General features: G+C 72.3%; 100 protein-coding genes, 1 tRNA gene, 3 pseudogenes and 1 riboswitch (1 of these 105 running past the window's edge). Of the genes and pseudogenes, 42 read left to right on the top strand and 62 right to left on the bottom strand.

What is annotated here, in order from left to right:
• The 5 genes and pseudogenes from LIU39_RS06160 to pgfA form a co-directional block, all read right to left on the bottom strand.
• A pseudogene (locus LIU39_RS06160) lies at positions 1 to 570 on the bottom strand (condensation protein); the annotation flags it as partial.
• Positions 563 to 5,116, bottom strand: a complete 4,554-nt coding sequence (locus tag LIU39_RS06165; RefSeq protein ID WP_227045481.1) for an alpha-(1->3)-arabinofuranosyltransferase domain-containing protein — start codon at positions 5,114 to 5,116, stop codon at positions 563 to 565. The pseudogene LIU39_RS06160 and the gene LIU39_RS06165, both read right to left, overlap by 8 nt.
• The gene (locus LIU39_RS06170; RefSeq protein WP_227045483.1) at positions 5,113 to 5,838 is read right to left on the bottom strand and encodes a class I SAM-dependent methyltransferase; all 726 of its coding nucleotides are present in this window, start codon (positions 5,836 to 5,838) and stop codon (positions 5,113 to 5,115) included. Before LIU39_RS06170 ends, LIU39_RS06165 begins: the two co-directional genes overlap by 4 nt.
• Positions 5,839 to 5,844: 6 nt before the next feature.
• Positions 5,845 to 7,026: a glycosyltransferase family 4 protein gene (locus tag LIU39_RS06175; RefSeq protein WP_227045485.1), complete on the bottom strand. Its 1,182-nt coding sequence runs from the start codon at positions 7,024 to 7,026 to the stop codon at positions 5,845 to 5,847.
• A gap of 363 nt (positions 7,027 to 7,389) precedes the next feature.
• Positions 7,390 to 8,349 carry a cell envelope lipid trafficking protein PgfA gene (gene pgfA, locus LIU39_RS06180; RefSeq protein ID WP_227045487.1) on the bottom strand — a complete coding sequence of 320 codons (960 nt, stop codon included), beginning with the start codon at positions 8,347 to 8,349 and terminating at the stop codon, positions 7,390 to 7,392.
• 244 nt (positions 8,350 to 8,593) lie between these two features.
• Between pgfA and LIU39_RS06185 the strand changes: the two genes are divergently transcribed.
• Together LIU39_RS06185 and LIU39_RS06190 are read left to right on the top strand one after the other, a co-directional pair.
• Positions 8,594 to 8,740 carry a DUF2613 family protein gene (locus LIU39_RS06185; RefSeq protein ID WP_227045489.1) on the top strand — a complete coding sequence of 49 codons (147 nt, stop codon included), beginning with the start codon at positions 8,594 to 8,596 and terminating at the stop codon, positions 8,738 to 8,740.
• A 10-nt stretch (positions 8,741 to 8,750) separates the two neighbouring features.
• Complete coding sequence (locus LIU39_RS06190; RefSeq protein ID WP_227045491.1) at positions 8,751 to 10,016, top strand: PucR family transcriptional regulator; 1,266 nt, start codon at positions 8,751 to 8,753, stop codon at positions 10,014 to 10,016.
• Positions 10,017 to 10,079: 63 nt separating this feature from the next.
• Here LIU39_RS06190 and LIU39_RS06195 read toward each other — a convergent pair whose 3' ends face one another.
• Both LIU39_RS06195 and LIU39_RS06200 read right to left on the bottom strand, forming a co-directional pair.
• On the bottom strand, positions 10,080 to 10,736 hold the full coding sequence (locus LIU39_RS06195) for a mycothiol-dependent nitroreductase Rv2466c family protein (RefSeq protein ID WP_227045493.1): 657 nt from the start codon (positions 10,734 to 10,736) through the stop codon (positions 10,080 to 10,082).
• 114 nt (positions 10,737 to 10,850) lie between these two features.
• On the bottom strand, positions 10,851 to 11,282 hold the full coding sequence (locus LIU39_RS06200) for a MarR family winged helix-turn-helix transcriptional regulator (RefSeq protein ID WP_227045496.1): 432 nt from the start codon (positions 11,280 to 11,282) through the stop codon (positions 10,851 to 10,853).
• An 85-nt stretch (positions 11,283 to 11,367) separates the two neighbouring features.
• On the opposite strand from LIU39_RS06200, the gene LIU39_RS06205 reads away from it, so the two are divergent.
• The 6 genes and pseudogenes from LIU39_RS06205 to LIU39_RS06230 all read left to right on the top strand — a co-directional run bounded on the left by LIU39_RS06205 (position 11,368) and on the right by LIU39_RS06230 (position 18,962).
• The gene (locus tag LIU39_RS06205; RefSeq protein WP_227045498.1) at positions 11,368 to 12,387 is read left to right on the top strand and encodes an NADP-dependent oxidoreductase; all 1,020 of its coding nucleotides are present in this window, start codon (positions 11,368 to 11,370) and stop codon (positions 12,385 to 12,387) included.
• A gap of 83 nt (positions 12,388 to 12,470) precedes the next feature.
• Positions 12,471 to 12,899, top strand: a complete 429-nt coding sequence (locus LIU39_RS06210; protein ID WP_227045500.1) for an organic hydroperoxide resistance protein — start codon at positions 12,471 to 12,473, stop codon at positions 12,897 to 12,899.
• 328 nt (positions 12,900 to 13,227) lie between these two features.
• Positions 13,228 to 14,229: a LacI family DNA-binding transcriptional regulator gene (locus LIU39_RS06215; protein ID WP_227045502.1), complete on the top strand. Its 1,002-nt coding sequence runs from the start codon at positions 13,228 to 13,230 to the stop codon at positions 14,227 to 14,229.
• 145 nt (positions 14,230 to 14,374) lie between these two features.
• Positions 14,375 to 16,063, top strand: coding sequence for a sugar ABC transporter ATP-binding protein (locus LIU39_RS06220; RefSeq protein ID WP_227045503.1), 1,689 nt, complete (start codon positions 14,375 to 14,377; stop codon positions 16,061 to 16,063).
• A pseudogene (locus LIU39_RS06225) lies at positions 16,056 to 17,977 on the top strand (ABC transporter permease/substrate-binding protein). The gene LIU39_RS06220 and the pseudogene LIU39_RS06225 overlap by 8 nt, the downstream one beginning before the upstream one ends.
• Positions 17,978 to 18,053: 76 nt before the next feature.
• Complete coding sequence (locus LIU39_RS06230) at positions 18,054 to 18,962, top strand: ribokinase (RefSeq protein ID WP_227045504.1); 909 nt, start codon at positions 18,054 to 18,056, stop codon at positions 18,960 to 18,962.
• Between the two features lie 118 nt (positions 18,963 to 19,080).
• On the opposite strand, the gene LIU39_RS06235 is transcribed toward LIU39_RS06230, so the two are convergent.
• From LIU39_RS06235 to LIU39_RS06250, 4 genes are all read right to left on the bottom strand, one after another.
• On the bottom strand, positions 19,081 to 19,323 hold the full coding sequence (locus LIU39_RS06235) for a hypothetical protein (RefSeq protein ID WP_372463819.1): 243 nt from the start codon (positions 19,321 to 19,323) through the stop codon (positions 19,081 to 19,083).
• 198 nt (positions 19,324 to 19,521) lie between these two features.
• Positions 19,522 to 20,922 (bottom strand): nitrilase-related carbon-nitrogen hydrolase, encoded by a 1,401-nt coding sequence (locus tag LIU39_RS06240; protein ID WP_227045509.1) that lies wholly within the window; start codon positions 20,920 to 20,922, stop codon positions 19,522 to 19,524.
• Between the two features lie 129 nt (positions 20,923 to 21,051).
• Complete coding sequence (locus LIU39_RS06245) at positions 21,052 to 22,356, bottom strand: PA0049 family protein (RefSeq protein WP_227045511.1); 1,305 nt, start codon at positions 22,354 to 22,356, stop codon at positions 21,052 to 21,054.
• A gap of 60 nt (positions 22,357 to 22,416) precedes the next feature.
• Positions 22,417 to 23,070, bottom strand: a complete 654-nt coding sequence (locus LIU39_RS06250) for a TetR family transcriptional regulator (protein ID WP_264482463.1) — start codon at positions 23,068 to 23,070, stop codon at positions 22,417 to 22,419.
• 170 nt (positions 23,071 to 23,240) lie between these two features.
• Here LIU39_RS06250 and LIU39_RS06255 point away from each other — a divergent pair, with 170 nt between their 5' ends.
• Positions 23,241 to 25,769 carry a beta-glucosidase family protein gene (locus LIU39_RS06255; protein WP_227045513.1) on the top strand — a complete coding sequence of 843 codons (2,529 nt, stop codon included), beginning with the start codon at positions 23,241 to 23,243 and terminating at the stop codon, positions 25,767 to 25,769.
• 58 nt (positions 25,770 to 25,827) lie between these two features.
• On the opposite strand, the gene LIU39_RS06260 is transcribed toward LIU39_RS06255, so the two are convergent.
• Together LIU39_RS06260 and LIU39_RS06265 are read right to left on the bottom strand one after the other, a co-directional pair.
• On the bottom strand, positions 25,828 to 26,532 hold the full coding sequence (locus LIU39_RS06260; RefSeq protein ID WP_227045515.1) for a DUF4097 family beta strand repeat-containing protein: 705 nt from the start codon (positions 26,530 to 26,532) through the stop codon (positions 25,828 to 25,830).
• Positions 26,533 to 26,670: 138 nt separating this feature from the next.
• Positions 26,671 to 27,594, bottom strand: coding sequence for an SGNH/GDSL hydrolase family protein (locus LIU39_RS06265; RefSeq protein ID WP_227045517.1), 924 nt, complete (start codon positions 27,592 to 27,594; stop codon positions 26,671 to 26,673).
• 325 nt (positions 27,595 to 27,919) lie between these two features.
• On the opposite strand from LIU39_RS06265, the gene LIU39_RS06270 reads away from it, so the two are divergent.
• Together LIU39_RS06270 and LIU39_RS06275 are read left to right on the top strand one after the other, a co-directional pair.
• Positions 27,920 to 28,414: a DUF3145 domain-containing protein gene (locus LIU39_RS06270; protein WP_227045519.1), complete on the top strand. Its 495-nt coding sequence runs from the start codon at positions 27,920 to 27,922 to the stop codon at positions 28,412 to 28,414.
• Between the two features lie 58 nt (positions 28,415 to 28,472).
• Positions 28,473 to 29,348, top strand: coding sequence for an NAD(P)-dependent oxidoreductase (locus tag LIU39_RS06275; protein ID WP_227045521.1), 876 nt, complete (start codon positions 28,473 to 28,475; stop codon positions 29,346 to 29,348).
• Positions 29,349 to 29,426: 78 nt separating this feature from the next.
• Here the strand turns inward: LIU39_RS06275 and LIU39_RS06280 are convergent, their stop codons facing one another.
• The 5 genes from LIU39_RS06280 to LIU39_RS06300 all read right to left on the bottom strand — a co-directional run bounded on the left by LIU39_RS06280 (position 29,427) and on the right by LIU39_RS06300 (position 34,407).
• Positions 29,427 to 30,692 (bottom strand): beta-ketoacyl-[acyl-carrier-protein] synthase family protein, encoded by a 1,266-nt coding sequence (locus LIU39_RS06280; RefSeq protein WP_227045523.1) that lies wholly within the window; start codon positions 30,690 to 30,692, stop codon positions 29,427 to 29,429.
• A 75-nt stretch (positions 30,693 to 30,767) separates the two neighbouring features.
• The gene (locus tag LIU39_RS06285; protein WP_227045525.1) at positions 30,768 to 31,016 is read right to left on the bottom strand and encodes an acyl carrier protein; all 249 of its coding nucleotides are present in this window, start codon (positions 31,014 to 31,016) and stop codon (positions 30,768 to 30,770) included.
• A gap of 102 nt (positions 31,017 to 31,118) precedes the next feature.
• Positions 31,119 to 32,165, bottom strand: a complete 1,047-nt coding sequence (locus tag LIU39_RS06290; protein WP_227045527.1) for a ketoacyl-ACP synthase III — start codon at positions 32,163 to 32,165, stop codon at positions 31,119 to 31,121.
• A 14-nt stretch (positions 32,166 to 32,179) separates the two neighbouring features.
• Positions 32,180 to 33,133 (bottom strand): ACP S-malonyltransferase, encoded by a 954-nt coding sequence (locus LIU39_RS06295; protein ID WP_227045529.1) that lies wholly within the window; start codon positions 33,131 to 33,133, stop codon positions 32,180 to 32,182.
• Positions 33,134 to 33,222: 89 nt separating this feature from the next.
• Positions 33,223 to 34,407 carry a PucR family transcriptional regulator gene (locus LIU39_RS06300; protein WP_227045531.1) on the bottom strand — a complete coding sequence of 395 codons (1,185 nt, stop codon included), beginning with the start codon at positions 34,405 to 34,407 and terminating at the stop codon, positions 33,223 to 33,225.
• 57 nt (positions 34,408 to 34,464) lie between these two features.
• On the opposite strand from LIU39_RS06300, the gene LIU39_RS06305 reads away from it, so the two are divergent.
• Positions 34,465 to 35,136, top strand: coding sequence for a pirin family protein (locus LIU39_RS06305; RefSeq protein WP_227045533.1), 672 nt, complete (start codon positions 34,465 to 34,467; stop codon positions 35,134 to 35,136).
• Positions 35,137 to 35,190: 54 nt separating this feature from the next.
• Here the strand turns inward: LIU39_RS06305 and LIU39_RS06310 are convergent, their stop codons facing one another.
• The gene (locus LIU39_RS06310; RefSeq protein ID WP_227045535.1) at positions 35,191 to 36,021 is read right to left on the bottom strand and encodes a serine hydrolase domain-containing protein; all 831 of its coding nucleotides are present in this window, start codon (positions 36,019 to 36,021) and stop codon (positions 35,191 to 35,193) included.
• Between the two features lie 173 nt (positions 36,022 to 36,194).
• Here LIU39_RS06310 and LIU39_RS06315 point away from each other — a divergent pair, with 173 nt between their 5' ends.
• Together LIU39_RS06315 and LIU39_RS06320 are read left to right on the top strand one after the other, a co-directional pair.
• Positions 36,195 to 36,683: a MerR family transcriptional regulator gene (locus LIU39_RS06315; RefSeq protein ID WP_227045538.1), complete on the top strand. Its 489-nt coding sequence runs from the start codon at positions 36,195 to 36,197 to the stop codon at positions 36,681 to 36,683.
• 5 nt (positions 36,684 to 36,688) lie between these two features.
• Entirely contained in the window at positions 36,689 to 37,708 is a 1,020-nt protein-coding gene (locus LIU39_RS06320; RefSeq protein WP_227045540.1) for an aldo/keto reductase, read from the top strand.
• A 67-nt stretch (positions 37,709 to 37,775) separates the two neighbouring features.
• Here the strand turns inward: LIU39_RS06320 and LIU39_RS06325 are convergent, their stop codons facing one another.
• The 7 genes from LIU39_RS06325 to LIU39_RS06355 form a co-directional block, all read right to left on the bottom strand.
• The gene (locus tag LIU39_RS06325; RefSeq protein ID WP_227045541.1) at positions 37,776 to 39,002 is read right to left on the bottom strand and encodes an acyltransferase family protein; all 1,227 of its coding nucleotides are present in this window, start codon (positions 39,000 to 39,002) and stop codon (positions 37,776 to 37,778) included.
• Positions 39,003 to 39,061: 59 nt separating this feature from the next.
• Positions 39,062 to 40,225 carry an alpha/beta hydrolase gene (locus tag LIU39_RS06330; RefSeq protein WP_227045543.1) on the bottom strand — a complete coding sequence of 388 codons (1,164 nt, stop codon included), beginning with the start codon at positions 40,223 to 40,225 and terminating at the stop codon, positions 39,062 to 39,064.
• 160 nt (positions 40,226 to 40,385) lie between these two features.
• Positions 40,386 to 41,066, bottom strand: coding sequence for a response regulator (locus tag LIU39_RS06335; protein WP_227045545.1), 681 nt, complete (start codon positions 41,064 to 41,066; stop codon positions 40,386 to 40,388).
• Complete coding sequence (locus tag LIU39_RS06340) at positions 41,063 to 42,433, bottom strand: sensor histidine kinase (protein ID WP_227045547.1); 1,371 nt, start codon at positions 42,431 to 42,433, stop codon at positions 41,063 to 41,065. The genes LIU39_RS06335 and LIU39_RS06340 overlap by 4 nt, the downstream gene beginning before the upstream one ends.
• A 113-nt stretch (positions 42,434 to 42,546) precedes the next feature.
• Positions 42,547 to 43,425 carry a DUF4429 domain-containing protein gene (locus LIU39_RS06345; protein ID WP_227045548.1) on the bottom strand — a complete coding sequence of 293 codons (879 nt, stop codon included), beginning with the start codon at positions 43,423 to 43,425 and terminating at the stop codon, positions 42,547 to 42,549.
• 147 nt (positions 43,426 to 43,572) lie between these two features.
• Positions 43,573 to 44,790, bottom strand: coding sequence for an alpha/beta hydrolase (locus LIU39_RS06350; RefSeq protein WP_227045550.1), 1,218 nt, complete (start codon positions 44,788 to 44,790; stop codon positions 43,573 to 43,575).
• A gap of 302 nt (positions 44,791 to 45,092) precedes the next feature.
• Positions 45,093 to 45,752: a TetR family transcriptional regulator gene (locus tag LIU39_RS06355; protein ID WP_227045552.1), complete on the bottom strand. Its 660-nt coding sequence runs from the start codon at positions 45,750 to 45,752 to the stop codon at positions 45,093 to 45,095.
• A gap of 114 nt (positions 45,753 to 45,866) precedes the next feature.
• On the opposite strand from LIU39_RS06355, the gene LIU39_RS06360 reads away from it, so the two are divergent.
• Both LIU39_RS06360 and LIU39_RS06365 read left to right on the top strand, forming a co-directional pair.
• Entirely contained in the window at positions 45,867 to 47,468 is a 1,602-nt protein-coding gene (locus tag LIU39_RS06360) for an MFS transporter (RefSeq protein WP_227045554.1), read from the top strand.
• Positions 47,469 to 48,028: 560 nt separating this feature from the next.
• A complete protein-coding gene (locus LIU39_RS06365; protein WP_227045555.1) occupies positions 48,029 to 48,436 on the top strand; it encodes a peptidase inhibitor family I36 protein in 408 nt (135 codons plus the stop codon).
• A gap of 101 nt (positions 48,437 to 48,537) precedes the next feature.
• Here the strand turns inward: LIU39_RS06365 and aceE are convergent, their stop codons facing one another.
• Positions 48,538 to 51,270 (bottom strand): pyruvate dehydrogenase (acetyl-transferring), homodimeric type, encoded by a 2,733-nt coding sequence (gene aceE, locus LIU39_RS06370; RefSeq protein ID WP_227045557.1) that lies wholly within the window; start codon positions 51,268 to 51,270, stop codon positions 48,538 to 48,540.
• A 530-nt stretch (positions 51,271 to 51,800) separates the two neighbouring features.
• Between aceE and LIU39_RS06375 the strand changes: the two genes are divergently transcribed.
• The 6 genes from LIU39_RS06375 to LIU39_RS06400 all read left to right on the top strand — a co-directional run bounded on the left by LIU39_RS06375 (position 51,801) and on the right by LIU39_RS06400 (position 56,347).
• Positions 51,801 to 52,241 (top strand): DUF3052 domain-containing protein, encoded by a 441-nt coding sequence (locus tag LIU39_RS06375; RefSeq protein ID WP_227045559.1) that lies wholly within the window; start codon positions 51,801 to 51,803, stop codon positions 52,239 to 52,241.
• A 149-nt stretch (positions 52,242 to 52,390) separates the two neighbouring features.
• The gene (locus tag LIU39_RS06380; RefSeq protein WP_227045560.1) at positions 52,391 to 52,849 is read left to right on the top strand and encodes a peroxiredoxin; all 459 of its coding nucleotides are present in this window, start codon (positions 52,391 to 52,393) and stop codon (positions 52,847 to 52,849) included.
• 167 nt (positions 52,850 to 53,016) lie between these two features.
• Entirely contained in the window at positions 53,017 to 53,592 is a 576-nt protein-coding gene (locus LIU39_RS06385; protein WP_227045562.1) for a TerD family protein, read from the top strand.
• Positions 53,593 to 53,750: 158 nt separating this feature from the next.
• Positions 53,751 to 54,326, top strand: a complete 576-nt coding sequence (locus tag LIU39_RS06390; protein WP_227045564.1) for a TerD family protein — start codon at positions 53,751 to 53,753, stop codon at positions 54,324 to 54,326.
• A gap of 53 nt (positions 54,327 to 54,379) precedes the next feature.
• Positions 54,380 to 55,510, top strand: a complete 1,131-nt coding sequence (locus LIU39_RS06395) for a DUF475 domain-containing protein (RefSeq protein WP_227045566.1) — start codon at positions 54,380 to 54,382, stop codon at positions 55,508 to 55,510.
• A gap of 72 nt (positions 55,511 to 55,582) precedes the next feature.
• Positions 55,583 to 56,347 (top strand): TerD family protein, encoded by a 765-nt coding sequence (locus tag LIU39_RS06400; RefSeq protein ID WP_227045569.1) that lies wholly within the window; start codon positions 55,583 to 55,585, stop codon positions 56,345 to 56,347.
• A 34-nt stretch (positions 56,348 to 56,381) separates the two neighbouring features.
• Here LIU39_RS06400 and LIU39_RS06405 read toward each other — a convergent pair whose 3' ends face one another.
• Positions 56,382 to 57,518 carry a TerD family protein gene (locus tag LIU39_RS06405; RefSeq protein ID WP_227045571.1) on the bottom strand — a complete coding sequence of 379 codons (1,137 nt, stop codon included), beginning with the start codon at positions 57,516 to 57,518 and terminating at the stop codon, positions 56,382 to 56,384.
• 218 nt (positions 57,519 to 57,736) lie between these two features.
• On the opposite strand from LIU39_RS06405, the gene LIU39_RS06410 reads away from it, so the two are divergent.
• The 4 genes from LIU39_RS06410 (at position 57,737) to LIU39_RS06425 (ending at position 63,204) form a co-directional block, all read left to right on the top strand.
• The gene (locus tag LIU39_RS06410; RefSeq protein ID WP_227045572.1) at positions 57,737 to 58,909 is read left to right on the top strand and encodes an HpcH/HpaI aldolase/citrate lyase family protein; all 1,173 of its coding nucleotides are present in this window, start codon (positions 57,737 to 57,739) and stop codon (positions 58,907 to 58,909) included.
• A 105-nt stretch (positions 58,910 to 59,014) separates the two neighbouring features.
• The gene (locus LIU39_RS06415; RefSeq protein WP_227045574.1) at positions 59,015 to 61,597 is read left to right on the top strand and encodes a phosphoribosyltransferase; all 2,583 of its coding nucleotides are present in this window, start codon (positions 59,015 to 59,017) and stop codon (positions 61,595 to 61,597) included.
• Positions 61,597 to 62,412, top strand: coding sequence for an HAD family hydrolase (locus LIU39_RS06420; RefSeq protein WP_227045576.1), 816 nt, complete (start codon positions 61,597 to 61,599; stop codon positions 62,410 to 62,412). Before LIU39_RS06415 ends, LIU39_RS06420 begins: the two co-directional genes overlap by 1 nt.
• A 132-nt stretch (positions 62,413 to 62,544) precedes the next feature.
• On the top strand, positions 62,545 to 63,204 hold the full coding sequence (locus tag LIU39_RS06425; protein ID WP_227045579.1) for an O-methyltransferase: 660 nt from the start codon (positions 62,545 to 62,547) through the stop codon (positions 63,202 to 63,204).
• A 313-nt stretch (positions 63,205 to 63,517) separates the two neighbouring features.
• On the opposite strand, the gene LIU39_RS06430 is transcribed toward LIU39_RS06425, so the two are convergent.
• From LIU39_RS06430 to LIU39_RS06460, 7 genes are all read right to left on the bottom strand, one after another.
• On the bottom strand, positions 63,518 to 63,727 hold the full coding sequence (locus LIU39_RS06430; RefSeq protein ID WP_227045581.1) for an FmdB family zinc ribbon protein: 210 nt from the start codon (positions 63,725 to 63,727) through the stop codon (positions 63,518 to 63,520).
• A gap of 23 nt (positions 63,728 to 63,750) precedes the next feature.
• Positions 63,751 to 64,734 carry a sugar kinase gene (locus tag LIU39_RS06435; protein WP_227045583.1) on the bottom strand — a complete coding sequence of 328 codons (984 nt, stop codon included), beginning with the start codon at positions 64,732 to 64,734 and terminating at the stop codon, positions 63,751 to 63,753.
• Positions 64,731 to 65,351: a bifunctional 4-hydroxy-2-oxoglutarate aldolase/2-dehydro-3-deoxy-phosphogluconate aldolase gene (locus tag LIU39_RS06440; RefSeq protein WP_227045584.1), complete on the bottom strand. Its 621-nt coding sequence runs from the start codon at positions 65,349 to 65,351 to the stop codon at positions 64,731 to 64,733. Before LIU39_RS06440 ends, LIU39_RS06435 begins: the two co-directional genes overlap by 4 nt.
• A gap of 118 nt (positions 65,352 to 65,469) precedes the next feature.
• Positions 65,470 to 66,615 carry a galactonate dehydratase gene (gene dgoD, locus LIU39_RS06445; RefSeq protein WP_227045585.1) on the bottom strand — a complete coding sequence of 382 codons (1,146 nt, stop codon included), beginning with the start codon at positions 66,613 to 66,615 and terminating at the stop codon, positions 65,470 to 65,472.
• Between the two features lie 122 nt (positions 66,616 to 66,737).
• Positions 66,738 to 67,436 (bottom strand): FadR/GntR family transcriptional regulator, encoded by a 699-nt coding sequence (locus tag LIU39_RS06450; RefSeq protein WP_227045586.1) that lies wholly within the window; start codon positions 67,434 to 67,436, stop codon positions 66,738 to 66,740.
• Between the two features lie 249 nt (positions 67,437 to 67,685).
• Positions 67,686 to 68,426, bottom strand: a complete 741-nt coding sequence (locus LIU39_RS06455; protein WP_227045587.1) for a DUF4383 domain-containing protein — start codon at positions 68,424 to 68,426, stop codon at positions 67,686 to 67,688.
• A 124-nt stretch (positions 68,427 to 68,550) separates the two neighbouring features.
• A complete protein-coding gene (locus tag LIU39_RS06460) occupies positions 68,551 to 69,930 on the bottom strand; it encodes a coiled-coil domain-containing protein (RefSeq protein WP_227045588.1) in 1,380 nt (459 codons plus the stop codon).
• A 142-nt stretch (positions 69,931 to 70,072) separates the two neighbouring features.
• Between LIU39_RS06460 and LIU39_RS06465 the strand changes: the two genes are divergently transcribed.
• The 6 genes from LIU39_RS06465 to LIU39_RS06490 all read left to right on the top strand — a co-directional run bounded on the left by LIU39_RS06465 (position 70,073) and on the right by LIU39_RS06490 (position 74,236).
• Positions 70,073 to 70,144 (top strand) — tRNA-Val (locus LIU39_RS06465).
• A 305-nt stretch (positions 70,145 to 70,449) separates the two neighbouring features.
• Positions 70,450 to 70,803: a WXG100 family type VII secretion target gene (locus LIU39_RS06470; RefSeq protein ID WP_227045589.1), complete on the top strand. Its 354-nt coding sequence runs from the start codon at positions 70,450 to 70,452 to the stop codon at positions 70,801 to 70,803.
• A gap of 298 nt (positions 70,804 to 71,101) precedes the next feature.
• Complete coding sequence (locus LIU39_RS06475) at positions 71,102 to 72,151, top strand: NlpC/P60 family protein (RefSeq protein WP_227045590.1); 1,050 nt, start codon at positions 71,102 to 71,104, stop codon at positions 72,149 to 72,151.
• 145 nt (positions 72,152 to 72,296) lie between these two features.
• Positions 72,297 to 72,911, top strand: a complete 615-nt coding sequence (locus tag LIU39_RS06480; protein WP_227045591.1) for a hypothetical protein — start codon at positions 72,297 to 72,299, stop codon at positions 72,909 to 72,911.
• A gap of 208 nt (positions 72,912 to 73,119) precedes the next feature.
• Positions 73,120 to 73,671 carry a DoxX family protein gene (locus LIU39_RS06485; RefSeq protein ID WP_227045592.1) on the top strand — a complete coding sequence of 184 codons (552 nt, stop codon included), beginning with the start codon at positions 73,120 to 73,122 and terminating at the stop codon, positions 73,669 to 73,671.
• Positions 73,672 to 73,735: 64 nt separating this feature from the next.
• Entirely contained in the window at positions 73,736 to 74,236 is a 501-nt protein-coding gene (locus tag LIU39_RS06490) for a VOC family protein (protein WP_227045593.1), read from the top strand.
• A gap of 97 nt (positions 74,237 to 74,333) precedes the next feature.
• Here the strand turns inward: LIU39_RS06490 and nicT are convergent, their stop codons facing one another.
• The 4 genes from nicT to LIU39_RS06510 form a co-directional block, all read right to left on the bottom strand.
• The gene (nicT, locus tag LIU39_RS06495) at positions 74,334 to 75,479 is read right to left on the bottom strand and encodes a Nickel transporter NicT (RefSeq protein WP_372463816.1); all 1,146 of its coding nucleotides are present in this window, start codon (positions 75,477 to 75,479) and stop codon (positions 74,334 to 74,336) included.
• Positions 75,478 to 75,695, bottom strand: a riboswitch (cobalamin riboswitch). Its footprint overlaps the gene before it by 2 nt.
• A gap of 94 nt (positions 75,696 to 75,789) precedes the next feature.
• Positions 75,790 to 76,638 carry an alpha/beta fold hydrolase gene (locus tag LIU39_RS06500; protein ID WP_227045594.1) on the bottom strand — a complete coding sequence of 283 codons (849 nt, stop codon included), beginning with the start codon at positions 76,636 to 76,638 and terminating at the stop codon, positions 75,790 to 75,792.
• A 269-nt stretch (positions 76,639 to 76,907) separates the two neighbouring features.
• Positions 76,908 to 77,570 carry a nucleoside/nucleotide kinase family protein gene (locus LIU39_RS06505; RefSeq protein WP_227045595.1) on the bottom strand — a complete coding sequence of 221 codons (663 nt, stop codon included), beginning with the start codon at positions 77,568 to 77,570 and terminating at the stop codon, positions 76,908 to 76,910.
• 55 nt (positions 77,571 to 77,625) lie between these two features.
• Positions 77,626 to 78,807 (bottom strand): methyltransferase, encoded by a 1,182-nt coding sequence (locus LIU39_RS06510; RefSeq protein ID WP_227045596.1) that lies wholly within the window; start codon positions 78,805 to 78,807, stop codon positions 77,626 to 77,628.
• A 392-nt stretch (positions 78,808 to 79,199) separates the two neighbouring features.
• Here LIU39_RS06510 and LIU39_RS06515 point away from each other — a divergent pair, with 392 nt between their 5' ends.
• The gene (locus LIU39_RS06515) at positions 79,200 to 80,135 is read left to right on the top strand and encodes a universal stress protein (RefSeq protein ID WP_227045597.1); all 936 of its coding nucleotides are present in this window, start codon (positions 79,200 to 79,202) and stop codon (positions 80,133 to 80,135) included.
• A 60-nt stretch (positions 80,136 to 80,195) separates the two neighbouring features.
• On the opposite strand, the gene LIU39_RS06520 is transcribed toward LIU39_RS06515, so the two are convergent.
• The 3 genes from LIU39_RS06520 to LIU39_RS06530 all read right to left on the bottom strand — a co-directional run bounded on the left by LIU39_RS06520 (position 80,196) and on the right by LIU39_RS06530 (position 82,658).
• Positions 80,196 to 80,843 (bottom strand): DedA family protein, encoded by a 648-nt coding sequence (locus tag LIU39_RS06520; RefSeq protein ID WP_227045598.1) that lies wholly within the window; start codon positions 80,841 to 80,843, stop codon positions 80,196 to 80,198.
• 333 nt (positions 80,844 to 81,176) lie between these two features.
• The gene (locus LIU39_RS06525) at positions 81,177 to 81,683 is read right to left on the bottom strand and encodes a DoxX family protein (RefSeq protein ID WP_227045599.1); all 507 of its coding nucleotides are present in this window, start codon (positions 81,681 to 81,683) and stop codon (positions 81,177 to 81,179) included.
• A gap of 330 nt (positions 81,684 to 82,013) precedes the next feature.
• Complete coding sequence (locus LIU39_RS06530; protein WP_227045600.1) at positions 82,014 to 82,658, bottom strand: HNH endonuclease family protein; 645 nt, start codon at positions 82,656 to 82,658, stop codon at positions 82,014 to 82,016.
• A gap of 196 nt (positions 82,659 to 82,854) precedes the next feature.
• On the opposite strand from LIU39_RS06530, the gene LIU39_RS06535 reads away from it, so the two are divergent.
• Both LIU39_RS06535 and LIU39_RS06540 read left to right on the top strand, forming a co-directional pair.
• Positions 82,855 to 83,613 carry an ABC transporter permease gene (locus tag LIU39_RS06535; protein ID WP_227045601.1) on the top strand — a complete coding sequence of 253 codons (759 nt, stop codon included), beginning with the start codon at positions 82,855 to 82,857 and terminating at the stop codon, positions 83,611 to 83,613.
• Between the two features lie 188 nt (positions 83,614 to 83,801).
• The gene (locus LIU39_RS06540) at positions 83,802 to 84,383 is read left to right on the top strand and encodes a TMEM165/GDT1 family protein (RefSeq protein WP_227045602.1); all 582 of its coding nucleotides are present in this window, start codon (positions 83,802 to 83,804) and stop codon (positions 84,381 to 84,383) included.
• Positions 84,384 to 84,455: 72 nt separating this feature from the next.
• Here LIU39_RS06540 and LIU39_RS06545 read toward each other — a convergent pair whose 3' ends face one another.
• Entirely contained in the window at positions 84,456 to 85,118 is a 663-nt protein-coding gene (locus LIU39_RS06545; protein WP_227045603.1) for an HAD-IA family hydrolase, read from the bottom strand.
• Between the two features lie 567 nt (positions 85,119 to 85,685).
• The gene (locus LIU39_RS06550) at positions 85,686 to 86,708 is read right to left on the bottom strand and encodes a peptidoglycan-binding domain-containing protein (RefSeq protein WP_227045604.1); all 1,023 of its coding nucleotides are present in this window, start codon (positions 86,706 to 86,708) and stop codon (positions 85,686 to 85,688) included.
• A 357-nt stretch (positions 86,709 to 87,065) separates the two neighbouring features.
• Between LIU39_RS06550 and LIU39_RS06555 the strand changes: the two genes are divergently transcribed.
• Positions 87,066 to 89,132 carry an MDR family MFS transporter gene (locus tag LIU39_RS06555; RefSeq protein WP_227045605.1) on the top strand — a complete coding sequence of 689 codons (2,067 nt, stop codon included), beginning with the start codon at positions 87,066 to 87,068 and terminating at the stop codon, positions 89,130 to 89,132.
• On the opposite strand, the gene LIU39_RS06560 is transcribed toward LIU39_RS06555, so the two are convergent.
• From LIU39_RS06560 to LIU39_RS06570, 3 genes are all read right to left on the bottom strand, one after another.
• On the bottom strand, positions 89,133 to 89,663 hold the full coding sequence (locus tag LIU39_RS06560; protein WP_227045606.1) for a GNAT family N-acetyltransferase: 531 nt from the start codon (positions 89,661 to 89,663) through the stop codon (positions 89,133 to 89,135). It lies immediately after the preceding gene.
• Positions 89,664 to 89,895: 232 nt separating this feature from the next.
• Positions 89,896 to 90,114, bottom strand: coding sequence for a DUF397 domain-containing protein (locus LIU39_RS06565; protein WP_227045607.1), 219 nt, complete (start codon positions 90,112 to 90,114; stop codon positions 89,896 to 89,898).
• Positions 90,111 to 90,950, bottom strand: coding sequence for a helix-turn-helix domain-containing protein (locus tag LIU39_RS06570; RefSeq protein ID WP_227045608.1), 840 nt, complete (start codon positions 90,948 to 90,950; stop codon positions 90,111 to 90,113). Before LIU39_RS06570 ends, LIU39_RS06565 begins: the two co-directional genes overlap by 4 nt.
• Positions 90,951 to 91,398: 448 nt before the next feature.
• Here LIU39_RS06570 and LIU39_RS06575 point away from each other — a divergent pair, with 448 nt between their 5' ends.
• Together LIU39_RS06575 and LIU39_RS06580 are read left to right on the top strand one after the other, a co-directional pair.
• Entirely contained in the window at positions 91,399 to 91,575 is a 177-nt protein-coding gene (locus tag LIU39_RS06575; protein ID WP_227045609.1) for a hypothetical protein, read from the top strand.
• Positions 91,565 to 91,996 (top strand): hypothetical protein, encoded by a 432-nt coding sequence (locus tag LIU39_RS06580; RefSeq protein WP_227045610.1) that lies wholly within the window; start codon positions 91,565 to 91,567, stop codon positions 91,994 to 91,996. The genes LIU39_RS06575 and LIU39_RS06580 overlap by 11 nt, the downstream gene beginning before the upstream one ends.
• 30 nt (positions 91,997 to 92,026) lie before the next feature.
• Here LIU39_RS06580 and LIU39_RS06585 read toward each other — a convergent pair whose 3' ends face one another.
• The 3 genes from LIU39_RS06585 to proP form a co-directional block, all read right to left on the bottom strand.
• Positions 92,027 to 92,353, bottom strand: a complete 327-nt coding sequence (locus tag LIU39_RS06585; protein ID WP_227045611.1) for an antibiotic biosynthesis monooxygenase family protein — start codon at positions 92,351 to 92,353, stop codon at positions 92,027 to 92,029.
• 400 nt (positions 92,354 to 92,753) lie between these two features.
• A complete protein-coding gene (locus tag LIU39_RS06590) occupies positions 92,754 to 93,185 on the bottom strand; it encodes a hypothetical protein (RefSeq protein WP_227045612.1) in 432 nt (143 codons plus the stop codon).
• Positions 93,186 to 93,545: 360 nt separating this feature from the next.
• Entirely contained in the window at positions 93,546 to 95,051 is a 1,506-nt protein-coding gene (proP, locus tag LIU39_RS06595; RefSeq protein ID WP_227045613.1) for a glycine betaine/L-proline transporter ProP, read from the bottom strand.
• Positions 95,052 to 95,585: 534 nt separating this feature from the next.
• On the opposite strand from proP, the gene LIU39_RS06600 reads away from it, so the two are divergent.
• Entirely contained in the window at positions 95,586 to 96,584 is a 999-nt protein-coding gene (locus LIU39_RS06600) for an aldo/keto reductase (RefSeq protein WP_227045614.1), read from the top strand.
• Between the two features lie 29 nt (positions 96,585 to 96,613).
• On the opposite strand, the gene LIU39_RS06605 is transcribed toward LIU39_RS06600, so the two are convergent.
• Both LIU39_RS06605 and LIU39_RS06610 read right to left on the bottom strand, forming a co-directional pair.
• Entirely contained in the window at positions 96,614 to 97,630 is a 1,017-nt protein-coding gene (locus LIU39_RS06605; RefSeq protein ID WP_227045615.1) for a CU044_5270 family protein, read from the bottom strand.
• Positions 97,623 to 98,162, bottom strand: a complete 540-nt coding sequence (locus tag LIU39_RS06610; protein ID WP_227045616.1) for an RNA polymerase sigma factor — start codon at positions 98,160 to 98,162, stop codon at positions 97,623 to 97,625. Before LIU39_RS06610 ends, LIU39_RS06605 begins: the two co-directional genes overlap by 8 nt.
• Before the next feature lie 116 nt (positions 98,163 to 98,278).
• Between LIU39_RS06610 and ctaD the strand changes: the two genes are divergently transcribed.
• Complete coding sequence (gene ctaD / locus LIU39_RS06615) at positions 98,279 to 99,934, top strand: aa3-type cytochrome oxidase subunit I (RefSeq protein WP_308409349.1); 1,656 nt, start codon at positions 98,279 to 98,281, stop codon at positions 99,932 to 99,934.
• Positions 99,931 to 100,329 carry a hypothetical protein gene (locus tag LIU39_RS06620; RefSeq protein ID WP_308409350.1) on the top strand — a complete coding sequence of 133 codons (399 nt, stop codon included), beginning with the start codon at positions 99,931 to 99,933 and terminating at the stop codon, positions 100,327 to 100,329. The genes ctaD and LIU39_RS06620 overlap by 4 nt, the downstream gene beginning before the upstream one ends.
• Positions 100,330 to 100,347: 18 nt before the next feature.
• On the opposite strand, the gene LIU39_RS06625 is transcribed toward LIU39_RS06620, so the two are convergent.
• From LIU39_RS06625 to LIU39_RS06640, 4 genes are all read right to left on the bottom strand, one after another.
• The gene (locus tag LIU39_RS06625) at positions 100,348 to 101,052 is read right to left on the bottom strand and encodes a hypothetical protein (RefSeq protein WP_227045617.1); all 705 of its coding nucleotides are present in this window, start codon (positions 101,050 to 101,052) and stop codon (positions 100,348 to 100,350) included.
• Positions 101,053 to 101,190: 138 nt separating this feature from the next.
• Entirely contained in the window at positions 101,191 to 101,625 is a 435-nt protein-coding gene (locus LIU39_RS06630; RefSeq protein WP_372463817.1) for a DUF6114 domain-containing protein, read from the bottom strand.
• A 1-nt stretch (position 101,626) separates the two neighbouring features.
• Positions 101,627 to 102,247, bottom strand: coding sequence for a DUF6230 family protein (locus LIU39_RS06635; protein ID WP_227045618.1), 621 nt, complete (start codon positions 102,245 to 102,247; stop codon positions 101,627 to 101,629).
• A gap of 449 nt (positions 102,248 to 102,696) precedes the next feature.
• Positions 102,697 to 103,929 (bottom strand): cytochrome P450, encoded by a 1,233-nt coding sequence (locus tag LIU39_RS06640; protein WP_227045619.1) that lies wholly within the window; start codon positions 103,927 to 103,929, stop codon positions 102,697 to 102,699.
• A gap of 349 nt (positions 103,930 to 104,278) precedes the next feature.
• Here LIU39_RS06640 and LIU39_RS06645 point away from each other — a divergent pair, with 349 nt between their 5' ends.
• Positions 104,279 to 105,448, top strand: a complete 1,170-nt coding sequence (locus LIU39_RS06645) for a steroid 3-ketoacyl-CoA thiolase (RefSeq protein WP_227045620.1) — start codon at positions 104,279 to 104,281, stop codon at positions 105,446 to 105,448.
• A gap of 36 nt (positions 105,449 to 105,484) precedes the next feature.
• On the opposite strand, the gene LIU39_RS06650 is transcribed toward LIU39_RS06645, so the two are convergent.
• The 6 genes and pseudogenes from LIU39_RS06650 to LIU39_RS06675 all read right to left on the bottom strand — a co-directional run.
• The gene (locus LIU39_RS06650) at positions 105,485 to 106,378 is read right to left on the bottom strand and encodes an ECF transporter S component (protein WP_227045621.1); all 894 of its coding nucleotides are present in this window, start codon (positions 106,376 to 106,378) and stop codon (positions 105,485 to 105,487) included.
• Positions 106,375 to 108,067: pseudogene (locus LIU39_RS06655) on the bottom strand (ABC transporter ATP-binding protein). The gene LIU39_RS06650 and the pseudogene LIU39_RS06655 overlap by 4 nt, the downstream one beginning before the upstream one ends.
• Positions 108,064 to 109,233, bottom strand: a complete 1,170-nt coding sequence (locus tag LIU39_RS06660) for a CbiQ family ECF transporter T component (protein ID WP_227045622.1) — start codon at positions 109,231 to 109,233, stop codon at positions 108,064 to 108,066. Before LIU39_RS06660 ends, LIU39_RS06655 begins: the two are co-directional and overlap by 4 nt.
• Positions 109,230 to 109,892 (bottom strand): SCO2322 family protein, encoded by a 663-nt coding sequence (locus tag LIU39_RS06665; RefSeq protein WP_227045623.1) that lies wholly within the window; start codon positions 109,890 to 109,892, stop codon positions 109,230 to 109,232. The genes LIU39_RS06660 and LIU39_RS06665 overlap by 4 nt, the downstream gene beginning before the upstream one ends.
• Complete coding sequence (locus tag LIU39_RS06670; protein ID WP_227045624.1) at positions 109,892 to 111,190, bottom strand: SCO2321 family membrane protein; 1,299 nt, start codon at positions 111,188 to 111,190, stop codon at positions 109,892 to 109,894. Before LIU39_RS06670 ends, LIU39_RS06665 begins: the two co-directional genes overlap by 1 nt.
• A gap of 405 nt (positions 111,191 to 111,595) precedes the next feature.
• Positions 111,596 to 112,478: the 3' portion of a Strvi_7410 family MBL fold metallo-hydrolase gene (locus tag LIU39_RS06675; protein WP_227045625.1), read on the bottom strand. Its footprint extends 212 nt past the window's final position; 883 of the gene's 1,095 nt are visible here — the last part of the coding sequence; its start codon lies off the right edge, out of view — the gene reads right to left on this strand; it ends in the stop codon at positions 111,596 to 111,598.

The raw sequence follows: 112,478 nt of genomic DNA on the forward strand, positions 1-112,478 counted from the left end.
GGCGGAGGTTCGTACGGGGGGCGGGGTGGGGGAGTTGTCCGCGCCGTCGTACAGCTCGGCGGTCGTCGCCAGGATGCGGAGACCGGCCGGGCCGTCCAGGGCCGTGTGGTTGAGGGTGGCCAGCAGGACGGTGCCGCCCGCCGGGTCCGGGGATTCGATCACCTCCAGGCGCACGGGTGGGGAGGTGTCCAGGGGCGGGCAGTCGGCGAGGGCGCGTTCCCTGGCGCGGGCGAGGGAGTCGTGGGCGGGTGGCGGGAAGACGACCGGGTCCACGTCGGGGGCGGCGGTGAGCTGCCAGGTGTAGTGGCGGTGCCACCAGCGGGCGGTGGCCTGGCGCACCAGGGCGCGGGGGTGCCGGGTGAGCGCCTGGTGGAAGGCGGTGCGCAGCCGGGCGTGGTCGAGGCGGCCCGGGAGGTGCACCTCGATGTGGACGGTTTCCGGTTCGTCGTCCCGTAGGCAGTGCCGGGCGATCTCGTCGACGACGGGGAAGGGGAGGCGGGGGAGGGGGAAGGTGGCTGGAGAAGGGAGGGGGGCTGGCGCCGTTCCGTTGGCGGGGGTTCCGTCAACCATGGCGACCGCCGGGGTCGGCCGTGCCGTCGTCAGCCGTGCCGTCGTTCGTCGTCCCGTAGCTCGCTGTGCCGCTGTCGGCTGCCTTGCCGTTGGCGTGGAAGGGGCCGGGGCTGGGGTCGGGACCGGCCCTGGGGGCATCGCCGGGCTCGGTACCCGGATCGTCCGGTCCCTGCGGCTCTTCCGGTCCATCCAGCTTGCCTTTTCCAGCAGGCCAGGTGTCCCGTCCCGGTCGTACGCTGACCGCCGCGGCCGACAGGGACAGCAGGGCCAGGGCCTGGGCGGTGCCGCTGAAGGCGCCCTGGTCGGCGGCGATGGGTTCGCCCGCGCCGACTGCGGCGATCACGCCGGCGGCCAGCATGGTCACGAAGGCCACCGGCGCGAGCAGGTGGCTGCGGTAGCGGGCCAGGAGGGCGAGCGGCGGCACGACCAGGGCGTACGGCCCGGCCGCCATCGCCACCACCGCAGTGACCGCCACGCAGCCCAGGAGCCAGGAGGGGGCGGGCGGACCGGACGAGCCGGGCGGCATGGACAGGTCAGGCGCCCCAGGCGCCCTGGATACCCCGGGCGCTCCGGACACCCCAGAAACCTCAGATCCGCCAGAAGCCCCAGCCACCACCGACCCCGAGCCCGCAAGCGCCCCCCGGCGGCCTCGTCCGGTTCCGATCAGTGCCGATGCCAGCAGGAGCAGGACGCCCAACGCGCCGCCCAGCAGGCCGAGATCGTAGGTGGTGGCCGGTTCGTAGGTCAGGTGGACGGTGCCGCCCGCTCCGGCCGGGACGAGGAAGCCCTGTTGCCAGCCGTCGAGGCGGAGGGGGGACAGGGGGTGGCCGGTGAGGGTGGCATGCCAGCCGTCGTTGGCGTTCTCGTACATCTGGAGGTAGGCGGCCCGGCCGGGGCCGACGGCGACGGTGCGGCGGTCTCCCGACCAGTCGTGCGCGGTGACCTTGCGGGAGGGGGCGGCGGAGTGGTCGGCGGTGGGGGCCGCGGAGTCGGTGCCGGCCGCCGGGTCGTCTCCCCTGCGGAGGGTGATGTCCGTCAGGGCCAGCGGGCCCTGGTCGCCGGCTTCCACGCGGTGGCGTCCTGCGGGCAGGTCCAGGTGTCCGTCGCGGGCCGGGCCGGCGCACAACTGCACGGTGATCGGGCGGCGTTCGGTCAGGTCGCGGATGGAGCCGGACGCTTTGGTGGCGTGCAGGGTGCCGTCGACGGCCAGCATCGGGCCCTTGCCGCAGGGGAGGGTGAAGCGTTTGCCGGCGTCCGGGCGCGGGGTGCGGTAGGCGTCCAGTGCCGGGAGGTAGACCTCGCTGAGGCCGACCGGCAGTTGCAGGGCCTGGCCGGCGACCGGGTTGTGCAGGGTCAGCGATTTGACCTTGCTGATGGTGATGTCGAGCCGGTCGGTGGTGATCGGGTCGAAGCGGGCCTGGCCGTTCTCGTCGACGCCGGCGGTGGCCGCGCCGTCGGGCGAGTTGATGAGGATCTGTTCGGGGCGGGTGGAGATGCCGCCCGCCGCGGCCAGCACGATCTGGTCGACCTTCTTCTTGCCCGGCCAGCGCAGGTGCAGGGTGGGCCGGTCGCCGGCGATCCAGGCGGTGGTCAGGTCGCCGTCGACGAGGTTGCGGGGGCTGAGTGACTGGCCGAAGCCGAAGCTGGTGGAGTCGGCGGTGGCGGTGATGCGGTCCTTCTGTTCGGGGGCGACCCGGTCGAGCAGCCGGTCGAGTTCCGGGCCGGGGACGGCGAGTGCGGTACCGGACACGGCGTAGCGGGCGGCCGCGCCGGTGTGGAACTGACGGTGCAGGCCGACCTCGGCGGAGACCGGCGACAGGCCGCCGGGGTCGCTCCCCCGGTGCAGCGAGACGGTCTCGGCGGGTGCCTTCGACTCCTCGGCGTCGGTGGGCAGTTGCAGCAGCCGGGTCACCTGGACGTGCGGGATGCCGATCTCGGCGAAGCCGGCGCCGGAGAGCCCGGCGCGCGGGGTCTGCGAACCGAGGATGGTGAGCTTCAGCCAGGTCGCCCTGCCGGGCGGTGCCTTGACCTGCTGCCGGGTGCCGTCGGGGCGCAGCTGGCTGTCGGCGCTGCCGCGGTCGGTCTGGATCCGTACGGAGGTGGGGGCGGCGCGCATGCCGTCGCCGGGGAGGGGGGTGAGGGAGAGGGTGGCGGGGATGGTGGTGGGCTCGGTGAAGGCGATGCGGATCCACTGGCCCACGGGGGCGGCGGCGCTGCCCTCGGCCCAGGCCGTGTCCGGGTTGCCGTCGAAGGCGTTCGCCGGGTCGTACTGCGGCAGTTGGAAGAGCCAGTTGCCGCTGCTGGACGCGGTGACCGAGGACGCGCCGCGGAGTACGGCGGTGGTCTGGTGGCCGATGCCGGGGGTCGGCAGGATCTGCCGGGGTGGCCGGCCGGGGTCCTGGACGCTGTCGGGATGGTTTCGCTCGTCGGCGGTGTACGTGTAGGACGTGTTGCTGTTGACCAGGCCGAAGCGGGTGTCGGCGCGGCGCAGGCCGTCGGCGGTCAGCCGGCGGGGCGGGGTGCCGATGCCGGGATGCCGGTCGCCGGTGAGGACGGTGGGGCGGTTGCGGAGTGCCGGGTCGGCGGAGAGCTGGAGCAGTGCCTCGGGGCCGCCGCTGAGCTGCGCGGTGTCCGCGACGGACCGGGTGGTGACGGGGCCGGGCGGCGACGTGTTCCGTGGGCGGTAGATCTCGACGGAGCGCAGCCGCGGGTAGAGGCCCTGGATCTGGACCGGCGTATCGGAGTGGATCCGGCCGGCGGTGATCAGCGGACCGAAGGACGCCGTCTTGCGGTAGCCGGACGCTTCCAGGGTGCGGGTGACGGTCTGCGGCGGCACGTAGCCGATCTGGTCCGGGTCGAGGTCGTTGCGCACGACCACGTCGTGGATGCCGGCCCGGCCCAAGTAGTCGCGCAGTCCCGGCACTTCGGAGCCGGTCATCAGGGCCTCTTCGACGGCGTCCATGGCGCGCCGGACGCCGGCCGTGCCGAACGGGACGAAGTCGCGCTGGGCCCAGGGAGACGCGGCCAGGATGTCGAGCGGCTGGTCGATCGGCGAGCCCCAGGTGTAGATGCCGTGCGCGGTCGCGGGCACGACGAGCGCGCGGCTGTCGGGGCTGTGGGCCTTGAGCCAGTCGGCGGTCTGCTGCCAGTACGCCGGGAGCCTGGTGAAGGCGCCGGGCTGGAGGATGTTGCCGGTGAGGAAGGGGAGGGCGAGGGCCGGCAGGGTGAGGACGGCGACGAGGAGGGTGAGCAGGCGGGGCAGCCGGGGGCGGCGCGGGGCGGCCTGCGTGTCACCGCGGGCGGGCCCGTTCCCCGTTCCCTTGGCGGCGAACGGCCGTGCTGTGCCCAGGAGATGGGCAAGTCCCAGGACGAGCGCCAGCGCGAGGCCCGGCGTGAACTTGTAGATGTTGCGGAACGGGCGCAGCCATCCGTTCAGCCAGTCCTGCCACACACCGTGCAGCGGGCCGCCCAGCTCGCCGCCGTACCCGGCCAGCGCGATCAGCGCGACGGTCAGCACGCACAGCAGCAGCCAACGCCGCTCGGGCAGATCGCGGCGGGCCAGACCTGCCAGGCCGAGGGCGGCGGCGAGCGCGGAGCCGAGGACGGCGAAGGCGTTGGCGGTCATCGTCCAGCCGGCCGGCAGCCAGGGTTTCCCGAAGTCGAGGTAGCCCACCCAGTTTCCGGCGCCGCGCAGCAGTTCGGTGGCGGACATCGGGCCCGTGGTGGTGTCCGCCTGCTCGATGAACGGCATGAAGTTCTCGCCGTGGATGCCCAGGAGGAGGAGCGGGACCACCCACCAGGCGGTGGCGAGGACGACGCCGGGCAGCCACCAGGCGAGCAGCTTCGGGCGGCGCGGCCCCGTACGGGAGAGCAGGTACAGGCCGACGGGCAGCAGCGAGGCCAGCGTGGAGGCCGCGTTGACGCCGCCCATGAAGGGGATCAGCAGCGCCGAGCGGCAGGCGGCGACACGGGCGGAGAGCCGGGGGTCGGCCAGCGGCAGCAGTACCCAGGGCAGCAGCGCGCCGGGCAGCGCCGCGGCCGATGTGGAGCCGATGACGATGGTGAACGTCGGCCACAGGGCGTAGCAGGCCGCGGCGAGCAGCCGGGTGGGCGGGGTGCCGCAGCGCAGCCGCTCGGCCAGCCGCAGCGCGCCCCAGAACGCGGCGGCGACGATCAGCGACATCCACAGCCGCTCGGCCAGCCACACCGGGAGGTGCGCCAGATCGGCCAGGCCGTAGTAGGGGAGGGTCGGGAAGGCGTAGCCGATGTACTGGTCGGCGATGCCGCCGAAACCGGCCCGGTCGTGCCACAGTCCGCCGAGATCCCCGAGGAACTTCCAGGGGTCGACGGTCACGCCCAGCTTGGTTTCGAACGTCATCTTGCCCGGCGAGGGGGCGAGGAAGCCGGCCAGGGCGAGGGCCCAGAAGCCGAAGAGCAGGCGCCGGCGGCAGGGCGGGTGCGGGGCGGGCGCCGCGGGTGCGGGCGCCGCGGGGCCTCCGGGGCCGGGCGATCCCGGTGACGTGGACGGTTCGAGCGTCTGGGTCATGGCAACCGCCGGAGGATGAGGAGGAGGTTCCAGGTGGCGACTTCGCGGAGCCCGGGGATCCGGGGGAGGGTTTCCGCGAGGAACGGCGCGTAGCGGGAGCGGGCGGAGACGACGGCGATGTCGTCGCGGGCCCGCACCTGCCGCAGGGTCCGTCCGACGTGCACGGCGAACAGGTTCTCGCCCAGGGTGTGTTTGGCCGGCCGCCCGGTGCGCCGCAGGTAGCGGGCGCGGGCCCGTTCGGCGCCCAGGTAGTGCCAGGGCGCGGTCTCGTGGCCGCCCCAGGGGGAGAGCCAGTTGGTGAAGGACACGTAGACGAGGCCGCCGGGCCTGGTCACCCGGATCAGCTCGCTGAGGAAGGTCTGCGGATCGGCGACGTGTTCCAGGACGTTCGACGAGAAGCAGATGTCGGCCGCGCCGTCGGCCAGCGGCAGCAGGTAGCCGTCGGCGAGCACCGCGGCCTCGGGGCGGCGGCCGCCGGCGGCCAGCTCGTGCGGGTCGGGTTCGAAGAGCGCGCCGCGTGCGCCGCGGCGCCGGAACTCCTCGGTGAAGTGGCCGCTGCCACCGCCGACATCGGCGACCACCGCGCCCTTCAGCGGCAGATGGCGTTCGAGCTGGTCGGCGGCGTCGCGGGCGAGCAGTCCGTAACAGTGCTCCGGGTCGGACTGCTCGTTCATGAAGGCGCGGAAGAGCGTGAAGGACCGGCGCAGGGAGGGGTCGCGCACCCCGCATCACCGCCCGGGTGCTGCGGCGGCGAACGCTTCCGTGGCGACCGCACGGAAGCTGCCGACCGTGTGACTCCATCTGAACCGGGCGGCGCGCTGTCCGGCGGCGGCGCCCAGGGCCTCGCGGCGGCGGGCGCTGAGCGCGAGGGTGCACCAGTGGGCGGCGAACGCGCTCTCGCCGCGGGCCAGCAGGCCGGTGACGCCGTCCTCGACGGAGTCGCGCAGGCCGGGGATGTCGAACCCGACCGGGGGTGTCCCGCGGGGGGCCGCTTCCATCACGACCAGGCCCCAGCCCTCGACGAGTGAGGGGTGCAGCAACAGCCAGGCGGAGCAGAGGAGTTCGTGCTTGCGCTGTTCGGAAATGCGGCCGGTGAAGGTGACCTCGGGGCCCGCCAGCGCTTCCAGGCGGCCGCGCTCGGGGCCGTCGCCGACGATGACAAGACGGCCGCCGGTCACCGGCCGCACCCGCTCCCACAGGCGCAGCAGCAGGTCGATGCGCTTGTACTCGACGAGCCGGCCCATGGCGAGGAAGAGCGGTTCGGGGGCCTTGGGGAGCAGCGGCCCGGGGGCCTCGACGCCGTTGTGCACCAGGCGGATGCGGTCGCCGGGGACGCCGAGGCCGCGCAGCGCGTCGGCGGTCGAGCCGGAGACCGCGACCATCAGGTTGTGCCGGTGGGTGCCGGCCAGCGCCCAGTGCTCAAGGCGGCGGCCGAGCCGGGCGGCGGGGGCCGGGTAGCGCATGTCCCACAGGTCCGTGTGGACGTGGTTGACCAGGCACAGCGTCGGCCCGCGGTGCCAGAGGGGGGCGAGGTAGGGCATGCCGTTGCAGACCTCGACGAGCAGGTCACAGGCGCCCACCCGGCGTGGGGCGCGCAGGAAATGACCGGCGTCGCCGCCCGCCGAGACCACGCGGTAGGCGCGGTCCGCCGCGGGCCCGCCGCACAGCAGGGTGACGTCGTGACCGTGGGCGGTCAGCCCTTCGGCGATCCGGTCCACGAGGAGTTCGGAGCCGCCGGCCGCGGGATTGCCCAGGTCACGGCGGGCGAGGAAGACGATCCTGCGGGGGGAGACGGCCGCGGGCGGCGAGGCGGGGCGGGCGGGAGGAACGGGTGGTGCGGGTAAGGCTGCGGCCCGTGCGGGGGGTGCGAAGGGCATGACGGGCGGGGACGGTTGCACGTGCTGGGGCATCTGCGCTCCAACTCGTCTCAGGGTGCGGTACCAGCGGTGGGGGACGTACTGCGTGCTGAGTCGTGCTGAGTGGTGCGGGTCGTGCTCGGTGGTGCGGGGTGCCCGGTACGCGCCGTGGGGGCGGGGTGTACCGGGCCGTATCGGATCGTCTGCGGGGTGGAGGTACGGGCTTGCCGTACGGGCGGGTCGTGCCGGTCGTGGGGGACCGGCGGGCGGGGCGGCGGCCGGACAGGGGCGTCGGTCGCCGGCAGGTGGGGTGGACAGTTTTCGCCGCCGTGTTCGATGCGGCTACTCACCGGAGTGACAAAATCCGCTCCTCCTGGTGGGGCCGCTTCATCACCTTCGCTCATGCCGAGGCCGTACTCAGGGCCTGCGGTCCGTACGTCCGGCGCGGACCAGCGGCACCAGGCCGGACAGCGCGAGCAGCCCGCCGGCCGCTCCGGCGCCCAGCGGCAACACCTCGCCCACCAGGGCAAGTTGGCGGTTGTCCGCCGCGGCAAGCCGCTGGGCGGCCCGCCGGGTCGCCGGGGTGAACCGCAGGCCGTCGACGTGCAGCAGCGTGACGGCGGTGTGCGGGGAACCCGGGGCGCGCAGCGTCTTGTGGGGCGACAGGGACACATCGAGGATCCGGCCGGTGCGCCGGTCGGCGACCACCGACATCCGTGCGTCGGCGTACCACTCCTCGGCCTGGATCTGGCCCTGCCCCGGCCGGCCCACCAGCTTCCCGGGCACCTGGCGGCTGCCGGTCCTGGTGGCCGGCACGCTCCCGGTGAAGCGGTAGCCCTGGTAGTCGCCGACCTGCTGCGTACCGGCGAAGCGGAGCGGGACGGCGGCCCCCAGGGTGTCGTCCCACCAGCGGTAGGTCCTGCGCTGGAGGTCGAAGGGGAACTTCAGGTAGGCGTCGCCGTCGTGGCCTGCGGGAGCCTCGTCGCAGCAGTGCACCGGGTCGTTGGTGCGCCGGTCGACGACCCAGCGCCCGGTCGTCCACTGGAACGCCTTGCGCACGTCCTTGCCCAGCGTCCCCGGGGTGTCGACGGCCGTCGAGACGTCCCACACCGCGTCCCCGCTGCGTCCGCTCGCCGCGACGTTGCCCAGCACATGCTGCGTGAGGGTGATTTTCTGCCGTTCCCGGGTCTTCAGTGCCGCGACATCGAAGTAGCTGCCGGTCCCGGTGAACACGCTCGTCTCGTCGACATCGACCGGTGCGACCTTGGCCCGTGGCGTGACATACCAGGTCAGCAGGGGTGCGAGGACGAGCAGGAAGACGCCGATGCCGAGCAGGACGAGCGAACGCGGCGCGGCTGGTTTACCGGAATCACGCATACGAGCACTCCTGGAAGCGGTGGGGGTGGATCACGCTCTGGTGCACGTGCGGCGGCGCGATGCGCCATCGGCCGGGAACGTAGGCCAACTCTTGACAGGCAGTCAATGCCCTTCCACACTCGGCAGGCACCGCGGCCACCGTGGTGCCGCGCTGTGGGAACGCGGTGTCGTTGCGGCCCTCAGGACGTCTCCCGGCAGTCCCGGCCGCCGACTGATCCGGCATCGACGAAGGGGCTCACGCGCCATGCACAGACTGCTTGCCGCCGCACTGTCCGCCCTGGCGGGCGCCGCGCTGGCGGTCGGCGCCGCACTCGGCGTCGTCGCGGCCCTGGACACCGCACCCGCGCAGCCGAACGTCCCGCTGGTGACCTTCGACCGGTCCGGCGGATAGGAGGGCACGCGTGGTGAGCGCCGTCCGTTCGGCGTGGCGGGAAGTGCCCTCCGTCCAGATACGGCGGTTCGCCGCGCTGGCACTGGAGGAAGTGCCGTTACTGGCCCAGGACATCCTGGCCGAAATCCGCCGCGAATTCCCCCAACTCCCCGTGGTATTGGACGAATTCGGCGAACCGACGGCGCTGGTCGGCATCCGCCAGTCCCTTGAGCACTTCGTCGCGCACATGACGGTCGGCCTGGACCGGCCGCACGTCCACCCGCGCGTCTTCCAGGAGTTCGGCCGCGGCGAAGGAATGCAGGGCCGCAGCCTCGACGCCCTCCAGGCGATCTACCGGCTGGGCGTCCGCCTTGCCTGGCGGCGGCTGGCCGAGATCGGCCAGCAGGTCGCCATCCCGGCCCCCGCCATGTACGAGCTGGCCGAATCCGGCTTCGAGTATCTGGACGGCCTGGTCGCCGCGTCCGTACGCGGTTACGCCGAGGCCGCGGCCCGCCAGGCCGGCGAGCGGCTGCGGCTGCAACGGCGCCTGATGGAGCGGCTGTTCGCGAACACCGCGGCACGGGCCGGGGCGGCGGGTGTGCCTCCTGGCGCGGGCCGGTCCGCAGGCGCAGGCGGCCCCGAACCCGACCCGGTGCTCGCCGAACAGGCGGCCCTGCTGGGCTGGCCGCTGCCCGAACGCGTCGCCGTCGCCGTGCTGTTGCGGCCGGACCGCGCGGCGGTGGCGCCCGCCGTCGCCCCCGACATCCTGCTCGACATGGAGTGCGAGCGGCCCCGGATGGTGGTGCCCGAACCGGACACTCCCGGACGGGGCGAACTGCTGCGGCGGGCCGCGGCCGGCTGGTCGGGGGCGATCGGGCCCGCCGTCCCCCTGGCGGACGCGGCGAAGTCGCTGCGCTGGGCCGGGACGGCGGCGGACCTGATGGAGTGCGGCCTGCTGCCCGTGGGCGACCTGCTCCAGTGCACCGAGCACACCGAGGCGCTGGTCCTGCTGCCGCCCGAGGAACTGATCGCGGATCTCGGCCGCCGCCGCCTCGCCCCCCTGGCCGGCTGCGGCCCGGCGCACGGACTGCGGCTCGCCGAGACGCTGCTGGCCTGGCTGGAGACCCGCGGCGGCGCTCCCGAGGTGGCCGCCAGGCTCGGTGTGCACCCGCAGACCGTGCGCTACCGGCTGCGCCAGATAAGGGAGTTGTGGGGGAGCGAGGTGGACGACCCCGACCGCCGCTTCGAACTGGAGCTGGTACTGCGGGCCCGGCGGCTGCGCGGGGAGCAGGGGTGAGCGGCGGCCGGGGACGGGCCTCCCGGGGTGGCCTGGTCTGCGCGCGGGCCCCGGGCGGCGCGGTCAGCTGAAGTCGAACTCGCCGGTGCGGGTCCGCTTCAGCTCGAAGAACCTGTCGTATCCGGCCAGCAGCCGGGCGCCGTCGAAGACCCGTACCGCGTCCTCGCCGCGCGGGATCGACATCAGCACCGGGCCGAAGAAGGCCACCCCGTCGATGTGGATCGTCGGGGTGCCGACGTCCTCGCCGACCGGATCCATGCCTTCGTGGTGGCTGGCGCGCAGCAGCTCGTCGTAACGGTCGGTCTCGGCCGCCCCGGCCAGCGCGGCCGGCAGTCCGGCCTCGGCCAGCGACTCCTGGATGACGGCGGTGAGGTCCTCGCGGCGGTCGTTGTGCAGGCGGGTGCCGAGTGCCGTGTAGAGAGCGCGGAGCACCTCGTCGCCGTGGCCCGCGGCGGCGGCGATGCACACCCGCACCGGGCCCCAGCCCTCGTCCAGCAGCGCGCGGTATTCCTCCGGCAGGTCCTCGCGGCCTTCGTTGAGCACGGACAGGCTCATCACCCGGAAACGCAGATCGAGATCACGGTGCCGCTCGACCTCCAGGATCCAGCGGGAGGCGACCCAGGCGAACGGGCAGATCGGGTCGAAGTAGAAGTCGACGGAGTGGCGGGTGCGGCCGGGGTCCTGGGTGCCCTGGCCGCTCGGAGAGTTCTGGGAGGTCATGGGGCCAGGCTAGAGCGGCACGCGGGCGCACGCGCGGGCCACCCGCCGCCTCGCGGAACCGGCCACTCCGTCGGACGGCCGCAGGCGGCGGCTCTCCCCGTCATCCGCGCCCGCTCATTCCGGTGCGGTGCCCAGCATCCGCTGGAGCAGTTCCTTGAGCAGCGTGCGTTCCGTGACGGTGAGATGGCTCAGCGGCTCGCGGGCGAAGTGGAGCGAGCCGCGCAGCCGCTCGGCCGTACGCCTGCCCTCGGCCGTCGGGGCGGCCAGCTTCACGCGGCGGTCGGCGGGGTCGGGGCGGCGCTCGACCAGGCCGCGTGACTCCAGCCGGTCGACTATGCCGGTGATGTTCGACGGCTCGCACTTGAGGCGCTGGGCGATCTTCCGCATGGGCAGCGGCTCGACGGACAGCAGGCCCAGCACCCGGGCCTGGGCGCCGGTCAGGGAGTGCTGGGATGCCGCGTGCTCGTACTCCTCGTGGTAGCGGGCGACGACGGTGCCGATGAGGTCGACGACCTCGACGGTCAAAGGGTCTGCGCGCGGAGTCATGGAAACAGGATAACCGTTTGCTTGACATCATGAAATATCGAGCGCATGGTTGTTTCAGTACCTGAAGCATTAGGAGGATCGACCCATGTCCGCACTGCCCGCGACCGGCCGTGAATGGCACCTCATCGCCCGCCCGCACGGCTGGCCCACCCCGGACGACTTCGCGCTGCGCGAGGCCCCGGTGCCCGAGGTCGGTGAGGGCCAGATCCTCGTCCGCAACCTGCACTTCTCGGTCGACCCGTACATGCGCGGCCGGATGAACGACGTGAAGTCCTACACGCCGCCGTTCCAGCTGGACCGGCCCATGGACGGCGGCGCGGTCGGCGAGGTCATCGCCTCGCGCGCGGAAACCTTCGCCGTCGGGGACCACGTCCTGCACGGCCTCGGCTGGCGCGAGTACGCCGTGCTCGACGCCGCGAACGCCGCTGCGGTCGACGCCTCGCTCGCCCCCCTGACCGCCTACCTCGGCGTCCTGGGCATGCCGGGCCTGACCGCCTACGCGGGCCTTCTGGAGGTGGCGTCCTTCAAGGAGGGCGATGCCGTCTTCGTGTCCGGTGCGGCCGGCGCGGTGGGCAGCGAGGTCGGCCAGATCGCCAAACTCAAGGGCGCATCCCGGGTCATCGGCTCGGCCGGCTCGGACGAGAAGGTCAGGCTCCTCGTCGAGGAGTACGGCTTCGACGCCGCGTTCAACTACAAGAACGGCGACGTCACCAAGCAGCTCAAGCAAGCCGCACCCGACGGCATCGACGTCTACTTCGACAACGTCGGCGGCGACCACCTCGAAGCGGCCATCAGCGCGTTCAACGTCCACGGCCGCGCCGCCATCTGCGGCATGATCTCGATGTACAACGCCACCGAGCCGACCCCGGCGCCGCGCAACCTCGCGCTGGTGATCGGCAAGCGGCTGCGCCTCCAGGGCCTGCTGGTCGCCGACCACCGCGCGCTCCAGCCGCAGTTCGTCCAGGAGGTCTCCGGCTGGATCCGCTCCGGCGAGCTGAAGTACGGCGAGACCAAGGTCTCCGGCATCGAGAACGGCGTCGAGGCGTTCCTCGGGCTGCTCCGCGGCGAGAACACCGGAAAGATGATCGTGAGCCTCGCCGGCTGACCTGGCGGTGCGGACCGCTAGGCTCGGCGCCAAGCCGTCGCGATCGTGGGCGCGAGTCGCGGCGAACCACAGGAGGATTGTTCATGTCCATCCCACCGGTCGATGTCGTCTACACCGCCGTCGCCACCGCCGAGAACGGCCGTGACGGCCGCGTCGCCACCGATGACGGCAAGCTCGACGTCGTCGTCAACCCGCCCAAGGAGCAGGGCGGCAACGGCGCCGGCACCAACCCCGAGCAGCTCTTCGCCGCGGGCTACAGCGCCTGCTTCCAGGGCGCGCTCAGCGTCGTCGCCCGCCAGGAGAAGGCGGACGTCTCGGGTTCCCGGGTGACCGCACACGTCGGCATCGGCAAGACCCCGGCCGGCGGCTTCGGCCTCAAGGTCGAGATCTCCGCCTCGATCCCGAACGTCGACGCGGCCACCGCCAAGGACCTCGTGGAGAAGGCGCACCAGGTGTGCCCGTACTCCAGCGCCACCCGCGGCAACATCGAGGTCACGCTGACCGTCGCCTGACCCGCGACCACGGCAGAACGTCACGCCGAGGGCCGCATCCCTGCCAGGGGTGCGGCCCTCGGCCGTGGTGCGGGGTACCGCCGTCCGGAGCCCGCGAAAGCCCCGTCCGGCAGGCGCAATTCGCTCTTCCCCGCCCGCCCCGCGTGACGCAGGCCACGCACCCGACGTCTTGACGGGCGCCCCGTGTAATCGATTACGTAGGCCCCACGAAATCGATTACACATCGACCTCGATCAGACTCCGACCTCGATCAGACTCCGACCTCGATCGGGCTCCGGCCGCGATCAGGCATCGGCCTCGATCACACGCAGAGGATGGCAACGGCGCCATGGCGAACATCAAGGACGTGGCAGAGCGGGCGGGGGTCTCGGTCGCCACGGTTTCGCGGGTACTCAACGGGCACAGTCCGGTCGCCGAGACCCGGGACCGGGTGCTCGCCGCCGTACGGGAGTTGGGCTACCGGCCCAACAACGTCGCCCGCGCGCTGCGCACCGCCCGCACCGGCACGCTCGGGCTGATCATCAGCGACCTCACCAACCCGTTCTTCACCGAGCTGGCCGACGCCGTCGAGGACGAGGCCCGCAGCCTCGGCTACAGCCTGGTCATCGGCAACGCGGGCGAGCGCCCCGAGCAGCAGGACGACCACATCCGCACGCTGCTCGACCGGCGGATCGACGGCCTGCTGGTCAGCTCGGCGGGCACCGGTTCCGCGATGCTCGGTGAGGTCGTCGACTCCGGCACCCCGCTGGTCCTGCTGGACCGTGCCGTGCCCGGCGTCGACGCCCCGTGCGTACGCGCCGACGGCCGCGCCGCGCTCACCGCCCTCGCCGCCCACCTCGCCGCCCTCGGCCGCAGCCGCCCCGCGATCATCGTCGCGCCGGCCGGCACCCCCACCGGTGACGAGCGCCTGCACCTGTTCCGTACGGCGCTCGCCGCGCACGGCATCCGCCTGCCCGACACCCGCGTCGGCGCCACCCCCGACCTCCAGCACACCGGCGGCCGCAGCGTGATGCGCGCCTTCCTCGACCTGCCCCAGCCGCCCGACGCGGTGCTGGCCACCGACAACCTGATGGCGCTCGGCGCGCTGGACGAACTGCGCGCCCGCGGGCTGCGGATCCCCGACGACATGGCGCTGGTGGTCTACGACGACGTGCCGTGGTTCGCGCACACCGACCCGCCGCTGACCGTCATCGCCCAGCCCACCCGCGAACTGGGCAGGGCCGCCGTGCACACCCTGCTGGCGCGCATCGAAGGCCGGGCCGCCGACTCGGTGCTGCTGCCGGCCAGGCTGGTACCCCGCCGCTCCTGCGGCGAACCGCCGGCCGGCTGACGGGCCGCCGCCGGCCGGGCACACCGGCCGCCCGCGCCGGGCCCGCACCCACAAGGCCCCTGGGGGAGCGACTTCACGCACCCGCCGGGTCCGCACACCGACAGCACCACCCGAGCACCACACCCGAGGAAGAGAGGGGCAGCGCATGACCGGCGTCAACGACGACGTACCGGGCGGCCGCGAACTGCTGCGCGTGGAGGGGGTGACGAAGTCGTTCCCCGGCGTGCGCGCGCTGGACGGCGTGGACCTGAGCCTGCGCACCGGCGAGGTGCACGTACTGCTCGGCGAGAACGGCGCGGGCAAGAGCACGCTCATCAAGATGCTGTCCGGCGCCCACCGCCCCGACGAGGGACGCATCCTCGCCGACTGCGGAGCGGACGGCGGCACCAACGGCGCGCCCGGCAGCGGGGCCCAGGGGCTCCGCGAGGTGCACATCCGCTCCGCGCAGGACGCGGAACGGCTCGGCATCGCCACCATCTACCAGGAGTTCAACCTCGTCCCCGGCCTGACCGTTGCCGAGAACATCTTCCTCGGCCGCCAGCCGCGCACCGCGCTCGGCCTCGTCGACCGGAAGACGATGCGGGCCCGCGCCGCCGAACTGCTGCGCCGGGTACGCCTGGACGTCTCCCCGAGCACCCCGGTCTCCGAACTGGGCATCGCCCGGCTCCAGATGGTGGAGATCGCCAAGGCACTCAGCCTCGAAGCCCGCGTCCTGATCATGGACGAGCCGACCGCGGTGCTCACGTCCGACGAGGTCGAGACCCTCTTCGGCATCGTCCGCGAACTGCGCGCGGACGGCGTCGGCATCATCTTCATCACCCACCACCTCGACGAGATCGGCGCACTCGGCGACCGGGTCACCGTGCTGCGCGACGGCCGCTCCGTCGACGAGGTCCCCGCCTCCACGGACGAGGAGGAACTGATCCGGCTGATGGTCGGGCGGGACATCTCCGAGCAGTACCCGCGCACCCGCCCCGACGCGCCGGGCGCGCCGCTGCTGCGGGTCCGCGGCCTGACCCGGCACGGCGTCCGCAGCAGCAAGGGCTCACCGGCCCGACCGGCCTTCGAGGGCATCGACTTCGAGGTGCGGGCCGGCGAGGTCGTCGGCCTCGCGGGACTGGTCGGCGCGGGTCGCACCGAGGTCGCACGGGCGATCTTCGGCGTGGACCGCTACGACGCCGGGACCGTCGAGGTCGGCGGCACGGAGCTGGCGCGCGGCGATGTGCGGGCGGCGATGCGGGCCGGGCTCGGCCTCGTACCGGAGGACCGAAAGGGCCAGGGCCTGGTCCTGGACGCCTCGCTCCAGGACAACCTGACGCTGGCGAGGCTGGACCGCGACACCCGGCGCGGCCTGGTCGACCGGGGAGGGCAGCGGCGCGAAGCGGCCGCCGTCGCCGGGCAGTTGAAGGTCCGGATGAGCGGCCTCGGCCAGAGCGCCCGCACCCTCTCGGGCGGCAATCAGCAGAAGATCGTCATCGGCAAGTGGCTACTGGCCGAGACCCGGCTGCTGATCCTCGACGAGCCGACCCGCGGCATCGACGTCGGCGCCAAGGTCGAGATCTACCAGCTGATCAACGAGCTGACGGCGGCCGGCTGCGCGGTGCTGATGATCTCCAGCGATCTGCCCGAGATCCTCGGCATGAGCGACCGGGTGCTGGTGATGGCGCAGGGCCGGCTGGCCGGTGAACTCCCGGCCGCCGAGGCCACCCAGGACGCGGTGATGGAGCTGGCCGTCCGGTCCCCGAAGGGCGCCGCCCCGCCCGACGCCGGTCACACCCCGTCCACGAACAAGAACCACCCAGGTCAGAGCGCGATGGAGGGCTCCGATGACTGAGCTGCTGAAGACCCCGGGGGAGACGCCCCCGACCACGGCCCAGGGCCGTGCGTTCGGACCGTGGTGCACCAGGGCGGTCCTCAAGAACGGCCCGCTGGGCGGCCTGATCGCCCTGGTCGTGGTGATGGCGGTGCTGTCCCAGGACTTCCTCAACGGGCAGAACCTCCTCAACGTCGGCGTCCAGGCGTCCGTCACCGCGATCCTGGCGTTCGGCGTCACCTTCGTGATCGTCTCGGCCGGCATCGACCTGTCCGTCGGCTCGGTCGCCGCGCTCTCCGCCACCGTCGTCGCCTGGGCGGCCACCGGCGAGGGCCTGCCGGTCTGGATCGCGGTGCTGCTCGGCCTCGCGGTCGGCGCGGCCGCGGGACTGGTCTCCGGCGCGCTCGTCGCGTACGGCAAACTGCCCGCCTTCATCGCCACGTTGGCGATGCTCTCGATCGGCCGCGGCCTGGCGCTGGTGATCTCCGGCGGCTCGCCGATCCCCTTCCCCGCCTCGGTCAGCTCGCTCGGCGACACCCTCGGCGGCTGGCTGCCGGTGCCCGTCCTGGTGATGATCGCCATGGGGCTGGTCGCCGCGCTGATCCTGGCCCGTACGTACTCCGGGCGCGCGATGTTCGCGATCGGCGGCAACGAGGAGGCGGCCCGGCTCTCCGGCATCCACGTCAAGCGCCGCAAGCTCGTCATCTACGCGCTGTCCGGCCTGTTCGCCGCGGTGGCCGGCATCGTGCTCGCCGCCCGGCTCACCTCTGCCCAGCCGCAGGCCGCGTCCGGCTACGAACTCGACGCCATCGCCGCCGTCGTCATCGGCGGCGCCAGCCTCTCCGGCGGCTCCGGCAAGGCGTCCGGCACCCTCATCGGCGCGCTGATCCTCGCCGTGCTGCGCAACGGCCTCAACCTGCTGAGCGTCTCGGCGTTCTGGCAGCAGGTCGCCACCGGCCTCGTCATCGCGCTCGCCGTGCTCCTGGACACCCTGCGCCGCCGGAGCGCCCGATGAGGGCCCGGACGGCACGGACCGCCGCGGCCGGGCTCGCCGCCGTCCTCGCGCTCGGCCTGGCCGGCTGCGACCGCGGTGGCCACACCGACCTGGGCCTGGCGCTGTCCACGATGAACAACCCGTTCTTCGTCGGCATCAAGGAGGGCGCGCAGGCCGAGTCGGACGCCCGCGGCCTGCACATCAACATCACCGACGCGCAGAACGACCCCACCCAGCAGATCAACCAGATGGAGACGTTCACCAGCCAGGACGTCAAGGCCGCCATCATCAACCCGGTCGACTCGGACGCCGCGGTGCCGGCCGTCGGCGTCGCCAACCGGGCGAAGGTGCCGGTCATCTCCATCGACCGCGGCGTCAACGGCGGCGACGTCGGCTCGACCATCGCGTCCGACAACGTCGCGGGCGGCCGGCTGGCGGCGAAGACGCTCGCGCAGTCGCTCGGCGGCAAGGGCAAGGTGGCCTTCCTGGAGGGCCAGCCCGGCACCTCGGCCGCCCGCGAACGCGGCCAGGGCTTCGAGGAAGGCATCCAGAAGTTCCCCGGCATCCAGGTCGTCGCCCGGCAGCCCGCCGACTTCGACCGGACCAAGGGCATGGACGTGATGTCCAATATGCTCCAGGCGCACCACGACATCGGCGGGGTGTTCGCCGCCAACGACGAGATGGCGCTCGGCGCGACCAAGGCGCTGGGCTCACGCTCCGGCAAGGACGTCAAGGTCGTCGCGTTCGACGGCACACCGGACGGTGTGACGGCGGTCCGCAAGGGCACGCTGACCGCGACCGTCGCCCAGCAGCCCAAGCTCCTCGGCAAGAAGGCCGTGGACTGGGCGATCAAGGCGTCGCGCGGTGAGAAGCTGCCGGCGTCGGTCAAGGTGCCCGTGGTGCTGGTGACGGCCAAGAACGCCGCGAAGTTCGACGGCTGAGGACGACGGCCGGCCCGGAGCGGGCCGGCACCGCCTCGGGCAACGACGTGAGATGACAGCAAGAGGAGAACGGCGCATGTACGACGTCCTGGTGGTCGGTTCGGCCAACGCGGATCTGACGGTACGGGTGGACCGGCGGCCCGGCGCGGGCGAGACGGTGCTCGGCACCGATCTGGTCGAGTCGGCGGGCGGGAAGGGCGCCAACCAGGCGGCGGCCGCGGCCCGGATCGGCAGCCGGGTCGGGCTGCTGGCCCGGGTCGGCGGCGACGCTTACGGCACGCTGCTGCTCGCCGCGCAGCAGGAGGCCGGCACGGACGTCACGCCGGTCATCGTCGACGACGCGGCCCGCACCGGCACCGCGATGATCATCGTCGACCCGGACGGCGACAACAGCATCGTCGTCTCGCCCGGCGCCAACGCAGCCCTCACCCCGCAGGACGTGGCGGCGGCGCGGGACACCATCGCGGCCTCCGCCGTCCTCTCCCTCCAGCTGGAGACCCCCGTCGAGACGGTGCGGGCGGCCGCGGCGACCGCCGAGGACACCGGCACCCGCGTCGTCCTCAACCCGTCCCCTGCCCCCGCCCGCCTGGCGCCCGAACTCCTCGCCGTCGCCGACCCGCTGGTCGTCAACGAGCACGAGGCACGGCTGCTGTCCCAGGCCGCCGACGGTTCGCCGCGGGACTGGGCGTACGCCCTGCGCGACCTGGGCGCCCGCTCCGTCGTCGTCACCCTCGGCGGCGACGGCGCGCTGGTCCTGGACGCGGCGGGGACGCACGAGGTGCCCGGTGTGAAGGTCGCGGCCGTCGACACCACCGGCGCGGGCGACGCCTTCACCGGCGCCCTCGCCACCCGGCTCGCAGGCGGCGACAGCCTCCCCGACGCCGCCCGCTTCGCCGTCCGCGTCGGCGCCGCGGCCGTCACCAAGCCCGGCGCCCAGCCCTCCTACCCGACCCTGGCCGAACTGGACGCGCTGCTGGGGAAGTGAGCGGGGGAGCGAGCCGGGGGAGGGGCGGGCGGCGCCGGTGCGTGAGCGCCGGGTCCGGATCCCGGCCGGTCCCGCACCCGGCCCGCTTCCGTCGTCGCCCCCCGCTCCCGGAACGGCCCTACGCCTCCTCTCCCGCCCGCACCACGGCGGCCGCCACCGCGACCTCCGTGCCCGCCAGGCCGACCGACGAGAAGAGCGTGAGCTGGTCGGCGCCGCTGCGGCCAGGAGCGCAGCCCGCCGGCACCGCGCCCAGCGCGGTCAGCGGAGCCGGGCCCAGGAGATGCCCGGTGCCGTACGGGCCGGCCTGGGCCGGGGAGCCCGTCACGATGACTGCGGCGCGGGCGGCCGGCTCGGGCGGAATCTCCTACCGGGCCGGGGACTTGGGGCCGGCCGGCGCGCCGACGGTGAACACCAGCTCCCCCGCGCCCACTGCCGCCCGGAGCCGGGGCGGTGCGACCGGCCCGTGTGGTGCTCAAGCAGCGCGTGCCGGACCGCCCGCGCGGCCGTGCCCGCGTCCAGTCACTCCCGTACGTCCGCGTCGCCGAGCAGCGCCGGCCCCTCACCGCCCCAGCTCCTTCGGCCCGTACACCGCCCGCTCCGCGCCCGTCGCCAGCGCCCAGTAGCGGTCGCCGTAGGACCAGTGCCACCACTCCGTCGGGTAGTTCACCAGGCCCGCGGCGGACAGTGCGGCGCTCAGCACCCGTCGGTTGGCGCGGGCGGCCGGGGTCAGGCCAGGTGCTGCCGTGTAGCAGGCGCCGTCGCTCTCTTCCGGCGAGGCGTCGACCGGTGTTCCCATGTCGAGTTCGGCGCCGTCGGCGGTCATCAGGGTGAGGTCGACGGCGCCGCCCGCGCTGTGCGGCGCGATCTCCGGCGGTGAGACGAAGCGGCTGGCGGCCGCCTGGAGCGACGCCGCGTCCTGGCCGGGCCGCGCCGCCCGCAGCTTCTCCTGGTACCGCTCGAAATACTTCCGCTGGAGGGACAGCGGGCGGTACCCCTCGACGACGCACAGCCGCAGTCCGTCCGGCAGGGCTTCCTGCGCCGCGAGCAGCCGGCGCAGCACCCCGGAGCGCAGGTGGGCGGATGCCCCGTCGTCCTCCTGGCCCTCGGGCAGCAGCAGTTGGGGCGCCTCGGCCCGCAGGTCCACCAGCGGTTCGCCGCACTCCTGGACGGGGACGGCGGCCACGGCCGGGTCGGCCATCAGCGTGATGCGGTCGCGGACGTCGGTCAGCACCAGTTCCGCCGCGTCCGCCGCGCCACCGGGGACGGCACGCCCGTCGCCGGCGGTCGCCGCCCGCTCGCCGCTCGGCAGCCAGGCGCCGCTGAGCCCCACGGAGCGGCCAGGGGAACCGGCACCCGCGCCGTTCGCGAGCACGACGTGCAGATCGTGCTCCCGCGCCAGCACCGGGTACGTGTCCAGGCCCTCCGGCTCGCTGTGGAAGGCGCTGGCGAGATACACCCGGCAGCCGTCCGCCGCGGCCCGCGCGGCCACGTCGGGGAAGGCACTGTCGTAGCAGGTGGCCAGCGCGAACCGGATCCCGCCGAGGGTGAAGCGCCCGTCGGCGGCGCCCGGGGCGAACACCTGGCGTTCCGTGTCGGACAGGTTCCGCTTGTCGTAGCGGGTGAGCAGGGCGCCGTCAGGACCGTAGACGAACGAGCCGATCGTCGGCGCCTGCGACGGGCCGCCCCCATCGGCGCGGGCCGCGACGTTCACGACCGCCGCGATCCCGGCCGCCCGGCAGGCATCCCGTACGGGTGCAAGCCGGGCGTCGTCCGGGGTGACGGCCATCCCTTCCGGGTCGGCGGCTATCACTGCCAAGTCGTAATGAAGGAGCGCGAGTTCGGAGAACACCACCAGGCCGGCGCCGCGCTCGGCCGCCTCCGTGACGAGCGCGGCCATCCGCGCCGCGTTGGCCTCGATGTCGCCAGGACCGGGGATGAACTGTGCTGCCGCAAGGATCATGCAGCCATCATGCACGGCCCGCCGCAGGCCCGCTCCGGCCTGTGGACAAGTGGCCAAGTGGCCTGGTCAGCGGGCCCGATGAGCGAGTTCGGCAGGACGTCACGGCGCCCCCCGTGCCTGCCGGGCCCGTCACCCGTCGCCCGCCACCGCGGACGCCGCCACCGTCACGATCCGCCGCACCTGCGCGGTGATCGCGACCCGGTTGTGCACGAACACCGGATCGGTGACCCGGCCGCCCGCCGGATCGGTGTTCCCCGGCCCGAACTCCAGCACCGGCGTGTGCAGATGGCCGCCCGCCAGGCCCGGCCGCACGGCATCGCGCAGCAGCGTCGCCCGATAGCCGATCTCGTTGGACAGGTAGTCGCCGCCGCCCCCGGCGCGGGCCGTCGAGCCCGGCGTGGGGCCGTCCGGCCGTTCGACGGGCGCGCCGCCGCCCGCCGGTACCTCGGTGACCGCGGTGTGGTCGACGACCGGATACGGCCCGGTCGTGGCCGCGACGATCCGCCGGTAGGGCAGGCTGGTGGTGGTCCACTGCGGCTGCGGCCGCACGGTCGGCACCCCGGCCGGAACGGGCACGATGCCGGTCCGCGACACCCGGGCGTTGTCCGGGTAGCCGCCCCGCCAGGCCCCGTTGGTCCGCTCCACGTCGAACCGCCCCGGCCGCCCCTGGCTGATCGTGGTGAACAGGTCGGCCTGCCGCGGGCCCCTGCGCAGCTGCGGCAGCAGCGTGCGCTCCACGGTGCCCGCCGCGAAGTCGTCCCACCGCACGGGGAAGACGGCCGCCTCGATGCGCGCCGGACGCCCCGACGCGGTACGCACCGTCGTCCCGTCCAGTGCGAGCGCCGCGGCCCCCGACGGGTTGCTGCGCCGTATGTCGTCGTCCAGCTGGAACGGGTCGAAGCCGGTCACCACGACCCGCAGCACCTTCTTGCCGGGCGGCAGGCCGATCGTGTCCTGCCCCCGCGAGCCGCGCTCCAGCGCCGCGATGAGGGCCGTCCGCTGCGCCGGACTCAGCCCGAAGTCCGGCCGCCAGTCCCGCACTTCCTTCGTCATGCCCAGCCGCGCCCAGTACAGCGGCCGGTCGTCGTCCCGGCTGAGATCGCCGCCCGCGGGCCCGCGCCCCTGCGCCCGCCGCACGGCCCGGTGCCACAGCGTGCGCCCCTCGCGTGCCACGTACCGCCGGCTCTCCCCGTAGGTGCCGAGCCCCTTCAGGCCGCGCGCGAACTCCCGCTGCCACCGGTCGAATCCGCTGCGCCGGAGGATCTCCTGGGGGACGTCCTGCGCCAGCCGCCCCTCCTCGACGGACGCCGCGGCCCTGGGGCCGGAGCGGGCGGCGGATGCCGCGGTGGCGGCGCCCGGAGCGGTCAGGGAGAGGGGGACGGCGGCGGCCAGGGCGACGCCGAGCGCGCCCAGCCTGGTGCATAGGTGTCTCATGCGGCGAGTAAAGCCGGTGGGGGCGCCGGGACGGTAGGGGCCCGGGTGCCCAGACGCCGGTCACCCACCGGACGGGGCGGCGGCTCCGCCCGCCCCGAGGAGGGCCAGGAAGTCCCGGAAGGACGCGGGCATGTCGACCTGTTCCGGATCGAGCAGCCACTGGAGCTGCAACCCGTCCATCACGGCCACCAGCAGCGTCGCCGCCTGCTCCGGGGTGAGGCCGGCCGGCAGCCGGTCGCCGAACTCGGCGCGCAGCGCGGCGGCCATGGACTCCCGTACGGCCCGGAAGCGGGACTCGAAGAAGCCGCGGGCCGGATGGTCCTCGGTGACGCTGTCGGCGGACAGGACCGTGTACGTCTGCACGATGCCGGGCCGGGTGGCGTTGTAGTCGACGAGCTGCGCGAGGGCCTGCGTGCGCCAGGGGCCGGTGTTGGCCGCCGCGGACGCCGCATCCCAGCGGTCCCGCGCCTCCAGGACGCCGACCAGCAGCAGTTCCTTGGTGGGGAAGTGGTGCAGCAGGCCCTGCTGGGTGAGCCCGGCACGCTCGGCGACCGCCGCCAAGGAGGTGCGCCGGTAGCCGCGTTCGGCGATCAGCTCCATCGCGGACTGGAGGATCGCCCCGCGCCGTTCGGCCCGCTGCGCCTCGCGCCCGCCGCCCCGCCGCCTACCCGGCCGGTCCCCGCGCGGCGCGCCCTCGTCCCGTGCAGCAGTCATCGGCCGAGGGTAACTCCCGTACCGCTGCCGGAAGTCAGGCCGCACCGCCGCTCTGCCCGTGTGCGCCTCACCTCTGCGGGTAACGAATGGGTGACGACACCTACCGGGTACACGGTGACCGCATCAGAATGCAGGCCACCACGTGCCCGACCCGTCCCAGGGAGCGATGCATGACCGACCACGACCGGCAGTCCGACGCGCAGTCCGCCCACGGCCGGGACGCCGTCCATCGCGCCGCGGTCGAGACGGCCCTCGCCGCGCTCGACCTCGACACGAAGGCCCGGCTGCTGTCCGGCCAGGACGCGTGGACGCTGCCCGCGGTCCCGGAGATCGGGTTGGCGTCGCTGGTCATGTCGGACGGCCCGGTCGGGGTACGGGGACGGGAGTGGAGCGCGGCCGACCCCTCGGTCGCGCTGCCCAGCCCGACGGCGCTGGCCGCCACCTGGAACCCGCAACTGGCCCGCACGGCAGGCCATCTGCTCGCCCAGGAGGCCCGCCGCAAGGGCGTGCACGTCCTGCTCGCGCCGACCGTCAACCTGCACCGCTCGCCCCTGGGCGGCCGCCACTTCGAGAGCTATTCGGAGGACCCGCACCTGACCGGCGTGATCGGTGCCGGGTACGTCCGCGGGGTCCAGGAAGGCGGCGTCGGCACGACCGTCAAGCACTTCGTGGGCAACGACGCCGAAACCGACCGGCTCACCGTCGACAACCGCATCGCCCCGCGCCCACTGCACGAGCTGTACCTCGCCCCCTTCGAGCACATCGTCGAAAACGCCCGCCCCTGGGGCATCATGACCGCCTACAACCAGGTCAACGGCGCGACGATGACCGAGCACCACCACCTCGTCAACGAAGTCCTGCGCGGCAGCTGGGGATTCGACGGCGTCAACGTCTCCGACTGGACCGCGGCCCGCGACACGGTCCGTGCGCTGAACGGCGGCCTGGACGTGGCCATGCCGGGGCCGCGCACGGTCTTCGGCGACCGGCTGGCCGCCGCCGTGCGGGCCGGCGAGGTGGCGGAATCCGCGGTCGACGCGGCGGTCCGCAGGGTGCTGCTGCTGGCGGCCCGTACGGGATGCCTGGAAGGGGTGCCGGCCGCCGTCGACCCGGCGCGGGTGCCGCAGGGCATCGACGGCCGCGCGGTGGCCCGCGAGATCGCCCGCAGCTCCTTCGTCCTGTTGCGCAACGAGCCGGTGGCAGGCGGCCGCCCGGTGCTGCCCGCCGACCCCGCCGCCGTCCGCACGGTTGCCGTCATCGGCGCCGCCGCCCGGGACGCCCGGGTACTCGGCGGCGGCTCGGCGACCGTCTTCCCCGAGGCCGTCGTCTCGCCCCTGGAGGGCCTGCGCGCCGCCCTGCCCGAAGGCGTCCAGGTCACCTACGCCGTCGGCGCCGAGCCCCGCAGCCGCGTCCCGCACGCCCGTACGGGCTTCGCCCTGCGCGCCCGCTACCTCACCGCCGACGGCCGGACGCTCGCCGAGACGCCGCAGTCCGACGGCAAGGTGCAGGTGATCGGCAGCTACCCCGAGGGAGTCGGCCGCGCCGAGCTGGCGGCCGTCGAGCTGACCGGCACGTTCACTCCGCAGGTCTCGGGCCGGCACACCCTCGCGGTCTCCGGGACCGGCACGCTGCGGCTGACCGTGGCCGGCCAGGTCCGCTTCGACGCGCACTGCGCGCCCGAGGGCAGCGACCCGTTCGAGGCGTTCATGCACCCCGTCGAGCAGCGGGTGGAGGTGCCGCTCACGGCCGGTGAACAGGTGGACGTCACGCTGCGGTTCGTGCCCCGGAGCCTGGGCCTCGGCGACGACATGGACGCGCTGAACTTCTCCCTGGGGCACGCCGAACCGCAGTCGGCGCCGGACGCCGGGATCGAGGAGGCGGTCCGCGCGGCGGCCGGAGCCGATCTCGTGGTGGTGGTCGTGGCCACCACCGAAGAGGTCGAGTCCGAGGGCTTCGACCGCGCCGACCTGCGGCTGCCCGGCCGCCAGGACGAGCTGGTCGCCCGCGTCGCGGCGGCCAACCCGCGCACCGTCGTGGTCGTCAACTCCGGCTCCCCGGTGGAGCTTCCGTGGCGCGCGCAGGTGCCCGCCGTGCTGCTGAGCTGGTTCCCCGGCCAGGAGGCCGGCGCCGCGCTGGCCGACGTCCTGTTCGGCGCCGCCGAGCCCGGCGGCCGGCTCCCCACCACCTGGCCCGCCCGCCTGGAGGACGCCCCGGTCACCCGCGTCACCCCTGATGAGGATGGCCGACTCGACTACTCCGAGGGCCTGTTCATCGGCTACCGGGCCTGGGACCGGACCAACGCCGCCCCGGCGTACCCCTTCGGCCACGGCCTCGGCTACACCGACTGGGAGTACGAATCGCTGGACACCACCCCGGACTCGGTACGGGTCAGGCTGCGCAATACCGGGGGACGGGCCGGGCGCGAGGTCGTCCAGATCTATCTGGCGCCCGCCGCCGGATCGGCCGACGCCGTGCCGTCCGGCCGGGAGGCGGCCCGGCCGGTCCGGTGGCTGGCCGGATTCGCGGCCGTGCAGGCAGCGCCGGGCGAGAGCGTCGAGGCCGAAATCGTCCTGCCCCGGCAGATGTTCGAGATCTGGGACGAGACCTCCGGCGCCCGCCGCCTCGTCAGGGGCGACTACACCGTCGAGGCGGCGCACAGCGTGGCCGACCGCAGGCTGACGGCGAGGATCACCGTAGGCTAGGTCGTGTCGTCAGGACCTGGCGAGCAGCGGGCCCCGGACCGCCCCGGGGCCCGCTGCCTCAAGAGGCCGGCACCACCGACACATTGCCCCCGCTGGTGTGCGCCGCCACCTTGTGCGCGGCGGACTCGTTCGTCGTCACGGACACCTTCCGGTCGCCGCCGCTGGTCGTGGCGTCCACCGCGTAGGTGCCCTTGGGCAGCCGGACCGTGACGTCGCCGCCGCTGCTGCCGGCCGATACGTCGTCGGGCACTGCGGTGAAGGCGGCGTCCACGGTGCCGCCGCTGGTCTTGACCTTCGCCTTCCTGGACGCACAGCCGGCAAGGGTGACGTCCCCGCCGCTGGTCTCCGCGTCGATCGCCCCGGACGTGCCGCTCACCTTGATGTCGCCGCCGCTGGTGCGCAGATCGACGGCGGCCTTGCGCGGCACCAGCACCTTGTAGTTCACCGTGCACCTCGCCCCCATGCCCTTGCACACCTTGGCGGTGAGGCCGAGCCGGCCGTCCTTGACGGTGTGCGTGGGATGCGGCTTGCTGCCGGTGTACTCGTACTTCTCCGTCACCTTGACCTGGCCGCCCTCGTCCAGCGGCACGATCTCGATCGTCCCGCCGGCGGTGTCCGCCGCCACCGAGGTGACCTCCCCGTCGACCGTGTACGTGCGCTCCGCCTTTTTGGACGGCCCCAGCGTGTCCATCGAGCAGCCGGCCGTCAGCACGGCCAACGCCGCGCAGGACAGGGCAAGATGGGACATACGAAGGTGGGCCATGGCGTGGAATCTCCCCGAAACAGACGTCAGAACGGTCTCCTCCATCCTTGAGCCACCCACCGGCGGACACGTCGCGCCACGGGATGACATTCAGGACCCGCCCCCTTAGGGGAGGCGCCGGTCCACCGCTCGACGGACCTACTCCTCCGGCGCCCGCCCGGTGATTGTCCGGAACGCCAGCGCGGCCAGCTCCTCCTGGCCGCGGGTGCCCGGGTGGAACCAGTCCCAGCTGCTCAGCTGCCGCTCGGTGAAGCGGTAGTCGAACACCGAACGGTCGAAGCGGCACAGCGCGTCCTCGGCGCAGACGTCCTTGAGCGCCTCGTTGTACGCCACCACGCGGTCGCGCACCTTCTCGCGCCGGCTGACCGCGGGCTCCGTCAGATTGTCCGGATCGTGCAGCATCGAGCCGCAGATCCCCAGCTGCCACACCTGCTTGCCGAGCGGGTTCTTCCGCCCCTCGGACCACAGCCGCAGCAGGTCGGGCACCGCGGCCACATACACCTGGGTCCGGGGCAGCGCCCGCCGCAGCTTCTTCATGGCGCGCGCGAAGTCGGCGCGGTAGGCGGCGGCCGACGTCATGGCGCGTACGTCGCTGCGGCAGGCGTCGTTGGCGCCGATCAGCACCGTCACCAGCTCGGGCCTGCGGGCCTTGGCCGCGTCCACCTGGTCCGGCAGATCGCTCATCAGGGCGCCGGTCCTGGCGTAGTTCCAGCTGTGCCGCGCGGGGTGTTCCAGGAGCCGCCGGGCGAGGCTGTCGACCTTGGGGGAGGTCCCGGTGGACCAGGAGACCTCGGGGCAGTCGGAGAGCACCGTGCAGGCGTCGAACCCGACGGTGATGGAGTCGCCGAGCGCGGCGATCGAGCCCGGGTCGGTGCGCCAGACCGGCGCCGGCTTCACGGACGGTGCGGTGACCTCCGGGCCGGGCCGCGCGGCGGCGGAGTTGCCGCCGTCGCTGCATCCGGCCAGGGAGAACAGCAGCGCGGCCGCCGTGACCACGGGCGTTGCCGACCGGAGTGCGGAGCGTGTAAGCCGGTGGCGGAACGGCCGTCCGATCTTCCTCATCCCCTGTCCCCTCCGGCGCCCGGGTGATATCTCTTCAGGTACCGACGGTACGTCACCCCCCGGCCGGTGCTGCGGGACAGCTCTGCTCTGTGCCGCGCCGGCGATGCCCCGAATGGGTACGTACGGTCGGCGCAAACGCATTCCATCCCGTCATTTCCTGTCCGTTTTACGGCAAATTGGGCCCAATGGTGTTTACTGTAGGTCACCTGGCATGCTGGTGCCGAAGTGATCACTGGGGCAGAATGTCAACAACTGTCCCGGCCGCAACCGGAACGGGCACGAGGCCGCTGGGGAAGGCGAACCTCGAACCGCACTGGAGGTCCCGGTGACGACACGTGGAGTTCTCTACGTCCACTCCGCACCGCGCGCGCTGTGCCCACACGTCGAATGGGCCGTCGCGGGCGTCCTCGGCGTACGCGTCAACCTCGACTGGATCCGCCAGCCGGCGTCCCCCGGCACCTGGAGAGCCGAATTCTCCTGGCAGGGCGCCGTCGGCACCGCCTCCAAGCTCGCCTCCGCACTGCGCGGCTGGCACCTGCTGCGCTTCGAGGTGACGGCCGAGCCCTGTGCCAAGGCCGAGGGCGAGCGCTACAGCTCCACCCCCGAACTCGGCATCTTCCACGCCGTCACCGGCATCCACGGCGACATCCTCATCCCCGAGGACCGGCTGCGCGCCGCCCTGGCCAGATCGGCCGACGGCGAGACGGAACTGGCCGCCGAGGTCTCCAAGCTGCTCGGCAAGCCCTGGGACGACGAACTGGAGCCGTTCCGGTACGCCGGCGAGGGCGCCCCGGTGCGCTGGCTCCACCAGGTCGTCTGACGCCCGGCGCGCCACCGCCTGCCGACTTCGAGTGCACTCGACGCTCTAGTTTGTGTGCATGGCTGACAACATCTCGGTTGCGGTGCTCGGCACCGGCATCATGGGCACGGCGATGGCCCGCAATCTCGCCGCCGCAGGACTCGACGTGCGCGCCTGGAACCGCACCCGCGCGAAGGCCGAACCGCTGGCCGCCGACGGTATCCGCGTCGTCGACGGCCCGGAACAGGCGGTGGACGGCGCGGACGTCGTGCTCACCATGCTGCTCGACGGTCCTGCCGTCCTCGACGCACTGCGGCAGGCCGCGCCCACGCTGACCCCGGGCACCCTGTGGCTCCAGATGAGCACCACGGGCATCGAGGAGGTCACGCCGCTGGCCGACTTCGCCCGCGAGCACGGCCTGCGGTTCGTCGACGCGCCGGTGCTCGGCACCAAAGCGCCCGCGGAGAAGGGCGAGTTGACGATTCTGGCGGCCGGGCCCCAGGACGTCAGGGAGCGGGCGGCCGTGGTCTTCGACGTCATCGGGCGGGCCACCCAGTGGGTCGGTGAGGACGGCGCGAACGGCGCCGGCAGCCGGCTCAAACTCGTCGCCAACAGCTGGGTGCTGACGCTCGTCAGCGGCGCGGGGGAAGCGCTCGCGCTCGCCGAAGGGCTCGGCGTCGAGCCGCGTGACTTCCTGGCCGCGGTCGCCGACGGCCCGCTCGACGTGCCCTACCTGCGGATGAAGGCGGAGCTGATCCTGTCAGGCGCGTACCCGGCGAGCTTCACGGTGTCCACGGCGCGCAAGGACGCTCGGCTGATCTCCGAAGCCGCCGAAGCGGCCGGGGTGCGCATGGACCTGGCGGCAGCGGCGGCCGAGCGGTTCCGCCGGGCGGAGGAGCAGGGGCACGGCGACGAGGACGGCGCCGCCGCCTACCACGCCAGCTTCGGCGGCTGAACGTCTGCGCTGATGACGCGAGGGCCCGCCCGGTCGGCGATGCGACCGGGCGGGCCCTCGTACGTCAGCGGGCCGGGATCAGATCGTGCGGAACGCCAGCACGACGTTGTGGCCGCCGAAGCCGAACGAGTCGTTCAGCGCGGCGATGCGGCCCTCGGCGGGCAGCTTGCGGGCCTCGCCCTGGATGACGTCCACGTCGATCTCGGGGTCGAGGTTCTCGATGTTGATCGTCGGCGGTGCCACGCGGTGGTACACCGACAGGATCGACGCCACCGACTCGATGCCGCCCGCGCCGCCCAGGAGGTGGCCGGTCATGGACTTGGTGCTGGCCACGGCGATGTGGTCGGTGTCGTCGCCGAAGACCTTGCGGAGCGCCTTCAGTTCGGCGAGGTCGCCCTGCGGGGTCGACGTGGCGTGCGCGTTGACGTGCACGATCTCCGCCGGGTCCAGGTCGCTGTTGTCCAGCAGGTTCCGCAGTGCCTGCGCGATGCCGTTGCCGGACGGCTCGGGCTGCACGATGTCGTGGCTGTCGGCGGAGATGCCCTGGCCGACGGCCTCGGCATAGACCCTGGCGCCGCGCTTGGCCGCGTGCTCGGCCGACTCCAGGACGATCACGCCGGCGCCCTCACCGAGGACGAAGCCGTTGCGCGCGGTGTCGAAGGGGCGGGAAGCACCCTGCGGGTCGTCGTTGGACTTCGACATCGCCATCATGTTGCCGAAGGCGGCGATCGGCAGCGGGTGGATGGCCGCTTCCGTACCGCCGGCGACGACGATGTCCGCACGGCCGGTGCGGATCATCTCGATGGCGTAGCCGATGGCCTCGGAGCCGGAGGCGCAGGCGCTGACCGGGGTGTGCACACCCGCGCGGGCGTTCACGTCCAGGCCGACGTTGGCGGACGGGCCGTTGGGCATCAGCATGGGCACGGTGTGCGGGGAGACGCGGCGAACGCCCTTCTCCTTGAGCACGTCGTACTGGCCGAGCAGGGTCGTCACGCCGCCGATGCCGGAGGCGATGACGGTGCCGAGACGGTCGGGGTCGACGGAGGTGTCCTCGCCCGCCTTGGCGGTGAAACCGGCGTCCGCCCAGGCCTCGCGGGCCGCGATCAGCGCGAACTGCGCCGAGCGGTCCAGCTTGCGGGCCTGGGGCTTGGCGATGACCTCGGTCGGGTCGACGGCCGCACGGGCGGCGATGCGGACCGGCAGCTCGGCCGCCCAGTCCTCGTCGAGGCTGCTCACACCGGACCGGCCGGCGAGCAGGGCTTCCCAGGTCGAAGCGCTGTCGCCACCCAGCGGTGTGGTTGCGCCGATACCGGTGACGACCACGGTGCGATTGGTCGCGTTCACAGGAATTCTTACTCCACGGGTAGAGGGGTCTGAATACGGCGCCACCGCGGGGTGGCGACATGCGCAGGAGCTGGATCAGCTCTGGTGCTTGAGGATGTACTCGGTCGCGTCGCCGACGGTCTTGAGGTTCTTGACGTCCTCGTCCGGGATCTTCACGTCGAAGCGCTCTTCGGCGGCAACGACGACCTCGACCATGGACAGCGAGTCGACATCGAGGTCGTCGGTGAAGGACTTGTCCACCTTGACGTCCTCGGTGGGGATCCCGGCGATCTCGTTCACGATCTCGGCGAGACCGGCGACGATCTCTTCCTGAGTGGCGGCCATGATGGCGCTCCTTGGTGCTCTAGAGGAAAAACTGCGTGATGTGGTGAAGCTCTGTACAGCATCCGGCACATCCGACGACGGACGGCGCTGCGTAGATCTTGCCTAGGGGAGGGTAACGACCGTCGCGGCGTACACGAGACCCGCCCCGAAGCCGATGACCAGCGCGGTGTCGCCGCTCTTGGCCTGTCCGGTCGCCAACAGCCGCTCCATGGCGAGCGGAATGGAGGCGGCCGAGGTGTTGCCGGTGGTCTCCACGTCACGTGCGACCGTGACGCTTTCCGGCAGCTTCAGGGTCTTCACCATCGAGTCGATGATCCGCATGTTGGCCTGGTGCGGAATGAAGACGTCCAGGTCGTCCGGGCTGACTCCGGCTGCGTCCAGCGCCTGCTGGGCGACCTTCGCCATCTCGAACACCGCCCACCGGAAGACCGCCTGGCCCTCCTGCGTGATGGCGGGGTAGCGGATCTCCTCCGGGGCGGTGCGCTCATCCGGGCCGTTGCCACCGGGCAACGGCGACGTACGATACGCGTCCCACGCGATGGTCTGCTTGATCGTTTCGGCTTTGTCGCCCTCCGAACCCCACACGGTCGGGCCGATCGCGGGCTCCTTGCCGGGGCCGACGATCACCGCGCCCGCGCCGTCACCGAACAGGAAGGCCGTCGCACGGTCCTCCAGGTCGGTCAGGTCCGAAAGCCGCTCGACGCCGATGACCAGGACGTATTCGGCCGATCCATCGGTGACCATGCCCTTGGCCAGGGTCAGGCCGTAGCCGAAGCCCGCGCAGCCGGCGGAGATGTCGAAGGCGGCGGGCCGGCCCGCGCCGATGCGGTGCGCGATCTCCGTCGCGATGGCCGGGGTCTGCTTGAAGTGCGAGACGGTGGACACGACCACGGCGCCGATCTGCTCGGGCGTGATCCCGGCGTCGGCGATGGCCTTGCCGGACGCCTCGACCGACATGACGGCGACCGTCTCATCGGGGCCCGCCCAGTGCCGGGTGGCGATGCCCGAGCGCGAGCGGATCCACTCGTCGGACGAGTCGATGTGCTTGAGGATCTCCTCGTTCGGCACCACACGGGTCGGACGGTAGCCGCCGACGCCCATGATCCGCGCGTACGGGGCGCCCTTCGCAGGCTTGATCTTCGAGGTCATGCGCTTCGGGCTCCTTATTCGGCCGACGGGGCGGCGGGAGAGCGGTGCTCGGCGATCAGCGTGCGGGCCGTGTCGAGGTCGTCGGGGGTCTTGAGGGCGAGGGTCTGCACACCGGGCAGGGCGCGCTTGGCCAGGCCCACGAGAGTGCCGCCCGGGGCCGCCTCGATGATCGCGGTGACGCCGAGCGCCTTGAACGTCTCCATGCACAGGTCCCAGCGCACCGGGTTGGCCACCTGGCCCACCAGCCGCTGCACCAGATCCTGGCCCGAGCCGACGACCTGGCCGTCCCTGTTCGAGACGTAGCGGGTGTGCGGGTCCGCGACCGTCAGCTCGGCGACCGCGGTCTCCAGCGCCGTCACGGCGGGCGCCATGTGGCGGGTGTGGAACGCGCCGGCCACCTTCAGCGGGACGACCCGGCGGGTGCCCTCCGGCTTGCTCTCGACCAGGGCGGCGATCTGCTCTGCGGTGCCGGCCGCGACGATCTGGCCCGCGCCGTTCACGTTCGCCGCGGTCAGGCCCAGCCGCTCCAGGTGCGGCACCACGACGGCTTCGTCGCCGCCCAGCAGCGCCGCCATGCCGGTCTCGGTGACGGCCGCGGCCTCGGCCATCGCCTGCCCGCGCCTGCGGACCAGCGTCATGGCGGCGGTTTCGGTCAGCGTGCCGGTCCAGGCGGCGGCGGCCAGTTCGCCGACGCTGTGCCCGGCGGCCGCGCCGACGCGGGCGGTGAACTCATCGGGCGTGGCGAACAGCTGCCCGGAGGAGACCAGGGCGGACGCCACCAGCAGCGGCTGTGCCACCGCGGTGTCGCGGATCTCGTCCGCGTCGGCCTTCGTGCCGTAGTGGACCAGGTCCAGGTCGATGGCGGCCGACCACTCACGGAGCCGGTCTTCGACACCGGGGAGGTCGAGCCAGGGGGTCAGGAAGCCGGGCGTCTGAGCGCCTTGGCCGGGAGCGACGAGTACGAGCACCCTCACACTCTCTCTTGTGGGAGGTCCCGCCCGCCCGTGGGGACAGGGACGAAGAACCATCGGGGGAATTGTTGGTGTTCGACAAAAGTCTAGGGCTGGGCCTCACCGTCAGCCAGGCGCCCCAGGATCAACGCGATACGCAGGGTGAATGCCGAGCGCACGTCGGAAGGTGACCAGCCGGTGACGTCGGTCACACGTCGTAGCCGATAGCGCACGGTGTTGGGATGCACGAACAGCATCCGCGCCGCGCCCTCCAGGCTGCTGGCCTGCTCCAGATAGACGCTCAGCGTTTCCAGGAGCGCCGAACCCGCCTCCTCCAGAGGTCTGTAGATCTCCTCCACCAGCTGGTCGCGCGCCACCGGGTCCGACGCCATCGCGCGCTCGGGCAGCAGATCGTCGGCGAGCACCGGGCGTGGCGCGTCCGGCCAGGCGGCGCAGGCCCGCAGCCCGGCCGCGGCGGCCTGCGCGGACCGGGTCGCGGCCAGCAGGTCGGAGACCACAGGGCCTGCCACCACCGGGCCCGCGGCGTACGGGCCGATCAGCGCCTTCGCGGCCTTGAGCGGATTGTCCGAGCCGCCGGCGATCACCACCAGGCGGGTGCCCAGGACACCGGTCAGGACCTGGAGCTTGGCGTGCCGCGAGGCCCGCCGGATCGCCTCGACGGTCAGTTCGCTGTCGCCGTCGGGAGCGGTGCCCAGGACCACGCAGACATGTTCGGGGGAGTTCCAGCCCAGGGCCGCGGCCCGGGAGACCGCGCCCTCGTCGGCCTCCCCGGACAGCACCGCGTTGACCACCAGGGATTCCAGCCGGGCGTCCCAGGCGCCGCGGGCCTCGGCGGCCTGGGCGTAGACCTGGGCGGTGGCGAAGGCGATCTCGCGGGCGTAGACCAGCAGTGCCTCGCGGAGCACCGACTCGTCGCCGGGCGCCGCGACTTCGTCGATCGCGGACTCCATGACCTCGATGGTCGTCCGCACCATCTCCACGGTCTGGCGCAGCGTGATCGCCCGGGTCAGCTCGCGCGGCGCGGTGCCGAAGACGTCGGTGCTGATGGCCTGCGGCGTCTCGGGATGCCGGAACCACTCCGTGAAGGCGGCGATGCCCGCCTGTGCCACCAGGCCGATCCAGGAGCGGTTCTCCGGTGGCATTGCGCGGTACCACGGCAGCTGCGCGTCCATGCGGGCAATGGCGGCGGCCGCCAGCTTGCCGGACGACTTCTCCAGCCGGCGAAGGGTCGCCTGGTGCGGATGAGGGGCGCGCGATGCGGGTTCAGACACGGGACAAGACTGCCTTATCGGGGCGGGGAGGTGGAGCGGCGGGGCTACGGTGGCTCCATGATTCAGGTGCGCAGAGGCGAGGAACGCTACCGTGGCGGCGATCCGGATGCCGGGATCGAGACGCTGCACGCCTTCTCGTTCGGAACCCACTTCGACCCCGAAAACCTCCGCTTCGGCGCGCTGATCGCGTGCAACGAGGAGCGGCTGGCCCCGGGCGCGGGCTTCGACGAACACCCGCACCGCGAGACGGAGATCGTCACCTGGGTCGTCGAGGGCGAGCTGACCCACCGTGACTCCGCAGGACACGCGACGACCGTACGGCCAGGCGACCTCCAGCGGCTCAGCGCGGCCGGCGGCGTACGGCACGTGGAGCGCAACGACGCCGGCCGGCCCCTGCGGTTCGTGCAGATGTGGCTGGCGCCCGTCGAGTTCGGCGGGGAGCCGGAGTACGAAGTGGTGCGCGGGATCGCCGACGGGACGCCGTACGCGCTGCCGCGGGCCGGCGCGATGCTGCACGTGCGGCGGCTCGCGGCCGGTGAGCGCACCGCGGTGCCGGACGGGGCGCGGGTGCAGGTACAGGTGGTGCGCGGCGCGTTGGTGCTGGGCGAGGAGCGGCTGGCGGCCGGGGACGAGGCGCGGATCACCGACGCCGACGGCCTCCACCTCGCGGCCCCGGAGGCCGCCGAGTGCCTCATCTGGGAGATGGGGCCGGAGGCTTCGTACGTCTGAGGGCCGTCCGGTCCTTCCCTTCCTGCCCGTATGCGCCGGGCCGTTGGGCCCGTCCTACGCCCGGCGCAGTTCGGCGAGCACCGCGTCGGTCAGCGGCGGCCAGGCGGCGACCGCCCAGGGGCCGAACGCCCGGTCGGTCAGCGCGATGCACGCGGCGCCGGCGCCGTCGGCTGCCTCCGGGTCCACCCACAGGAACGTGCCGGACTGGCCGAAGTGCCCGAAGGTGCGCGGGGACGACGAACTGCCCGTCCAGTGCGGCGACTTGCCGTCACGGATCTCGAAGCCCAGGCCCCAGTCGTTGGGCTTTTGGTGGCCGTAGCCGGGCAGGACGCCCGTGACGCCGGGGAAGACCACCGCCGTCGCCTCGGCCAGGGTCTGCGCGGCCAGCAGCCGCGGCGCCTGGAGTTCGGCAGCGAAGGAGGCCAGGTCGGCGACGGTGGAGATGCCGTCCTTGGCGGGCGAACCGGCCAGCTCCGTCGCCGTCATCCCCAGCGGCTCCAGCACCGCCTCGTGCAGATACTGCGGGAAGGGGATGCCGGTGGCCTCGGCGATGTGGGCGCCCAGTGCCTCGAAGCCGGCGTTGGAGTAGATCCGGCGGGTGCCCGGCGCGGCCATCGCGCGCGGCTCGTCGAAGGCGAGGCCCGAGGTGTGCGCGAGGAGATGACGGACCGTGGCGCCTTCGGGACCGGCCGCATCGTCCAGCTCGACCGCGCCCTCCTCGACCGCCAGCAGCGCGGCGTACGCGGCCAGCGGCTTGGTGACGGAGGCGAGCGGGAAGCGGCGGTCCAAGGGGCCGTACGATCCGGCCACGCCGCCGTCGGCTCGTACGACGGCGGCCGCAGCGTGGGGCACCGGCCAGGTCTCGATCATCCGCAGGCTCTGCATGGGTCGAGCCTAACGCCGGGCTTCCAGGGCGCTGCCGCGGAGTCCGGTCCGGCGTGCGGACCTGCCCCGGGCCCCAAATCCCGGTCAAGTCCGGCCTTGCTTGGAGTGCACTCGAAGCCTCTAGCGTTGACCACGTCGAGAGGGATCGACCGCCGACACAGGGGAGACGCGGCATGACGGTGACGCAGAGCGAGCCGGTGACCGGCCAGGGGGATGCGGCCGGTGGCCTGCGGGGGAACGGACGCGGTTGTGTGACGGCCGGGCCGCATCCCCTGCCGGCCGGCAGGGACCAGTACACGATCAGCGAGGTGTCCGGGATCACCGGGCTCAGCGCGCACACCCTGCGCTGGTACGAGCGGATCGGGCTGATGCCGCACGTCGACCGTACGCACACCGGGCAGCGCCGGTTCACCAACCGCGACCTGGACTGGCTGAGCCTGGTCGGCAAGCTGCGGCTGACCGGAATGCCGGTCGCCGACATGGTCCGCTACGCCGAGCTGGTCAGGGCGGGCGAGAGCACCTTCAGCGAACGCGAGCGGCTGCTGACCGCGCACCGCGAGGACGTGCGGCGGCGCATCGCGGAGCTTGAGGGCACGCTCACCGTGCTCGACTGCAAGATCGATATCTATGCCGATGCCCGTCGGGCGTCCGAAAGGTTCTGAGGTTCATGGGTAACGAAAAGATCGAGACGGTCGAACTGGGCACCGGCGGCCCGCGGGTCGGCGTGCAGGGCCTGGGCTGCATGGGCATGAGCTTCGCCTACGGGCCCACCGACGACCCCGACGAGGCACGGGCGACGCTGGAGCGGGCCCTGGAACTGGGCGTGACGCTCTACGACACCGCCGACGCGTACGGCGACGGCGCCAACGAGGAGTTCATCGCGCCGTTCGTCCGGGCACACCGCGACGAGGTCGTGCTGGCCACCAAGTTCGCGCTGTCCTTCGATCCGGCCGACCCGCAGCGGCGCATCATCCACAACGACGCCCCCTACATCCGCCGGGCCGTCGAAGGCAGCCTGCGGCGGCTGGGCGTGGACGTCATCGACCTCTACTACATGCACCGGCGCGACGTGCGCGTCCCCATCGAGGAGACGGTCGGGGTGATGGCCGAACTCGTCGCCGAGGGGAAGGTCAAGCACCTCGGGCTCAGCGAGGTGACCGCCGGTGAACTGCGCGCGGCGCAGGCCGTGCACCCGATCGCGGCGCTGCAGTCGGAGTGGTCGCTGTTCAGCCGCGACGTCGAGGACGGTGTGGTGGCGGCCGCCGCCGAACTGGGTGTCGGCTTCGTCCCGTACTCCCCGCTCGGCCGCGGCTTCCTGGCCGGCTCGTTCGTCAGCGCCGACAAGGAGCTGGACAGCGGCGACTTCCGCCGGCAGCAGCCGAGGTTCACCGGCGACAACGCCGCGGCCAACGCCGCGCTGCTGGAGCCGGTCCGTGCCGTCGCCGCCGCGCACGGCGCGAGTGCCGGTCAGATCGCCCTGGCCTGGGTGCAGCAGCAGGCGGCCGTCCACGGTCTTGCCGTGGTGCCGATCCCGGGCACCCGCAAGCGCACCCGGGTCGAGGAGAACGCCGCCGCCACCCGCATCCGGCTGACCGACGAGGAGTTGGCGCGGCTGGCGCCGATCGCCGGGAAGGTCGCGGGGGCGCGGTACGCGGACATGTCCTTCACCTCCGCCGGGCGGGAGTAGCCGGCACCGGCACCCGGCGGCGCGCGGGCCGGGCTTCTTCCCGGCCCCGCGCCGAGCGGCACCCGCCCTACGCCAGCCGCAGCGCGAAAACGGCGAACCCGGCGGCCAGCACCGCCGCCAGGGTGCGGCCGGTGCCGGCAACGCCGCTCCACGGCGCTTCGAAGCGGCGGGTGGCACGGCTGATGGCGACCAGGACGACGGCGAAGACCGGCAGCCAGGCCAGCCGGGCGAGCAGCCATCCCCACGAGTCGGGGGCGAGCGTCAGGCCGGGTATGCCGCCCAGATACGAGGCCGGTACGGCCAGGCCGAGCAGCGCAGTCTGGTGCCAGCACAGGATCGTCATGGCCGACAGGTTGATCATCACGACCGGCGCCCACAGTGCGGGCCGCCGCAGCAGCCGGGCGAGCCGGTCGCGCAGCAGGACCGCGGCACCGGACTGGGCCGCCGCCAGCGCCACCACGAGCAGCGACGGCGGATGGGAATTCGTCCGCGCCTGGCCGGGCACCCCGACCATGCTCGCCGGGTAGTCGAAGCCCAGCAGCAGCACGGCGAACAGGGCGGTGCCGCCGGCCAGCAGCGTCCACGCGGCGGCCCGCCCGAGTCTCTTCTCGCCCCAGCAGACGCCCAGTTGGTAGGCGAACAGCCAACCGGGCAGCAGGTTGAGCAGACTCAGCCAGGACGGCATCGCCGCGTCGAAGGGTCCGTAGCGCAGGAAGTCGACGACGGCGACGGAGAGCAGCAGCGGGGCGGCGGTCCAGGCGCCCCAACGGCGGGCCGCGCGCAGGCAGTACGGGGTGAGCGCGGTGACCACTGCGTAGACGCCGACGAACCACAGCGGCTGGATGACCAGCGTCGCCCCGGTGTGCAGGGTCGCCTCCGGCACCCCCAGGAGGGACAGCACCGTGATCAGTGCGGCACAGACGGCCGCGACGCCGAGTACCGGGCGGCCCAGCCGGGCCAGTCGGGTGCCGAGCCAGGCGCCGGGTGACGTCCCGTGTCCGGTGGCCCGGCGGAAGGAGAGCACCGACGCGTAGCCGCCGACGAGGAAGAAGATGCCGAGCATCTGGAGCACCCAACTCGCCGGTGCCAGGCCGCCGATGGCGGTCAGCGGGCTGGCGTTGTGCAGCGCGCCGTCCGCGTCGCGGGTGAAGCCGCCGAGCAGCCAGTGGCCGGTGGGCACGGAGAGCAGAGCCAGGGCGCGCAGCCCATCGATGGCGCGGTCGCGGTGTGCGGGGGTCCGCGCGTCGATGGTGCGGGCGGTGCGTCTGAGAGGGGCGAGCAGGGCGAGGGCCATGAGAGGTCCTTGAGGTCGGAGGAGGCGCGGCGGGGCGGCGGGAGCGCGGGCGGCCGGGCTCAGGAGACGTCGGCGTAGCGGCCCAGCGCGATGGCGGCGAAGTGGTGCAGCGAGTCCGTACCGGGAGCCAGATAGCCGGTGTGCCCTTCGGCTCGTATGGCGGAGACCCGGCGGGCGCCGAAGGCGGGGTCGGTGGGGTCCTCCCCGTGCCCCAGGCCCAGCAGTTCGACGTTCGGGACGTTGCCGATCCAGTCGGTTGTGTCCCGGGCCGCCCACACCCGGGCGCCGGTGTGCAGCGCGGCGGCCGATGCGGTGCGCATCCCGGGGGAGCCGAAGACGACCAGGTCGCGCAGGGTGCGGCCGAGGTGCGGCGCGGCGAGGCCGCAGACCACCGAGCCGTAGCTGTGGCACAGCAGCGCGGGCGCGGGTATCCGGTCCGCGGCGAGCCCGGACAGGAAACGGGCCAGCCGGGGCGCGCCGGCCTCCGCGAGCCGCCCGGTGGCGGCGTCGGGCCCCAGGCCGACCGGTGTGGTGTAGCCGGCCCAGGCGATCACCGCGCTACGGGTGCCGGGGGCGTCGGCCACCATCCGCCCGCGCAGCGCCCGCGCCATCCCGGTCGGCGTGCCGTACGGGTCCTTCGCTCGGTCGAAGGTGGCCAGGTCGATGTCCGAACCGGGGACGACGACGGCGGTGCGCCGGGCCGCCGTCAGGTCACCGTGCACCTCGGCGATCTGGCCCCTGCCGCGCGGGTCGAAGGCGAGGATCTGCCGGCCGGGTGCGAGCAGACCGGCGCAGCGGGCGGCGGCCTTCCGCGCCGCCTGATGGTCCTGGAGAGTGCCGGCCGGGTCGCTCGCGCGGGCCAGTTGCCGGTCCCGTTCCGCCGCCAGCGCACGGGAGTTGGCCTCGTATCTGAGGGCGACGGGCGCGCCGTCGAGATTGCCGACGGTCAGCGGGTGCCGGGCGGCGAGTGCGTGACGCTGGGCGTCGGTCAGCGTGGCGAAGAAGCGGGCGACGCGGGCGGGCCGTGCGGTCGCGGGGTCCGGCAGCCGGACGCCGAGGGAGTGGTCGGCGCGCCAGGCGGCGGCGCCCGGCGCGGGTCCGGTGACCGCTGTCTGTGCGGAGCCGGCCGCCCAGCCGCCGGTGCCGGCGGCGATCGTCACCGCGCACACGGCGGCGATGAGCGTGCGCTTGCCGCGCCGGGTGGCGGCTCGCAGCAGGGACATGGACGTCTCCCTCTTCCGTTGGTGGCGGAGGGAAACGTAGAAAGACGACGGGTGATGCGGCGTCACACCGCGGGGCCAACTCCGGGGTGATACCGGAGTAGGGGGTGCGCGCCCCGCTGGTCCTCAGGAGGGAGGACGGCAGGAGGAGGCCGCCCCGCGGTCAGCGCTCGCCGGGCGAGACCAGCCCCGACTCGTACGCGAAGATGACCGCCTGCGCCCGGTCCCGCAGCGCCAACTTGGCCAGGATGCGCCCGATATGGGTCTTCACCGTCTGCTCGGCGAGCACCAGCGCATCGGCGATCTCCTGGTTCGACAGGCCGCGGGCGATCAGCTCAAGTACCTCCGTCTCGCGCGGGGTGAGGCCGTTGAGCCGCAGCGCGCTGCTCTCCTTGCGGGGGGCCGGCCGCTGCCGGGCGAAGTCGGCGATCAGCCGACGGGTCACCGACGGCGCGAGCAGCGCCTCGCCGGCCGCGACGATCCGGACCGCCGATATGAGGTCGGCCGGCGGCGCGTCCTTGAGCAGAAAGCCGGAAGCGCCCGCCCGCAGCGCCTCGTAGACGTAATCGTCGACGTCGAACGTGGTCAGCATCAGCACCTTCGGACGGTGGCTGACACCTTGTGGCGGATCCAGCAGCCGCCTGGCCGCCTCCAGGCCGTCCATCTCCGGCATCCGGACGTCCATCAGCACCACGTCCGGATGCGTCCTGCGGCTCAGTTCGACACCCTGCGCGCCGTCCGGCGCGTCCCCCACCACGTCGATGTCGCTCTGCGCGGCGAGCAGGGCGGCGAACCCCGCCCGCACCATGGCCTGGTCATCGACGATGATCACTCGTGTGGTCATGCGAAGTAGTAATCCTTCACGATCAACTGCGGCGGCATGATGGGGAGTTGGGCAATCACATGGAATCCGCCGCCGGGCAGCGGCCCGGTTCTGAGCGAACCGCCCAGCAGGCGCACCCGCTCCCGCATGCCGACCAGGCCGTGCCCGGTGCCGGAGGTCTCCAACGGCTCGGACGGCGCGGGCGGCAGACTGTTGGCGACGTAAACGGTCAGCGTCGCGCCGCTGTCCGCCTGCATCACCATCACCCGGGTCCGCGCGCCCGGAGCGTGTCGCACGACGTTCGCCAGCGCCTCCTGCACGATCCGGTACGCCGACAGATCCACTGCGGGCTCCAGCGCGACGGGCTCGTCCGGCAGCGTCAACTCGACCGGCACACCGGCCCGTACGGTGCCCTCGACCAGCTTGGGCAGCTCGTCGAGGCCCGGCTGCGGGGCCTTCTCGGGACCGCCGTCCCGCTCCGTGTCCGCGCTGCGCAGCTCCCCCAGAAGGCGGCGCATCTCGGCCAGCGATTCGCGCGCGGTCGCCGCGATGGTGGCGAACTCCTCCTGCGCCGCTTCGGGAATCCCGTCGATGCGGTACGGGGCGCTGTCGGCCTGGACCGTGATCACCGACATGTGGTGGGCGACGACGTCGTGCAGCTCCCGGGCGATGCGGGCGCGCTCCTCCAGCAGGGTGCGCTGGGCGCGCTCCGCCTCACTGATGGTCTCCTGCTCGATCAGCTTCCGCCGGGTGTCGCCGCGCTCCCGCAGCGTCGCGCCGACCAGCAGCACCACACCGCTCAGCACGAACATCAGCACCCAGCTGCCGTCACTGTTCCCCGGGGCGACCACTTCGAAGGCGATGCTGAGCGCCCCGGTCGTCAGCCAGACGGCGAACAGCGTGCGGCGGCGCTCGCGCAGCGACAGCGCCAGCATCAGCGCGAGATAACCGACGATCACCGTGGCCGGCCACGGCCAGAGACGCTCGCAGGCCGTGGGCAGCGAGGCCAGCACCGCCGCGCACACGGCGTCGGCGGCGAAGATCACCCACCACGCCTGGAGCGGCCGGGTCACCGCCAGCAGCAGCGGGACGGTCTGCGCGATTGCCAGCCCGCCGGCCAGGCCGCCGTCCATGCCGTAGTCGTTGCTGAGTACGCGCACGGTCGTCGGCAGCAGCGAGACCGCGAAGACGAAGGCGACGACGTACGGCAGCCGGCGCAGCCAGACGCTGCGGACGTCGTCGAACAGCGGCGTACCGGGGCCCGCCGGGGTGCCGAGGTTGTCGGCGAGGACGCGCATCGCCTGGCGTACGGCGCGCTCCGCCCGCGCCCGCGCGGACTCGCGGGGCGTGCCGCGGCCGGGCTCTGGTGTCTGGGGATCGTGGCTCATCGCCTGGTCAATGTAAGCGGACCGCGGCCACCGGGGCGTCATACCGAGGGCTGGGGCAGCACCCCGTACCACGGTATGACCCGGGGCCTGCCGTGCGGGACGTCACGCCCGGCCTACAGCTCGGCCAGCAGCTCGGCCTTCTTCGCGCTGAACTCGCCATCGGTCACCAGACCGGCCGTGTGCAGCTCCCCGAGCTGCCGTATCCGGTCGGCGATGTCGGCCGGATCCCGCCGGGTGTCGCCGGCCCTGCACGCCGGTTCGCGGGCGGGGGTGTCCTGCCCGGAATCCGCGGCGCGCACCGCCTGGAGCACCGCGGCGGCGAACGGCAGTGACTCGTGGACCGGGCCGTAGCCGAGCCCGAAGACCACCGCCGCCGGATCCTGGTCCGCCTCGCCGGGACGCGCCTCGCGCGCCCCGCGCTCCAGCAGCCGCAGATGGCCGGTGACGACTTCCGGCGAGCGCCACTCCACGCCGGCCAGCTCGCCGACGGCGAAGGTCTGGTCGCCGCGCTTCCACTTCGCGGACGAGGCGCCCGTCCAGAACCAGCGGAACGCGACCGTGCTGCCGTCGAAGGACGCCTTGCCGTCGTACGCCTTGAAGGTCAGCGGCGGATCCGGCGCCGCGACCAGATGGCGGTCGGCCGGCTCCGCGGCGTCCGGGACCAGCGCGGCGCGCAGCGCGTCGGCGAAGTCCCCGGCCGACGCCTCGCGTTCGGCGGGCAGCACCAGGCGGTACGGATCGGAGTCCTCCTTGAGCTGTCCGGCCGCCGCCTCCATCAGAGGATCGGCGCCGGGACGCGGCACGGCATGCAGGACCACCGTGCCGCGCCTGCCCTCGGACAGCTCGACAGATCTCAGCGCCTCGTACGGAATGCGTCGCTCGCCGAGCGCCTGGAACAGCTTCGGCCTGCGGATCCCCCGTTCGAAGCGGATGAGCACGGAGTCCGTTTCGAACTCCCAGACGGCGTGAAAACCGGCCAGCACATCACCCATGCGGCTCATCGTAAGCGGCGGTTGCCCGCCCGTCCCCCTTCCGTGCACCGTGTGCCGTGTGCGGTCGGCGGCTCCCGGCCACCGGCTCGCGTCCCGTGGCGCGGGGCGCGCGGGACGCCGGGGCGCGCCGCCCACCCGGCAGCTGCATCAGGCGAGGCCGGCGCTGCAGTCGCTGTCGTCGGACGCGCAGGCCACGTCGGTGAGCGCGCCGACACCGACCAGCGCGAAGTTGCGCAGGCTCTCCGTCCCGGGGGTGAAGTAGCCCGCGTGCCCGACGGCGCCTTCGGCCGACAGGACCCGGCTGCCGAACGACGGGTCGACCGGATCGGCGCCGTGGCCGAGCCCGCCGACCTCCATGTACGGCACGTCCTGGATCCAGTCGTCGGCGTCCCGCATCGCCCAGACCCGGGCACGGGTGCCCAGGGCCGCCCTGCTCTCGGTGCGCATCCCGGGGCTGCCCGCCACCGCGATGTCCCCGACGTTGGACGGCAGGTCGTGCGCGGCCAGGCCGCACACCACGGAGCCGTAGCTGTGGCAGAACAGCGAGACGGAGTCGGCGGACGGCAGCGACCGTGTCAGGGACTGGAGCCGGACGGCGCCGGCCGCCGCGAGCTGGCCGGTGGCGGCCTCCACCCCGAGACCTGCGGGCGCGGTGTAGTCGGCCCAGGCGATCACGGCCGTACGGGCGCCGGGCCGGGCGTCGCGTTCGGCCGCGTAGAGCGACTTGGCCATGCCCACCGGGGCGATGGTCGGCTGCGCGGTGCGCTCGAAGTTCGTCAGGTTGGTGTCCACACCGGGGACGACGACCGAGACCCGGCGGGCCTCGGTGAGGTTGCCGAAGACCTCGGCGGCCCGCCCGCCGCCCGCCGGGTCGAAGGCCAGGATCTGGCGGCCCTTGGCCATCATCGAATCGAAGCGGCTCATCAGGCGGTCGGCGGTCTGGCGGCCGACGGGCGTGAGGCGGTGGTCGGACGCGCGTTCCCGTTCCACGGCGCGGGCCTGGTCCAGGGCCGTCCTGTTGGCGCGGTAGCGCAGCTGTACGGGCGCGCCGTCCATGTTGCCGACGACCAGTGGGTACCGGTCGGCGAGCTGCTGGCGTCCGGTGCCGTCGAGCGACGCGAAGAACGCCCGCAGCTTGGCCGGGGTGCCGTCGGGGTCGGGCAGCGGGTGCCCGCGGAAGGCGGCGTGCCGCCAGCTCGCCTTGGCGGTGGCGAGAGGGTCGGCGTCGTCCTGGTGGTTGCCTCTGATGGCCGTCCATCCGGTAATGGCCAGCATCACGAACACCACCACCAGGGCGAGTGCCGCACGCCAGGCGGTGGACTGCAGAAAACCGAAGGAGGGGCCGAGCCCAGAGAAAGAATTCACCGCGGGCCACCCTAGGAGACGCGACACCATGCACGCTCCGGGCGTGAGTCATGTCACGTTTCACGCCAGGTATTTCGACCATTTCGGACACAGAGTGGGGAATTCCGGCGCTCAGCTGCGCGGAGGTGCACTCATCGGGCAGTGGGACCGTCACGCGCCGACGGGGATCAATGACGGCGTGTCGGCGCGGCTCCGCCCGTTCGGCGAGAGGCCGGGCGGCGTGTCGGCCGTGCGCCCTGCCCGGCGCGTCGGACGCCGTACACGGCGGCGGAGAGGGCGAAACCGCCGGCCCGCCGGCCGCCTCACCGCCCGGCGCGCCAGTCGTCGTCTATGGCCGGCCGGATGTGATCGAGGTGCGACTCGGTCAGCGTGCGGAGGGAGTCCACGCTGCAGTCCTCGCCCTCGCCCCACACCTTGCCCGCCGCCCGCATCACGCCGCTGAACACCGCGACCAGCACCCGCGGCCGCGGATCCAGCCCGGCGTCCAGACCCTCGCGCCGGGCGATCAGCTGCGCGACCTCCTCCTCCAGGTCGGATGAGCGCCGCAGGTGGGCGGCGACCAGCGCGGGGGTCGACTCGATCATTTGGTACGAGCGCATGTGCAGCTCCACCGGGACCACCGACTCGATCGCGGCGCCGATCTCGTCCCAGGCCAGCACCACCGCGCTGCGCAGCGCGGTCAGCGGCGCCTCGGCCGCCGGGCGCCGCCGCAGTTCGTCGACGAAGCGGGCCTCCACCATCTCCTGGACGGCGAAGACGACCTCTTCCTTGTTGGTGAAGTAGCGGAAGAAGGTGCGCTGGGAGACGTCCACGGCAGCGGCGATCTCGTCGACGGTCGTCGCGTCGTACCCCTGTGCCGTGCACAGTTCGAGCGCTGCGCGGATGAGCGCGTCGCGGGTGCGCTGTTTCTTCCGTGCGCGCAGACCGCAGCTGACTGGCTTCCGCGCCGTCGACGGGGCCATCCTGCGCCGCCTTTCCTGGTGTTCTCGCTGCTCAGGATACCTGTGAGGGAAATGACAGTTACCGACTGATGGTTTGTTTTGTCAACTGTCAGTGGCTGACATTAATCTCCTTGTATGAGTTCCCAGACCCCGGTTGCCGACGTCGCACCGGAACTTCCCGTACCGGAGCCCCGCAAGGGGCTGCGCGGCCATCCGTGGCTGACTCTCTTCTCCGTCGCCATCGGCGTCATGATGGTCGCCCTCGACGGCACCATCGTCGCCATCGCCAACCCGGCCATCAAGCAGGACCTCGGCGCCTCGCTCGCCGACGTGCAGTGGATCACCAACGGCTACATGCTCGCGCTGGCCGTCTCGCTGATCACCGCGGGCAAGCTCGGTGACCGCTTCGGCCACCGCCAGACCTTCCTCATAGGCATCCTCGGCTTCGCCGCCGCCTCGGGAGCCATCGGGTTCTCCAGCGAGGTCACCTTCGTCATCGTCTTCCGCGTGCTCCAGGGCCTGTTCGGCGCGCTGCTGATGCCCGCCGCGCTCGGCCTGCTGCGCGCGACCTTCCCCGCCGAGAAGCTCAACATGGCGATCGGTATCTGGGGCATGGTCATCGGTGCCTCCACCGCGGGCGGCCCGATCGTCGGCGGTCTGCTCGTCGAGCACGTCAGCTGGCAGTCCGTCTTCTTCATCAACGTCCCGGTCGGCATCCTGGCGCTCGTCCTCGGCCTGGTGATCCTCAAGGACCATCGCGCGGAGAACGCCCCGCGCTCCTTCGACATACCCGGCATCGTGCTGCTCTCCGGCGCGATGTTCTGCCTCATCTGGCCGCTGATCAAGGCGTCGGAGTGGGGCTGGGGCGACATGAAGACCTGGGGCTTCCTGATCGGTTCGGTGGTCCTCTTCGCGCTCTTCGCGTTCCTGGAGACCAAGGTCCGCGAGCCGCTCATCCCGCTGCGGATGTTCCGTTCCGTGCCGCTCACGGCCGGCACCGTCCTCATGATCCTGATGGCCTTCGCCTTCATGGGCGGCCTGTTCTTCGTGACGTTCTACCTCCAGAACGTGCACGGCATGAGCCCCGTCGACAGCGGCCTGCACCTCCTCCCGCTCACCGGCATGATGATCGTCGGCTCGCCGCTGGCCGGTGCCCTGATCACCAAGTTCGGCCCGCGGATCCCGCTGGTCGGCGGCATGGTCCTGACCGCCGTCGCGATGTACGGCATGTCCGGCCTGGACACGAACAGCAGCACCGGCCCGATGTCCGTGTGGTTCGCCCTGCTCGGCCTGGGCCTCGCCCCGGTCATGGTCGGCGCCACCGAGGTCATCGTCGGCAACGCCCCGCTGGAGCTGTCCGGCGTCGCAGGCGGCCTCCAGCAGGCCGGTATGCAGGTCGGCGGCAGCCTCGGCACGGCCGTGCTGGGCGCCGTGATGGCCTCCCGCGTGGAGAACGAGCTGCCGGAGAACTGGAAGTCGGCCGGTCTGCCGCCGGCCCGCCCCGAGCAGCTGTCCCAGGCGTCCGACGCGGTCTCCGCCGGTATCGCACCGGTGCCGAAGGGCACCCCGCCGGAGCTGGCGCAGAAGATCGTCACCGTCTCGCACGACACCTTCGTCTCCGGCATGGGCCTGGCCTTCACGGTCGCCTGCGGAGTCGCGGTCGTCGCGGCGGTCGTCGCGATGTTCACCAAGCGCGGCAAGAACGCGGAGGCGGGCGCGGGCGTCGGCCACATCTGACCGGCCCGCGGGCGCCGTCGGCCACCGTCGGCGCCCAACCGCCGCCGCACCCGCGGCAAACAGCACCCTGCCGTACCCTCCCCCCGGCGCGCGGCCGCCCGCGTATCCCTCTCGGCGGGCCGCGCGCCGTCGCGTTCCGGCGGCGTACGCAGGCGGCCGCGCGCGTCAACCACCCGTCCCCGACGTCGTGTTGGCCTTCGCCGCCGATTCCTTGCCACGGCCGGACCCAGCACATCGCGCCGAATCCCTCATCCGGATGAGCCCATACGGGAACCATCCGCCGCCGCACGGGCACGACCGGCCGGCCACCCCGCAGCGGCCCGCCGCCCCGCCATGGGAAAAACGGTTTCCGCAGGGCCAGGCGCGGTCCGCTACCGCGTCAACACCGCGCCAACGACCCCTGCCCAGAGCCGCACACTCCGTCCCCATCGCCGATCCGGGTGGTCCTCCCGCCGCGGCCTTGGCAGCCGTCCCGCACGGTCGCGAAGCTCGGTGTGAACCCGCGGCAGGCAACCGGCCCGCCGCGGAAAGCCACCGCACTCCACGGGGGAGAGATTCCTATGCGTACGTTCCGCAGCACCGCGCTCGTCACCGGCCTCGCCGCACTGGCCGCCATGCTCACCGCCCCGGCCGTCCTCGCCGCCCCGCCCGCCCACGCGGCGCCCGGCGGCCGCACCGCAGCCGCGTCCGGCGACTGCTCCAGCGGCCAGCTGTGCGTCTGGCCCACGGCGGACTTCGGCGGCAAGCGGCAGACCTACGAGCTGTCCGACACCGACATCGAGAGCTGCGTCACGCTCCCCAAGGGCACCGCCGCCACCTCGCTGGCCAACCGCACCGGCCGTCCGGTCACCACCTACCAGAGCGCCGAATGCGCCGAGACCGGCGAGTTCGACACCTACCCGGGCGGTGGCAGCTGGGTGCCCCGATCGCCGTACCAGGTAAGGGCGTTCAAGATCTGGGAGCGCTGACCCCGCACCCGGCAAGGAGGCCGCCAACGGCCGCGCCCCCGACCGGCGAGATCGCTGGTCGGGGGCGCGGCGGACACCGTACGGCGGTGTGCCGGAGAGGGTCAGGCGTCGCCGCCGGCCTCCCCGGCATCGGCCGCCGTGACGTCCAGCAGCTGGTAGCGGTCGATGGCCTGCTTCAGCAGCGAGCGGTCGACCTTGCCCTCCCGCGCCAGCTCGGTGAGCACTCCCAGCACGATCGACTGGGCGTCGATGTGGAAGAAGCGGCGGGCCGCTCCACGGGTGTCGGCGAAGCCGAAGCCGTCGGCACCCAGCGACTGGTATGTACCGGGCACCCAGCGGGCGATCTGGTCCGGGACGGAGCGCATCCAGTCCGAGACCGCGACCTTCGGGCCCTCGGCGTTCTGGAGCTTCCGCGTCACATACGGGACGCGCTGCTCCTCCTCCGGGTGCAGCAGGTTGTGCCGCTCGATCTCCACCGCATCGCGGCGCAGTTCGTTCCAGGAGGTGGCCGACCAGACGTCCGCCCTGACGTTCCACTCGTCCGCGAGGATCTGCTGGGCCTCCACGGCCCACGGCACCGCGACACCGGAGGCGAGGATCTGGGCCGTGTGCTCGCCCTTCTCACCGGCCTTGATGCGGTGCAGGCCCTTGAGGATGCCCTCGACGTCCGCGTCGGCCGGCTCGGCAGGGTGCTGGATCGGCTCGTTGTAGACGGTCAGGTAGTAGAAGATGTCCTCGGAGTTCTCTCCGTACATCCTCCGCAGGCCGTCCTTGACGATGTGCGCGATCTCGTAACCGTAGGCCGGGTCGTAGGCGACGCAGGCCGGGTTGGTCGAGGCCAGCAACTGCGAGTGCCCGTCGGCGTGCTGGAGGCCCTCACCGGTCAGCGTCGTACGGCCGGCGGTCGCGCCCAGCACAAAACCGCGCGCCAACTGGTCGGCCATCTGCCAGAACTGGTCACCGGTGCGCTGGAAACCGAACATCGAGTAGAAGACGTAGACCGGGATCAGCGGCTCGCCGTGCGTCGCGTAGGCGGAGCCGGCGGCGATCAGCGAGGCCGTGCAGCCCGCCTCCGTGATGCCGTCGTGCAGCATCTGGCCGGTCGGCGACTCCTTGTAGGCCAGCAGCAGTTCGCGGTCGACGGACTCGTAGATCTGGCCCAGCGGGTTGTAGATCTTCGCCGACGGGAAGAACGCGTCCATGCCGAAGGTGCGGTACTCGTCGGGCGCGATCGGCACGAAGCGTTTGCCGATCTCCTTGTCCCGCATCAGGTCCTTCAGGACGCGGACGAACGCCATGGTCGTGGCGATCTTCTGGTGCCCGGAGCCCTTCTTGGCGCCGGCGTACGCCTTGTCGTCCGGCAGCTGCAGCGGCTTGGCGCGCACGACACGGGTCGGCACGTAGCCGCCGTTCGCCTTGCGCCGGTCGTGCATGTACTGGATCTCTTCCGAGTCGCGGCCCGGGTGGTAGTACGGCGGCAGGCCGTCCTCCAGCTCCTTGTCCGCGATCGGGAGGTGCAGCCGGTCACGGAAGCCCTTGAGGTCCTCGACCGTCAGCTTCTTCATCTGGTGGGTCGCGTTGCGGCCCTCGAAGTTCGGGCCGAGCGTCCAGCCCTTGACGGTCTGCGCGAGGATCACCGTCGGCTGGCCCTTGTGGGCCTTGGCCGCCGCGTACGCCGCGTAGATCTTCTTGTGGTCGTGACCGCCGCGGCCCAGGTGCAGGATCTGGTCGTCGGTCATGTTCTCGACCATCGCCCGCAGCCGCTGGTCGTCACCGAAGAAGTGGTCGCGGATGTACGCGCCGGTCTCGGTGGCGTACGTCTGGAACTGGCCGTCCGGCGTGGTGTTGAGCTTGTTGACCAGGATGCCGTCGCGGTCCTGGGCGAGCAGCGGATCCCAGCTGCGGTCCCAGACCAGCTTGATGACGTTCCAGCCGGCGCCGCGGAACTGCGACTCCAGCTCCTGCATGATCTTGCCGTTGCCGCGGACCGGGCCGTCCAGGCGCTGGAGGTTGCAGTTGACGACGAAGGTGAGGTTGTCCAGGCCCTCGCGCGCGGCGATGGACAGCTGGCCCAGCGACTCCGGCTCGTCCATCTCGCCGTCGCCCAGGAACGCCCAGACGTGCGAGTCGGAGGTGTCGGCGATGTCGCGCGCCTGCATGTAGCGGTTCATCCGCGCCTGGTAGATCGCGCCCAGCGGGCCGAGGCCCATGGAGACGGTCGGGAACTCCCAGAAGTCCGGCATCAGCCGCGGGTGCGGGTAGCTCGACAGACCGTTGGGCGCCTTGGACTTCTCCTGGCGGAACGCGTCCAGCTGCGACGCGTTCAGCCGGTCCAGCAGGAACGCGCGGGCGTACACGCCGGGGGAGGCGTGGCCCTGGAAGAAGATCTGGTCGCCGCCCTTGCCGTCGTCCTTGCCCCGGAAGAAGTGGTTGAAGCCCACGTCGTACAGGGAGGCGGAGGAGGCGAAGGTGGCGATGTGGCCGCCGACGCCGATGCCGGGGCGCTGGGCCCGGGAGACCATGACGGCCGCGTTCCACCGCGTCGCGTTCAGGACCTTGCGCTCGATCTCCTCGTTACCGGGGAAGAACGGCTCGTCCTTGGTGGCGATGGTGTTGACGTAGTCCGTGCTGCGCATCTCGGGCACGGCCACGCGCTTCTCGCGGGCACGCTCGATCAGTCGAAGCATGAGGTAGCGAGCTCGTTCCCGGCCTCGCTCATCGACGGCTGCGTCGAGCGAGTCGAGCCATTCCTGGGTCTCTTCGGGATCGAAGTCCGGGACCTGGCTGGGAAGGCCGCCAATGATGATCGGGTTTCGATCGGATCCGGAAGCCACGCTGTTCCTTCGTGTTCGGGTCATGTCGTGCTCTGCACGCGATAGCTGCTAGCGCACGCGGTCGGATGCTGTCTCTCTGTGGTTTCTTCTGGGGTCGCGCCGTGTTCCATCGTGTACCGCGGCGTCGCGATACGTCATCTCTACCGATGGGTAACCGCAGCCGCGGAGGCGGGCGCTACAAAGGCCGACTTCTCAGGTCGGCCAAACCGCAACCATACGCTCATGTCGACAGAGGGTGACGGGCGCCGGTGCGTATTCCGCATACGCATCCGAGGGCCGGGCAGAAGTCATGAAGGAGTTCGCTCGTCCGTGTCCACCCCGCAAACCCGGCAGAAGGGCGTGATGCGTATCACTTGGACCTGTCCTGGTGGGGTCGTAGTTGCGGCGAGACGCCTCCAATCGTCACCGTTTAGGCGGTCTCGACGGCCGGGTACTTGCGCGATCCGCCCCGCCCGTGTGGACTACGCCCAATGCTCCGCGCACGCGCGGAGCTTTCCGAGCATTTTCCGAAACATGACAGGAGGCAATCCGTGAGCGCGACCGCGGACCACGCGGAGGAGCGGACCAACCCTGCCGCCAAGCTGGGGTTCGAGCCCGGACAGGTGGTCCAGGAGATCGGATTCGACGACGACGTCGATCAGGATCTCCGCGAAGGCATTGAGACCGTGATCGGCCAAGACCTCGTCGACGAGGACTACGACGATGTCGCTGACGTCGTTCTGCTGTGGTTCCGGGACGAGGACGGTGACCTCACGGACGCGCTGGTGGACGCCATCGGGCTGATCGACGAGGGCGGGCAGGTCTGGCTGCTGACCCCCAAGACCGGCCGTGACGGCTATGTCGAGCCGAGCGACATCAATGAGGCCGCGCAGACCGCGGGTCTGTCCCAGACCAAGAGCATCAACGCGGGCAAGGACTGGTCCGGCAGCCGGCTGGTCACGCCGAAGGCGGCGAAGACCGGCAAGCGCTGAACCGCCCTTCCTCGATCTCCGTACCCGAGCCCCCCTCCGGCCTGCCCGGAGGGGGGCTCGGCCCTGTCCGGGTACGGCCGTCGGGCGGCCCGGGGCGGCGCGTAGGGTTGCCCCGATACCTGTTGAGCGTGACCGGAAGGGATGCACCCATGGCGATCGAGGTCGGCACGAAGGCTCCGGATTTCGAGCTGAAGAACCAGCACGGCGAGCTGGTCAAGCTCTCGCAGTTCCGCGGCGAGAAGGCCGTCGTCCTCCTCTTCTACCCCTTCGCCTTCACCGGCGTGTGCACCGGCGAGCTGTGCGCGCTCCGCGATGAGCTGCCGAAGTTCGTCAACGACGACGTGCAGCTGCTGGCGGTCTCCAACGACTCCCCGTTCTCGCTGCGGGTCTTCGCCGAGCAGGAGGGCCTGGAGTACCCGCTGCTGTCGGACTTCTGGCCGCACGGCGAGACCTCGCGTGCGTACGGCGTCTTCGACGAGGAGAAGGGCTGCGCGGTGCGCGGCACCTTCATCATCGACAAGGAGGGTGTCGTGCGCTGGACGGTCGTCAACGGCCTGCCCGACGCCCGTGACCTGAACGACTACCTCAAGGCGCTCGGCACCATCTGAGCCGCCCTCTTCCGTGGCGCCACGGGCCGCAGTCGCCGCCGGAACGACATTCGTCGGCGATATCTGCATTCGGTGGGAACCGGTCACTAGGATCGATTCGTTGATCCGATGCCATGCACGATGGGGGCGCAAGATTTTTCGTACCCCTCGAATCTATGGGAGGACTCGTGGGAGTCAGCCTCAGCAAGGGCGGCAACGTCTCGCTGACGAAGGAAGCCCCCAATCTGACCGCCGTTCTCGTCGGTCTGGGCTGGGACGCCCGTACCACCACCGGTACGGACTTCGACCTGGACGCCAGCGCCCTGCTGGCGAACGACCAGGGCAAGGTCGCAAACGACCAGAACTTCGTGTTCTTCAACAACCTGAAGAGCCCCGACGGTTCGGTCGAGCACACCGGTGACAACACCACCGGTGAGGGTGAGGGCGACGACGAGGCGATCAAGGTGAACCTCGCCGGGGTGCCCGCCGACGTCAGCAAGGTCGTGTTCCCGGTGTCGATCTACGACGCCGAGAACCGCCAGCAGAGCTTCGGCCAGGTCCGCAACGCGTACATCCGCGTGGTCAACCAGGCCGACGGCACCGAGCTGGCCCGCTACGACCTCAGCGAGGACGCCTCGACCGAGACCGCCATGGTCTTCGGCGAGCTGTACCGCAACGGCGCGGAGTGGAAGTTCCGCGCCATCGGCCAGGGTTACGCATCGGGACTGCGCGGCATCGCGCAGGACTTCGGCGTCAACGTCTGACCGTGCAGCACGGGCCGGCGGTGCCGGCCGTGTGAAGCAGGCATGTTTTCCGCGTCCGGCGCCGTACGCCCCCTCGGGGGACGTGCGGCGCCGGACGCGCTTCAAGGGGCCGCGGGCCGCGCACGGTCCGCGCCGATACCGGGGAGGAAGCGAACATCATGGGCGTCACGCTCGCCAAGGGGGGCAACGTCTCCCTGTCCAAGGCCGCTCCGAATCTCGCGCAGATCATGGTCGGGCTCGGCTGGGACGCGCGCTCCACGACAGGAGCCGATTTCGACCTGGATGCCAGTGCGTTGCTGTGTGCATCGGGCCGGGTGCTGGGGGACGAGTACTTCGTCTTCTACAACAACCTCAAGAGTCCCGAGGGTTCCGTCGAGCACACCGGTGACAACCTCACCGGCGAGGGCGAAGGGGACGACGAGTCGATTCTGGTGGACCTCACCGGAGTGCCCCCGCAGGTCGACAAGATCGTGTTCCCGGTGTCGATCCACGAGGCGGAGGCGCGCGGCCAGAGCTTCGGTCAGGTCGGCAACGCTTTCATCCGCATCGTGAATCAGGCGGACGGCAGCGAACTCGCCCGTTACGACCTCAGTGAAGACGCGTCCAGCGAAACGGCGATGATCTTCGGCGAGGTTTACCGCTACAACGGCGAATGGAAGTTCAGGGCGGTGGGTCAGGGGTACGCGTCGGGTCTGCGAGGTATCGCTCTAGACTTCGGGGTCAACGTTTCGTAAAGGCGCCGCGCTGCGCGCGCGGGGGGCCCATACAGCGAGGGATTGGGTAGGCAGTGCTCCTGAAAACCTTTGGCTGGTCGTTCGCCGTCACGGTGCTCGGCCTGGCCTTGGCCGGCGTGCTCTGGGGGTGGCAGGGGCTCGCGATTGTCGGAATCCTGTCCATCCTGGAGATTTCGCTCTCGTTCGACAACGCGGTCATCAACGCAGGCATTCTGCGCAAGATGAACGCCTTCTGGCAGAAGATCTTCCTGACCGTCGGCATTCTCGTCGCGGTGTTCGGCATGCGGCTGGTCTTCCCGGTCGTCATCGTCGCGATCACGGCGAAGCTGGGGCCGATCGAGGCGGTCAACCTCGCGATCAACGACAAGGCGCACTATCAGGAGCTGGTCACCGCCGCCCACCCCGCCATCGCGGCGTTCGGCGGGATCTTCCTCCTGATGATCTTCCTCGACTTCCTCTTCGAGGAGCGCGACCACAAATGGCTGGCCTGGATCGAGAAGCCGCTGGCCAGGCTGGGCAAGCTGGACATGCTGTCCGTGGTCATCGCGCTGGTCGTCCTGCTGGTGGCCTCGATGACGGTCGCCACGGGCGTCTCGCACGGGGGTGGTGACAAGAGCGCCACGGTCCTGCTGTCCGGCGTCGCGGGCCTCATCACGTATCTCGTCGTCGGCGGCATCTCCGGCTACTTCGAGGACAAGCTGGAGGACGACGAGGAGGGCGAGGAGGCCGAGGGCGGCAAGCCGGCGGTGAAGAAGGGCGCGGGCGCGGCCGTGGGCCTGGCCGGCAAGGCCGCGTTCTTCATGTTCCTCTACCTGGAGGTCATCGACGCGTCCTTCTCCTTCGACGGCGTCATCGGCGCGTTCGCCATCACCAACGACATCTTCGAGATGGCGCTGGGTCTCGGCATCGGCGCGATGTACATCCGGTCCCTGACCGTCTTCCTGGTCCGTAAGGGCGCCCTGGACGACTACGTCTACCTGGAGCACGGCGCGCACTACGCGATCGGCGCGCTCGCCGTCATCCTGCTCGTCACGATCAAGTACGAGATCAACGAGGTCATCACCGGCCTCGTCGGCGTCGTGCTGATCGCCCTCTCCTTCTGGTCGTCCGTGGTGAAGAACCGGCGTGAAGGCAAACCGGGCGGCAGTACCGAACCGAAGGCGGAAGTATCCTCCGGCGTGTGATGCGGGCCTGATTGAGGAACGCTCTCTGCGGGGCGGCCATGGGGTGCAGACCTCGGGCCGCCCCGTTGTCATATGGGGCCGAGCAGTGGGGTGGGCAAGGTGTCGTTCCTGGGAAACCTGTGGCGCGGTGGAGCGCCGAAATACGACAGCGGCGGTGCGTCGTACGTCGTGGAGCTGACGAAACGGAATCCGGTCGTCTCGCTGACCAAGCAGGGTGCGGACAGCGGGCATCTGCGGGTCAACCTGCACTGGCAGATGCGCACTTCGGATCTGGGGGACCGCGGCAAGCGGAGCATGGGCAGCCTGCTGCGGCACCCGGCCCGTATCTTCAAGCCCGAGGTGGTGCAGGCGCAGGGCCCCGCCGTGGTTCAGATCGACCTCGACCTGGCCTGCATGTACGAGCTGAAGGACGGCACCAAGGGTGTGGTGCAGCCGCTGGGCGACTTCCTGGGCGATCTCAACGGCCCGCCCTACGTGCAGTTGAGCGGCGACGACCGGTTCGGCTCACCGTCCGGCGAGACGCTGTACATCAACATGGATCACCGCGACGAGATCAAGCGGCTGCTGATCTTCGTCTACATCTACGACGGGACACCCGCCTTCGACCGTACGCACGCGGTGGTGACGCTCTACCCGACCACCGGGCCGCGGGTCCAGATCCGGCTCGACGAGCGGGCGCCGCAGGCCCGTTCCTGCGCCATCTTCATGCTGGAGAAGACCAAGGACGAGCTGACCGTGCGCCGCGAGGTCAAGTACGTCTACGGCTTCCAGGCGGAGTTGGACCGGCTGTACGGCTGGGGCCTGCACTGGGGTCGGGGCTACAAGTCGAAGGTGTGAGGTCCGCCTGCCGGGTGGCCGGCAGACGGGGTGTTCAGCGGCGCTGGAACTGCGGGCCCTGGGGCGGCAGTACGAAGGACGGATCGGGCGCGGCGGGCGGCTGCTGCGGGTAGCCGTACGTCGGCTGCGGCTGTTGCGGGTAGCCGTACGCGGGCTGCTGCGGCGGGTACGGCGGCGGGCCCGGCTGCTGCGGGACCGGCGGGCCCGGGTAGCCGTACGCGGGCGGTGACGGCGGCTGGGCGGGCGGCGGCGGAACGTTCTGTGGGTAGCCGTATCCGCCGCCGGCGGGCTGCGGGTAGCCGTATCCGCCGCCGGTGGGCTGCGGGTAGCCGTATCCGCCGCCGGTGGGCTGCGGGCCGGGGGGCGGCGCGGCGCTCGGCGGGAGCGGGGCGGCGGAGAAGGGCTCCGGCAGTGGGTCGGGCACGTGCTGGGTGGCCGCGTCGGGGTCCGCGGGAGCGGGGCCGGCGACGGGCGGGCCGACGGCTTCCTCGGGCCAGGCCGTGGCGGGCGGTGCGGTTGCGTCGGCGGCCGCCGGGGCGCTGTCGGGGAGGGGGGCGGCGGGCGGCGAGGGGGCCATGCCGTCGGCGGGAGGTGCGGTGGGCGGCGTCGGGTCGGGCCGCGGGGCGTCGCCGTCGTCGACCGAGATCCCGAACTCGGTGGCCAGGCCCACCAGTCCGCTGTCGTACCCCTGGCCCAGCGCACGGAACTTCCAGCCGTCGCCGCGGCGGTACAGCTCCCCGCAAATCAGGGCCGTTTCCTCGCCGGTGTCCGGCACCACGTCGAAGGTCACCAGCGGATCGCCGCCGGCCGCCGTCGCGTCGTACAGCAGGACGCGCAGGTCAGGTACGCCGGCGAAGGCCCCGCCGTCCGATGACGCGGTCAGCACCACGCGGTCCACCGTCGGGTCGAGCGTGGACAGGTCCACCTCGATGGTGTCCGCAAGGCCGTCGGTGAGACGGCTCTTGAGCAGGTGTCTGACCTGTCCGCCGGGGTGCTGCGGCTGGTTGTAGAAGACGAAGTCCTCGTCGGAGCGCACGCGGCCCTCGGGGCCCACCAGCAGGGCCGAGGCGTCGACATCGGGGACGCCGACGCCGGGAGTCCAGCGCAGGACGGCCCGTACCGCCGTGGTGTCGAGGGGTACGTTCGACCCTTTCAGCATCGCGTGCGTCATGTCGCAATCCTGCCTTCTGGGAGGTCGGGGGGACAACGCGGGGCCCTGGCGGAGGGGCCCGCGGGCACCGCCAGGACACCTCGATGCTTTGTGCACCTCATGAAATTTTCGCGTACGGGGGAACTATCGATACCCACGCGCACGTACGATTACCGGCTGGATCCAGAGGGCGGGACGCAACGGGGATGCCCGGTTCGCGCCTGTATGCGGGGAGTTGTATGCGGCATTTTGGGCATCTTGCGCCCGACATTCAGAAGACGCTGTTCCACCAGGAGCCGGCGGAGTTCACCGCCGGATCGCCTGCCCGCCTGCTCGCGGTCGCTCTCGGCGCCACGCTCTACAGCCCGGCCACCCGGCCGCGGCTCGCCGACGACGTCCTCAAGCAGGCCGGCTGCGGCGTCGTGTCGATGGTGCTCTGCCTGGAGGACTCCATCAGCGACGCGGACGTCGGAGCCGGTGAGGAGAACCTCGTCCGGCAGTTCGCCCTGCTCGACGCGGCGGCCGCCGAAGGCACCGATCTTCCGCTGCTGTTCGTCCGCGTCCGCACGCCGGACCAGATACCGGACCTGGCACGCCGGATGGGCCCGGCCGTCCGCAGGCTCTCCGGTTTCGTACTCCCCAAGTTCACCGAGGAGCGCGGGGCGGCGTTCCTGACGGCGCTGGCCGCCGCCGAGGCGGAATGCGGGCAGCGGCTCTTCGCGATGCCGGTCCTGGAATCCCCGCAGCTGCTGCATCTGGAGACCCGCGGCGAGACCCTCCGGGGCGTCGCCAGGATCGTCGACGCGCACCGGGACCGGGTGCTCGCCCTGCGCCTGGGCGTCACGGACTTCTGCTCGGCCTACGGGCTGCGCCGCGCGCCCGACATGACGGCCTATGACGTCCAGATCGTCGCCTCCGTGATAGCCGACGTGGTCAATGTCCTGGGGCGGGCGGACGGCACCGGATTCACGGTCACCGGGCCCGTGTGGGAGTACTTCCGGCTGCACGAGCGGATGTTCAAGCCGCAGCTGCGCCGGAGCCCGTTCCTGGGCCGGGCCGAGGAGCTGCGGACGGCGCTGATCGAGCACGACATGGACGGCCTGCTGCGGGAGATCGAGCTGGACCGGGCCAACGGGCTCCAGGGCAAGACCTGCATCCACCCCTCGCACGTCGCGCCCGTGCACGCCCTCTCGGTGGTCAGCCACGAGGAGTTCAGCGACGCCGTCGACATCCTGCGGCCCGAGCGCGGCGACGGCGGCGTACTGCGCTCCGCCTACACGAACAAGATGAACGAGGTGAAACCGCACCGGGCCTGGGCCGAGCGGACGCTGCTGCGCGCCGAGGTGTTCGGCGTGGCACGCGAAGGCATCGGCTTCGTGGAGCTGCTCGCCGCGAGCCTGCCGCACACGTAGCCGGACGGCCGGGCCGGGAACGGTCCCGGCGTCCGAGAAGAAACCGAAGACCGACCCGGCCGGGAACCGGCGGGAAGCCGGTGGTGACCGCCGGCGGACGACACGATGGAGGAGACGGAACGCGTGGTGTGGACGGGAGAATGGGTCGCTCGGCGGCTCGGAGTCTCGCTGAGCGGCGGGGACCAGCTGCCGGGACTGCTGGGTCTTGCGCTGCGGCGCAACCCCAAGCGGGCCCATCTGCTCGTGTCGCACGTGCTCGGCAAGCACGTACCGCAGCGTCCTGCGGTGGTGCACGGCATCGGCGTCGGACTGGGGCGCAGGGTGCGGGAACTGCTCGGTGACGAGGCCGCGGCCCGCTCCGTCGTGCTCGGTTACGCCGAGACCGCGACGGGCCTCGGGCATTCCGTCGCCGACGGGCTGGCGCTCGCGCCGTACCTGCACTCCACGCGCCGCCCCGTCCCGGGAGCCGAGCCGGTGGGCGGCTTCGAGGAGGAGCACAGCCACGCCACCTCGCACCTGCTGCTGCCCGAGGAGCACGGCCTGCTCGCGGGGGACGGGCCGCTGGTCCTCGTCGACGACGAGTTCTCCACCGGCAGGACCGTCCTGAACACCGTCAAGGCCCTGCACGCGCGCTTCCCGCGCGAGCGGTACGTCGTCGTCGCCCTCGTCGACATGCGCTCCGAAGGCGACCGCAGGCACCTGGAGAAGTTCGCCGCCGACCTGGGCGCCCGCGTCGACCTCGTCGCCCTGGCCGCGGGCAGCGTCTGCCTGCCTGCCGATGTCCTGCGGCGCGGACAGGACCTCGTCGCCGCCCATGAAGTCCCGGACGGCGGGCGGCCGTCGGGCCAGGACGGCTTTGCGGCGACGGACAGCGGGCGCGCCGCCGCGCCCGTACGCGTCGCCCTGGAATGGCCCGCCGGCGTGCCCGACGGCGGCCGCCACGGTTTCACCCCGGCGCACCGCGAGCGGCTTGAAGCCGCGCTGCCCGCCATGGCCGCCCGGCTCCGGGACCACCTCGGCGGCGCGCGCCGCATCCTCGTCCTCGGCAACGAAGAGCTGATGTACGCGCCGCTGCGGCTGGCCCAGGCCCTGGACGCGCAGCTCTCCCCGCCCGGCGGCCTGGGCACGCTCCCCGCCGAGCAGGCCGCCGATGCGTGGGCCCGCGCCGACGCCGGACCCGCCGACGGCCCCGAGGTCCGCTTCTCGACCACCACCCGGTCACCGGTACTCGCCGTGGACGACCCCGGCTACGCCATCCGCACCCGGCTCTCCTTCCCGGCCCACGACCGCCCCGCCGACGGCCCCGGGCGGCGCTACGCGTACAACGTCGCGCCCGGCGCCGACCCCGCGCGGCGGTTCGACGCGATCGTCGCCGTCGTCGATGCGCACGGCGAAGGACCCGAACTGCGCGCCCCCGGCGGCCTGCTGGACCGCCTCGCCGCGCACACCGACCGGCTGCTGCTCGCCGTCGTCCCCGCGTACGTCCCGCAGCAGCGCAAGGCGACGCAGCCACCGCACGCCCCGCAACGACAGGCCCGCACCGTGCACCACCTCCCCGAGCCGCTGCGCGGCCCCGCCTTCTCCTCCTACGCCGCCGACGAGGTCGGCTGGCTGCTGCAGGACCTGTCCGCGGTGACGCTGGAAGTCCCCACCGAGGAACGCGAGGAGGCCATCCAGAGCGGCGGCGCCCACTACGCGGAGTCGCTGCCCGTCGAATACCAGCCGTCACAGCGGTACCAGGCGCTGTTCCACAGCGCGCTGGAGACCTCCGCCGGCCGGATCGCCCGAGCCGTCGGCGCCGTCACCGAAACCGTGCTCGCCGAACGCACCCCGCGCCCGGTACTCGTCTCGCTGGCGCGGGCCGGCACCCCCGTCGGCGTGCTGATGCGCCGCTGGGCCCAGTACGCGCACGGCCTGGACCTGCCGCACTACGCCGTCTCGATCGTGCGGGGCCGCGGCATCGACACCACGGCCCTGCGCTGGCTGGCCGCCCACCACGACCCGGCGGACGTGGTCTTCGTCGACGGCTGGACGGGCAAGGGCGCCATCACCCGCGAACTCGCCGACGCCCTGGAGGACTTCCCCGGCTTCGACCCGCGGATCGCCGTCCTCGCCGACCCCGGCGGCTGCGTGGCGACCTACGGCACCCGGGACGACTTCCTCATCCCGTCCGCCTGCCTCAACTCCACCGTCTCCGGGCTGATATCCCGCACCGTCCTGCGCGACGACCTGGTCGGCCCGGACGACTTCCACGGCGCCAAGTTCTACCGCGAACTGGCCGGGGCCGACCTCTCGCGCGAATTCCTCGACGCGGTCAGCGCCCGCTTCGGCGAGGTCACCGAAGCCGTCGCCGCCGACGTGGAGCAGCTGGCCGCCGAGGACCGCGCCCCCACCTGGGAGGGCTGGGCCGCGGTCGAGCGGATCAGCGCGGAACACGGCATCCACGACGTCAACCTCGTCAAGCCCGGCGTGGGGGAGACCACCCGCGTCCTGCTGCGCCGGGTGCCCTGGAAGATCCTCGCCCGGCGGGGAGCCGGACCCGACCTCGACCACGTGCGCCTCCTGGCGGAACAGCGCGGCGTACCCGTCGAAGAGGTCGACGAACTCCCCTACACCTGCGTGGGGTTGATCCACCCCCGGTTCACCCGCGGGGCGACCGGCGCCGACGGCAAGGCGGTGGCCGCCTGATGCGCACCATCGTCGCCAGCGACCTCGACCGCACCCTGATCTACTCGGCCGCGGCCCTGGACCTGACCACGCCGGACGCGCAGGCGCCGCGCCTGCTCTGCGTCGAGGTCTACGAACAGCGGCCGCTCTCCTACCTGACGGAGACGGCGGCAGGACTGCTCGCCGAACTGGCCGCATCCACCACCTTCGTGCCCACCACCACCCGCACCCGCGAGCAGTACGGACGGATCCATCTGCCCGGCCCGGCACCGGAGTTCGCGATCTGCGCCAACGGCGGGCACCTCCTGGTCAACGGCGAGTCGGACCCCGACTGGCAGCGCACGGTCGCCGGACGCCTCGCCGCGCAGTGCGCGCCGCTCGCCGAGATCCGCGCACACCTCGTCCGCACCGCGGATCCCGCCTGGCTGCTCAAGGAGCGGACCGCGGAAGATCTCTTCGCCTATCTGGTCGTCGAGCGGGCGCTGCTGCCCGACACCTGGGTGAAGGACCTCACCGACTGGGCGGCCGGCCGCGGCTGGACCGTGTCCCTCCAGGGCCGCAAGATCTACGCCGTCCCGAAGCCGCTCACCAAGAGCGCCGCCGTCGCGGAGGTCGTACGCCGCACGGGGGCCACCGAGGTCCTCGCGGCGGGCGACTCGCTGCTGGACGCCGATCTGCTGCTGGCCGCGGACCGCGGATGGCGGCCGGGCCACGGGGAGTTGGCGGACACCGGCTGGCAGGCCCCGCACGTCACCGCGCTCCCCGCGCGAGGGGCCGCGGCGGGCGAGCAGATCCTGCGCGCCTTCCTGCGGGGCACGGCGGACCGGGACACCTGAGCCGAACGGGACCGGGACATTCGGTACTCCCTCGCGGAACGGGCGGCTCCGCTACTCTCGCCGGGGCGGCGCAGCCGGGCCGGTCCGGGAAGGCTTCCGGGGCCGCCGCACGGGATCCAGAGGAGAGCGTCAGTGGCCGAGTCCAAGAGCACGCCGATCACGCCGGAACTGTACGACTACGTGCTGGCCCACAACCCGCCGCTGGATACGGTCCAGCGCGGCCTGGTGGACCTCACGCACGAGCGGTTCCCCGACGCGGCCGGCATGCAGTCGGCGGAGGAACAGGGGCCGCTGCTCGCGTTCCTGGTGCGGCTGACCGGCGCCCGGCACGTCGTCGAGGTGGGCACGTTCACCGGATTCTCGACCCTGTCGATGGCCCGGGCGCTGCCCGCGGACGGCACGCTGGTCGCCTGCGACGTTTCCGAGGAGTGGACGGCGTACGGCCGCGAAGCCTGGGCGAAGGCCGGTGTCGCCGACCGCATCGACCTGCGGATCGCGCCGGCGCTCGAAACGCTGCGGGCGATGCCGCCCGAGCCGCACATCGATCTCGCCTACGTCGACGCGGACAAGGGCGGCTACATCTCCTACTGGGAGGAACTGGTGCCGCGGCTGCGGGACGGCGGCGTGATCGTCGCGGACAACGTGCTCTTCCACGGCAAGGCCCCCGACCCCGCGGCGACCGGCAGCGCCGCGGCGATCAGGGCGTTCAACGAGCACGTGCGGGCGGACGGCCGGATGGAGTCGGTCATGCTCACCGTGGCGGACGGACTCACCGTGGCCCGCAAGCGCTGAACCGGGGGCCTGCCGGGGCGACCCGGCCTCGTCCGCGCCGACGGCCTTCACGGCACCGGCCCGGGGCACGTCCCGGGCTGAGCGGACGCGGATCCGGGGCCCCGGGGACGGCCTCCGTGGCGCAGTGCACGGGACGGCGCGGGCGCGTTCCGGAGCGGTCGGCGGCTCCGTTCCGGGCCGATGTGGATCCGGGCAGGTCAGCGGGGTACTACGGTGGGAGGTGAAGACCTCCGTGTGTGGTGTGTTCCTGGACAGCTCCATCACACCGGAGGTCTTCTTTCACGGCCCTCGCCAGGGTGTGTCCCGACAGGACCTAGCCGCAGCAGCCGCCCCCGCAGCAGCCGCCACCGCCACCGGACGGCGCGGGGGCACTGGCGGAGCCGCCGACGGCGACCGTGGAGAGCAGCTTCACGGTGTCCTCGTGCCCATCGGGGCAGAGGGCAGGGGCGGACGATTCGGCCATCGGCCGGTTCAGCTCGAAGGTGACGTCACAGGGGCGGCACCGGTATTCGTAGCGAGGCATGGCCACAGATTAGCCGGGGCCGGTCACCGCACGACGGTGCCGGGCGGTGCGCCCAGCATGCTCAGCTCCGCGCGGGTCGGAGCGCCCTCCCAGTCGCCGTGCGAGGCCACCGCGAAGGCGCCGGTGGTCACGGCCCGTTCGAGGCGCTCGTCCAGACCGGCGCCGTCCAGCAGGGCGGAGAGGTAGCCGGCGACGAAGGCGTCGCCCGCGCCGACCGGATCCACCGCCCGCACCGGTATCGCCGGGCGGTGCAGCGAGCCGTCGGAGGCGAAGGCCGTCGCCCCGTCGGCGCCGAGTTTCACCACGACCTCGCCGGCGCCCAGCGCCCGCAACGCCTCGGCCTGCGCCGCGAGGCTCGTGGCGGAGTCGCCCGATGGGGAGCCGGCCGTCGGGGGCAGACAGAGCGGCAGCTCGTCGTCGGATGCGATCAGGACGTCCGCGTACGGAACCCAGGCCCGCATCACCCGCGCCGCCTCCTGCCGACTCCACAGGCGGGCACGGAAGTTGACGTCGAGGCAGACCAGCGAGCCGTGCTGCCCGGCCAGTTGGAGCGCGGTGTCCGCCGCCGCACGGGCCTCGGGGCTGAGCGCAGGGGTGATGCCGGTGAGGTGCAGCACGCCCGGCGGGGCCGTGCGGAAGGCCCGCTCGACGGCCTCGGCCCGGAGCCGGGAGCCGGCCGAGCCCGCGCGGTAGTAATGCACCCGCGTCACCTCCGGCAGCCGGGGCTCGAAGAGCAGCAGACCGGTCGGCGCACCGGAATCGGTCGCGGCCCCGGACACGTCCACCCCCTCGGCGCGCAGCGTCCGCAGCACGAGCTGCCCCGCCTCGTCCTCGCCGACCGCCCCCGCCCAGCGCACCTCGTGGCCGAGGCGAGTCAGGCCGATCGCGACGTTGCTCTCCGCGCCGGCCACGGAGACCGCCATCGTGCCGCCGAGCTTCAGCGGGCCGCTGCCGCGCAGCGCCACCATGGTCTCGCCGAAGGTGAAGACGTCCGGGCGCTCCCTCATCCTGCGCACACCGCCGTGAACTCCGCGGCACGACGGCGCAGACCGGCAAGATCGCCGCCGTCCGCCGCATCGCCGATCAACGGTGACCCGACGCCGACCGCCACCGCCCCGGCGTCGAGATAGGCGCGCGCCGCGGTCGCGTCCACCCCGCCGACGGGGACGAACGGCAGCCCGGGGAACGGCGCACGGAGCGCCTTCAGATAGGCCGGCCCGCCGACCGCCGCAGGGAACAGCTTCAGCGCCGTCACGCCCAGCGCATCCGCGGCGATCACCTCGGACGGCGTCAGCACCCCGGCGAGCACCGGCAGCCCCAGCCGCACGGACTCTTCGGCCCCGGCCCCGAGGCCGGGCGTGACCAGCAGATTCGCGCCCGCGTCGGCGGCGTCCCGGGCGTCCTGCGCGGTCAGCACCGTGCCGGCACCGAGCCAGGCGGCGTCGCCCAGTTCGGCCCGCGCCCGCCGGATGACGCCGAGCGCGCCGGCCCCGCTGAGCGAGACCTCGATCAGCGGGATCCCGGCCTCCGCCAAGGTCATGACCGTACGGAACGACGCCTCGGCGTCCTGTCCGCGAATGATGGCCACCAGCCGCTCGGTGCCGAGCGCCGCGTGGAAGTCCATGGTCCGGCTCCTGCCTTCTCTCCTGCTCCCGGCACCGGTGAGCTGCGCGGGTCGTGCGGGGTGTGGGTGTGGTGGATGTCGGTCTGTGCCTGCGTCCGGGGGCTTCCGGCCCGGTGCGTCACCATTCGGCGAACGCCCCGTCCTCGTACCGCCAGACGGGATTGCGCCAGGCATGGCCCTTCGCGTCGGCCGCGCGTACGGCGGACTCGTCCACCTCGACGCCGAGCCCCGGCCGGTCGGTCCGCAGCAGTGACCCGCCACGGAAGCGGAACGGCTCCGGGTCCGCGACGTAGTCCAGCAGTTCGGCGCCCTTGTTGTAGTGAATGCCGATGGACTGCTCCTGGATGAGGAAGTTCGGCGTGGTGAAGGCGACTTGGAGGCTGGCGGCGAGCGCGACCGGGCCGAGCGGGCAGTGCGGGGCGAGCTGGGCGCCGTAGGTCTCGGCGAGGGCGGCGATCCGGCGGAGTTCGGAGATGCCGCCCGCGTGCGAGATGTCCGGCTGCACGATTGCCACCCCCGCCTCCAGTGGTGCCAGGAACTCCCGTCTGCTGAAGAGGCGTTCCCCCAGCGCCAGCGGGATGTTGGAGGCGTTGACGAGGTCCGGTACGGCGTGCATCTGCTCCGAGAGGACGGGCTCCTCGACGAACATCGGCGCATACGGGGCGAGCAGCGGCAGCAGCCGGCGGGCGTTGGCGGGGGAGACCCGGCCGTGGAAGTCGAGCCCGAAGTCCCGTTCCTCGCCGAGCGTTTCGCGCGCGGTCTCGGCGCGCAGCAGACACTCCCGTATCTCCGCGCGGGTGGCCACCGGAGTCATGCGGCCGCAGCCGTTCATCTTGACGGCGGTGAATCCGGCCTCGATCTGCGCGGACAGTGCGTCCCGGATCGCCCGTGGCTCATCGCCCCCCACCCATGCGTAGGCCCGGATCTTCTCGCGCACCGGGCCGCCGAGCAGCTGGTAGACGGGCAGCCCGTGCCGCTTGCCCTTGATGTCCCACAGCGCCTGATCAAGGCCGGCGACGGCGGACGACAGCACCGGGCCGCCCCGGTAGAACCCGCCCTTGGTCATCACCTGCCAGTGGTCCTCGATACGTGCCGGATCCTGGCCCAGCAGGTATTCGGCCAGCACCTCCACGGCCGCCCGCACGGGTTCCGCCCGCCCTTCGACCACGGGCTCGCCCCAGCCGACCAGGCCCTCGTCGGTCTCCACGCGCACGAACATCCAGCGCGGCGGGGCGAGGAACGTCTCGATGCGGCTGATCTTCATGGGGCGGCCGTCCTTTCCTCCCGGCGCTGTGCACCGGCTCTGCACCTTTTCGTCTTCGTCTGCGTAGTCCGTCTGCGTTGCGGGGGAAGCCGGGAGGCCGGGGCGCCGGATGCCGCGTTCCGTCAGGGGTGGTCGCGGCCGGACATGTCGAGCAGCGCGTGCATCGACAGGGATGCGCCCTCGGCGTCCCGGCCGCGTATGGACTCGACGACCTCGGCGTGCGAGGGGTGCGGATGCTCGAACGCGCCGGCGTGCACCGTGCGGTCGCGCTGGATCAGTACGGGCACGATCACCCGGTACATCTGCGCGTAGAAGCGGTTGTGCGAGGCGGCCAGCAGCGCCGTGTGGAACGAGGCGTCGGCGCGCACGAGCAGCACGGGATCGCTGTCGGTCGCGGCCATCGCGCTGAGCGCCGCGTCGAGCGAGTCGAGGTCGGCTTCGGTACGGTGCCGCGCGGCCAGCGCGGCGGCGGCCGGCTCTATTGAGCGGCGCAGGGTCAGCAGCTCGGCGAAGAAACCGGGCGAGGCGCCCGCCGCCAGCTTCCAGCGCAGGACGTCGCTGTCGAGCAGATTCCACTGCTCCTGGGGACGGACGAAGGTGCCGCGCTTCTGCCGTGCGTCCAGGAGGCCCTTGGTGGTCAGCACCTTTATGGCCTCGCGCAGCACGGTCTGGCTGACGTCCAGCTCGGCCATCAGGTCCCGCAGGTCGATCGTGTCACCCACGCCGTACGTTCCGTTGAAGATCCGCTTCGCCAGCGCCTCCACCGCCACGGCATGCACCCCGCGCCCCGCGTACGCGGCGGAACCTGTGGACTGCGGCATCTCGTCCCCACCCCCTCCGGTCGTGCCGATCTCTCCGTGGCAGCCGCTTCCGCTTCCGTCACGCCTCCAGATTCGCACAAGAAATAGTTAATTAGCAATTGTTTTCGAGATGGAGAGAAGTGAAGGGCAGATGCCGGGACGCCGGGCCGAGCACCGGCCGCCGACCGGCCACGGAGCAGCAGAAGGGCGCACCGCCGGCAGATCCACCCGCCGTGATGCGCCCTTCCCCCGGGAGACCGGGATCGCGCCCTAACCGCCCGCCCGCCCCTCGCCGCCGCGGTGTCCCCCCGGCTCGATCCGCCCCCGGGCCGTGCCCTGGTGTGGTGTCGCCTCCTCGCCGGGCGTCGCGCCGGACTGGATTTTGTCGAGCGCGGCCTGCCGGGCGGCCGCGGCACCGGTGGCGGGGTGCATCCGTTCACGGGCCATCCGCTGGACCACCTCGGGATGGCGGGCCCGCCAGTACGGGTTGTCGTGCGACAGCCCGCCGCTGACCCGGCCGTACATCCCGAACACCAGCAGCATCAGGCCCACCACGAAGCTGAACAGCACGTTCTGGATCTTGAACGCGAGGAAGTTCGCATCGGTTTGGAGCAGTGCCAGATTCACGAAACCGCTCAGCAGGAACAGGCCGCCCAGCACGGTGTTGAGGGTGGAGGCGAAATTCCCGCCGATCACCATGCCGGCGAAGAGCACCACGCCCACGACGATGGACAGGACGCTCAGCGAACCGTTGGCGTTGAGTCCGGCGACGCTGGCGCCACCGGTGTCGAAGAAGCCGATCCTGTCGATCAGGCCGAGGATGCCGAACGCGACCAGGGCGAGGCCCATCAGGCCCGCACCGATGCGGTAGACCTTGCTGAGCCGGTGGTCCGTCGGCAGATGCTCGTCGAGACGGGTGTGGCGCAGTTTGCCCCCGCGGAACAGGTTCGAGGGCCCGCGCAGGCCGTGCGGCCCCACCCTCGGTGTTCCGGTAGCTCCAGTGGTGGCCATGTCCGGCCTCCCTCGCGCAGATGTGCCGCCTGGGCCCTACTCCACTCCAGGATCCGCCGGTATGCGGTGCCGCGCCAACGCGCCGTCCCTCGGCCCGCGACCCCGCCCCCGGTCCTCCGGCCGCTCAGGCGCCCGTGCCGCCCCGTTCCTCCCGGATCTCCTGCACCACCCGTGCCGCGGTCGCGCGCACCGCCTCGGTCTCCGTCAGGAAGTGCCACCAGTCCGGATGCCGGCCCTCCAGGCCCGCGACCGCACGGTCGAGCCGCGCCACCGCGTCGTCCAAGGGTCGGGCGTGCCGGGGGTCGGGGGTGCTGCGTCCGGACATCGCAAGCCGCTGGGCGTCCCGGACGGCGAAGCGCGTACGGTCCACCTCCTGCTGCCGGTCGAACGACACCGCATCCAGCCGCTGCAGGCGGTCGGCGGCCGTCGAAACCGCCTCGCCCGTGGTGTCGAGGAGCGCACGGACCGTCGCCAGCAGGCTCGTCGCGTCCGCCCACCGCTGCTCGTCCCGCGCCTGCTGGGCCTCGCGCAGTTTCACCTCGGCCTGCCGTACGGACTGCGCCGCCTGCTCCGGTACGTGCTGGAGGTCCTGCCAGCAGGCCGCGCTGTAGCGCCGCCGCAGTTCGCTGAGCACCGGATCGACCTGCCCGGCACGGGTCGTGATCGCCTGCGCGCGGGTCCGCAGCGACACCAGCCGCTTGTCGATCTCCGCGGCACGCTCCGGCAGCCGCTCGGCCTCCGCCCGCAGCTCCTCGGCCTTGCGCAGCACGTCGTCGGCGCGCCGGATCGTCTCCTGCACGCCGTGCCGGCCCGCGCCTTCGTTGAGCTTGGTCAGCTCCGGCGCGAGCGACGCCAGCCGCGCCGCGAGATCGTCCGCCTTCAGCCCCTTCGCGCGCACCGCGTCCAGCGCATTGCTCGCCGCGAGCAGTCCCTGTCTGCCCCGTTCGACGGCCGGAGCCAGCCGGGCCAGCTGCGTCTCCGCGGTCTGCAACAGCGGCCCCAGCCCCTGCGCGAACCGTTCGAGATCGCCCTTGACGCGCTCCAGCTCCTCCTTGGCCCGCGTCAGATCGGCCCGCGCACGGCCGGCCGCCGCGCTGTCCAGATCGTCGCGGTCCAGGTCATGGGTGTCCACGGCGGCGATGTAGCCCTGGCTGACCTCGTCGATCCGGTGGCCGAACGCCTGGTACTCCTCGGCGGCCTTCCTGGCCCGCGGGGAATTGTCGACCGCGGTGATGGTCTCTATCGAGATCCGCAGGTCGCGCTGCGCGGTGTCCAGCTCGTAGAACGCCGCCGCGGCGGCGTCCTTCGCGGCCTGCGCATCCGCCCGCTGCCCGTCCCCGCGCCCGAACCAGCGCCGCGTACCGCCCCCGGCGAACGCCGCCGGAACCGCCGCCACCAGCAACGGCAACGGCAGCAGCGCGAGCGCCACCAGATCACGGACCGGCCCCCCGCGGGCCCGACGGCGTGCTCGCTGCTCGTGCGGCTGCGTGTGTGTCGCCGTCACATCCCTCTCCCGATCGGATCGCCCCAGAACCGACTGTCATTCTCCCACCCGGGAGAAACGAACACACCGGCCGGTAAGTTCGCGATTCACCCACTGGCTTGCAGTTCAGCCCCGACGGCAAGGTACTCTGTCGGCTCGACCAGGGCGCATAGCTCAGCGGTAGAGCGCTGCTCTTACAAAGCAGATGTCGGCGGTTCGAATCCGTCTGTGCCCACCGCGCTGAACAGCGCACATGCAGGTAATGGCCTTCCGGAGCGGTATTCGGGAGGCCATTTTTGCTGCTCTGGGAGATGGCGGGGGGAAGCGGCGGCCGCCCTGTTGTGCCGGGTTCCGGCAGGTTCGTGTTGAGGCAGGTTTCCTGTGTCCCTCCCTTCCGTGTGCCGGGTGGTGGAGCGCCCAAGGTGGCGGGGTCCGGAGGGGCGGGATGGTGGCGCGTACGAGATGTCAGGTACACGTAGTCCTGGTAATCTTTGACTAGGCATCAGTGGATGAGCCACGCGCGCACCACGGGGGGTAGCGATGGGTCTCGGGGATCTCTGGGACGACGGTAAGAAGCTGGTCGGCGACGTGGTCGAGGTCGGCAAGGACGTCTTGATGGCGCCGGCCGAGATTGCGCACTGGGTGCTGACGCAGATGTTCGGCGGGGGCGAGGCCGATCTGCAGAAGATCGCGGCCGAGCTGGCGAAGCTGAGCACGGAGATGGACGGGCTGACCAAGGAGATCAACTCCTCGCTGGGGCAGCTCACTTGGCACGGGCCTGCAGCCGACGCTTTCGCCAAGGTCGCCAACGACCGCGTCAAGGAGATGAACAAGGTCTCCGACGACCTGTCCACTCTGGGCAAGTCGGTCGACCGGCTGGCCAAGGTCTACTGACGGCCGGAAAACGTCTACTGGCGGCGGGCCGGCCTCTGTTGGGATCGGCGGTTGCGGCGCTCGACGGGGCGTCGGTCCGGTCCTGTGCAGCGCTCGGTGGCGGGATGGCCCGCGTCCGTCGCCGTCCCGAGGGCGCGGTTCGACGGTGGCGCAGACCGGCGGGGGTGAGGCCCGGCGCCGAGCGGGTGTGGCGGCCATCGGGCCGTGCGGTTACGGGAGTTGGCGGCCGCGAATTCCGGCGTTTTCCCGGTGTGCCGTGTTCCTTGCGGTTCACCACGACATCACGGGGGTTGTAGGGATGGCAGGCGACACGTTCGGTGTCGAGATGGCGGAACTCGCCAAGATCGAGAAGGACTGGCAGACGGCCAGCCGGCGGATGAAGGAGCTGAATCAGCAGCTCGGGGAGATCAAGGAGACGCTGGCCAAGGCGGCGGCGATCGACCTCGCCACGGCGCCGCTCGCGCATCTCCCCGGTTTCGGCATCGCCTACCAGGTGCTCGCGGACGTGAAGCAGATCGCGGAGCTCAGCGCGCGCCTGGAGCTGACCAAGCAGCAGCTGCTGGAGGAGCTGGCGGCGGACGCCGAGAAGATCAAGAAGGTCAAGGCCGAGTACGAGGCGAACGAGAAGAAGACCGAGGAAGACCTCAAGAAGATCAAGCACCCGGACAAGGATGTCCACCCCGCGCCACAAGGAGGCGGTGGCGGCGGTTCGGGAGGCAGCGGGGGCGGATCCGGAGGCGGAAGCGGTGGCGGTGGCACCGGTGGCGGCGGAGGTGGCGCCGGGGGTGGTGGCGGTGCCGGCGGGCCCGCTCCCAGTGAGGGGCACGGCGACGGCAAGTGGAAGACGGTCGGCGACTGGGATGCCTGGTCACCGGGCAAGCACCACACGACCACCGGCGCGGGTGTTCAGGACAAGCCCGACACGTCGGGGCTCCCGGCGGAGCGCAAGGACATCATCGACCGGGCCCTGGAGCGGGTGAACCACCGGATCGGCTACAGCCAGTCGGCGACCACCAACGGCTATCGGGACGACTGCTCGGGCTTCGTCTCCGCCGCCTGGGGCCTGAAGCCGCCGGGGCTGAACACATACGGCCTGATGGGCGGCGACACGGCTCACCAGATCACCAAGGACGATCTCCAGCCGGGCGACGCCCTGGTCGCGGGCGACCACACCGTCCTCTTCGGCGGCTGGGCCGACTCCTCGCACACCAAGTACATCGCCCTGGAGGACAACGGCTCCCAGGGCACCGTCTCGCACGTCATCCCTTACCCGTACTACTCGGGCGACGCCGCGCAGGAGAGAGCGGGCGGCCACCCGTACGTGCCCTACCGCCGTAACGGCCTCTGAGGGATGCCCGTGACGTTCCGCCGCACTCCGGGCGGGACGTCACGGGTGCGCCCCCGTTCCCCGGGTGCGCGGCGGGCCGCGGGGCCGGTTCCTGCCAACGGGCAGGGCCTTCCGCGCAGTTCGCCGCGGCTCCGGGCGGGCCCGGGTGGGTGCGCAGACGTCGTCCGAGATCCGTATCGCCTCGTCGAACATGAGAGAGAACGCCTACATGCTCACCCGCCGCCTGCTCGCCGCAGCCGCCCTGGCCGCCGCGCTGGCCACGCTCACCTCCTGCAAGAGTGACGACACGACCGCGGCCGCCTCACCCCGGGCATCCGCGTCGTCCGAACCGTCCAAGGCATCCGGCCCGTCCGCTTCGGCGCCGGCATCGGGGGACAAGGCGGTCGACCCCGAGCCGTCGTCCGACTGCACGCCGCGGAAGGTCCCGGCGGGCCACCGGACGGTGCGGGTCATGGGCGCGTCGTCCGGCGGTGCGCTGTCCGTACGGGAGGCGGAGTTCGCGTGCGATCCCAATGGCGGGGGGTATGCGGGGACCGGCAAGGCGGCCCGCTACCAGCTGGCCGCGGGCGCCACGGCCGAGCTGACCACCGGCGCGACCACGTTCCGGACGGTGCCCACCGCCGAACTGGCCCGCCACCTGACCGCCTGCATGAAGCACCAGCCGGTCGAGCCGCCGCTCTCCTGCGCGGGTGACATCTACGAGCTCACGGTGAACGGCTCCGGTGATGTCTCGCACATCCGGGAGGTCTGGCACGCGTGATGCGGGGCCCGCGCGTGCGGGCCTCCGATGTGGGTTGCAGGGCCGTGGACTCGTGGTGACGGAGTCCGCGGCCCTGTGGGTTTTCGGGTGTGCGGGCGGGCGGCCCCCTGGCTCGTATCCGTGGTTGTCCGTGGCGGAGGCGCTGTGTATGGTCGGAACCAATGACTTGAACATTCAAGTAACTCCCGACCCGAAAGAGCGGCCTTCGATGACCACCCCCCTCGGCACCGTCCCGACCGCGCGCACCGGCCCTTCCGAGCGCCCCGCCCCGTCCCCGCACGGCTACGACACCGGCCTGCTCCTGCTGCGGCTGGCACTCGGACTCACGATGGCCGCGCACGGTGCGCAGAAACTCTTCGGCTGGTTCGACGGCCCGGGTCTTGACGGCATCGGGCAGTTCTTCACCGCCAGCGGCTACCCGGCGGGCCATGCCATGGCGGTGGTGGCCGGGCTGACCGAGACGCTGGGCGGCCTCGGACTGGTCTTCGGGCTCTTCACCCCGCTCGCGGCGGCCGCACTGGTCGGCACGATGATCAACGCGCTGGCCGTCAAGTGGGGCGGCGGCTTCTTCGCCCCCAAGGGCGTCGAGTACGAACTGCTGCTGACCATCGGCGCGGCCGCCCTCGCCCTGACCGGCCCCGGCCGCTACGCCGTCGACCGCGTGCTGCCGGTCCTGAAGTCCCACCGTCTGCTGTACGGCGTCGCCGCCCTGGTGCTGGCCGTGGTCGTCGCCGGGATCGTGCTGCTGATCCGCAAGTAGCGGCCGGCAGCCACGTGCCGGATGCCCGGACGTGGCGGGAGAATGAGAGGAGAAGGAGGGTCCGATGTCCGTACGTCGCCTCAACCATGCGGTGCTCTACGTCCGTGACGTGGCCCGGTCCGTCGCGTTCTACGGCGACACCCTGGGGCTCACGACGACCGACGAGATGCCCGGCCGCGCGGCCTTCCTGGCCGCGCCCGGCTCGCTCAACGACCACGATCTGGGCCTCTTCGCCGTGGGCGCCGAGGCGCCGGGGCCGGAGGCCGGGCGGGTCGGGCTCTACCACCTGGCCTGGGAGGTCGGCACCCTGGGCGATCTGGTCGCGGCTGAGGAACGGCTCGCCGCGCACGGTGCGCTGGTCGGTGCGTCCGATCATCTCGTGTCGAAGTCGCTGTACGCCAAGGATCCGGACGGCAACGAGTTCGAGGTGATGTGGCGGGTGCCCCGGGAGGACTGGCCGGGCCCCGACGAGCCGGACCGGCTGCGGCCGCTCGACCTTGCCGCGGCGCTCAGGCGCTGGGGCACGGACCGGGAAACGGGCGCTGCGGCGGGCACCGCCACCTGAGACCCGGATACGGGCGGCCGGCGCTCCCGGCCGCCGACGATGCCGGGAGCCGCCGGCCGGGCCTCGCGGGACGAGGCCGCGGCCGGCAGCCGACCCGTCAGGTCTCCGACGCCGCGCGGTCCGCCCAGCGTTTTTCGACGCCGGAGAGCCGCCAGTACGCCAGCGCCGCCGCCCAGACGACCACGAACAGGCCGACGATGATGAAGCCGACGTTGTCCAGGTCGAGGCCGGAGATCCAGCCGGTGACGCCGTCGGTGAGGCCGAGTTTGTCGTGCAGGACGGTCACCAGCTCGATGGTGCCGATGAAGAAGGCCACGGCGATCGAGAGACCGGTGATGGTGAGGTTGTAGTAGACCTTGCGCACCGGGTTGGCGAACGCCCACTGGTAGGCGAAGTTCATGAACGTGCCGTCGAGGGTGTCGAACAGGCTCATTCCGGCGGCGAACAGCAGCGGCAGGCACAGGATCGCGTACCAGGGCAGACCGGCCGCGGCGCCGCTGCCCGCCATCACCATCAGCGTCACCTCGGTCGCGGTGTCGAACCCGAGGCCGAAGAGGAATCCCAGCGGGTACATCTGGCCCGGCCGGGAGATGGACCGGGTGAACCGTCCCAGGATGCGGTTCATGAACCCGCGGGAATTCAGGCGCGCTTCCAGCTCCGTCTCGTCGAACCTGCCCTCGCGCATGCCGCGGAAGACCCGCCAGATACCGGCGAGCGCGATGAGGTTGAGCGCGGCGATGAGGTAGAGGAAGCTGCCGGAGACGGTGGTGCCGACGGTGCCGAGTACCTGGTGGGCGCGCGAATCGTCGTTCAGCAGGGTGCCGGCGAGCTGGGCGCCGCCGGCTACCAGGGCGGCCATCGCGACGACGACGCTGGAGTGCCCCAGCGCGAACCAGAAGCCCACGGAGACGGGCCGCTTGCCGTCGGCCATCAGCTTGCGTGTGGTGTTGTCGATCGCCGCGATGTGGTCGGCGTCGAAGGCGTGCCGCATACCGAGGGTGTAGGCGGTGATGCCGAGACCGACTCCGAAGACCTGGCTGCCGACCGTGTAGTGGTACGGGATGACCAGGAGGAAGAGCACGCCGAAGGCGACGACGTGCAGGGCGGCTATGACGGCCATCAGGCCGGCGGTACGGACGGTGTCCTGCCGGCGCCAGCGGAACGCCGAAGCCGGGGCAGGGGTGTGCGGGGGATCGGTGGACAGGGCCATACGGCGGTCACGCTCCAGCACCTCGTGGATCACTTCGTGAGATGCCGTGGCCGGTCTCCTGGCTTACGGGTGCACGCGTCCAGGCCCGGCCTTCCCGGCCGCGGGCTGCGGTCAGTGGCCCGGCACACGCGGCGAAGCGCGCGTGCCGAAGGGTCGGAAACTCCCGATCACAGTGGCGAGGGCCGCTCCGGGCTGGGGCCTTTCGGCCCTTCACCGGTCTTCCCGAACACCACGGCCCGGCCACTCTAACGGAGCCGGGACGGGGCCTCCATGGAGCCTATTTGTGCTGGTTGGTGGGCCTGTGAGGGTGTGTGGGACCTCCGGTAAAGGTGGCGTGAAAGGGTCAGTACGGGAGCGCGAAGAGGAAGCCGTGCAGCGCGTGATCGAAGAAGGCGCCGTTCTCCAGGTTGACCATGTGGCCCGCGCCGGGAATGCGGATCCGCTGGGCGCCCGGCACGGCCAGGGCGAGGGCATGGGCGTTGGCGGAGATGTCCGTGCTGTCGAGGTCACCGTCCAGGACGAGGGTCGGAACCCGGATCTCGGCGAGGCGGCCGGCGGCCCCGACCTCGACGGGTGCGCCGGCCCCCAGCGCGTCGGAGTGCACCTCGGCATTGGCCTGGGCCGAGGCGCGGAGCCGTTCGCGCAACGCGGCGTCCACTGCGGCCGGTTCGCGGTGCGGGCCGTCCACCCACATCCGCAGGAAGTGCTCGACGTACCGCTCCGCGCCGTCCGGTTCGCCGATCGCGGCCACCTGTTCCCTGATGTGCGCGAGGAGGAACGGGTCGGTGAAGGCGCGGCCGCTGACGGCGGGGGAGGCCAGGGCCAGGGCCGTGACCCGCTGCGGGTGGGCCAGCGCGGTGTCGAGGGCGATGCGGGCGCCGTGGGAGAGGCCGACCAGGACGGCGCGGGGCACCGCGAGCGCGTCGAGCAGCGCCCGCAGGTCGTCGTGGTTGGCCCAGTCGCCGGTCACGGACGAGGAGAGGCCGTGGCCCCGGATGTCGTAGCGGATCGCGCGCAGGCCGGAGCGGACGAGCCAGGCGAACTGCTCGTCCCACATGCGCTGGTCGAGCATGCCGCCGTGCAGCAGGACCACGGCGGGGCCCGTGCCCGCGGCCTCGTAGAACAGCTCGCCGTCGTCGATCGGCACGGTGCCGTTCTCGATGTCGGCCCAGCCGCTGATTCCCTGGGTCATGCTCCCTGCCATCCTTCGTGTGAACTCGTCGCCGTGGTCCTGCCGGGTGCCGCTCGACGGCCTGCGGACGGGTCAGGGCGCGCTGCCGGAATCGTCGCCACCATCGGAAATGTCTGCCGCGCCGGAACCGCCTGAAGTACCGGAACTGCCGCATTCCTTCGGTGCAACGTGCGAGTCGCCCGCGAGGTGCCGGAATTCCTCGACCGGTCGGCCGAAGACGTGCAGCGAGGTGGCGGCGTTCCCTCGAAGAGGGCGTTCCCCGCGGGGAATCAGGGGCCGTCCGGCCGCGGGGCCGCTCCCGGGGCGAAGGTGACGACGAGGTCGGCGCGGTCCCGAGTGGCCGCCACCAGGCGGGCGTTGGCCTCGTCCGACGCGTGCACGAACCGTTCCGCATCGGCGCGCGGCCTGCCGAACCGCTCGTGGCGGCCGACGAGCCGCCGTACCCGCTCCGTGCCGTCCAGGTCCACGTACCAGACCTCGTCGAGCAGCGCGCGGGCACGGGCCCACGGGGCCTCGTCGACGAGCAGGTAGTTGCCTTCGGTGATGACGAGCGGGAGGTGCGGCGGGACGGCGATGCTGCCGGCGACGGGCTCCTCGATGCGGCGGTCGAAGGCGGGGGCGTAGACGACGGTGTCCGGGGCGGGGGAGTGCAGGCGGGCGAGCAGCGCCGCGTAGCCGTCCGGGTCGAAGGTGTCCGGCGCGCCCTTGCGGTGGGTGCGGCCGAGGCGGCGCAGTTCGGACCCGGCGAGGTGGAAGCCGTCCATCGGAACCAGCGCCGCCTGCCCGGCCAGCCGCGCCACCAGGTGGGCGGCGAGGGTGGACTTGCCGGCACCCGGGGGGCCGGTGATGCCCAGGATGCGGCGCCGCGCGGGTGTCGCGGAGGCGGCGAGCCGACGGGCGCGGGCCAGGAGGTGTGGTGGGTCCGTGTCCATGGTGCTCCCCTCGTGCCCGGTGCGGGCGGGTCGGCGGATGGGGTGTGGGCCGGGGTCAGTCCGTGGCCGTGAGCCGCCACAGGGAGGTGACCTCGGCGGCGCGGGCCACGTGGAGCGGGTCGGAGGTGTCGCGGGCGCGCGGGTGGCGCGGGGTGACGTCGAGCCGGTCGACGACCTTGAGGCCGGCCGTTGCGAAGGCGTCGGTGAGTTCGGACCGCGGCCGCAGGTCGAGGTGTTCGGCCAGGTCGGACAGGATCAGCCAGCCCTCGCCGCCCGGAGTGAGGTGATCCGCCAGGCCGTTCAGGAATCCGCGCAGCATCCGGCTGCCCGGGTCGTACACGGCGTACTCGATGGGCGTCGTCGGCTTCGCGGGCACCCAGGGCGGGTTGCAGACGACCAGCGGAGCGCGGCCTTCCGGGAACAGGTCGGCCTCGACCACCGCCACCCGGCCCGCGACGCCCAGCCGTTCGGTGTTCTCGCGGGCGCAGGCCAGCGCGCGCGGATCCTGGTCGGTGGCCACGACCCGGCGCACGCCACGGCGCGCGAGCACGGAGGCGAGGACGCCGGTGCCGGTGCCGATGTCGAAGGCCAGGTCCTGCGCGGGCAGCGGGGCGGCGGCCACGAGGTCGACGTACTCGCCGCGGGCGGGCGAGAAGACGCCGTAGTGCGGGTGGATACGGTCGCCGCCGAGCGCCGGGATCTCCACGCCCTTCTTGCGCCACTCGTACGCGCCGATGAGGCCGAGGAGTTCGCGCAGCGAGACGACGGAGGCGGTCGGGGGCGAGGCGGGCGGTGTGCCGTCCGTGGTGCCGTCCTCGGTGTCGGCCGGGGGCGGGCCGTACGCCTGGGCGCAGGCCGCGCGGACGTCGGGGGCACGGTGCAGCGGCACCGTGAGCGTCGCGTCGAGGGGGACCAGCAGCATGCCCAGGATGCGGGCGCGCTGGTTCTGCGCCGCGCGGTGCTGGTGGAACGCCTGCGCCGGGTCGTCGGGGAGTGTCTTGCGCGGGCGGCGGTCGATGCGGCGGGTCATCGCCGTCAGGAGCTGCCTGGCGTTGTGGAAATCGCCGCGCCAGAGGAGGGCGGTGCCCTCGCAGGCGAGTTTGTACGCGGCGTCGGCCTTCATCCGGTCGTCCGCGATCACGATCCGGCGGGGCGGGGGCGCGCCGTTTTCGGAGCGCCAACGGGCGGAGCGGGCCTCGTCGGCCTCGGTCCATTCGACGACCGGCGGTGCATTCACCGAAATGTGCCTCGCGTTAGTGGTTCGGACCCCTGCCAGGGCGCCGCCGCGGAGCCGTGGCACTGCGGGCCGCCGAGGGCGCCGGCGCGCTCCCCGGGCGGCGCGGATCGGCGCGGCCTGCGGGAGCGGTACGGCGGGGTGGTGACGGTCGACTTTACTCCGTGCGCGGCGCGGCCCCGGGCGGGCGGTGGTCCCTGGTGGACGGCCGGCGGGCAGGCGGGACTTTCGTCCCGTGCCCAGGGCCGTACGCGCGGGGCAGGATGAAGGAAGCTGATCATGATGCTCCGTACAGCGCGGCGCAGACCGGACCCGCCGGCCCGGCCCCGCCGCGCGGGGCATCGGCCACGGCGGCACACCGCGCCGTGGTTCTCGTCGTTCGTATGGAGGCGCACATGGACACCCTTCCCGTCATCGTCGCTGTGGACGGGTCCGCCGACAGTGAGCGGGCGCTGCGCTGGGCGGTCGACGCGGCCCGGCTGCGGGGCGCGGCGTTGCAGGTGGTGCACGTCTGGCCGTACGCCACGGCCGAGCGCGCCGCGGCCGCCGAAGCCGCCGCCGGGGCGGGCGACCCGGTGCTGGACGAGCTGCGGGCGAAGCTGGCGGCCGAGGGGGAGCGGGGGGCCGCGCTGCCGGAGATCGAGTTCCGCGGCCTTGCGGGGCTGCCGGACATCGTGCTGCCCGCGCTCGGCGCCGAGGCCCGGCTGCTGGTGCTCGGCTCGCGCGGCCGCGGCGGCTTCGCCAGCCTGCTGCTCGGCTCCAACGGGCTGGCCGGCGCCGCCCGTGCCGCCTGCCCGGTCGTCGTCGTACCGCGCCCGGACCGCGACCGCACCCGGCGGGCGGCCGAGGTGACGGCGGCGCCGCCCGGCACCCCGCAGGTCGCACTCGGCGTGGACGCGTCATCGGACGAGCCCGGCGCGATCGGCTTCGCCTTCGCCGAGGCGAGCCGCCGCGGCGCCCGCCTGAAGGTGCTCTCCGGCTACACGTGGCCGATGCTGATGCCGCCCGCCTTCGAGTACGTGGCGGCGTACGAGGCCACGCAGCAGGACTACGCGGACGCGCTCGGCAAGCAGCTGACGGAGGTGCTCGCGCCGCATCGCGACCGGTACCCGGAGGTCGACGTGGAGGTGGTCCTCCAGGAGGAGAGCGCGGCCGGGCTGCTGGTGGCGGCGTCGGAGGAGAGCGATCTGGTGGTCGTTGCCCGCCACCGCCGCCGGGTGCCGATGGGGCCGCGGCTCGGGTCGGTGGCGCATGCCGTGCTGCTGCACGCGGTCTGCCCGATCGCCGTGGTGCCGGCCGATCAGGATGCGGCGGCGCAGGGCGCTTCGTAGCGCACACCGGGGGCGGCGGTCCGGCCGGCCGTCGCCCCCGTGCAGGCCGACGGAGGAACCTCAGTGCGCGGGGCGGCGCTCCGGCCTGCGCATCAGGAAGGCGGCGGCGGATCCGGCGATGAAGAGCGCGCAGACGGACAGTGCGGTGCTGATCCAGGACGTGCCGAGCCACTGTCCGCCGAAGTAGCCCAGGCTCACGCTGTACGCGGCCCAGACCAGGCCGGCCAGCGCGGACCAGGGCAGGAACTCGCGCACCGTGCGATGCGCGACACCCGCGCCCAGGCTGACCACCGCGCGGCCGGCCGGCGCGACGCGGGCCAGGACGACGATGCCGCCGCCGCCCCGGTGGAGCGCCGTGCCGAGGCGCTGCTGGGCGGCGGTCAGGCGGCGGGAGCGGCCGATCGTGCGGTCGAAGCGGTCGCCGCCGCGCCAGGCCAGCCGGTACGCGACCATGTCGCCGAGCACCGAAGCGGCGGCGGCGCACAGCACGAGCGAGAACATCTCGGCCAGATGGGCCCCGGCGTCCACGGACGCACCCACCGCGCTGACCGCGCCCGCCGCGGTGCCGGTGCCCGCGGCGGCGGTGGCCGCGGTGATCACCAGGACGCCGCTGGGCAGGATCGGGACGAAGACGTCGAGCACGACCGAGAGGGTGATGATCACGTACACCCAGGGGGTACCGCTGAGATGCCCCAGGTTTTCCAACAACGCGCCACTCCCGGTCCGGACCCCGCCGCGACGTCGCATGGGGCGGCAGGGGCGGCTCTACAGCCATACAGCGTACGCCTGCGCTCTGCCCGGTTCTGTCCCAGGGGGACAGATGTTGTACGCGTCACGCACACTTCGCGTTCATTGGTGATCGGTAGTGGCGGCCTCTCCGAGCCGGCCTCTCCAAGAGGCGGCCCGCACGGCTGGGGCGCCGTGCGGGCCGGTGGTGCGTGCCGCGTGTGCGTGACGAGTGTCCGCCCGGGGCCTGAGCGTGGGCTCCGGGCGGACACCGGATGGTGCGGTGGCGCCGTGGATCCGTGAGCGGCGGACCGGTCAGGCGGCGGTCCGCTCGCGGTCTCCGGTTTCCGGACGCCCCTGTTCCCGCCCGCGCAGGCCGTCGCGGGAGCCGAAGAGCAGCCGGTCGAGGGACCAGGCGCCGGGGCCGATGAAGACGATCAGCAGGAACGCCCAGCAGAACATCACGGACGGCTCGCCGCCGTTCTGGATCGGCCACAGTGCGGTGCCCTGGTGGGTGGAGAAGTACGCGTACGCCATCGAGCCGGAGCTGACGAAGGCCGCGGCGCGGGTGCCGAGGCCGCACAGCACCAGGATGCCGCCGACGAGCTGGATGACGGCTGCGTACCAGCCGGGCCAGGTGCCCGCCGGGAGGGCCGCGCCGCTGCCCATCGCGCCGCCGAGCACGCCGAAGACCGTGGACGCGCCGTGGCAGGCGAAGAGCAGGCCGACGATCACCCGGAAGAGCGCGAGCACGTGCGGCGTGAATTTCTCCGTGAAGGAGGGATCTGGTGCGGGATGGAGTGGATTGGCTGGAGCGGACATGTGGGGACTCCTTCGGTTTCGAGGGGGACGTGCAACCGATGGAGGCACAGGTTAGGGACACCTAAACTATGCTTGCAAGTTCAATCTCTGGCCAAAAGGGACCTTTGGTCTGAACCAATTTCCGGAGGGGTGCCCGATCGCGCTCACCGGTACTCAGGGCACCGGTCACCGGACGCGCGGAACTCCCGGGAACGCCGCGGCCCTTGGAGTGTCGGGCCCCTGGAACGCCGAGCGCCCGCCGGCCGGAGGTGGCTCCGGTCGGCGGGCGCGGGGTATCGGTTCACCGGCGCGCGGTGGCGCCGGCCGGGCTCACGGGGTGCCCGTGGGTGCTCAGCAGCCGTCGAGGATCTTCTTCAGGGCCGCCTTCTCGGCGGAGTCCGCCGTCAGGCTGTACACGTGCTTCACCCACACCCACATCCGGGCGTACTCGCAGTGGAACGAGGCTTTCGGCGGCAGCCACTTCGCCGGGTCCTTGTCGCCCTTCTGCTGGTTGACGTTGTCGGTGACGGCGATCAGCTGGGAGTGCGTCAGGTCGTTGGCGAATTCCTGGCGGTGGGCGGTGGTCCACTGCGCCGCGCCCGACTTCCACGCCTCGGACAGCGGGACGACATGGTCGATGTCCACGTCGGACGACTTCGTCCACACGCCGTCGTCGTAGGCCGACTTCCATGTGCCGCTGGTCGCCGCGCACTTGCTGTCCGTCTGGACGTCGGTGCCGTCGCGCTTGAGTACCACCTCGCGGGTGTTGCAGTTGCCGCCCTGGTCGATCCAGTGCGGGAACTTGTCGCGGCTGTAGCCGTCCTGCGGGCCCTCGGCCTGCTCCTTGATGTCGGCGAGGTACGTCCGTGCGGTGGCCACGTCCGGCGGGCTGGGCGGCGCCGCCTGTGCGGTCTGGCCGCTCAGCAGCAGCGTGCAGACCAGGGCTGCGGCCGAGCCCGCGGCGACGGTGACGCGACGCGCGTAGACCTTTGGCATCGGAACTCCCTTGATGTGGGGGGAAGTTGGTGTGCGGTGCGGGGCCATGATGGCGACGTGGGGTTGCCGGAACATGGGCACCACGTAACAGAGTGGCGACATGCCCACGTCAGTTCAAGGGTTTGACGGTGGGCCATCTTCCTTTCGGGGCACTCGGGTTGGGACACCCCCGCGCACGCGCCCCTACAGTGAGTGCGTGCTGCTGCCGGTCAATGCCACCCTCGGGGTCGTCCTCGCCGTCCTGTTGATCGCCGCCGTGACCGTGACGGCCGTGGCGCGCCTCGGTCACGCCCGGCAGATCGCGGTGGCAGGACTGCGCGCCGCCGCCCAACTCGCCGCCGTTTCCTCCCTCATCGGCTGGGTCGTCGGCGCACTCCCGTGGCTGCTGTGTTTCCTCGTGCTGATGTTCGCCGTGGCGGTGCGCACGGCGGGGCGCCGGATCACCGGAAACCACACGTGGTGGTGGGCCGCGGTGCCGATCGCCGCCGGCGTCGTCCCGGTCGTCGTCCTGCTGCTGCTCACCGGGCTGCTCCCGCCGCGCGGCCTCACCCTCATCCCCGTCGCCGGCATCCTGATCGGCGGGGCGCTGACTGCCACCGTGCTCGGCGGGCGGCGCGCGCTGGACGAACTGGAGACCCGGCACGGGGAGGTGGAGGCGGGGCTCGCGCTGGGCCTGCTGGACCGGGACGCGCGGATGGAGGTGGCCCGCCCGGCCGCCGCGGACGCGCAGCTGCCGGGGCTCGACCAGACGCGGACGGTGGGGTTGGTCACACTCCCCGGCGCGTTCGTCGGCATGCTGCTCGGCGGGGCCTCGCCCGTACAGGCCGGTGCGGTGCAGCTGTTCGTGCTGGTGGCGTTGATGGCGGTGCAGGCGGTGGCGGTCTCGGTGGTGCTGGAGCTGGTCGCGCGCGGGCGCATCCACCGCGTACCCTTGACGGCAGCAGAAGGGGAGTAGCTCTTCGCCGGACCGTCGACATAATGCCCGCCCTCGTGGTGGGCCGGCGCCCGGAGGCTCTTCACCACCGCGGAGCGGGGTGGCGGGCCAGCGAGACCTTCGGCCGCAGTGTTCTACGCTGCCGTGCCGAAGCGATCCCTTTCGATGGGCCCCTCGGTGCGGCCCGATCGATCGAGGTATCCAGCCCCGTGTTCAGTCTCACCGTCGCCGCCGTCGTCTTCGGCGTCATCTTCCTTGCCGAGCTGCCCGACAAGACCGCCTTGGCCGGCCTGATGCTCGGCACCCGTTACCGCGCCTCGTACGTCTTCGTCGGCGTCGCCGCGGCCTTCCTCGTCCACGTCGCCCTGGCCATCGCCGCGGGCAGCGTGCTGACGCTGCTGCCGCACCGGCTCGTGCAGGGTGTGGTCGGCGTGCTCTTCCTGGCCGGGGCGGCGGTCCTGCTCTTCAAGAAGGACGAGGGCGACGAAGAGGTGAAGAAGCCCGCCGACCAGAGCTTCTGGAAGGTCTCCGGGGCGGGCTTCATGATGATCCTGGTGGCCGAGTTCGGTGACCTGACCCAGATCATGACCGCGAATCTCGCCGCACGCTACGACGACCCGCTGTCCGTCGGCATCGGCGCCGTCCTGGCCCTGTGGGCGGTGGCGGGCCTGGGCATCATCGGCGGCCGCACGCTGATGAAGCACGTACCGCTCAGGCTCATCACCAAGGTCGCGGCGTGCGTGATGATCCTGCTGGCGGGCTTCAGCCTGTACGAGGCGATCACGGGCTGAGCAGGCGGATCCGGGCCGGGCGCCGCGACGGTGCCCGGCCGGGCGGTCCGTTGCCCGTCAGGCCGTTGCCCGTCAGGCCGGGAAGTGCAGGGCGATACGGCCGTCGGTGAGGGCCTCGACGCGGATCCCGGTCAGGTCGCGGACCTGCACCGTCGGCGCGAAGGCGGCCGCACGGTCACCGACGCCGACCACCCGCATCCCGGCCGCCAGGCCCGCGGCGATGCCCGCCTCCGAGTCCTCGAACACGAGGCAGTCGTCGGGCGCGTGGCCCAGCTCGGCCGCGCCCTTGAGGAAGCCCTCGGGGTCGGGCTTGCTGGCGCTGACGCTCTCGGCGGTGATCCGGACGGCGGGCACGGCCAGCCCCGCGGCGGCCATCCGGGCGTCGGAGAGCGCGACATCGGCGGAGGTCACCAGGGCGTGCGGCAGCGCGGCAATCGCGTCCATGAAGGCCGGGGCGCCCGGGACCGGCACCACACCGTCGGTGTCGGCGGTCTCCTGCGCCAGCATCCGCCGGTTGTCCGCCATGTTCAGCTCCATGGGACGGTCCGGGAGCAGCGCGGCCATCGTGGCCCAGCCCTGCCGGCCGTGCACGACCTGGAGGACGTCCGCATCGGGCAGCCCCTGCTCGGCGGCCCAACGGCGCCAGCAGCGCTCGACCACGGCCTCGGAGTTCACGATCGTGCTGTCCATGTCGAGCAGCAGTGCGCGGGCGGTGAGCGTGGTGGTTGCCGTCATCGGCGGGCTCCTGGGCGCTACGAGCGGAGTGGCGTACGCGGATCTGTGTGCGGCGGTACGGGGCCGGGGGCGGCCGGCGCGTCCGTGCCCGCAGGTGAAGAAAAACAAGTGGCTCCGCCCGCCGGTCAGGGAGTGCGGGCGGAACCACTTTGTTCCTACACGATACAAAGCGCGTCGGGGCGTCGACAACCGGCCCCCTCCGATGGGCGCGGGCGAGCGGGGCCGGAAGTGGGTGGTCGTGGGCGTGCGGCGCCTTGTCGGAGATGCCGGGTGGAGGGGTGCAGACGTCGGGTATCGGCTGCGCATAGCCGTTTGACCTGCGGAAACGGGTGGAGGTGCGGTGCCGTGTGGGGGCGCGGGGTCGTGCGGTGCGACGTCGGTCGGGCGGGGGCTCCGTCGCGGAGTGCTGGGGGAAAGAGTGGGAAATGCCACTCTGGGGGGAAATGGCGCCTCGGGGGAAATGCCGCCTTGTGGGGCGGGGTGGCCTCGGTGGTGGTGTTGGCGAGGCTGGGTGCTTCCCGTGCCTGGCTCGGCCTCGGGCCCTCGCGGGGTGGTCGCGTCCGTCGTTCACAGTGCGTGGGTGCGGTACTCCAGTGACCCGCGGGTCCGTGATCCGTAGACGCCCTCGGGGTCGCCCTGGACGCCGTACTGCCACTGGTAGTGGGTGACCGCGTCGCGTACGGCGGCGTCGTACCGGCCGTCATCGGTGCCCAGGTACAGCCCCAACTGCCGCAGCCGATGCTGGAGTTCCGCCACCTCGGGGCCTTCGGAACCCTGGCGCAGCGCGGTCTGGCCGGTGTCAGGTGTGCCCGGGGCCCATGCGGCCGATGCCGACGTGTCCGGGGGGCGGGCGCTGCGGACGGGGGCGGGGGAGCGGTTGGCGGAGCGGGATGTCGGGGCGCCGTTCTCCGAGGGGCGGTCGTCGTCGGTGGGGGCGGGCGCGGTCGGTGCCGTCAGGCCCCGGTCGGGCGCGGACGCCTGCTCGTCGGCCCCGCTGGACCGCGCATCGCTGCCGGCCAGCACCGCGCTCGCCGCCACCGCCGCGCCCGCGACGGCCAGCAACGCGCGCTTCCGGCCGCTCCGGTGAGTCCCCTCACTGCCGCCGGCAGCGGCCGGACCGCCGCCGGGGGCCTCACCGGGCTCCGACGAACTGACCGTCCTGGACGTCGGCCCGGCGGCCCGGTTCGGCCTCGGGGCCAGGGGGTCCGGGGACGTGCGGGCCGCGCGCGGTACGCCGACGCGGTCGACGGGCCGGACCCCGCGCAGATTCCGCAGGTCGGGCAGGTCGTGAAGCTGCGGCGATGCCGGGGGGCCCGAGAGGTCAGGGACGCAGGGGTCCGGGTACTCCCACCCCTCGGAAACATCCGACGGCTCCGACCACTGCGCCCGCCCCGCCCACTCCACGCTCTCCGGCCCCTTCGGCCTCCCCGGCCCCTCCCCGCTCTCCGGCCCCTCCGGATCAGGTAACGACACATACGGCCGCACCCGCAGCGGATCGAAGTCGTCCTCGGCGACCGCAGCGCACAGGCATGTCGGCCGTCCGTCGCCGCGTACCGGAGCGCAGCAGTGCGGGCAGGTCTCCGACGTCACAGCGGTCCCCTCCCTGAAGTCCGGGGACGACCGTTCCGGCGGCGGCCCCGGAGCCGTCGAACCGGCAGCGATTATCCAGACGCCGGGCGGCTCCGCGCAGGCAGTCGCGGACATCCGTGGGGTATCCGTCGCGGCCGCGCGCCGCGCCCCGGGGCTCGTATGCGACATCACCGGCGATACCGCATCGATACGGCGGCGACGTCGCAGTGGCACGGCATCGAAATCCGGGCTCGCGCACTCGGCGGGCCATATCGGGCGGAAACGCCCAGGATGGAGAGGAACGGCCGACCGTGACGGCCAGGCCGCGGCCGAGTGGATGGCGCGGCGGGCGGCAGGCCGGGAGAGAGGGAGGCGCTCATGGCGCAGGACACCGGTGCACCGACGGTGCCCGGCGAGGGCCGGTCCCAGCGGGCGGTCCTCGTCGCGATCGGCGCACTGCTGCTCGGCATGCTCATCGCGGCACTCGACCAGACCATCGTCGCCACCGCGCTGCCCACGATCGTCAGCGACCTGGGCGGTCTCGACCACCTCTCCTGGGTGGTCACCGCCTACCTCCTGGCGTCGACGGCCGCGACGCCGCTGTGGGGCAAGCTGGGCGACCAGTACGGGCGCAAGAAGCTCTTCCAGACCGCCATCGTGATCTTTCTGATCGGCTCGGTGCTGTGCGGCATCGCGCAGAACATGCCGCAGCTGATCGGGTTCCGCGCCCTCCAGGGCCTGGGCGGCGGCGGTCTGATCGTGCTCTCGATGGCGATCGTCGGCGACATCGTGCCACCGCGGGAACGCGGCAAGTACCAGGGCCTGTTCGGTGCCGTCTTCGGCGGTACGAGCGTCCTCGGGCCGCTGCTCGGCGGCCTGTTCGTGGACCATCTGAGCTGGCGCTGGGTCTTCTACATCAACGTGCCCGTCGGCATCATCGCGCTGGCCGTCATCGCCGCCGTGCTGCACATCCCGGTCCGCCGCACCCCGCACCGGATCGACTACCTGGGCACCGGCCTGATCGCCGCCGTCGCCGCCTGTCTGGTCCTGATGACCTCGCTCGGTGGCGTCAGTTACCCCTGGGCTTCCTGGCAGATCGTGGGGCTCGGCGTGCTCGGCCTCGTCCTGCTGGCCGTGTTCGTCTTCGTCGAGCGGCGGGCCGCCGAGCCTGTCCTGCCGCTGCGCCTCTTCCGCCTGCGGACCTTCGCGCTGACCGCCGTCATCGGCTTCGTCGTCGGCTTCGCGATGTTCGGCTCGATGACGTATCTGCCGACGTTCCTACAGGTCGTGCAGAGGGTGACACCGACCATGTCCGGGGTCCACATGCTGCCGATGGTGCTCGGCATGCTGGTGTCGTCGACCGCATCCGGGCAGATCGTCAGCCGCACCGGCCGATACAAGTTCTTCCCGATCGCCGGTACCGCCGTCACCGCCGTCGGCCTCCTGCTGCTGCACCAGCTCGGCCCGACCAGCGGCGTCACGGTCATGAGCGGCTACTTCTTCGTCTTCGGCTTCGGGCTCGGCCTGGTCATGCAGGTGCTGGTGCTCATCGTGCAGAACGCGGTCGACTACAAGGACCTGGGGGTCGCCACCTCCGGCGCCACGTTCTTCCGCTCCATCGGCGCCTCGTTCGGCGTCTCCATCTTCGGCACGATCTTCGCCAGCAAGCTGGGCCCGCGGATCGCCGACGCCGTCGCGGGCCGGCAACTGCCCCCCGGCGTCGCCCCGTCCAGCATCGCCCAGGACCCGCGGGTCGTCTCCCGGCTCCCGGCATCCCTGCGGGCCGGTGTGCTCAATGCCTACTCCGTCTCGATCACCGACATGTTCCTCTACGCGGTCCCGGTCGTCCTGGTCGCCTTCGTGCTGGCCTGGTTCCTCAAGGAGGAGCCGCTGCGCAGCAGCGTCACCGCGCCGGACACCACCGAGGTGCTGTCCTCCAACCCCGTGGAGCGCTCCTCGTACGACGAATGCGCCCGCGCGCTGTCCAAACTCGGCAGCATGGAAGGGCGGAAAAGGATCTACGAGAAGATCACCGAACGGGCCGGGCTCGATCTGAAACCGGCCGCCAGCTGGATGCTGCTGCGCATCCAGCGGCACGGAGCGGTGGAACCGGCGATGCTCGCCGAGCGCACCACCGTGCCGCTCGGGGTGATAGCCGAGGCCACCCGCCAGGTCGAGGAACGCGGTCTCGCCGTACGGGAGGGCCTCGACCTGCTGCTCACCGACACGGGCCGCGCGGTCGCCGCCCGGCTGGCCGCCGCCCGCGAGGAGTCGCTGGCGCGGATGCTGGGCGACTGGTGGACCGACGACCGCCCGCACGACCTCGCGGAACTCGTCCAGCAGCTGACATCCGAACTGTGCGGATCGGACGCCGAGGAACCGCACGACGGCGACGCCCGGCCCAGCGTCCCGCGTACGCCGCGGCCGGGGGACCTGGCGAAGTGATCAGGGGGCGGGGCGCGGTGTTCGCTTCTCGAAGAAGACGTCCGCGTACGGATCGTCGTGGTACGGGGCGATCTCCCGGTACCCGTGCCGACGGTAGAGCGCGACCGCCTCCACCAGGTCGAGCCGGGTGTCCAGCCGGATCCGTTCGGCGCCCAGTTCGCCCGCGGCCCGTTCGGCGGCCGTCAGGAGCCCGGCGGCGGCGCCGAGGCCGCGGTGGGCGGGCCGGACGAACAGCTGCTTCAGCTCGGCGGTCCGCTCGTCGAGCAGTCGCACCCCGGCACACCCGGCTGCCGTGCCACCGTGCCGGGCGACCAGCAGCACACCGTGCGGCGGGCCCAGGCAGTCACTCGGATACTCCGCCAGCCCCTGCTCGATCTCCGCAGCCGTGGAGCGCCGCCGCTCGTGCAACTCGTAGTAGCGGTCGGCGACTTCGGTGTAGTACGCGCGCAGCAGGGCCATGGCGTCCGGGCAACCGGACGGCTCGGCGGCGAGAGTCCAGGGAAGCCGGAGGGTGCCGGCGGAGTCGGGCATGGCGCCATTGTGGCGGGTGGCGGGGGTCTGTACACCTGGCTTTCGGGCGGTGCCCGTCAGGCGGCCGTCGCGTGGCCGGACGGCCGCCGAAGTGCGCGGCGCACCGGCCGACTTGAGTCCGCCGGGCGCCCATCGGGCGGCAAGGTCAAAGCCCCGCCACGTTTCCCGGCTCGGGGGCGTGGCGGGGCTTTCGCCGTGTGGGCGGGCTCCGGCGTCGGGAGGTGAGGCCAGGTCAGACGGTGCCGAACTCTCCGGCCTTGACGCCTGAGACGAAGGAGGAGAACGCGTCGGCGGGGACGTTGAGGACGGGACCGCTCGGGTTCTTGGAGTCGCGGACGGGAACTATCCCCGTGGTCGTCGCATGCGCGGGCGCCCACTCGACACAGGTGCCGCCGTTGCCGCCGCTGTAGGAGGACTTGAACCAGATGAGGGGGAGGGAGTCGGTCGTCACGGGGTGCCCTTTCGTGCCTGCTCGATCACGGCCACTGAGTCCGCCTGGGAAAGCGCTTCGGCCTGTAGCTGATGGTAGGCCCTCACCAGCGGCAGCACGGATGTGATCTCTCTGTCCAAGCGTCCGTGGGTTTCGGACTCGACGTAGGAAACCACGGACCGGTCCGGCAGGGTCAAGAGATTTACGACCCGGTTGAACGGGCGGTGCTCGCCCAGGGTGTATGGGGCCAACTGGAGTACGGTATTTGGCCGTTCAGCGAACTCGACGAGCTGGGACAGCTGGCGTTCCATGACCCCGGCGCCTCCGATCAGGCGCCGGATGCAGCTCTCATCCAAGACCACGATGACTATGGGCGGGACGGGCCGCATCAGAGCCGCTTGCCGTTCCGCCAGGAATGAGACCCGCTCAGACGCTTGGTCGGGGCTGAGCGTTCCCCGCTTCACGTTGCCCTCCTCCAGGGCTCCCGCGTACTCCGGTGTCTGGAGCAATCCGGGGATCGTCCCGACTTCAAACAACCGGATCTCTGCCGCGCGCGCCTCCTGCCCCAGGTACTCCGGGAAGCCCTCCAGCAGACTGCCGTTGCGGATCTCTCCCCATGCACGCTCGAACGAGTCCGCGGTCCCGGTGAACCCGAAGACCACGTCTAAGGCCCGCGAAAAGCGGAGAGTTGGCGGCTTACGGCCGGTTTCCACTGCCGAGATGTGTCGGCCCGAGTAGCCGACCTGCGCGGCTAGTTCGTCCTGCTTCCAGCTACGTGCCTCGCGCGCGCTGCGTAGGCGCGCACCGAAGGCTGCCTGGGGCGAACTGTCCGGGTTCAACTCCTTGATGTTTACCAATGTGCCCTCCGTTTCAGGAACGTTGAAGACGGCCCGAGCCTAGGTCACGCTGAGCCCCCTGAGTAGTCGTAGCACTACAGAGAGGAGCGGCCGTGCGCGGAAAGAACGGCCCCCCGGAGGAACAGGAACCGCCGCACGTCTGCTGGGGCCTGTTCGTCCCGCCGACGTGGAAGATCCTGCAAGAGATCTTGGCCGGTCCGGAGAGGCTGCGATCCGAAATGCGACAGGGGAGCGGAGTGGTGAACGCCGGTGAAGCGGAGCGGGATCCGCTGCCTCCCAACCCCTGTGATTACGGGCCGTGCGAGTGTCCCGACCCGGACTGTTCGCTCAAGGCTCCGCCGAATGTCCAGCGGGATCGGACCGACAGCCCGGTGCTCGCCCGCCTCCGTGAGCAGGTCCGTGCGGACGGTCAACGACGGGCGCGGTTCCGCGCGTTGGGGAGGCCGGAATGAGCCGCCGTGACGATGCCGTGGGCTGCCCGGAGTGCGAGCGGCTCACCGCTGAACTGTCCGCCGCCGAACGCGCGGGAGATGCGAGCAAGGCCGTCGATTGCCGGGTGTTGCTCCGGCGGCACCCGCAGCACGACGCGTTCCCGGTGGAGCTGCGGGGGAGCGATGACCGCTGACGATGCACGGGCGGTCGGCTCGGGTCGTACGGTCGGCTCGGACCCCGTTCCGCGCGCCCCCGTGCGGCGTCCACCGGCCGCCGGGGCTCCCGTTCCGCCTCGCCTGTTCGACATCAAGGAAGCCGTGGAGGCCGTCCCGCCGACGTGCTGGAGAGGGGACTACCAGCTCACTCCCGCCCTGACGGAGACCGCGCTGGCAGTCGAAGGGGGACGGCATGCCGCACCGGAACTCGATCTCGGGTGGTGCGTCCTGCCCACTGTCCACGGCGGCCCGCACTACGCCGTCGTGCGGGATCTGTGCGGTCTCGTGGTGTGGATCAAATGGCTCGGCCCGCTCGCCGAACTGGTCGTCCTGCCCGACTGCCGCCGTACCGATGGCTGCGGGCTGTTCGCCGGCCACCCCGGGGTGTGCTCCCGATGAGCACACCCCGGGACGGGGCGGCCGCCGGGCTCAGCCCTGCTTCGGACCGGCCTGCTGCACGACCTCGAAGGACCACAGGGTCGAACCGGATGCGGCCGGCTTGGGCCGCTCGCCGCCCTCGCCGCCGCCCTGGTGCGCGGCCTTCATCGGGCCCTCCATCCACGCCTGGAACGACTCCTCGTCGCGCCAGCGCGTGTAGACGAGGTACTGGTCGGTGCCCTCGACCGGCCGCAGCAGCTCGAACCACTCGAAGCCGTCCGACGAGTCGACGGTCCCGGCGCGGGCGCCGAAGCGCTGCTCCAGAACCTCACGCTGTTCGGCCGGCACGGTCAGTGCGTTGATCTTCACGATGCTCATACCGCCCATCGTGCCCCATGCCGTGCCCGGCCGGGGGAGCAGGTCCCGGCGCCCCGTACAGGATCGGCAGCGCCTGTGACGAGGTCGGCTACAAGTTCGTGCAAGTTGGTGGCGTGTCGAGGTGATCGGGCCGCAAGCTCGGCCATGTTGAGCGTCACCCAGCCCGGCACAGCGCGTGGCACTTCGAAGCCAGGGACGCTTACGTGCTGGATGAGGACTGCCAGGAGTGGACGGCGGGACACCGCTTCGACCTGCCGAGCGATGGCCGTGGTGGATCGACCTCGTCTCGGCTTCGGTGGCCCGTGGCGTGGAGGTGCGCCGTGCCCGCGGGTGGCGCGCGGTGATCGTGGCCCCGGGCCGAGTGGCAGATGCTCACCACGGCCCGGGGCCACGGGCGTTGTCAGCGCACCTGGACCGTAGCCACGTTCGAGGTCCTCCAACGCACGGGGTGGGCGTGCGGGCTGGTCAGCCCGTACATCACCGCACGGAATTCCAGCGAGCCGCGATGCGCGCCCTTCGTGTGAGCCGCGACCCGTGCCTCCGTGCCCGCGTCTCTGGCGACCGTGGCACCGCAGGCCACTTGGTGCCACGCGTGCCCACCGCTGCGGTCCTCCAGACATATCCGCATGTAGGAGGCGGCGTCGTCGTTCCCGTGCGCGGTGACCGTGAAGGTCTTGCCGACAGCCGCCGTGTGCGGCGCCGTGAGGTCCACGGCGCCCTTGGCGTGTGCGGGCACGGCAGCAAGTGCCAGTGCGGCCACCCCCAGTGCGCCGGTCACGGCCACACGCCGGCGGCTCCGCGTCTTCGTCTCGGTCTTCGTCGTCCTGGTCATGGACTTCCCTTCCGTGGATCTCCCCGATGTGACATCCACTGAGCATGTCTTCGATCACTCACGGTGTGACGGTCGAGCAGAAGTGGCCCCCGAAGGCGCCCCCGCTTCCCGCCAACCGTCCAGATGAGCGGGTCGCTCCCCGGGTTGCGTCCGGTGGGCGCTGTTACGGTTCCCTCACCTCGCTGCCGACGAGAGTCCCAACAGCGGTTGATTTGCTGTGCACTTGGGCGGCAGGACCGGGAACTGCATCCTGCGAGGGCGGCGACAGGACCTGGCGCCCCGGAACGCGCGGGAGCCCGGTGCGTATCCGCACCGGGCTCCCGCAGGTACTTCCTCACCGCCTCGCGTGGCGGCCCCTCATCAGGCCGTCGACGCGGCCGTTGCGCGTCGTGCGGTGCGGACGACCTCCACGGCCTCCGCCTCCGTCTCCACGGCCGGGGGTGAGCCGGGCAGTGGCTTGCGGGCGCTCTCCGACATCAGCCAGACGGCGACGCCGCCGATGACGGCGGCGGCCATCATGTAGTAGGCGGGCATCATGCGGTTGCCGGTGGCGCCGATCAGCGCGGTGACCACCAGCGGGGTCGTGCCGCCGAAGACCGACACGGAGATGTTGAAGCCGATCGACAGCGAGCCGTAGCGCACCTTCGTCGGGAAGAGCGCGGGCAGCGTGGACGGCATCGTCGAGGTGAAGCAGACCAGCAGCAGGCCCAGCGCGGTCATGCCCAGCGCGATGGCCACCAGCGAACCCTGCCGGATCAGCAGCAGCGCGGGCACCGAGAGGACCAGGAAGCCGAGGCAGCCGGCGGCGATCACCGGGCGGCGGCCGAAGCGGTCGCTGAGGCGTCCGGCGAACGGCTGGATGCACATCATCACGACCATCACGGCGAGCACGACCAGCAGCCCGTGGGTCTCGTCGTACTTCAGCTCCGACGTCAGGTAGCTCGGCATGTACGACAGCAGCATGTAGTCGGTGACGTTGAAGACCAGGACCAGGCCGACGCAGAGCAGCATCGAGCGCCACTGGCCGAAGATCATCTCCCGGATGCCGATCCGCTTCTCGGCCTCCCGGCGCTCCTTCTCCTTCGTCCGCGCTTCCTTCTCCAGCTGCGCGAACGCCGGGGTCTCCTCCAGACGCATCCGGAGGTACAGGCCGATGATGCCCATCGGGCCCGCGATCAGGAACGGGATCCGCCAGCCCCAGGAGAGCAGGTCTTCGGAGGAGAGCAGCGCCGTCATCAGCGTGACCAGGCCCGCACCGCCGACGTAGCCCGCCAGGGTGCCGAACTCCAGCCAGCTCCCGAGGAACCCGCGCTTCTTGTCCGGCGCGTACTCGGCGATGAAGGTGGACGCGCCGCCGTACTCACCGCCGGTCGAGAAGCCCTGGACGAGGCGGGCGGCCAGCAGCAGGATGGGCGCGCCCACGCCGATGGAGGCGTACGAGGGGATCAGGCCGATGCAGAAGGTGCCGGCCGCCATCATGATCATGGTGATGGCGAGGACCTTCTGCCGGCCGATCCGGTCGCCCAGCGGGCCGAAGACCATGCCGCCGATGGGGCGCACGAGGAACGCCGCGGCGAATGCGCCGAACGTCGACAGCAACTGCGCGGTCGGATCCCCGGAAGGGAAGAACACCTTGCCGAGCGTGACCGCGATGTAGCTGTAGACGCCGAAGTCGAACCACTCCATCGCATTGCCGAGCGCAGCAGCCGACACCGCACGCTTGACCATCGCGGGTTCGACGACGGTGACCTCGGAGGTCGACTCGCCGGCGGAACGGCCCTGGGACCGCGTTTCCGGATCGGGTGCGGCGCTCTTGCGGTTGCCGCCGGGTAGGGGCTCGGGTGCGACGGGGGACTGCGTCGGCACGTGTTCGCTCGCCTGCGCTCTCTGGGTCGACTACAGGGAAATACCCGTCATGGCGTGACGGGCGAAAGTCGACCATAGGGGCAGACCCGGTCATCACGGACGGTGCACGGTTGACCGCGCAGTCGGCCGTATACCCGCTCCATGCAGGGCAAACGCGTTTTTGCAAAGCCTTGGGCGGGACCTTTGTCTGTGATCCTTATCGCGGCGAATGACCGCAACCGCGCGCCGTTGTGACGGGTGGCACGGGGGAGGCGAGGGGGGCGTGTGAGCCGCGTCACGGTTGGCTTTGGTCCGTTGCGCAGGCCGCCGCGCACGAAAAACGGCGCGGCGGCGCTCCTCGCCGCCGCGCCGATGGATCGTCGCGTCCCTCAAGGATCCGCCGGGCGGCGCCGGGCCGCCACCCGGGGGTGCGCCGGGGCAGGTGCTTCGGCGCCGGGCCGCCGCGGTCCCGCATCGTGGTGTCACGCCAACTCGGGCCGCTCCACGGCCAATCCGGCAGCTGCCAGGGGCCGTCCGCTCCGTTACGCTCGCGTGATGAAGACGCGAAGGCTCGGCAGTGGCCCGGCGGAGGTTTCCGCGATCGGGCTCGGGTGCATGGGGATGTCGGTCGCCTACGGGCCGGCCGACGCGGACGAGGCGCTCCGTACGCTCGACCGGGCGGCGGCGCTCGGCGTCACCTTTCTCGATACGGCCGACGCGTACGGGCGCGGCGCCAACGAGGAACTGGTGGGCGGGTGGCTGGGCGACCGCGGGCGGCGTGCGGACGTCTTTCTGGCGACGAAGTTCGGGCTGCGGCACGATGCCGCCTCCGGGCGCGTCGACCGGGTCGACACCTCGCCCGCGTACGTACCGCTCGCCTGCGATGCGTCGCTGCGCCGCCTCGGCGTCGAGCGGATCGACCTCTACTACGCCCACCGGCGCGACCCGGGCACACCCGTAGAGGACACCGTCGGGGCGATGGCGGAGCTGGTCGCGGCCGGGAAGGTGGCGCATCTCGGGCTCTCCGAGGTGAGCGCGGCCACCCTGCGGGCCGCGCACGCCGTCCATCCCATCAGCGCGGTGCAGGTGGAGTACTCGCTGTTCACGCGGGACGTGGTGGAGGGCGAACTGCTCGCCACCTGCCGGGAGTTGGGGATCTCCGTGGTGGCGTACTCGCCGCTCGGGCGCGGCATGCTCGCCGGGGCGCTGGCCTCGCGCGATGAGCTGACCGATGGCGACAACCGCCGCCGCTGGCCCCGCTTCTCGGACGACAACATCACCCGCAATCTCGTGCTGGTGGCCGAGGTCCGGCGGATCGCCGGGGAGATCGGCGTGACCCCGGCGCAGGCGGCGCTCGGCTGGCTGCTGGCGCAGGGCGATGACATCGTGCCGATCCCGGGGACGAAGCGGGTGCGGTACGTCGAGGAGAACGCCGGGGCGGCCGCCGTGGAGCTGACTGCCGGGCAGGCCGCACGGCTGCGGGCCGCCGTGCCGGACACGGCCGTCGCGGGCGCGCGCTACCCGGAGCAGGCGCTGCGCCGTCTCGGCCACTGACGAGGCGGCCGCCCGCCCTCCCCAGGTCGTCACGGCATCCACGCCTCGTACGACATCACCTCGCCCGCCTTGATCTTGTAGTCGGGGAGGTCCTTGGTGACCGTGATCTCGTTGCCGAGCAGGGTGCCGGTCCGCGGGTCGAGGATGATCATCTGGCGGGCGCCCTCCATCGACCCGCCGTGGCCGGTGTAGACGTACGCCTGGCCGCGGCGGCCGAGCCGGTCGGTGACGATCCCGGCGGGGCGCAGGCCGTCGGCCGAGGCCAGCAGCTCGACGATGGCGGCGGTCTCGCGCGGTCCCGGCGTCCACTCCTGCCGGTACGAGGACAGCGCCTGGAGCAGCTGCGGGGTGTCGCCGGTGCCGCTTCCGTAGAGCATGCCGAGGAGTTCGCGCAGGCCGTCGGGGTTCGTCGGCGGCCGGGTGCGGGAGGCGAGGCCGCCGTGCTGGGCCTCGGAACCCGCCGGGTAGACCTTGTGGTGCAGCACCTTGCCGTCGTTGACGGTGTGCCAGTGGCCGTCCTCGTCGGCGTGGATCACAGGGCGGCCGGGGTGCCGCGGATCGGTCGCCACCACCATCTCGGAGCCGCCGCCGTCCGCGTTCCACCGGGTGATCCGCTCCTCGGGAACGGTGACCGGAGGCGCCGCGTCCGGGCCGGACTCCATGCTCATGTACCAGCTCTGCACGTGGCTGCCCCGGCGCGGTCCGTCCTCGGGGCCGGCGGCCTTCGCGAGGGCCGCGGCCCGGTGCGCCAGGACGTTCAGCGAGACGGACGGTGCGTCGGTGCGCAGGTGAAGGGCGGTCGGCACGGCGACGGCCGCCTGCGCTCCGGGGCCGGAGAAGGTGTACGCGAGCACCGCGACGATCGCGAGCACGGCGGCCTCGGCGCGCACCACGAGAAGGCGGCGCACCTTCCGGCGGCGGGTGCTGAACAGCAGCTGGTTCAGGGCGCGTTCGGCCCGGTGGTCGAGCGGCCGCTCGCGCCACGGGCCCTCGTGGGACGAGACGGGATCGACGGCACGCAGCAGGTCCAGTTCGTCGTCACGCATCGCGGTAGCCTCCTGCTTGCACGGACACCGTCGCCCGCATCCGGTCGATCTGCGTACGGAGCCGGCCGCGGGCCCGGTGCAGCCGCATCGCCGCCGCGCTCTGGCTGCACCCGAGGGTGACGCCCAGCTCCTCGATGGTCAGTTCCTCCCAGGCCGTCAGCCGCAGCACCTCCTGATCGGCGGGGGAGAGGCGGGCCAGCGCCTCGTGCACCCAGGAGCCGGGCCGTTCGGCGTCCGGGCTCTCCACGGTCCCCCGGCGGTGCGCCACCTCGTGGTTGCCGATGCGGTTCAGCAGCCGCCGGTAGCGGCCGAGCCCGCGCACCGTGTTGGCCAGGCAGTTCCTGGCCACCCCGTACAACCAGGGCAGGGGTGAGTCGGGAAGGTCGGCGCGGCGTCTCCAGGCTATGGAGAAGACCTCCGCGACCACTTCCTCGACCTCGTCTGCCTGCCCGTCCAGCCGGCGCGCCACGAAGCGGCTGACCGCCCAGTAGTGCGTGCGATAGGCATCGGCGAAGGCTTCCTCCGTGCTCATGATCCGTTGGTGTCCGGCATGCCCCCGATCTTCACACCCTCCTCCGGTGATCCTTCACACGGCCTCCGGAAGGCCGCAGGAGTGATGTCAGCGACGGCTCCGGACACCTAGCAGGCATGAAACAACCCGTGAAGTGGCTGACGACCACCGACCACAAGACCATCGGCACGATGTACCTCGTCACCTCGTTCGCGTTCTTCGCCATCGGCGGCCTGATGGCGCTCCTGATGCGCGCCGAACTGGCCAGGCCCGGCCATCAGATCCTGTCGAACGAACAGTTCAACCAGGCATTCACGATGCACGGCACGATCATGCTGCTGATGTTCGCGACGCCGCTGTTCTCCGGATTCGCCAACTGGATCATGCCGTTGCAGATCGGCGCGCCCGATGTCGCCTTCCCGCGGCTGAACATGTTCGCGTACTGGCTCTATCTCTTCGGGTCGCTGATCGCGGTCGGCGGATTCCTCACGCCGCAAGGCGCGGCGGACTTCGGCTGGTTCGCCTATTCGCCGCTCACCGACGCGGTGCATTCACCGGGTGTCGGCGGCGACATGTGGATCATGGGCCTCGCCTTTTCCGGATTCGGCACGATCCTCGGCGCCGTCAACTTCATCACCACGATCATCTGCATGCGCGCACCCGGCATGACCATGTTCCGCATGCCGATCTTCACCTGGAACGTGCTGCTGACCGCCGTACTCGTCCTGCTGGCCTTCCCGGTACTCGCCGCCGCGCTCTTCGCACTCGAAGCGGACCGTAAATTCGGGGCGCACGTCTTCGACGCGGCGAACGGCGGCGCACTGCTCTGGCAGCACCTCTTCTGGTTCTTCGGGCACCCCGAGGTCTACATCATCGCGCTGCCGTTCTTCGGCATCATCTCCGAGGTCATACCGGTGTTCTCGCGGAAGCCGATGTTCGGTTACGTCGGCCTGATCGCGGCGACGATTTCGATCGCCGGCCTCTCGGTCACCGTCTGGGCGCACCACATGTATGCGACCGGCGGCGTGCTGCTGCCGTTCTTCTCCTTCATGACCTTCCTCATCGCGGTGCCCACCGGCGTGAAGTTCTTCAACTGGATCGGCACGATGTGGAAGGGCTCACTGTCCTTCGAGACGCCGATGCTGTGGGCGATCGGCTTCCTGATCACCTTCACCTTCGGCGGCCTGACCGGCGTCATCCTCGCCTCGCCCCCCATGGACTTCGCCGTCACGGACACCTACTTCGTCGTCGCCCATTTCCACTACGTCATCTTCGGCACCGTCGTCTTCGCGATGTTCTCCGGATTCCACTTCTGGTGGCCGAAGTTCACCGGCAAGATGCTGGACGAACGGCTCGGAAAGATCACGTTCTGGACGCTGTTCATCGGGTTCCACGGCACGTTCCTCGTCCAGCACTGGCTGGGTGCCGAAGGAATGCTGCGCCGCATCCCCGACTATCTGGCGGCCGACGGATTCACCGCGCTCAACACCGTCTCCACCATTTTCTCCTTCCTCCTCGGCCTGTCGATGCTGCCGTTCCTCTACAACGTCTGGAAGACCGCGAAATACGGGGAGAAGGTGGAGGCCGACGACCCCTGGGGATACGGCCGTTCGCTGGAGTGGGCGACCTCCTGCCCGCCCCCGCGGCACAACTTCCTTTCCCTCCCCCGTATTCGTTCCGAATCCCCGGCATTCGACCTGCACCACCCGGAAATCGCCGCGGAGGGCGACGCGCTGGGGCAGGGCGACCGTGCGGCCCTGGACCGCGACGGTGAGCGGAGCGCCCGGGTATGAGCGGCGGGAGCGGGGTGAGCGACCTGAGCAATCCGAGCGGCATGGGCGAGGTGAGCGGCACGATGCGTACCGACGAAGCCATCAACGAAATCGAGGGGTATCTGCTCTGGGAGGCGGAGAAGAGCCGGGCGCGCACGCGGGCGGAAGCCTTCTGCGCCGGGCTGCCCTGGCTCACCGACAGCCAGCGCGCCGAGGTCGAACGCCTCTACTGTCAGGACCAGGCGGAACTGTCGAAGGCGTACCTGCAACGCATCGCCACCCGCAGCGCCTCCTTGCGGGCCGAGTACTCGGGCGTCTACCAGGTGCTGCGCAGGCGGCTGTTCACCGCGTTCGCCGCCGGCAGCGTCGCGGTGGCGGCGGCCGCGGCGGTGGCCGTTGTCCTCACCGCGCGCTGAGGACAACGGCCGGACGGCTCAGCCGGTGACGGTGATCCGAGACGCCGGATCGGTGGTGTCGGTGACCTTGTAGGTGGCGTTGAACTTCGAGCTGGTCGCCGTCGTCGGGCAGCCGAAACCGCCCTCCACCTTCACCGGCACCGCCGCGTCGGTGAACTTCAGGGTCGACGGCGCGCCGTTGGTCCAGCTGCCGCTGACGGTCGCCGCCGCCGTGGGCGCGGCCGTCACCGTGCAGTTGGCCAGGCCGCTGGTCTTCAGGACGAAGCCGCCCGACGGCATGGCGAGACCGGCGGTCACCTGCGCACCGTTCTGCATGGCCACGCCCCAGTCGCCGGTCGTGGTGACGGTGGCGCCGACCCCCGGCATGCTCGTGGTGCAGGAGCCGTACGTGGGCGCGGAGATGGCGCTGCTCACCGGCCCGGCCGCGTTGTGGTTGCCGGGGGCCGCCGGGACCTGGCCGGTGGATCCGGAGGCGGTACAGGTCACGGTCACCGACCCGGCGGAGAAGGTCGAGGTGCCGGTGAGCGCGGCGCTGAAGCCGTGCCCTGCGGGTGCCACGGTCGTGGGCGCGGCGGCGGCCGTTGACGCACCCGCCGGACCGGCCATCGCCAGGGAGAGCCCGAGGGCCGCCGCGATGCCGGTCGCGGCGGTGAGCGCGGTGCGTGCGCGGCGGGGGCGGCGCGTCATCGCGGATCTCGTCGCGGTTCTCATGTCGGATCTCATGTCAGGTCTCCTTCTGCGGTGGCCCGGGATGCCGGGCGCGAGGGGGAAGTGCGCGGGCACGACGGCCCCGTACGCGTACGAGCGCGTGGCGGTACGCGTACGGGGCCGTCGTGAACCGGGCGGGATGTTGACGGCCGGTCAGGCGGTGGCCGCGGGCTCTCCGGGAGCGCTCGCGGGGCCGGTGTCCTGGGCCGGGCCGCCCGGTTCGGTGTCGTCGGCGGCCGGCAGCGGCTGCCAGGCGAAGATCAGCGCGCCGCCGATGATGCCGAGCACGGTGCCGATCAGGAAGCCGCCGAGGTTGGACATCACCAGCGCGGCGGCCGAGAACAGCACCGTCAGGACGCCGGCGATGCCCCGGTAGTACGGCGCGAACCAGGCCGACAGGCCCATCAGGATCATCACCAGGCCCATCAGCACCGACGGGATGCCGGCGATGCCCTGCTGGAGCATGATCTTCAGGGGTGCGAGCGGGATGGCGCAGATCTCCGCGCCGGCCAGTACCGCAGCCAGTCCGCCCCAGAACGGGCGGCCGGTGCGCCAGCGCCGCAGGCGGGACCGGATCCCGGCCGCCATGTCAGAAGCATTCCTTCTTGCCCTTGGAGATCTTCATACTCAGCCCGGTGAGCCGGAACGTGCCCGCGTTGGTCGCCCAGGCGGTCTGCCGGAGGTGATCGATGGTGACGTCGTCGGCCTGTTGGGCGAACAGGTCCTGGAGGCCCTGGGCGCCGTCAGGCCCCTTGGTGAGGGTGGAGGCGTCCCGGCCGATCTCGATGCGGTGGAAGGACGCGTTGCCGGACAGCTGGGTGGCGTCCACGAAGAGGTCGTCGGCCTTGACCGGCGTCTTTCCGGTGCCCGCGCTGAGGTTGAGCGAGATGTCGCCGATGACCGGCAGGTGCGTGACCACCGACTGGCACAGGCTGTGCAGCTCGGCCGACTTGATGGCGGTGACGGCGACGGGCAGCAGGTCGCCCCTGGCGTTGGCGTCCACGCTGCCGTACTGGGCGAAGCCGTCGCCCTGGAGGCGGTCGGCCGAGACCTTGAACTGCTGTCCCGAGACGGCGAACGAGGCCGCCAGGGCTCCGTTGGCCAGGGCGATGCCGAGCGCGGCGGTGCCGGCGAGCGCCGGGACGGACAGCACGGCGAACCTTCGCCAGCTGATGCGTCCCGTGACGTGTCTGCCGTGTGCGTCCTTCATGACGTGTCCCCTTCGAAGAGCGGTGGCGCGCGCTGTCGATCACGTGGGGGGCGAACAAGGTCGCTGCATACGGGCGTTACGGCGGAACGGGCGGTACGGGCCGGACGGCCGGGTGCCCCGGTGGTGCGGCCGGACGTGCGGGGCCGGGGCGGTGGCGCGTGGGGGAGGCCGTGCGGGGCGGAGCGGGCGGCGCGGTGGTATGCAGCGCTGAGCGGTGCCGAACGCGCTGTGCCGGGCGGACCGCCGGCGCGGGCTGCGCCGGGCGGGCGGTACGGGCGGTGCGCTGTACTGCCGGGTGTTACCGGCGAGTTGAATGTAATTCCGCCCATGGGCGCTGGCAAGGTCGGGCGCGGGACGGGTTTCGGACGACTCCGCAGCCGCCCGTGGCCGAATCGCCGCGCCCCGCACCGCGCGGGGCCGTCACCACCCGGCCGACCGGCGGCGCCCCTTCACCCGTACTGCACCCGCAGTTCCTTCACGCCGTTGAGCCATGCCGAGCGCAGCCGGCGCGGTGCGCCGGTGAGGGAGATGTCCGGCATGGCGTCGGCGATGGCCTGGAAGATGAGGTTGATCTCCAGTACGGCCAGCGACTTGCCCAGGCAGAAGTGCGGGCCGCCGCCGCCGAAGCCGAGGTGCGGGTTCGGGTCGCGGGTGATGTCGAAGGACTCCGGGTGGTCGAAGACCTCGGGGTCGTTGTTGGCGGACGAGTAGAAGATGCCGACCCGCTGGCCCTTCGCGATCCGCGCGCCGCCCAGGGTGGTGTCCCGGGTCGCGGTGCGCTGGAAGGAGACCACCGGCGTCGCCCAGCGCACGATCTCCTCGGCCGCGGTGTCCGGGCGCTCGCGCTTGTACAGCTCCCACTGCTCGGGGTGGGTGAGGAAGGCGTGCATTCCGTGGGTGATCGCGTTGCGGGTCGTCTCGTTGCCGGCCACCGCCAACAGCAGGACGAAGAAGCCGAATTCGTCCGAGCCGAGGTTGCCCTCGTCCTCCGCGGCGACCAGCCGGCTGACGATGTCCTTGGCCGGGCACTCCTTGCGGTCGGCGGCGAGGTTCATCGCGTACGAGATCAGTTCCATGGCCGCGTTGGTGCCGACCTCTTCGGTGATGGCCAGCTCGGGGTCGTCGTAGGCGATCATCTTGTTCGACCAGTCGAAGATGCGGGCCCGGTCGTCCTGCGGGATGCCGATGAGTTCGGCGATGGCCTGGAGGGGCAGTTCACAGGCGATGTCGGTGACGAAGTCGCCCGAGCCGCGGCGGCGCGCCTCGGCGACGATCTTCGCGGCCCGGTCGCGCAGCGCGTCCTCCAGTGCGCGGATGGCGCGCGGGGTGAAGCCGCGCTGCACGATCTGGCGGACGCGGGTGTGCTCGGGCGGGTCCATGTTGAGCATGATCAGCTTCTGTACGTCGATCTGGTCGCGGGTCATCGACGGGTGGAAGCGGATGATCGAGGTGTTGAGGTGCGCGGAGAAGATGTCCGGTTTCGTGGACACCTCCTTGACATCCTCGTGGCGGGTCACCACCCAGTAGCCGTCGTCGTCGAACCCGGCGATGCCGTGCGGCTGGGCGTTCCACCACACGGGCGCGGTGCGCCGCAGCTGGGCGAACTCCGGGAGCGGGACGCGGGACTGGTAGAGGTCGGGGTCGGTGAAGTCGAATCCCTCGGGCAACGCTGGGCATGGCATCGGCGACTCCTGGTCCGGTCCGGCCGGGGCGCGGGCCCGTCCCGTGTCCGGCCGGGCGCGGACCGGGGCCGGGGACGCCGGCACCTCCGATATTTCTGACGACGCATCAGATGTCGCGGTGAAGGTAGTGACGAGTCCCGCAAGTGGCAAGGGCTGCGGCCGCACCTGTTGCGCAAGAGGGGGGCTCGGCGGCCGTTTCCGGGGCGTCGGGGATCGGACAACGGGGGTGCGCGCCCCTTGCGCGGCGGGGTGGGGCTCACGAGACTGAGCGCAGAACTAGAACGCGTACTAGTTCTTCTTCCGTGGGTGCCGGGACGCCCCGCGGACGCGAGGAGAGGACGAGTCAGTCATGGCCGCGGAACCCGTCATCGTCGAAGCCGTACGCACCCCGATCGGCAAGCGCCAAGGAGCGCTCGCCAACCTCCATCCCGCCTACCTCCTGGGCGAGACCTACCGCGAACTCCTCGGCCGTACGGGCATCCAGCCCGACTGCGTCGAACAGGTCGTCGGGGGCACCGTCACGCACGCCGGCGAACAGTCGATGAACCCGGCACGCAACGCCTGGCTCGCCATGGGCCTGCCCTACGAGACCGCCGCCACCACCGTCGACTGCCAGTGCGGATCATCCCAGCAGGCCAACCACATGGTCGCCAACATGATCGCCGGCGGCGTCATCGACGTCGGCATCGGCTGCGGCGTGGAGGCGATGTCCCGGGTGCCGCTGGGCAGCGGCTCCAAGCACGGGCCGGGCAAGCCCTGGCCCGACGAGTGGCACGTCGACCTGCCCAACCAGTTCGAGGCCGCCGAACGGATCGCCCGCCGCCGCGGCCTGACCCGCGAACGCGTCGACGCGCTCGGACTCCGCTCGCAGGAACGGGCCGCGGCCGCCTGGGCCGAGGAGCGCTTCAAGCGGGAGACCTTCGCCGTCCAGGTCCCCACCACCGAGGACGAACAGGCCGCGGGCCAGGGCATGTGGCGGCTCGTCGACCGGGACGAGGGACTGCGCGACACCGGTATGGAGGCGCTGGCCGGCCTCAAGCCCGTCATGCCGAACGCGGTGCACACCGCGGGCAACTCCTCGCAGATCTCCGACGGCGCCGCCGCCGTGATGTGGGCGTCCAAGCGGATGGCGCGGGCACTCAAGCTCAGGCCGCGGGCCCGGATCGTCGCCCAGGCGCTGGTCGGCGCGGACCCGCACTACCACCTCGACGGACCGGTCGACGCGACCCGCGCGGTCCTGGGCAAGGCGGGCATGTCGCTCAGGGACATCGACCTCGTCGAGATCAACGAGGCGTTCGCCTCCGTCGTGCTGTCCTGGGCGCAGGTCTTCGAACAGGACCTGGAGAAGGTCAACGTGAACGGCGGCGCCATCGCCCTGGGCCACCCGGTGGGGGCGACCGGCGCCCGGCTGATCGCCACCGCGCTGCACGAACTGGAGCGCAGGGACAAGGAGTTCGCGCTGATCACGATGTGCGCGGGCGGGGCGCTGGCGACGGGGACGATCATCCAGCGGCTGTGAGGCGGACACCCGCCGGAAGCCCCTGGAGGAAGGCGGTCAGCCGGGGGCACCCCCTTGGGAAGCGGTCCCGGCGGACGCGGCCCCGCTCTCCGGCGTGCCGAAGGAGACCGGGACGTCGAAGGCCGCGCGGCGGGTGGCCCGGCGCAGCGCCTTCAGGAGCGTGCCGCCCAGCGTCAGCGTCAGCAGCACCGTGACCGCCGCACGGGGCAGGTCCCAGCCGAGCGAGGTGGCCAGGCAGTACGCGAGATAGCGGGCGAGATTGTCGGGCAGCGGATCGCCGGGCACGAACGAGACACCCGAGGCCATCCCGCCGATGTACGGCCAGCCCTGGAGGTTCATGACCAGCCCGTAGAGGACCGCGGACACCGCCCCGTACCCGGCGAGCAGCGCCAGCTCGCGGCGCCCCCGCAGCCGGTCCGGCCCCGGCAGCAGACCGGCCCCCATCGACACCCAGCCCATCGACAGCATCTGGAACGGCATCCAGGGCCCGACACCGCCGGTCAGCAGCGCCGAAGCGAACATCGCCACCGAACCCAGCACGAACCCGAAGCCCGGCCCCAGCACCCGGCCGGCCAGCACCATCAGGAAGAACATCGGCTCGATCCCGGCCGTGCCCGCGCCGAGCGGCCGCATCGCCGCGCCGGCCGCGGCCAGCACGCCGAGCATCGCGATGGCCTTCGCGTCCAGGCCGCTGTCGGCGATGGTCGCCACCACGACGGCCAGCAGCATCGGCAGCAGCGCCGCGAACAGCCAGGGCGCGTCCCGGGAATGGGCGAGCCCGGAAGCGGAGTCGGCGAGCAGCGGCCAGCCGAACGCCATCACCCCGATCGCCGAGATCAGCGCCAGCGCCACGACGGAACGCGGCCCGAGCCGGACGGCCCGCACCCGGCGGCCGGGACGGGCGGCCCGCTCCGGAGGGTCCGGTGTCATGAGGCGTCCTCCAGGGCGCGGGCGACCTGGGGGACGGTCAGCCAGGGCAGCGGGGCGAGGATCTTGGCGACCTGCGGGGCGAAGGCGGGGGAGGAGACGACGACCTCGTCGGTCGGCCCGTCCGCGACGATCTCCCCGTCCGCCAGGATGACGACCCGCCGGGCCAGTTCGGCGGCCAGCTCCACGTCGTGGGTGGCCAGGACGATGGCGTGCCCCTCGGCCGCCAGGCCGCGCAGCACCTCCACCAGACGGCCCTTCGCCGCGTAGTCCAGGCCGCGGGTCGGCTCGTCGAGCAGCAGCAGCGGCGGCCGGGCCGTCAGCACGATCGCCAGCGCGAGGGCGAGACGCTGCCCCTCGGACAGGTCGCGCGGATGGGCCGCGTCCGGAACGTCCGGCAGCAGCCGGGCGACCAGCGCACGGCAACTGCCGGGCGCCGCCCCCGCGTCCCGGTCGGCCGCCGTGCACTCGGCGGCGACGGTGTCCGCGCAGAACAGGTCGCGCGGCTCCTGCGGGACCAGCCCGACGTGCCGCAGCAACGTGCCGGGAGCGGTGCGGTGCGGGACCGCGCCGCCGACCTTCACACTGCCCGACGACGGTTCGTGCATCCCGACCAGAGTGGTCAGCAGAGTGGACTTGCCGGCACCGTTACGGCCCATCAGAGCGAGCGTCTCGCCGGGGCGGACGGTCAGGTCCACCGCGCGCAGCGCCTCGGTCCGGCCGCGGCGGACGGCCAGCGCCGAGACGACGGCGGGCGCGGCACCGGGCTCAGGCGCAGTGCCGGGCGCCTCCGTGATGCGTCGCCGCCCCCGCCACAGACCGGCCGGCCGCCCCGGCTTCGGCGGAGCGGGAGCGGGTGTCACCGGGCCGGGCCCGGCCCGCCAGCCGTTCGCGCAGCGGAGCGGCCCGGCGCCGCGCGTCACGCACCGAAAGCGGCAGCGGCGACCAGCCCGCCAGCTCACCGAGCGCGACCACCGGCGGCTGCACGGGCGAGACCGCCATGATCGCGGCGGGATCGCCCTGCCGGGGCGGGGCGCCCGGCGCCGGCAGCAGAATGACCTGGTCCGCGTACTGCACCACCCGCTCAAGCCGGTGCTCGGCGAGCAGCACCGTCGTGCCCAGATCGTGCACCAGCCGCTGGAGCACGGCCAGCACCTCCTCGGCGGCCCCCGGATCCAGCGCCGACGTCGGCTCGTCCAGGACCAGCACCCGCGGGTGAGCGGTCAGCACCGAGCCGATCGCCACCCGCTGCTGCTGCCCGCCGGACAGCGTGGGCAGCGCACGGTCACGGAGACCGGCAAGACCCAGCAGATCCAGCGTCTCCTCGACGCGGCGCCGCATCACGTCCGGGGCGAGGCCCAGCGACTCCATGCCGTAGGCGAGTTCGTCCTCGACGGTGTCGGTGACGAAATGGGCCGACGGATCCTGGCCCACCGTGCCGACCACATCGGCCAGTTCACGCGGGGCATGGGTACGGGTGTCACGCCCGGCCACGGTGACCCGGCCGCTGAGCGTGCCCCCGGTGAAGTGCGGCACGAGCCCGCAGACGGCGTTCAGCAGCGTCGACTTGCCGACACCGGAAGGGCCCACGAGAAGGCACAGCTCCCCCTCGGGCACGGTCAGGTCGATGCCCCGGAGCACAGGCTGCGGCGCATCGCTGTAGGTGACCGAGACCTGCTCGAACCGGATCACTGCCAGGACTCCTTCTTCCGCCGGCCGGGTCGGCCGGACAACGATGCCTGCGGCCGCCCCGACCCCGCCGCCGAACCCCCGCCCGCCACGGCGGGCAGCGGCGCGACCCACGCAGGAAGCAGCCCGACGAGGACGGACAGGGCGGGCCAGAGCGGCAGTTGGGGCGCGGTGAGCGGGACCGCCGGCGGATGCAGAGCACCGGGCGCGTAGCCGTTCGCGCCGATCATCAGGGCGGCGACCGCGACCCCGGAGCCGGACACCAGCCAGGCGCGCACCCCCCACCGCTCCGGCCGGTACCGGGTACGCACCGAACGGCGCCCGCCCAGCCACAGCCCGGCCAGCGCCGCGGTGAGCCCCGCAAGCAGCAGCGGCAGCCCGAGACCGGCCCCCGCATCGGCCAGCAGTCCGTACGTCCCCGCGCAGACACCCAGCAGCCCGCCGAGCGTCAGGACGGTGGTGGTGTGCCGCACCGCACGCGGCACGAACGCACTGCGCCCGTAGCCCCGCGCGTCCATCGCGGCGGCCAGCGCCACCGACCGCTCCAGCGCACCCTCCAGGACCGGCAGGCCGACCTGGAGGAGGGCCGCGACACCACGGTCGGGACGGCCGCGCAGCCGCCGGGCGGCCCGCAGTCGCTGCACATCGGCGACGAGATTCGGCGCGAAGGTCATCGCCACGACCACCGCGACCCCCGCCTCGTACAGCGCGCCGGGCAGCGACTTCAGCAGCCGCGCCGGATTCGCCAGCGCATTGGCCGCCCCCACGCAGATCAGCAGCGTGGCCAGCTTCAGCCCGTCGTAGAGCGCGAAGACCATGCCCTCCGCGGTGACCCGGCCGCCGATGCGCACCCCCTTCGCCCAGTCGGGCAGCGGCAGTTCGGGCAGCGTCACCAGCGTGTGCGTCCCCGGGATCGGCGAACCGAGGAGGAACGCGAAGACCAGCCGGATGCCGAGCACCAGCAGCCCGAGCTTCACGAACGCCCCGTAGGAACGGGCCCAGGGCGCGTCCGTACGGCGCACGGCCACGACATAACCGGCGACGCCGACCAGCAGGCACAGCAGCAGCGGATTGGTGGTGCGGGACGCGGCGGTCGCGAGTCCCAGCGCCCACAGCCACCACGCGCCCGCGTGCAGGGCCGTGCTCCGGGTCGCCCGCGGGGCGCTCATCCGCGCCGGCGGCGGGCCTGCCACCCAGCGGCCGCACCCAGCACGACGACGACGGCGATCCCGCCGATCAGCCCGGCGGAAGGCCCGCCACCGTCCCCGTCCGCCCCCGAAGCCGGCTTCCCCGACGACGGCGACGCCCCGGCCGACCCACCCGAACCGCTCACCTGCTCCGCACACCCCGCCTTCGGATAACCGGCGACGCCGCACAGCAGCGCGTGCGCGTCGTAGCGCAGCGGCTCGGCCACCGCCGCCAGCGCATCACCCGCCGACGCGTCCGCAGGCACCCGGGCACACTCCGCGCGCGGCTTCGGCGGTCGCTCGCCCTTCGGCGCATCCGCCGCCGTGCCGAAATCGATGACGACCCCGATCCGCTTGGCCCCGGCCTTCGCCGGCGTACCGGCACACAGCGCCGTGAAGTCGGCCGCAGGACGGGGCTTGCCCGCGGCGGCCGAGTCGGCGCTGACGGTGAAGCGGAAGCCGGTGACGGCGCCGTCGGCAGGGCGCAGCGTGGCCGGGCCCTGCGTCGCGTACGCCCAGGACCCGCCCGCGCCGTCCCAGAACGACCAGTAGCGGTACTCCTGCGCCTGGGCCGGGCCCGCGCCCAGGCCGACCGCGGCCGCCGCGAGCAGCAGCGCACAGCCGATGCGGAAGCGCCGCATCACAGCCCGCGCTTCCGGCGGCCGCTCATCAGGAAGCCGATACCGGCACCGGCGGCGAGCCCGATGACGATCACCCACCACACGCTGATCCCGCCGCCGGACCCGGTGTCCTGCGAGTCCTCGGCGGGCGACGCGGACGAACCGGCGTCACCGGCCGGCTTCGGACCCGTCGCGCCCAGCGCCGCGACCAGGTCCGTGCCGCCGAAGTCCCGCGGGTCGGCGCCGGTGGCGTGCGCGGCGAAGATCAGCTGCGCGTACGCGGCCGGGCCGCCCGTCTTCGCCCACGGCGCGGCATGCTTCTCCAGCCACGCCAGCGGCTGCCGGGCCGCCGCGCCGTGCCCGCCCGCGGCCAGCGCCACGACCGCGTCGGCGGTGTTGCCCACATCGGGCTGCTGCTCCGCCCCCGGCATCGCGGACGGCAGATGCTGCCCGTTCCCGCCGAGCTGCGCGACGAGATACGCGTCCGCGCCCTCCGCGGCCTCCTTCCGCCCCGCCGCGTCGGCCTTCCCGCCGTCCTTCTCACCGTCCTTGCAGGACGGCGCCACCGGCTCGCCCGCGTCCTTGCCCGCAGGGCCGACGACGAAGCCCTTGCCCAGGGCGCCGGTCGCCGCGGCCGCCGACGCGTCCGCGTTCGGCGCCGCGCCCTTGAGCTGGAAGGCGAACGCGCCCCGCTCCGCCCCCTTCACGTCCTTCGCCCCGCAGCCCAGCCGGAAGGTGAGCAGCCCCTCGTACGGGGACCTGCCGCCCTTCTGTGACGTCACCGACTCCGGCCGCACACCGGCCGCGGTCAGCGCGCCGATCACCACCGACGTGGAGTTGGCGTCGCTCGCCGAGCCCGCCATCGACGGCCAGCCGCCGTCGTCGTTCTGCACCGACTTCAGCCAGCCCACCGCCTTCTGCACGGCCTCGCCGTGCCCGCCGAGCGCGGCCAGCGCCTGCACGGCCGCCGCCGTCTGGTTGGTGTCCCGCATCGTCTTGGCGTCACACGCCTTCGCCGGATCCGCGCGGAACGCCGCGAACCCGCCGTCCGCGCACTGCTGCCCCGCCAGCCAGTCCACGGCGGCCCCGGCAGGACGCACCCCCACCGTGTGCTGGGCCAGCAGCGCGAGCGACTGCCGCCACACCCCGTCGTACTGCGCGTCCCCGGTGCCGTAGAGGCCCGCGGGCAGCTTCTTCGGGGCGGGCGAAGGCGAGTCGGCGAACGCGGCCGGTGCGGCGGCGCCCAGCACGGCGGCGGCCGCCAGCACGGCAGCCGTACGGCGCGCCAGGACGGCGAAGGAGGGGGCCATGGGGGCCATCGGTCGGTGCCTCTCGGTCGGTTCGCAGCGGTGGTGGTGGAGGCACGCCCTACGGCAGCCACGCCGGTGGCCGTGATGACCGTACGCGGTGGCACCGGGCTCAGCTCCGTATACCTCGACGGTGCCGCGCACCGGCCGGCCGCGGGCGGCGGATCCGGTGGCGGGAGCCTTGGTGTGCCCCACCGGGCGCTCCGGCTCGTGCGGGCTCCATGCGGCGCGCGTGCTGCGGCGCGCGGGACGGGCCCGCCCTGACGGTTGCGGGTCAGCGCCGGATTTCCACCGGCTTCCCCCGATCGGGCACGGATGAAGTTATCCGCACACTTTAGCGGGCGGCCGCCACGGCACGGTCGGCGGCGGCCCGCCCCGTGCCGGCTTCAGGTCACAGCGGGCCCCCGTCACCGCAGGTCACACCGCCCGGAACCGCACCGGGTCGGTCCCCGGCAGCTGCTCGGCCTGCCCGAGCTTCACCAGACGGCGCAGATGCGCCTCGGCCTCGGACACCGCGATGTTCCGTGAACCGTGCGGGATCTGCTCCCAGGGCCGGTTCCACTCCATGGCCACCGCCAGCTGCCAGGGCGTCAGCGGCTCGCTGAGCAGCTCACGGAGCCGGTCGAGCCGCTCCTCGTGGTGCGCGATCAGCTCCCGGACGCGGCCTTCGGCGTCGGTGAACGCGTGCTGGTGGGCGGGCAGCACCTCGGCCGGCGCGAGGCGGGCGACCTGCTCCAGGGAGGCGAGGTAGTCGCCGAGGGGGTCTCCCCTGCCGGAGCGAGGCCGAGAGCTTGGGGGAGGGTCGGTGAGCGTCGCGTCGTCCGGGTCCTCGTACAGGCCGATGTGCGGCGTGATGCCGGGCAGCAGGTGGTCGCCGGAGAACAGCCGCCCGAAGCCGCCCGCCGGGCCCGGGACGGCCTGGTCCGGATGCGCCTCCTCCAGGTGCAGGCAGACGTGGCCCGGCGTGTGGCCCGGCGTCCACAGGGCGCGCAGCCGGCGGCCGGGCAGGTCCAGCAGCTCGCCGGGGGCGATCGGGCGGTCGGGCAGCGCGACGCGGCGGCCGGGCAGCGCGCGGCCGCCGGCCTTCCTGGCGCGGGCCGCGCGCAGCGGTGCCAGGTGGTCGTCCGGGGCGCCGGCCGCGGTGAGCTTGGCGATCAGGTAGTCGAGCCGGCGGCCCGGTTCGGCCTCGCGGGTGCGGCGGACCACGGCGGTGTCCGCCTCGTGCATCGCGATCCAGGCGCCGGACGCCTCCCGTACGGCGGCCGAGAGGCCGTGGTGGTCGGGGTGGTGGTGGGTGATC

The sequence above is a fragment of the Streptomyces pinistramenti genome (genome assembly GCF_020564935.1).
Classification (GTDB): domain Bacteria; phylum Actinomycetota; class Actinomycetes; order Streptomycetales; family Streptomycetaceae; genus Streptomyces; species Streptomyces pinistramenti.

Coding starts and splice junctions, on each gene's coding strand:
- LIU39_RS06625 (WP_227045617.1), bottom strand. CDS start 101,052: ATGAGATCCGACATGAGAACCGCGACGAGATCCGCGATGACGCGCCGC.
- LIU39_RS06320 (WP_227045540.1), top strand. CDS start 36,689: ATGGGTAACGAAAAGATCGAGACGGTCGAACTGGGCACCGGCGGCCCG.
- LIU39_RS06355 (WP_227045552.1), bottom strand. CDS start 45,752: ATGGCCCCGTCGACGGCGCGGAAGCCAGTCAGCTGCGGTCTGCGCGCA.
- LIU39_RS06260 (WP_227045515.1), bottom strand. CDS start 26,532: ATGGCCCACCTTCGTATGTCCCATCTTGCCCTGTCCTGCGCGGCGTTG.
- LIU39_RS06555 (WP_227045605.1), top strand. CDS start 87,066: ATGGCGCAGGACACCGGTGCACCGACGGTGCCCGGCGAGGGCCGGTCC.
- LIU39_RS06635 (WP_227045618.1), bottom strand. CDS start 102,247: ATGAAGGACGCACACGGCAGACACGTCACGGGACGCATCAGCTGGCGA.
- ctaD (WP_308409349.1), top strand. CDS start 98,279: ATGAAACAACCCGTGAAGTGGCTGACGACCACCGACCACAAGACCATC.
- LIU39_RS06400 (WP_227045569.1), top strand. CDS start 55,583: ATGGGGCCGAGCAGTGGGGTGGGCAAGGTGTCGTTCCTGGGAAACCTG.
- LIU39_RS06580 (WP_227045610.1), top strand. CDS start 91,565: ATGACCGCTGACGATGCACGGGCGGTCGGCTCGGGTCGTACGGTCGGC.
- LIU39_RS06290 (WP_227045527.1), bottom strand. CDS start 32,165: ATGACCTCGAAGATCAAGCCTGCGAAGGGCGCCCCGTACGCGCGGATC.
- LIU39_RS06250 (WP_264482463.1), bottom strand. CDS start 23,070: ATGACTGCTGCACGGGACGAGGGCGCGCCGCGCGGGGACCGGCCGGGT.
- LIU39_RS06590 (WP_227045612.1), bottom strand. CDS start 93,185: ATGACCAGGACGACGAAGACCGAGACGAAGACGCGGAGCCGCCGGCGT.
- LIU39_RS06670 (WP_227045624.1), bottom strand. CDS start 111,190: ATGGCCCCCATGGCCCCCTCCTTCGCCGTCCTGGCGCGCCGTACGGCT.
- LIU39_RS06660 (WP_227045622.1), bottom strand. CDS start 109,233: ATGAGCGCCCCGCGGGCGACCCGGAGCACGGCCCTGCACGCGGGCGCG.
- LIU39_RS06645 (WP_227045620.1), top strand. CDS start 104,279: ATGGCCGCGGAACCCGTCATCGTCGAAGCCGTACGCACCCCGATCGGC.
- LIU39_RS06585 (WP_227045611.1), bottom strand. CDS start 92,353: ATGAGCATCGTGAAGATCAACGCACTGACCGTGCCGGCCGAACAGCGT.
- LIU39_RS06420 (WP_227045576.1), top strand. CDS start 61,597: ATGCGCACCATCGTCGCCAGCGACCTCGACCGCACCCTGATCTACTCG.
- LIU39_RS06530 (WP_227045600.1), bottom strand. CDS start 82,658: ATGCCAAAGGTCTACGCGCGTCGCGTCACCGTCGCCGCGGGCTCGGCC.
- LIU39_RS06405 (WP_227045571.1), bottom strand. CDS start 57,518: ATGACGCACGCGATGCTGAAAGGGTCGAACGTACCCCTCGACACCACG.
- LIU39_RS06220 (WP_227045503.1), top strand. CDS start 14,375: ATGACCGGCGTCAACGACGACGTACCGGGCGGCCGCGAACTGCTGCGC.
- LIU39_RS06315 (WP_227045538.1), top strand. CDS start 36,195: ATGACGGTGACGCAGAGCGAGCCGGTGACCGGCCAGGGGGATGCGGCC.
- LIU39_RS06525 (WP_227045599.1), bottom strand. CDS start 81,683: ATGTCCGCTCCAGCCAATCCACTCCATCCCGCACCAGATCCCTCCTTC.
- LIU39_RS06430 (WP_227045581.1), bottom strand. CDS start 63,727: ATGCCTCGCTACGAATACCGGTGCCGCCCCTGTGACGTCACCTTCGAG.
- LIU39_RS06450 (WP_227045586.1), bottom strand. CDS start 67,436: ATGCCGCAGTCCACAGGTTCCGCCGCGTACGCGGGGCGCGGGGTGCAT.
- LIU39_RS06610 (WP_227045616.1), bottom strand. CDS start 98,162: ATGAGCACGGAGGAAGCCTTCGCCGATGCCTATCGCACGCACTACTGG.
- LIU39_RS06185 (WP_227045489.1), top strand. CDS start 8,594: ATGCACAGACTGCTTGCCGCCGCACTGTCCGCCCTGGCGGGCGCCGCG.
- dgoD (WP_227045585.1), bottom strand. CDS start 66,615: ATGAAGATCAGCCGCATCGAGACGTTCCTCGCCCCGCCGCGCTGGATG.
- LIU39_RS06240 (WP_227045509.1), bottom strand. CDS start 20,922: ATGATCCTTGCGGCAGCACAGTTCATCCCCGGTCCTGGCGACATCGAG.
- LIU39_RS06435 (WP_227045583.1), bottom strand. CDS start 64,734: ATGAGGGAGCGCCCGGACGTCTTCACCTTCGGCGAGACCATGGTGGCG.
- LIU39_RS06545 (WP_227045603.1), bottom strand. CDS start 85,118: ATGACGGCAACCACCACGCTCACCGCCCGCGCACTGCTGCTCGACATG.
- LIU39_RS06360 (WP_227045554.1), top strand. CDS start 45,867: ATGAGTTCCCAGACCCCGGTTGCCGACGTCGCACCGGAACTTCCCGTA.
- LIU39_RS06255 (WP_227045513.1), top strand. CDS start 23,241: ATGACCGACCACGACCGGCAGTCCGACGCGCAGTCCGCCCACGGCCGG.
- LIU39_RS06305 (WP_227045533.1), top strand. CDS start 34,465: ATGATTCAGGTGCGCAGAGGCGAGGAACGCTACCGTGGCGGCGATCCG.
- LIU39_RS06200 (WP_227045496.1), bottom strand. CDS start 11,282: ATGACTCCGCGCGCAGACCCTTTGACCGTCGAGGTCGTCGACCTCATC.
- LIU39_RS06310 (WP_227045535.1), bottom strand. CDS start 36,021: ATGCAGAGCCTGCGGATGATCGAGACCTGGCCGGTGCCCCACGCTGCG.
- LIU39_RS06415 (WP_227045574.1), top strand. CDS start 59,015: ATGGAGGAGACGGAACGCGTGGTGTGGACGGGAGAATGGGTCGCTCGG.
- LIU39_RS06455 (WP_227045587.1), bottom strand. CDS start 68,426: ATGGCCACCACTGGAGCTACCGGAACACCGAGGGTGGGGCCGCACGGC.
- LIU39_RS06605 (WP_227045615.1), bottom strand. CDS start 97,630: ATGCGTGACGACGAACTGGACCTGCTGCGTGCCGTCGATCCCGTCTCG.
- LIU39_RS06210 (WP_227045500.1), top strand. CDS start 12,471: ATGTCCATCCCACCGGTCGATGTCGTCTACACCGCCGTCGCCACCGCC.
- LIU39_RS06380 (WP_227045560.1), top strand. CDS start 52,391: ATGGCGATCGAGGTCGGCACGAAGGCTCCGGATTTCGAGCTGAAGAAC.
- LIU39_RS06245 (WP_227045511.1), bottom strand. CDS start 22,356: ATGAGACACCTATGCACCAGGCTGGGCGCGCTCGGCGTCGCCCTGGCC.
- LIU39_RS06215 (WP_227045502.1), top strand. CDS start 13,228: ATGGCGAACATCAAGGACGTGGCAGAGCGGGCGGGGGTCTCGGTCGCC.
- LIU39_RS06345 (WP_227045548.1), bottom strand. CDS start 43,425: ATGGGTGATGTGCTGGCCGGTTTTCACGCCGTCTGGGAGTTCGAAACG.
- LIU39_RS06640 (WP_227045619.1), bottom strand. CDS start 103,929: ATGCCATGCCCAGCGTTGCCCGAGGGATTCGACTTCACCGACCCCGAC.
- LIU39_RS06365 (WP_227045555.1), top strand. CDS start 48,029: ATGCGTACGTTCCGCAGCACCGCGCTCGTCACCGGCCTCGCCGCACTG.
- LIU39_RS06630 (WP_372463817.1), bottom strand. CDS start 101,625: ATGGCGGCCGGGATCCGGTCCCGCCTGCGGCGCTGGCGCACCGGCCGC.
- LIU39_RS06665 (WP_227045623.1), bottom strand. CDS start 109,892: ATGCGGCGCTTCCGCATCGGCTGTGCGCTGCTGCTCGCGGCGGCCGCG.
- LIU39_RS06285 (WP_227045525.1), bottom strand. CDS start 31,016: ATGGCCGCCACTCAGGAAGAGATCGTCGCCGGTCTCGCCGAGATCGTG.
- LIU39_RS06475 (WP_227045590.1), top strand. CDS start 71,102: ATGGCAGGCGACACGTTCGGTGTCGAGATGGCGGAACTCGCCAAGATC.
- LIU39_RS06410 (WP_227045572.1), top strand. CDS start 57,737: ATGCGGCATTTTGGGCATCTTGCGCCCGACATTCAGAAGACGCTGTTC.
- LIU39_RS06165 (WP_227045481.1), bottom strand. CDS start 5,116: ATGACCCAGACGCTCGAACCGTCCACGTCACCGGGATCGCCCGGCCCC.
- LIU39_RS06600 (WP_227045614.1), top strand. CDS start 95,586: ATGAAGACGCGAAGGCTCGGCAGTGGCCCGGCGGAGGTTTCCGCGATC.
- LIU39_RS06560 (WP_227045606.1), bottom strand. CDS start 89,663: ATGCCCGACTCCGCCGGCACCCTCCGGCTTCCCTGGACTCTCGCCGCC.
- LIU39_RS06230 (WP_227045504.1), top strand. CDS start 18,054: ATGTACGACGTCCTGGTGGTCGGTTCGGCCAACGCGGATCTGACGGTA.
- LIU39_RS06650 (WP_227045621.1), bottom strand. CDS start 106,378: ATGACACCGGACCCTCCGGAGCGGGCCGCCCGTCCCGGCCGCCGGGTG.
- LIU39_RS06470 (WP_227045589.1), top strand. CDS start 70,450: ATGGGTCTCGGGGATCTCTGGGACGACGGTAAGAAGCTGGTCGGCGAC.
- LIU39_RS06265 (WP_227045517.1), bottom strand. CDS start 27,594: ATGAGGAAGATCGGACGGCCGTTCCGCCACCGGCTTACACGCTCCGCA.
- LIU39_RS06275 (WP_227045521.1), top strand. CDS start 28,473: ATGGCTGACAACATCTCGGTTGCGGTGCTCGGCACCGGCATCATGGGC.
- LIU39_RS06490 (WP_227045593.1), top strand. CDS start 73,736: ATGTCCGTACGTCGCCTCAACCATGCGGTGCTCTACGTCCGTGACGTG.
- LIU39_RS06500 (WP_227045594.1), bottom strand. CDS start 76,638: ATGACCCAGGGAATCAGCGGCTGGGCCGACATCGAGAACGGCACCGTG.
- LIU39_RS06575 (WP_227045609.1), top strand. CDS start 91,399: ATGAGCCGCCGTGACGATGCCGTGGGCTGCCCGGAGTGCGAGCGGCTC.
- LIU39_RS06505 (WP_227045595.1), bottom strand. CDS start 77,570: ATGGACACGGACCCACCACACCTCCTGGCCCGCGCCCGTCGGCTCGCC.
- LIU39_RS06620 (WP_308409350.1), top strand. CDS start 99,931: ATGAGCGGCGGGAGCGGGGTGAGCGACCTGAGCAATCCGAGCGGCATG.
- LIU39_RS06340 (WP_227045547.1), bottom strand. CDS start 42,433: ATGAGCCACGATCCCCAGACACCAGAGCCCGGCCGCGGCACGCCCCGC.
- LIU39_RS06390 (WP_227045564.1), top strand. CDS start 53,751: ATGGGCGTCACGCTCGCCAAGGGGGGCAACGTCTCCCTGTCCAAGGCC.
- pgfA (WP_227045487.1), bottom strand. CDS start 8,349: ATGCGTGATTCCGGTAAACCAGCCGCGCCGCGTTCGCTCGTCCTGCTC.
- LIU39_RS06515 (WP_227045597.1), top strand. CDS start 79,200: ATGGACACCCTTCCCGTCATCGTCGCTGTGGACGGGTCCGCCGACAGT.
- LIU39_RS06195 (WP_227045493.1), bottom strand. CDS start 10,736: ATGACCTCCCAGAACTCTCCGAGCGGCCAGGGCACCCAGGACCCCGGC.
- LIU39_RS06335 (WP_227045545.1), bottom strand. CDS start 41,066: ATGACCACACGAGTGATCATCGTCGATGACCAGGCCATGGTGCGGGCG.
- LIU39_RS06175 (WP_227045485.1), bottom strand. CDS start 7,026: ATGCCCCAGCACGTGCAACCGTCCCCGCCCGTCATGCCCTTCGCACCC.
- LIU39_RS06205 (WP_227045498.1), top strand. CDS start 11,368: ATGTCCGCACTGCCCGCGACCGGCCGTGAATGGCACCTCATCGCCCGC.
- LIU39_RS06440 (WP_227045584.1), bottom strand. CDS start 65,351: ATGGACTTCCACGCGGCGCTCGGCACCGAGCGGCTGGTGGCCATCATT.
- LIU39_RS06330 (WP_227045543.1), bottom strand. CDS start 40,225: ATGTCCCTGCTGCGAGCCGCCACCCGGCGCGGCAAGCGCACGCTCATC.
- LIU39_RS06485 (WP_227045592.1), top strand. CDS start 73,120: ATGACCACCCCCCTCGGCACCGTCCCGACCGCGCGCACCGGCCCTTCC.
- LIU39_RS06325 (WP_227045541.1), bottom strand. CDS start 39,002: ATGGCCCTCGCCCTGCTCGCCCCTCTCAGACGCACCGCCCGCACCATC.